The organism is Mesobacillus sp. MER 48, from assembly GCF_023714225.1.
Lineage (GTDB): Bacteria > Bacillota > Bacilli > Bacillales > Cytobacillaceae > Mesobacillus > Mesobacillus oceanisediminis_A.
This window is the reverse complement of the sequence record NZ_JAMAUR010000005.1, coordinates 173,015-288,357: the sequence shown is the minus strand read 5'-3', so window position 1 is coordinate 288,357 and position 115,343 is coordinate 173,015. Positions and strand designations below refer to the sequence as shown.

The 115,343-nt window shown below is 43.9% G+C and carries 109 protein-coding genes, 1 pseudogene and 1 riboswitch (2 of these 111 running past the window's edge); of the genes and pseudogenes, 33 read left to right on the top strand and 77 right to left on the bottom strand.

Going from position 1 to position 115,343, the window contains the following annotated elements:
* Window positions 1-328, bottom strand: partial view of a DUF305 domain-containing protein gene (locus M3593_RS18075; RefSeq protein ID WP_251543311.1) — the 5' portion only. Its footprint begins 131 nt before the window's first position; 328 of the gene's 459 nt are visible here — the first part of the coding sequence; the start codon lies at window positions 326-328; its stop codon lies beyond the left edge, outside the window.
* 314 nt (window positions 329-642) lie between these two features.
* On the opposite strand from M3593_RS18075, the gene M3593_RS18070 reads away from it, so the two are divergent.
* Window positions 643-2,136 (top strand): peptide MFS transporter, encoded by a 1,494-nt coding sequence (locus M3593_RS18070; protein WP_251543313.1) that lies wholly within the window; start codon window positions 643-645, stop codon window positions 2,134-2,136.
* 196 nt (window positions 2,137-2,332) lie between these two features.
* On the opposite strand, the gene M3593_RS18065 is transcribed toward M3593_RS18070, so the two are convergent.
* From M3593_RS18065 to M3593_RS18045, 5 genes are all read right to left on the bottom strand, one after another.
* Window positions 2,333-3,310, bottom strand: a complete 978-nt coding sequence (locus tag M3593_RS18065) for a bifunctional NUDIX hydrolase family protein/GNAT family N-acetyltransferase (RefSeq protein ID WP_251543315.1) — start codon at window positions 3,308-3,310, stop codon at window positions 2,333-2,335.
* Between the two features lie 102 nt (window positions 3,311-3,412).
* Window positions 3,413-4,054, bottom strand: a complete 642-nt coding sequence (locus tag M3593_RS18060) for a 2OG-Fe(II) oxygenase (RefSeq protein WP_251543718.1) — start codon at window positions 4,052-4,054, stop codon at window positions 3,413-3,415.
* Between the two features lie 247 nt (window positions 4,055-4,301).
* The gene (locus M3593_RS18055) at window positions 4,302-5,168 is read right to left on the bottom strand and encodes a GNAT family N-acetyltransferase (protein ID WP_251543317.1); all 867 of its coding nucleotides are present in this window, start codon (window positions 5,166-5,168) and stop codon (window positions 4,302-4,304) included.
* Between the two features lie 229 nt (window positions 5,169-5,397).
* Entirely contained in the window at window positions 5,398-6,444 is a 1,047-nt protein-coding gene (locus tag M3593_RS18050; protein ID WP_251543319.1) for an ADP-ribosylglycohydrolase family protein, read from the bottom strand.
* Between the two features lie 105 nt (window positions 6,445-6,549).
* Window positions 6,550-8,193, bottom strand: coding sequence for an ABC transporter substrate-binding protein (locus tag M3593_RS18045; RefSeq protein WP_251543320.1), 1,644 nt, complete (start codon window positions 8,191-8,193; stop codon window positions 6,550-6,552).
* A 96-nt stretch (window positions 8,194-8,289) separates the two neighbouring features.
* On the opposite strand from M3593_RS18045, the gene M3593_RS18040 reads away from it, so the two are divergent.
* Window positions 8,290-9,540: an MDR family MFS transporter gene (locus M3593_RS18040; RefSeq protein ID WP_251543322.1), complete on the top strand. Its 1,251-nt coding sequence runs from the start codon at window positions 8,290-8,292 to the stop codon at window positions 9,538-9,540.
* A 38-nt stretch (window positions 9,541-9,578) separates the two neighbouring features.
* Here M3593_RS18040 and M3593_RS24090 read toward each other — a convergent pair whose 3' ends face one another.
* Window positions 9,579-9,707 carry a hypothetical protein gene (locus M3593_RS24090; protein ID WP_283904769.1) on the bottom strand — a complete coding sequence of 43 codons (129 nt, stop codon included), beginning with the start codon at window positions 9,705-9,707 and terminating at the stop codon, window positions 9,579-9,581.
* A 114-nt stretch (window positions 9,708-9,821) separates the two neighbouring features.
* Between M3593_RS24090 and M3593_RS18035 the strand changes: the two genes are divergently transcribed.
* On the top strand, window positions 9,822-10,838 hold the full coding sequence (locus M3593_RS18035; protein ID WP_251543324.1) for an acyltransferase: 1,017 nt from the start codon (window positions 9,822-9,824) through the stop codon (window positions 10,836-10,838).
* Between the two features lie 46 nt (window positions 10,839-10,884).
* Here M3593_RS18035 and M3593_RS18030 read toward each other — a convergent pair whose 3' ends face one another.
* The 3 genes from M3593_RS18030 to M3593_RS18020 all read right to left on the bottom strand — a co-directional run bounded on the left by M3593_RS18030 (window position 10,885) and on the right by M3593_RS18020 (window position 13,948).
* Window positions 10,885-11,994 (bottom strand): SH3 domain-containing protein, encoded by a 1,110-nt coding sequence (locus M3593_RS18030; protein WP_251543326.1) that lies wholly within the window; start codon window positions 11,992-11,994, stop codon window positions 10,885-10,887.
* A 292-nt stretch (window positions 11,995-12,286) separates the two neighbouring features.
* Window positions 12,287-13,102, bottom strand: a complete 816-nt coding sequence (locus M3593_RS18025; RefSeq protein ID WP_251543328.1) for an EcsC family protein — start codon at window positions 13,100-13,102, stop codon at window positions 12,287-12,289.
* Window positions 13,103-13,162: 60 nt separating this feature from the next.
* Complete coding sequence (locus M3593_RS18020; RefSeq protein WP_144475324.1) at window positions 13,163-13,948, bottom strand: arylamine N-acetyltransferase family protein; 786 nt, start codon at window positions 13,946-13,948, stop codon at window positions 13,163-13,165.
* 435 nt (window positions 13,949-14,383) lie between these two features.
* Here M3593_RS18020 and M3593_RS18015 point away from each other — a divergent pair, with 435 nt between their 5' ends.
* The gene (locus M3593_RS18015) at window positions 14,384-19,927 is read left to right on the top strand and encodes a pullulanase (RefSeq protein WP_251543330.1); all 5,544 of its coding nucleotides are present in this window, start codon (window positions 14,384-14,386) and stop codon (window positions 19,925-19,927) included.
* A gap of 91 nt (window positions 19,928-20,018) precedes the next feature.
* The gene (locus M3593_RS18010) at window positions 20,019-20,846 is read left to right on the top strand and encodes an alpha/beta fold hydrolase (protein ID WP_251665128.1); all 828 of its coding nucleotides are present in this window, start codon (window positions 20,019-20,021) and stop codon (window positions 20,844-20,846) included.
* A gap of 10 nt (window positions 20,847-20,856) precedes the next feature.
* On the opposite strand, the gene M3593_RS24380 is transcribed toward M3593_RS18010, so the two are convergent.
* The 3 genes from M3593_RS24380 to M3593_RS17995 all read right to left on the bottom strand — a co-directional run bounded on the left by M3593_RS24380 (window position 20,857) and on the right by M3593_RS17995 (window position 24,786).
* Window positions 20,857-21,027, bottom strand: a complete 171-nt coding sequence (locus tag M3593_RS24380; RefSeq protein WP_186326672.1) for a hypothetical protein — start codon at window positions 21,025-21,027, stop codon at window positions 20,857-20,859.
* A gap of 275 nt (window positions 21,028-21,302) precedes the next feature.
* Window positions 21,303-23,030 carry a methyl-accepting chemotaxis protein gene (locus M3593_RS18000; RefSeq protein ID WP_144475328.1) on the bottom strand — a complete coding sequence of 576 codons (1,728 nt, stop codon included), beginning with the start codon at window positions 23,028-23,030 and terminating at the stop codon, window positions 21,303-21,305.
* A gap of 154 nt (window positions 23,031-23,184) precedes the next feature.
* On the bottom strand, window positions 23,185-24,786 hold the full coding sequence (locus M3593_RS17995) for an amidohydrolase (protein ID WP_483308927.1): 1,602 nt from the start codon (window positions 24,784-24,786) through the stop codon (window positions 23,185-23,187).
* 151 nt (window positions 24,787-24,937) lie between these two features.
* A riboswitch (Lysine riboswitch) is annotated at window positions 24,938-25,116 on the bottom strand.
* 109 nt (window positions 25,117-25,225) lie between these two features.
* On the opposite strand from M3593_RS17995, the gene M3593_RS17990 reads away from it, so the two are divergent.
* From M3593_RS17990 to M3593_RS17970, 5 genes are all read left to right on the top strand, one after another.
* Window positions 25,226-26,131: a nuclease-related domain-containing protein gene (locus M3593_RS17990; protein ID WP_251543335.1), complete on the top strand. Its 906-nt coding sequence runs from the start codon at window positions 25,226-25,228 to the stop codon at window positions 26,129-26,131.
* A gap of 562 nt (window positions 26,132-26,693) precedes the next feature.
* Window positions 26,694-27,422, top strand: coding sequence for a GntR family transcriptional regulator (locus tag M3593_RS17985; RefSeq protein WP_144475330.1), 729 nt, complete (start codon window positions 26,694-26,696; stop codon window positions 27,420-27,422).
* A complete protein-coding gene (gntK, locus tag M3593_RS17980; RefSeq protein ID WP_251543338.1) occupies window positions 27,415-28,950 on the top strand; it encodes a gluconokinase in 1,536 nt (511 codons plus the stop codon). Before M3593_RS17985 ends, gntK begins: the two co-directional genes overlap by 8 nt.
* Window positions 28,951-29,070: 120 nt before the next feature.
* The gene (locus M3593_RS17975) at window positions 29,071-30,417 is read left to right on the top strand and encodes a GntP family permease (protein WP_144475332.1); all 1,347 of its coding nucleotides are present in this window, start codon (window positions 29,071-29,073) and stop codon (window positions 30,415-30,417) included.
* Window positions 30,418-30,584: 167 nt separating this feature from the next.
* Window positions 30,585-30,980, top strand: coding sequence for a VOC family protein (locus tag M3593_RS17970; RefSeq protein WP_144475556.1), 396 nt, complete (start codon window positions 30,585-30,587; stop codon window positions 30,978-30,980).
* A 207-nt stretch (window positions 30,981-31,187) separates the two neighbouring features.
* On the opposite strand, the gene M3593_RS17965 is transcribed toward M3593_RS17970, so the two are convergent.
* Window positions 31,188-33,365, bottom strand: a complete 2,178-nt coding sequence (locus tag M3593_RS17965) for a beta-propeller domain-containing protein (RefSeq protein ID WP_251543340.1) — start codon at window positions 33,363-33,365, stop codon at window positions 31,188-31,190.
* A gap of 188 nt (window positions 33,366-33,553) precedes the next feature.
* Between M3593_RS17965 and M3593_RS17960 the strand changes: the two genes are divergently transcribed.
* Window positions 33,554-34,696 (top strand): PP2C family protein-serine/threonine phosphatase, encoded by a 1,143-nt coding sequence (locus tag M3593_RS17960; RefSeq protein WP_144475334.1) that lies wholly within the window; start codon window positions 33,554-33,556, stop codon window positions 34,694-34,696.
* A gap of 79 nt (window positions 34,697-34,775) precedes the next feature.
* Here M3593_RS17960 and M3593_RS17955 read toward each other — a convergent pair whose 3' ends face one another.
* The 7 genes and pseudogenes from M3593_RS17955 to M3593_RS17925 form a co-directional block, all read right to left on the bottom strand.
* Window positions 34,776-35,687, bottom strand: a complete 912-nt coding sequence (locus tag M3593_RS17955) for a hypothetical protein (protein ID WP_144475335.1) — start codon at window positions 35,685-35,687, stop codon at window positions 34,776-34,778.
* Window positions 35,688-35,808: 121 nt separating this feature from the next.
* Window positions 35,809-36,615: a CheR family methyltransferase gene (locus tag M3593_RS17950; RefSeq protein ID WP_144475336.1), complete on the bottom strand. Its 807-nt coding sequence runs from the start codon at window positions 36,613-36,615 to the stop codon at window positions 35,809-35,811.
* Window positions 36,616-36,654: 39 nt separating this feature from the next.
* Window positions 36,655-39,435: a response regulator gene (locus tag M3593_RS17945; RefSeq protein WP_144475337.1), complete on the bottom strand. Its 2,781-nt coding sequence runs from the start codon at window positions 39,433-39,435 to the stop codon at window positions 36,655-36,657.
* Between the two features lie 278 nt (window positions 39,436-39,713).
* Window positions 39,714-41,897, bottom strand: coding sequence for a sensor domain-containing protein (locus tag M3593_RS17940; RefSeq protein WP_251543342.1), 2,184 nt, complete (start codon window positions 41,895-41,897; stop codon window positions 39,714-39,716).
* Between the two features lie 184 nt (window positions 41,898-42,081).
* Complete coding sequence (locus M3593_RS17935) at window positions 42,082-42,483, bottom strand: hypothetical protein (protein WP_144475339.1); 402 nt, start codon at window positions 42,481-42,483, stop codon at window positions 42,082-42,084.
* Between the two features lie 488 nt (window positions 42,484-42,971).
* Window positions 42,972-43,178: pseudogene (locus M3593_RS17930) on the bottom strand (ABC transporter permease); the annotation flags it as partial.
* Between the two features lie 200 nt (window positions 43,179-43,378).
* Window positions 43,379-43,612: an ABC transporter gene (locus tag M3593_RS17925; RefSeq protein ID WP_144475340.1), complete on the bottom strand. Its 234-nt coding sequence runs from the start codon at window positions 43,610-43,612 to the stop codon at window positions 43,379-43,381.
* A gap of 165 nt (window positions 43,613-43,777) precedes the next feature.
* On the opposite strand from M3593_RS17925, the gene M3593_RS17920 reads away from it, so the two are divergent.
* Window positions 43,778-45,517 (top strand): ABC transporter ATP-binding protein, encoded by a 1,740-nt coding sequence (locus tag M3593_RS17920; protein WP_283904755.1) that lies wholly within the window; start codon window positions 43,778-43,780, stop codon window positions 45,515-45,517.
* Window positions 45,518-45,819: 302 nt separating this feature from the next.
* On the opposite strand, the gene M3593_RS17915 is transcribed toward M3593_RS17920, so the two are convergent.
* Window positions 45,820-47,055: a helix-turn-helix domain-containing protein gene (locus M3593_RS17915; protein ID WP_251543344.1), complete on the bottom strand. Its 1,236-nt coding sequence runs from the start codon at window positions 47,053-47,055 to the stop codon at window positions 45,820-45,822.
* 198 nt (window positions 47,056-47,253) lie between these two features.
* Here M3593_RS17915 and M3593_RS17910 point away from each other — a divergent pair, with 198 nt between their 5' ends.
* From M3593_RS17910 to M3593_RS17900, 3 genes are all read left to right on the top strand, one after another.
* Window positions 47,254-47,616, top strand: coding sequence for a hypothetical protein (locus M3593_RS17910; protein ID WP_251543346.1), 363 nt, complete (start codon window positions 47,254-47,256; stop codon window positions 47,614-47,616).
* On the top strand, window positions 47,616-49,181 hold the full coding sequence (locus M3593_RS17905) for a sodium/solute symporter (protein WP_251543348.1): 1,566 nt from the start codon (window positions 47,616-47,618) through the stop codon (window positions 49,179-49,181). The genes M3593_RS17910 and M3593_RS17905 overlap by 1 nt, the downstream gene beginning before the upstream one ends.
* A gap of 184 nt (window positions 49,182-49,365) precedes the next feature.
* A complete protein-coding gene (locus tag M3593_RS17900; protein WP_251543349.1) occupies window positions 49,366-50,595 on the top strand; it encodes a DUF438 domain-containing protein in 1,230 nt (409 codons plus the stop codon).
* Between the two features lie 38 nt (window positions 50,596-50,633).
* On the opposite strand, the gene M3593_RS17895 is transcribed toward M3593_RS17900, so the two are convergent.
* On the bottom strand, window positions 50,634-51,881 hold the full coding sequence (locus M3593_RS17895; protein WP_251665127.1) for an MFS transporter: 1,248 nt from the start codon (window positions 51,879-51,881) through the stop codon (window positions 50,634-50,636).
* Between the two features lie 384 nt (window positions 51,882-52,265).
* Here M3593_RS17895 and M3593_RS17890 point away from each other — a divergent pair, with 384 nt between their 5' ends.
* The 5 genes from M3593_RS17890 to M3593_RS17870 all read left to right on the top strand — a co-directional run bounded on the left by M3593_RS17890 (window position 52,266) and on the right by M3593_RS17870 (window position 54,278).
* Window positions 52,266-52,763, top strand: a complete 498-nt coding sequence (locus tag M3593_RS17890; protein ID WP_251543350.1) for a DUF2269 family protein — start codon at window positions 52,266-52,268, stop codon at window positions 52,761-52,763.
* A gap of 64 nt (window positions 52,764-52,827) precedes the next feature.
* The gene (locus tag M3593_RS17885; RefSeq protein ID WP_144475347.1) at window positions 52,828-53,196 is read left to right on the top strand and encodes a PH domain-containing protein; all 369 of its coding nucleotides are present in this window, start codon (window positions 52,828-52,830) and stop codon (window positions 53,194-53,196) included.
* A 340-nt stretch (window positions 53,197-53,536) separates the two neighbouring features.
* A complete protein-coding gene (locus M3593_RS17880) occupies window positions 53,537-53,752 on the top strand; it encodes a DUF1659 domain-containing protein (protein ID WP_144475348.1) in 216 nt (71 codons plus the stop codon).
* 36 nt (window positions 53,753-53,788) lie between these two features.
* Window positions 53,789-54,007, top strand: coding sequence for a DUF2922 domain-containing protein (locus M3593_RS17875; RefSeq protein ID WP_144475349.1), 219 nt, complete (start codon window positions 53,789-53,791; stop codon window positions 54,005-54,007).
* Window positions 54,008-54,077: 70 nt separating this feature from the next.
* Window positions 54,078-54,278: a YvrJ family protein gene (locus M3593_RS17870; protein ID WP_144475350.1), complete on the top strand. Its 201-nt coding sequence runs from the start codon at window positions 54,078-54,080 to the stop codon at window positions 54,276-54,278.
* A 124-nt stretch (window positions 54,279-54,402) separates the two neighbouring features.
* Here M3593_RS17870 and M3593_RS17865 read toward each other — a convergent pair whose 3' ends face one another.
* The 14 genes from M3593_RS17865 to M3593_RS17800 all read right to left on the bottom strand — a co-directional run bounded on the left by M3593_RS17865 (window position 54,403) and on the right by M3593_RS17800 (window position 67,124).
* The gene (locus M3593_RS17865; RefSeq protein ID WP_251543352.1) at window positions 54,403-55,017 is read right to left on the bottom strand and encodes a LysE/ArgO family amino acid transporter; all 615 of its coding nucleotides are present in this window, start codon (window positions 55,015-55,017) and stop codon (window positions 54,403-54,405) included.
* 312 nt (window positions 55,018-55,329) lie between these two features.
* Window positions 55,330-56,190, bottom strand: coding sequence for an AraC family transcriptional regulator (locus M3593_RS17860; protein WP_251543354.1), 861 nt, complete (start codon window positions 56,188-56,190; stop codon window positions 55,330-55,332).
* 251 nt (window positions 56,191-56,441) lie between these two features.
* Window positions 56,442-57,170, bottom strand: coding sequence for a YwaF family protein (locus M3593_RS17855; protein WP_144475353.1), 729 nt, complete (start codon window positions 57,168-57,170; stop codon window positions 56,442-56,444).
* A 212-nt stretch (window positions 57,171-57,382) separates the two neighbouring features.
* Window positions 57,383-57,685: a hypothetical protein gene (locus M3593_RS17850; RefSeq protein WP_251543356.1), complete on the bottom strand. Its 303-nt coding sequence runs from the start codon at window positions 57,683-57,685 to the stop codon at window positions 57,383-57,385.
* Window positions 57,686-57,744: 59 nt separating this feature from the next.
* On the bottom strand, window positions 57,745-59,358 hold the full coding sequence (locus M3593_RS17845; RefSeq protein WP_251543358.1) for a hypothetical protein: 1,614 nt from the start codon (window positions 59,356-59,358) through the stop codon (window positions 57,745-57,747).
* 2 nt (window positions 59,359-59,360) lie between these two features.
* On the bottom strand, window positions 59,361-60,140 hold the full coding sequence (locus M3593_RS17840; protein ID WP_251543360.1) for an ABC transporter ATP-binding protein: 780 nt from the start codon (window positions 60,138-60,140) through the stop codon (window positions 59,361-59,363).
* A gap of 149 nt (window positions 60,141-60,289) precedes the next feature.
* Entirely contained in the window at window positions 60,290-60,715 is a 426-nt protein-coding gene (locus M3593_RS17835) for a PepSY domain-containing protein (RefSeq protein WP_251543362.1), read from the bottom strand.
* A 60-nt stretch (window positions 60,716-60,775) separates the two neighbouring features.
* Complete coding sequence (locus M3593_RS17830) at window positions 60,776-61,510, bottom strand: sulfite exporter TauE/SafE family protein (protein WP_251543363.1); 735 nt, start codon at window positions 61,508-61,510, stop codon at window positions 60,776-60,778.
* 936 nt (window positions 61,511-62,446) lie between these two features.
* Complete coding sequence (locus M3593_RS17825) at window positions 62,447-63,424, bottom strand: aldo/keto reductase (RefSeq protein ID WP_251543365.1); 978 nt, start codon at window positions 63,422-63,424, stop codon at window positions 62,447-62,449.
* Window positions 63,425-63,534: 110 nt separating this feature from the next.
* Complete coding sequence (locus M3593_RS17820) at window positions 63,535-63,801, bottom strand: hypothetical protein (protein ID WP_251543367.1); 267 nt, start codon at window positions 63,799-63,801, stop codon at window positions 63,535-63,537.
* A gap of 25 nt (window positions 63,802-63,826) precedes the next feature.
* Window positions 63,827-64,366 carry a GNAT family N-acetyltransferase gene (locus tag M3593_RS17815; RefSeq protein ID WP_251543369.1) on the bottom strand — a complete coding sequence of 180 codons (540 nt, stop codon included), beginning with the start codon at window positions 64,364-64,366 and terminating at the stop codon, window positions 63,827-63,829.
* A gap of 344 nt (window positions 64,367-64,710) precedes the next feature.
* On the bottom strand, window positions 64,711-66,036 hold the full coding sequence (locus tag M3593_RS17810) for a hemolysin family protein (protein ID WP_251543371.1): 1,326 nt from the start codon (window positions 66,034-66,036) through the stop codon (window positions 64,711-64,713).
* A 154-nt stretch (window positions 66,037-66,190) separates the two neighbouring features.
* Window positions 66,191-66,946, bottom strand: coding sequence for a TerC family protein (locus M3593_RS17805; RefSeq protein WP_483308928.1), 756 nt, complete (start codon window positions 66,944-66,946; stop codon window positions 66,191-66,193).
* Window positions 66,947-66,980: 34 nt separating this feature from the next.
* On the bottom strand, window positions 66,981-67,124 hold the full coding sequence (locus tag M3593_RS17800; protein WP_251543374.1) for an FbpB family small basic protein: 144 nt from the start codon (window positions 67,122-67,124) through the stop codon (window positions 66,981-66,983).
* A gap of 621 nt (window positions 67,125-67,745) precedes the next feature.
* On the opposite strand from M3593_RS17800, the gene M3593_RS17795 reads away from it, so the two are divergent.
* From M3593_RS17795 to M3593_RS17775, 5 genes are all read left to right on the top strand, one after another.
* Window positions 67,746-69,137, top strand: a complete 1,392-nt coding sequence (locus M3593_RS17795; protein WP_251543377.1) for a UDP-glucose dehydrogenase family protein — start codon at window positions 67,746-67,748, stop codon at window positions 69,135-69,137.
* Window positions 69,106-69,630 carry a phosphatase PAP2 family protein gene (locus M3593_RS17790; RefSeq protein WP_144475369.1) on the top strand — a complete coding sequence of 175 codons (525 nt, stop codon included), beginning with the start codon at window positions 69,106-69,108 and terminating at the stop codon, window positions 69,628-69,630. The genes M3593_RS17795 and M3593_RS17790 overlap by 32 nt, the downstream gene beginning before the upstream one ends.
* A gap of 81 nt (window positions 69,631-69,711) precedes the next feature.
* A complete protein-coding gene (locus M3593_RS17785) occupies window positions 69,712-70,866 on the top strand; it encodes a glycosyltransferase family 4 protein (protein WP_251543379.1) in 1,155 nt (384 codons plus the stop codon).
* A 137-nt stretch (window positions 70,867-71,003) separates the two neighbouring features.
* Window positions 71,004-71,741: an EAL domain-containing protein gene (locus tag M3593_RS17780; protein WP_144475371.1), complete on the top strand. Its 738-nt coding sequence runs from the start codon at window positions 71,004-71,006 to the stop codon at window positions 71,739-71,741.
* A 19-nt stretch (window positions 71,742-71,760) separates the two neighbouring features.
* A complete protein-coding gene (locus M3593_RS17775) occupies window positions 71,761-72,744 on the top strand; it encodes a diguanylate cyclase domain-containing protein (RefSeq protein ID WP_144475372.1) in 984 nt (327 codons plus the stop codon).
* Window positions 72,745-72,847: 103 nt separating this feature from the next.
* Here the strand turns inward: M3593_RS17775 and M3593_RS17770 are convergent, their stop codons facing one another.
* The 7 genes from M3593_RS17770 to M3593_RS17740 all read right to left on the bottom strand — a co-directional run bounded on the left by M3593_RS17770 (window position 72,848) and on the right by M3593_RS17740 (window position 78,465).
* Window positions 72,848-74,782: an ABC transporter permease gene (locus tag M3593_RS17770; protein ID WP_144475373.1), complete on the bottom strand. Its 1,935-nt coding sequence runs from the start codon at window positions 74,780-74,782 to the stop codon at window positions 72,848-72,850.
* Window positions 74,772-75,533, bottom strand: a complete 762-nt coding sequence (locus M3593_RS17765) for an ABC transporter ATP-binding protein (protein WP_144475374.1) — start codon at window positions 75,531-75,533, stop codon at window positions 74,772-74,774. Before M3593_RS17765 ends, M3593_RS17770 begins: the two co-directional genes overlap by 11 nt.
* 99 nt (window positions 75,534-75,632) lie before the next feature.
* On the bottom strand, window positions 75,633-76,634 hold the full coding sequence (locus M3593_RS17760) for a sensor histidine kinase (protein WP_251543724.1): 1,002 nt from the start codon (window positions 76,632-76,634) through the stop codon (window positions 75,633-75,635).
* On the bottom strand, window positions 76,634-77,323 hold the full coding sequence (locus tag M3593_RS17755) for a response regulator transcription factor (protein ID WP_251543380.1): 690 nt from the start codon (window positions 77,321-77,323) through the stop codon (window positions 76,634-76,636). Before M3593_RS17755 ends, M3593_RS17760 begins: the two co-directional genes overlap by 1 nt.
* Window positions 77,324-77,422: 99 nt before the next feature.
* Complete coding sequence (locus M3593_RS17750) at window positions 77,423-77,713, bottom strand: hypothetical protein (protein ID WP_251543381.1); 291 nt, start codon at window positions 77,711-77,713, stop codon at window positions 77,423-77,425.
* Window positions 77,714-77,734: 21 nt separating this feature from the next.
* On the bottom strand, window positions 77,735-78,028 hold the full coding sequence (locus M3593_RS17745) for a hypothetical protein (RefSeq protein ID WP_144475377.1): 294 nt from the start codon (window positions 78,026-78,028) through the stop codon (window positions 77,735-77,737).
* A 74-nt stretch (window positions 78,029-78,102) separates the two neighbouring features.
* The gene (locus tag M3593_RS17740; RefSeq protein WP_251543383.1) at window positions 78,103-78,465 is read right to left on the bottom strand and encodes a hypothetical protein; all 363 of its coding nucleotides are present in this window, start codon (window positions 78,463-78,465) and stop codon (window positions 78,103-78,105) included.
* A gap of 202 nt (window positions 78,466-78,667) precedes the next feature.
* Here M3593_RS17740 and M3593_RS17735 point away from each other — a divergent pair, with 202 nt between their 5' ends.
* The gene (locus M3593_RS17735) at window positions 78,668-79,108 is read left to right on the top strand and encodes a YtoQ family protein (RefSeq protein WP_251543385.1); all 441 of its coding nucleotides are present in this window, start codon (window positions 78,668-78,670) and stop codon (window positions 79,106-79,108) included.
* A gap of 276 nt (window positions 79,109-79,384) precedes the next feature.
* Here the strand turns inward: M3593_RS17735 and M3593_RS17730 are convergent, their stop codons facing one another.
* A complete protein-coding gene (locus M3593_RS17730; RefSeq protein WP_251543387.1) occupies window positions 79,385-79,552 on the bottom strand; it encodes a hypothetical protein in 168 nt (55 codons plus the stop codon).
* A 29-nt stretch (window positions 79,553-79,581) separates the two neighbouring features.
* Entirely contained in the window at window positions 79,582-80,238 is a 657-nt protein-coding gene (locus tag M3593_RS17725; protein ID WP_251543389.1) for a L,D-transpeptidase family protein, read from the bottom strand.
* Between the two features lie 210 nt (window positions 80,239-80,448).
* Here M3593_RS17725 and M3593_RS17720 point away from each other — a divergent pair, with 210 nt between their 5' ends.
* The gene (locus tag M3593_RS17720) at window positions 80,449-80,943 is read left to right on the top strand and encodes a stage III sporulation protein AF (RefSeq protein ID WP_251543391.1); all 495 of its coding nucleotides are present in this window, start codon (window positions 80,449-80,451) and stop codon (window positions 80,941-80,943) included.
* 195 nt (window positions 80,944-81,138) lie between these two features.
* Here the strand turns inward: M3593_RS17720 and M3593_RS17715 are convergent, their stop codons facing one another.
* Genes M3593_RS17715 through M3593_RS17705 form a run of 3 tightly spaced genes read right to left on the bottom strand, consistent with a single transcriptional unit; the run spans window position 81,139 to window position 82,999 of the window.
* The gene (locus M3593_RS17715) at window positions 81,139-81,675 is read right to left on the bottom strand and encodes a ferric reductase-like transmembrane domain-containing protein (protein ID WP_251543393.1); all 537 of its coding nucleotides are present in this window, start codon (window positions 81,673-81,675) and stop codon (window positions 81,139-81,141) included.
* Window positions 81,672-82,646 carry an FAD:protein FMN transferase gene (locus M3593_RS17710; RefSeq protein WP_144475383.1) on the bottom strand — a complete coding sequence of 325 codons (975 nt, stop codon included), beginning with the start codon at window positions 82,644-82,646 and terminating at the stop codon, window positions 81,672-81,674. The genes M3593_RS17715 and M3593_RS17710 overlap by 4 nt, the downstream gene beginning before the upstream one ends.
* Entirely contained in the window at window positions 82,568-82,999 is a 432-nt protein-coding gene (locus tag M3593_RS17705; protein WP_251543395.1) for a hypothetical protein, read from the bottom strand. The genes M3593_RS17710 and M3593_RS17705 overlap by 79 nt, the downstream gene beginning before the upstream one ends.
* Window positions 83,000-83,223: 224 nt before the next feature.
* Here M3593_RS17705 and M3593_RS17700 point away from each other — a divergent pair, with 224 nt between their 5' ends.
* The gene (locus M3593_RS17700) at window positions 83,224-83,469 is read left to right on the top strand and encodes a DUF2164 domain-containing protein (RefSeq protein WP_251543397.1); all 246 of its coding nucleotides are present in this window, start codon (window positions 83,224-83,226) and stop codon (window positions 83,467-83,469) included.
* A 1-nt stretch (window position 83,470) separates the two neighbouring features.
* Here the strand turns inward: M3593_RS17700 and M3593_RS17695 are convergent, their stop codons facing one another.
* The 6 genes from M3593_RS17695 to M3593_RS17670 all read right to left on the bottom strand — a co-directional run bounded on the left by M3593_RS17695 (window position 83,471) and on the right by M3593_RS17670 (window position 91,647).
* Window positions 83,471-84,844, bottom strand: a complete 1,374-nt coding sequence (locus M3593_RS17695) for a sensor histidine kinase (protein WP_251543399.1) — start codon at window positions 84,842-84,844, stop codon at window positions 83,471-83,473.
* Window positions 84,834-85,508 carry a response regulator transcription factor gene (locus tag M3593_RS17690; RefSeq protein ID WP_144475386.1) on the bottom strand — a complete coding sequence of 225 codons (675 nt, stop codon included), beginning with the start codon at window positions 85,506-85,508 and terminating at the stop codon, window positions 84,834-84,836. Before M3593_RS17690 ends, M3593_RS17695 begins: the two co-directional genes overlap by 11 nt.
* Window positions 85,509-85,622: 114 nt before the next feature.
* The gene (locus tag M3593_RS17685) at window positions 85,623-86,213 is read right to left on the bottom strand and encodes a hypothetical protein (RefSeq protein WP_251543401.1); all 591 of its coding nucleotides are present in this window, start codon (window positions 86,211-86,213) and stop codon (window positions 85,623-85,625) included.
* 20 nt (window positions 86,214-86,233) lie between these two features.
* Complete coding sequence (locus M3593_RS17680) at window positions 86,234-86,665, bottom strand: hypothetical protein (protein ID WP_144475388.1); 432 nt, start codon at window positions 86,663-86,665, stop codon at window positions 86,234-86,236.
* Complete coding sequence (locus M3593_RS17675) at window positions 86,662-90,261, bottom strand: AAA family ATPase (protein WP_251543402.1); 3,600 nt, start codon at window positions 90,259-90,261, stop codon at window positions 86,662-86,664. Before M3593_RS17675 ends, M3593_RS17680 begins: the two co-directional genes overlap by 4 nt.
* Window positions 90,262-90,450: 189 nt before the next feature.
* Window positions 90,451-91,647, bottom strand: a complete 1,197-nt coding sequence (locus M3593_RS17670) for an MFS transporter (protein WP_251543404.1) — start codon at window positions 91,645-91,647, stop codon at window positions 90,451-90,453.
* Window positions 91,648-91,877: 230 nt separating this feature from the next.
* On the opposite strand from M3593_RS17670, the gene M3593_RS17665 reads away from it, so the two are divergent.
* Window positions 91,878-92,213, top strand: a complete 336-nt coding sequence (locus M3593_RS17665; protein ID WP_251543406.1) for a winged helix-turn-helix transcriptional regulator — start codon at window positions 91,878-91,880, stop codon at window positions 92,211-92,213.
* A gap of 44 nt (window positions 92,214-92,257) precedes the next feature.
* Here M3593_RS17665 and M3593_RS17660 read toward each other — a convergent pair whose 3' ends face one another.
* Together M3593_RS17660 and M3593_RS17655 are read right to left on the bottom strand one after the other, a co-directional pair.
* A complete protein-coding gene (locus tag M3593_RS17660) occupies window positions 92,258-92,674 on the bottom strand; it encodes a GNAT family N-acetyltransferase (RefSeq protein ID WP_251543408.1) in 417 nt (138 codons plus the stop codon).
* The gene (locus tag M3593_RS17655; protein ID WP_251543410.1) at window positions 92,671-93,111 is read right to left on the bottom strand and encodes a GNAT family N-acetyltransferase; all 441 of its coding nucleotides are present in this window, start codon (window positions 93,109-93,111) and stop codon (window positions 92,671-92,673) included. Before M3593_RS17655 ends, M3593_RS17660 begins: the two co-directional genes overlap by 4 nt.
* Window positions 93,112-93,323: 212 nt before the next feature.
* Between M3593_RS17655 and M3593_RS17650 the strand changes: the two genes are divergently transcribed.
* Window positions 93,324-94,211: a DUF6376 family protein gene (locus tag M3593_RS17650; protein WP_144475393.1), complete on the top strand. Its 888-nt coding sequence runs from the start codon at window positions 93,324-93,326 to the stop codon at window positions 94,209-94,211.
* A 108-nt stretch (window positions 94,212-94,319) separates the two neighbouring features.
* Here the strand turns inward: M3593_RS17650 and M3593_RS17645 are convergent, their stop codons facing one another.
* Together M3593_RS17645 and M3593_RS17640 are read right to left on the bottom strand one after the other, a co-directional pair.
* On the bottom strand, window positions 94,320-95,105 hold the full coding sequence (locus M3593_RS17645; protein WP_144475560.1) for a glucose 1-dehydrogenase: 786 nt from the start codon (window positions 95,103-95,105) through the stop codon (window positions 94,320-94,322).
* Between the two features lie 14 nt (window positions 95,106-95,119).
* Window positions 95,120-95,974, bottom strand: coding sequence for a GRP family sugar transporter (locus M3593_RS17640; protein WP_144475394.1), 855 nt, complete (start codon window positions 95,972-95,974; stop codon window positions 95,120-95,122).
* 149 nt (window positions 95,975-96,123) lie between these two features.
* Here M3593_RS17640 and M3593_RS17635 point away from each other — a divergent pair, with 149 nt between their 5' ends.
* Window positions 96,124-97,074: a magnesium transporter CorA family protein gene (locus tag M3593_RS17635; RefSeq protein WP_251543412.1), complete on the top strand. Its 951-nt coding sequence runs from the start codon at window positions 96,124-96,126 to the stop codon at window positions 97,072-97,074.
* Window positions 97,075-97,186: 112 nt separating this feature from the next.
* Window positions 97,187-97,591 (top strand): hypothetical protein, encoded by a 405-nt coding sequence (locus tag M3593_RS17630; protein ID WP_251543414.1) that lies wholly within the window; start codon window positions 97,187-97,189, stop codon window positions 97,589-97,591.
* A 259-nt stretch (window positions 97,592-97,850) separates the two neighbouring features.
* Here the strand turns inward: M3593_RS17630 and M3593_RS17625 are convergent, their stop codons facing one another.
* The 18 genes from M3593_RS17625 to ilvA all read right to left on the bottom strand — a co-directional run bounded on the left by M3593_RS17625 (window position 97,851) and on the right by ilvA (window position 114,746).
* Window positions 97,851-98,555 carry a response regulator gene (locus tag M3593_RS17625; protein ID WP_251543415.1) on the bottom strand — a complete coding sequence of 235 codons (705 nt, stop codon included), beginning with the start codon at window positions 98,553-98,555 and terminating at the stop codon, window positions 97,851-97,853.
* A 3-nt stretch (window positions 98,556-98,558) separates the two neighbouring features.
* Window positions 98,559-100,145: an ATP-binding protein gene (locus tag M3593_RS17620; RefSeq protein WP_251543417.1), complete on the bottom strand. Its 1,587-nt coding sequence runs from the start codon at window positions 100,143-100,145 to the stop codon at window positions 98,559-98,561.
* 71 nt (window positions 100,146-100,216) lie between these two features.
* Entirely contained in the window at window positions 100,217-101,743 is a 1,527-nt protein-coding gene (locus M3593_RS17615) for a tripartite tricarboxylate transporter permease (RefSeq protein ID WP_251543419.1), read from the bottom strand.
* 36 nt (window positions 101,744-101,779) lie between these two features.
* Window positions 101,780-102,235: a tripartite tricarboxylate transporter TctB family protein gene (locus tag M3593_RS17610; RefSeq protein WP_251543421.1), complete on the bottom strand. Its 456-nt coding sequence runs from the start codon at window positions 102,233-102,235 to the stop codon at window positions 101,780-101,782.
* Window positions 102,236-102,288: 53 nt separating this feature from the next.
* Window positions 102,289-103,314 (bottom strand): Bug family tripartite tricarboxylate transporter substrate binding protein, encoded by a 1,026-nt coding sequence (locus M3593_RS17605; RefSeq protein WP_251543423.1) that lies wholly within the window; start codon window positions 103,312-103,314, stop codon window positions 102,289-102,291.
* A gap of 259 nt (window positions 103,315-103,573) precedes the next feature.
* Window positions 103,574-103,999: a hypothetical protein gene (locus M3593_RS17600; RefSeq protein WP_251543425.1), complete on the bottom strand. Its 426-nt coding sequence runs from the start codon at window positions 103,997-103,999 to the stop codon at window positions 103,574-103,576.
* A gap of 14 nt (window positions 104,000-104,013) precedes the next feature.
* Entirely contained in the window at window positions 104,014-104,760 is a 747-nt protein-coding gene (locus M3593_RS17595) for a hypothetical protein (protein WP_144475408.1), read from the bottom strand.
* 138 nt (window positions 104,761-104,898) lie between these two features.
* Window positions 104,899-105,531, bottom strand: a complete 633-nt coding sequence (locus M3593_RS17590) for a hypothetical protein (protein WP_251543427.1) — start codon at window positions 105,529-105,531, stop codon at window positions 104,899-104,901.
* An 85-nt stretch (window positions 105,532-105,616) separates the two neighbouring features.
* Window positions 105,617-106,726, bottom strand: a complete 1,110-nt coding sequence (locus M3593_RS17585; RefSeq protein ID WP_251543429.1) for a hypothetical protein — start codon at window positions 106,724-106,726, stop codon at window positions 105,617-105,619.
* Window positions 106,727-107,020: 294 nt separating this feature from the next.
* Window positions 107,021-107,614, bottom strand: coding sequence for a VanZ family protein (locus M3593_RS17580; protein ID WP_186326689.1), 594 nt, complete (start codon window positions 107,612-107,614; stop codon window positions 107,021-107,023).
* Window positions 107,615-107,784: 170 nt separating this feature from the next.
* Window positions 107,785-107,955: a hypothetical protein gene (locus M3593_RS17575; RefSeq protein ID WP_251543431.1), complete on the bottom strand. Its 171-nt coding sequence runs from the start codon at window positions 107,953-107,955 to the stop codon at window positions 107,785-107,787.
* Between the two features lie 172 nt (window positions 107,956-108,127).
* Window positions 108,128-108,304, bottom strand: a complete 177-nt coding sequence (locus M3593_RS17570; protein ID WP_251543433.1) for a hypothetical protein — start codon at window positions 108,302-108,304, stop codon at window positions 108,128-108,130.
* 247 nt (window positions 108,305-108,551) lie between these two features.
* Window positions 108,552-109,328, bottom strand: coding sequence for an SDR family oxidoreductase (locus M3593_RS17565; RefSeq protein WP_251543435.1), 777 nt, complete (start codon window positions 109,326-109,328; stop codon window positions 108,552-108,554).
* 104 nt (window positions 109,329-109,432) lie between these two features.
* On the bottom strand, window positions 109,433-109,876 hold the full coding sequence (locus M3593_RS17560; protein WP_251543437.1) for a hypothetical protein: 444 nt from the start codon (window positions 109,874-109,876) through the stop codon (window positions 109,433-109,435).
* A 179-nt stretch (window positions 109,877-110,055) separates the two neighbouring features.
* Window positions 110,056-110,541, bottom strand: coding sequence for an NUDIX hydrolase (locus M3593_RS17555; RefSeq protein WP_251543439.1), 486 nt, complete (start codon window positions 110,539-110,541; stop codon window positions 110,056-110,058).
* A gap of 297 nt (window positions 110,542-110,838) precedes the next feature.
* Window positions 110,839-111,855, bottom strand: a complete 1,017-nt coding sequence (locus M3593_RS17550) for a helix-turn-helix transcriptional regulator (RefSeq protein ID WP_251543441.1) — start codon at window positions 111,853-111,855, stop codon at window positions 110,839-110,841.
* 247 nt (window positions 111,856-112,102) lie between these two features.
* Window positions 112,103-113,092, bottom strand: coding sequence for a Gfo/Idh/MocA family protein (locus M3593_RS17545; RefSeq protein WP_251543442.1), 990 nt, complete (start codon window positions 113,090-113,092; stop codon window positions 112,103-112,105).
* Window positions 113,093-113,540: 448 nt separating this feature from the next.
* Window positions 113,541-114,746 (bottom strand): threonine ammonia-lyase, encoded by a 1,206-nt coding sequence (ilvA, locus tag M3593_RS17540; protein ID WP_251543445.1) that lies wholly within the window; start codon window positions 114,744-114,746, stop codon window positions 113,541-113,543.
* Window positions 114,747-114,893: 147 nt separating this feature from the next.
* On the opposite strand from ilvA, the gene M3593_RS17535 reads away from it, so the two are divergent.
* Window positions 114,894-115,343, top strand: partial view of a DNA alkylation repair protein gene (locus M3593_RS17535; protein ID WP_251543447.1) — the 5' portion only. The gene runs 225 nt beyond the window's last position; only the first 450 of its 675 coding nucleotides appear in the window; it begins with the start codon at window positions 114,894-114,896; the stop codon falls past the right edge of the window.

Sequence of the window (115,343 nt, the reverse complement as noted above, 5' to 3'; positions counted from 1 at the left end):
GAATCGCGATGGAATGGTGCGGAATCATAGCTTTCATCCATGATACATCATCGACGGTGGACTGGCTGCGCACGAGGAACAGCGAAACTGTAATCACCAGCGCGCTGCCTGCGTATATTCCAAGGTTCATTTTCTTATTGGTATACATTTTGCTCATGAATGCGAGCATGACAATGGCCATGACCCCGCCCATGATCAAGGCCATATATAATCTTGTTTCGCTAAAGAATACATGATCAATACTGTATGCATTTAAGTACATCAGAATCAGCATGATGATCGTCGATGTCAGGACCATCAGGCCAAATCTGCCGTAATGATTTTTCATTTTTCTCCTCCTTATTAAATGTGGTTATTATTTGAATACCCTGATACCTAATAGATATTCATTAAATATTTTGTTTGGAAAGTCTCACAAGAGGGTATATACTTTTTGGCCATGCATGGTATTTTTTTACTAAATTACCTGATTATTGTTGTTTTTCTAACTTATTAGATAATTTCTAATAAACTTTCTTTTAAGAGGAAAAGGAGGATAAATCCTTTTAAATCAACATTTTAAAGGATCACTTCCTAATATTGTTTTTGACAATTCACACATCGAAAAGTATTCTAAAATAGAAAAAACAGGGAGGGGTAATTATGTCAAACCTTAATAGGCAGAAAATTGTGGATAGTGTGCCTCAAACAGGATTCTTCGGACATCCTAAAGGTCTCTTCACACTTTTCTTCACAGAGTTCTGGGAACGTTTCTCTTACTACGGAATGAGAGCGATCCTTGTATTCTACATGTATTACGAAGTATCAAAAGGCGGCTTGGGCCTGGATGAAACATTAGCACTTTCCATCATGTCCATTTACGGCTCACTCGTATATATGTCAGGAATCATCGGCGGATGGCTTGCTGACCGTATGTTCGGTACATCTAAAGCTGTATTCTACGGCGGAATATTGATTATGCTGGGTCACATCGCCCTTGCGATTCCTGGAAACGTAACAATGTTCTTCTTATCAATGGTCCTGATCGTAATCGGTACAGGTTTATTGAAGCCAAACGTTTCAACTGTCGTTGGTGAAATGTACAGTGAAAGTGACGCTCGCCGTGACGCTGGTTTCACAATCTTCTACATGGGGATCAATGCAGGTGCATTCCTTTCTCCACTTATTGTCGGCGCAGTATCTGACGCATACAACTTCCATTATGGCTTTGCCATTGCTGCAATCGGTATGTTCGTTGGACTAGTTGTATTCCTTTTAACAAAGAAAAAGAATTTGGGTCTTGCTGGTACAGCAGTGCCAAATCCCCTTTCTCCATCTGAAAAGAAAAAAACATTTTCAATTTTTGCTATCGCAACCGTTGCAATCGGTATTTTAAGTGCTATTTTAATTCCTGCTGGACTTTTAACATTCGAAAGCTTTATTAACCTTGTAACGATTCTTGGTATCTTAATTCCGACTGCTTACTTCATTGTTATGTACCGCAGCCCTAAAACAACAGAAGTTGAACGTTCACGCGTTCTTGCTTACATTCCGTTATTCTTGGCTGCTGTTATGTTCTGGGCAATCCAGGAGCAAGGGTCAACCATCCTTGCGAACTATGCGGACAAGCGTACACAATTAGAATTCGCTGGAATGACGATTTCTCCAGCATGGTTCCAGTCATTGAACCCATTATTCATCATCATCTTCGCACCGATTTTTGCTGGATTCTGGGTGAAGCTTGGTGATCGCCAGCCATCAATTCCAAAGAAATTCTCTTTCTCATTGATTTTTGCTGGTCTTTCATTCCTTGTCATCCTGATTCCTGGATATTTCACAGGTTCAGATGCACTTGTTAGCCCATTATGGCTTGTGCTAAGTTACCTGATCGTTGTATTCGGTGAATTGTTGATTTCCCCAGTTGGTCTGTCAGCAACAACCAAACTGGCTCCGGCTGCTTTCTCTGCACAAACAATGAGCCTCTGGTTCCTTGCAAGTGCTGCAGCACAGGCAATCAATGCACAAATCGTTAAATTCTACTCTGCAGAAACAGAAATGACTTACTTCGGTACAATCGGTGGAGCATCCATCGTTCTTGGTATCATCCTGTTCATCATGTCTCCTAAGATTCAGGCATACATGAAGGGAATTAAGTAATAAGAAAAGCGTAAGTGCCTTGGTCAGCCCCGACATGCGCTGGAGGGCTGACCGGTGAAGTCGTTCTTTGACTTCATTGGGCAGACCGAAGCGACTCGAGGGGCTAGGCGCTGAAGCTGGACATTTCTCGAAGTGAAAATTAACTTTCTTATCTCAAAAAAGACGGCTTACTCCAATCCATGGAGAGCCGTCTTTTTTATAAACTTTTTATTTTATTCAGGTTTGATTCTTTCCGGTACCGGATAATCGTCATATCATTATTGATTTCTTTGTTTTCACCGGTCCTCATGTACCCCATTTTTTCATATAAATAGCAATTCCGCTGTTCAGTAAGGATGGTGTCCAGTTCCCATGCATCTGCCTCGGGGTGCATCAGCTCGAGACGTTTCATGACCTGCTGGGCAATGCCCCTGTTATGGAACTGTCCCAAAATATTTATAATACGAAGCCTCATTAACCCAGGGGACTTTTCATGGACATGGACGCTTCCGGCTAGAGTGCCTTCAAAGAATATTTTGTAGTAATCCCCTTGTTCGAATCTTTCTCTGAATCTCTCCATCGTTTGCGTGACAGGACTTGTCTCATGGTCCTGGTATTTTTTATAAAGAGGCATGAAAACTTCCTTCTGCAGGGCTAAAAGCTCCTCAGCATCCTCAAGGGCAGCTTTTTTCAGGGAGATGTTTGAATTGACCATTGCAAATAACAGGTCAAAATAGTTAAAAGGGATAAACTCACCGTTTTTAACCATTTTCTTTATCTCCTCTTCACTTGCCCACTTTGCATCTGCCACTTCCTCTTCCTGAAGTTGCAGCTCCTCTATGGCGATATTTTGCCGGACCAGCCAGATATCATCGAATCCAACAGGAAATTTCACGGTGAATAAGCGTTCAGCCCTTTCCATGTCCAAGTCGATTCCGATTTCTTCCTTTGCCTCGCGAATGGCAGCCTGCTCGCTATCATCACCCATGATGGCAGAACCAGCAGCCGAACAGTCCCACATATTCGGAAAGCCCATTTTCCATGGCTGCCTCCTTTGAATCAAATACTGGCCATCATCATTCACGATCCAGACATGGACAACCAGATGATGATCCCCCGGCTTCATCTCCTTCCCCCGTTCGTGAATCCTGTCCGTCATATGCCTGTATTTGTCGTATATATTCCATAGTTCCATATATTAATGCTCCCCTGTCCTATCTGTTGTTCTTAAATTATACAGGTTTTTTCTGGAAAAAGTATAAAAAAGAAGCATGTACTCACCATGCTCCTCCATTCTCTATTTCACGCTTTTCCTTCTCATCCACTGTGTAGCTGCCCATTTGTCGCCGATGACAACTGGGGCTCCGCCGTGAAGGGTCAAGTCGTTCAAGTCTTGATTGTCATAGAAATATTCAAAATACACGGCCATGCCTTTTTGCGGGGATACAGCGAAGTTGAGTTTAGGGAAGTAGGTTTCTCCTCCCTCTTCGACATCATTCAAATACATGACGAGTGTGCTGATCCTTGGGTTGCTTACATTTGACGCGAAAAAGTCAAAATGTGCTTTGTACTCCTGGCCGATTTTATAGTTCAGGATTTGCAGGCCTTCACCGTGTTCATTGGGAATGTCCATGATTTGCGATATTCTTTTTTCAACACGCGCCACCACGTCATTTTCAGTTTCATCGATAAATGTGCTGCTGCTCGTCCTCAGCTCATCTACTTCACGGGTGTTGCCGACTTTTGAGCGCTTCAGCTTGTCCTTTGACAGCTTGATCAGCTCATCGCATTCTTCGTCACTTAGGACATTTCCCAAAATGACAATTAACGGCTCTTCCATCCTGGCAATAATGTTGATTTCACGATCGTCGGTTTTGATTTTGTTTCCGATGTGATTAAAAATCGTAGGTTCTTTAACAGTTACATCAACAGCATCCATTCTCAACTTTCATCAACCTCTTAATTATGAATTTTTCCAAAAATCAGATTGATCTATATACGAAAGTATCATTCATTCTTTAAGTTCCCTTGTTTCCTCCTGTAATTCAAAATGGATGACAAAACCGAATCTATTACTCTATTCAATTTTTCAATTTATTTTACAACGCGGGAAGGTGATTTACTATCTTTTTTTGGAAATGAAGCCATGAATAAAAAAAAACGCCGCAAGTTTGCGGCGGCGCATTTCACCCATAAGCCTGTGATGCGATTGTGTATAGTGTATCGTTTCTGTACGGCATTTCCTTCGTATGGATTGCCATTACTGGAGGGTTGCTGACTTTTACAAATCCGCTTTGTTCCAAAAAAGCCATCAGCTTTTCCTGGCCTGAAGGTACGTCTACCCTTAATTTCCCTTGATGTTTGGAAGCAAGGCGGTCGATGATTAATTCTGCAATTCTATGATCGGGCGCAACGACCGGGCCCAAAATCATATTAACAGAGCCCAGTACAGAAAGACCAAAACCAATGATTCTTGAATTCTCATCCTTCACGACGATACATTGATATGACTGTTGAAGCCTATTGCGAAGGAAGATACTTCTTTTCTCCCCGAAAGCTGCTCCATCCAGTTCAAGTATATCTTCCAGTTCCTCGTCCTTAAAAGCTTCTATTGAAATCCCGCTTATTTTTTTCAGATTGGTTGGTTTATATTTGTCGCACAGGTATTTATGGACAGAGTCAACCACTGTAAAACCCAATTTCTCGTATAGTGGTTGGCCATCAGGAGTAGCAATTAACAGGATGGAGCGGTCACGCCCGCTTTCTATACATTTTTGCATAACTTCTTTTCCCAGACCGAGCCCTCGATAATCGCTATGAACAATCACCATACCAATTGAAGCGAGCCTACGGTCATATTGAATGATCGCCGCACTGGAGACGACCTGGCCTTCGCTATTCTTGTGGCCATAGATTTTAAAGGATGAGGATAATAGTGTTGCAACTTCCGCCTCGTCATAATCCCAGCCGACAGATGCTGACAGCTCAATCAAGCCTCTCGCATCCATCACGTCCATTTCGAATAATTCAACTGATTTTTTTGATCGCTTCATAAAGACTTCTCCTCTATTTTTCAAAATTCTTCATCGCCTGTTCCATAAATTCAGCCAGGGCAGCCTCATCTCCGGGAAAGGCCGGCCATAGTGGAACGATTAATATAAGATGCAAACAATCCGCTCACCGTCCGGCTGTTAATATGTTTTTCCCCATCCAATATAGCTCTCCTTTCTTCCCTGGAAAAAACAAAGAGAATCCCAGTATTTCTCAGGATTCTCCCTTAACCTATACCGTTTCATATCTCTCATATAACTTGCCAGCTAGATCGACAATCAATTCTTTTAGCTCTACTTGATTCGCCCATTCTTCAGGCACAGCCTTGAGACCCTGGCAGGCACCGATAATATTTCCGCAGATCGAGCCCGTTGAGTCACTGTCGCCATCATGATTTACTGACAGGATCAACGCCTTCCGGAAGTCTGTTTCCTTCAAAGCACAGTACAACGCAATCGCAAGTGCTTCCTCGGCTACCCAGCCTTCGCCAAGCTGCGATATCGCTTCTCCAGAATCCACCTCACTCTTTACAAGTTCAACCGCATCCTCAATGGACTTCAATGTCTCTTCATGATGACGGTAGCTTTTCAAAATGGCAATGGCATCCTCGATGCTTTCGGATAAACTTTTGCCATTGAGCAGTTCTGCAATGATCACAGCGAGTGATCCAGCTGCCAAATATCCTGACGGATGTCCATGGGTAATCGCGGCGATTTCCGCAGCCACTCTGAATGCTTGCTCCGGGTCTTTATGTAAAAATAAGCCGACTGGCGCAACACGCATGACCCCGCCACATCCCTTGCTGTTGTTGATCGGCCTTTCGATCGTTCCCATTTTATTGCTTTCAAGCGCCGACAGGCATGTGTTGCCCGGGGCCCTTGCTGAATACAATTCTTTATATTGTAAAATGCTGCTGCCCGCCTCATGGGGCTGGGGATCAAGCAGCCAGTCATAATGCTCATCCGGCAGGGCTCTTGTCTGGGTATAAAGCCAGCGGAGATAAGATTGATAGATGCCGCTTCCTGCAAAGCTCCCAATCCCCCGTTCGCTCATGCGGTCATATGCCCAGATCAGGCCATCAGCCGTGAACAGCGTCATCTGGGTATCATCGGAAAACAAGGCCTTTCCTGTGTAACGATCAAGCTCTAAATCGGTTATACCTTCCTCGCCAAATCTCGATTTAATCTCATCAAGCTTCATGAACTCTACCGTGTAACCAAGAGCATCTCCAATCGCACCGCCAAGCAAGGACGCTATGAACAAATCTTTTTTAGACATAGGGACTCCTTTGGATTGAAATTTATTAATAGTATTCTTCGCCAAACAGACCTAAAATCCTCCCTTTTTGTAATTCTTCCGGGAAGAGTAAGATGACAGGCACCATCATGCGTTCTTCGTCCAGAGCTTCGTCAAATCCACATACCCAAAATGCCTAATCTCCACATTCATCAGATTGATAGAAAACGGGATTTGCCGTTTTGTGTAATACAGGGGAACACACAGGGATTCGACTTTCATATATTGTTCGATCTGCAAATGGAGGCTGTTCCATTGCTCAAATGGCGTTGTTGTATAGTCTTCAACGACTTGCTGTAAATATTCACTCTTTTCAATCAAGCAATGAAGCGGTGAGAAGCTGTTTTTCAAAAAGAAAAAGTAGGAGAAACTCTGGTTCATTTCGAAAATTTCTCCGTGGATAAACAAGTCCGCTCCCATTTTTACTTTAGGATCATAAAGAGCGTCCCGGAAGGATACTTCCTCCATTTCGACATCCAGGCCAGCCTCCTCGAGCTTTTCTTTTAACCATAAAGACGTATTCGTCGTGTAATTCACATAAATCATCTTGAGCGGCGCTGATAAGGACGGCTTTGTAAATTCCGGCATGGTGTAGGGCCGGGATAAACCGATCAGGCAGCCTTCATTGTTGCCGGTGATCCTTCCATCAACTTCTGGAAGTTCATGACGATGCCGGTCTATGACCATGTGGATGTAGTCACGGACTTCTTTACGAGCCATATCCGAGCTTCTATATGGATTCATGACCACAATGCCAAAGCCTGAATCGCTTTCCACCTTGAAGGTATCGACTTGTTTCGATTCATGGCCGGCATGATAGACAACCTGGAATTCTTTAGGTACCTGGATGAACTCCACACGGTCAAGCAGCGGCCGATACCCGTAGTATTGCTTGAACGCGCTTAAAGCTGTTTTCTCTGCAGATTCCTCTGCCAGATAAAATCCTCCTGTCCCCAGCAGCTTTCCATTCACTTCTTTAAAAATGCTTGCGGTCAAGAGGCCCAAGAGCTGGAGTACATAGGAACAGCCGCCAGGAAACTCAAGCTTCACCACCAGTGGAGATGGAGTTGTGATTGCCGTGATGGGTTCCCACAAGTCTGCAAAATTCTCATCCTGTTTCATTTGCTGCAAACAACCGACGGCATCCTCAGCTTTTAAAATCGAGCCATCATGGAAGGCAACATCCTTCCGTAAATATAATACGAGTTGGTTATCTGTGTATTCCCAGCTGTGGGCCAGTTCCGGGTCAACCGAATCGTCGGCATTCAGAGTGACGAGCCTGTTATAGAGATTGGCGATGATATTTGCGCTATGGGCATCCGCCAATTTTAAAGGATGGAAGGTGACAAAAGGATAAAATCTTGGGATGATTAAGCTGTCCTGTCCTTCCTGGTTGAAGCCAAGCTTTGCCTGGAAAGCAGTCATCAGCCGCTGCTTCGTTTCCACCGACCAATCCAGCAGCAGTAATTTGCTTACAGACTCGATTGGTTCTTTTTCAAGGCTCCTGAAAAATAGATCTTCATATTCCTGCTCAACTTGACGATTCCACTCCAGAGAGGAAGTATTGCCCCTTCCCCTGCCGGACTGGAACGTGAGCCAGCCTTCCTCCTGCCATTGCTGCAGCTTTCGGCGTGTCTGCTTCGTACTGAGCACCAGGACTTCAGCAAGTTCCTCTACTTTTACAGCTCCTGATTTGACCTGATTCCATAACAATAGTAAATGGCGATCCATACGTTCTCCTTAAAAGTGGACAATTTTATTTTAAAAGGGAATTTTTAGTTATATTCGTCTCCTTTAATATACAAAGTATAGAAGGAGGCTGGCAATATGAAATGGAAAGAATATCCTCAAAACTTGAAAGTCCGCTTAATTACTTCTTTTTTTAACCGGGCAATTTCAAGCGCAGTCATGCCGTTCATGGCCTTATTTTTCGCGCAGCATAAAGGAGCAGTGTGGGCAGGGGTTTTTCTCGGGATAAATGTGTTCATTGCCTTCATAGGCAATCTTGTTGGCGGATATATATCAGACCGTTTTCACCGCAAAACGATTCTGCTGCTTACGTCTGCAATCAGTGCTGTCACTTTTGGGTTGATGACGGTCAGTTTGCTGCCTGATCAAAAATGGATAATAGCCTTCGCTGGCGGATATATGTTTTTCATGCTATTCAGCAGTTTGGGCCGTCCTTCGATGCAGGCGATTATCATCGATTCAACGACAGCTGAAAACCGCAAAGCGATTTACGCTCTCGACTATTGGTTCACGAATTTGTCTCTGGCAATCGGGGCTGCCCTCGGCGGGTTGTTTTATGCCCATCACCAGCTGGCTTTGTTCACGGCATTGACAATTGCCTCTGCCTGTCTGCCAATCGCCTATGCGATCTGGCTTCAGGACACATCCGTTCCCCTGCTGGCGCAAAAACACAAAAATATCTTTATCGACCTGATTGCCAACTACAAAGTAGCATTGCAGGATAAACCGTTCGTCATGGCGATTGTTGGTAGCATGTGCATTTACGCAGCTGAATTCTCTCTCAACAGCTATATTGGTGTCAGGCTGGCTAATGAGTTTCGCCCGCTATTTGTTGGAAACTTTGAAATTTCAGGTGTTCGGATGCTTAGTATCCTCAACATCCAGAACATGCTCCTCGTCGTGATGCTGACTTTTATCGTCACGAAGATGACCGACAAATTTGATAAGAAAAAGATGCTGCTTGCCGGACTGATCCTTTACAGCATTGGATACACCGTGATTACTTCTGCAAATGTCTGGTACGCATTGCTTTTGTTCAACCTGGTTGCTACCATCGGCGAACTGATTTATTCACCAATCGCCAATGCCGAAAAAGCCAATATGATGCCAGAAGACAAACGAGGATCCTATTCAGCGTTTTCAGGCATCAGCTTCAGCGGAGCAGATTTGATTGCCCGGTCGACAATCATCATGGGTGCCTTTTTGGTGCCGAGCATGATGAGTGTGTATATCGGCATCATTTTGATGACGGGAACGGCGATGCTGTATGGCGGTTTGTTTGTGGCTCGTGAGAAGAAACGAAAAGAGTTATATGTGAAAACTGTTTAAAAAAGAGGGAAAACCTTATGTGCAGGTTTCCCCTCTTTTCATTTCACGTCTGAAGAGTCGTCGTAATCATAGCGGAAGCCGTCTGATTGATTAGCATGTTCGTTCTTTTGGTCTTTCTGCTGCTGTTCAATCGCATTCTCGTCTTGTTGTTTCTTGTCAGGATTCAAGTGGTTTGCCTCCTTTTTATACTCTATTATCCCAAGTCAATTCTTCTTATATTCATAAGGCTGATGATCGTGGAAATACTAGGAGTATAAATCCTTACATAACGAGGCAGCCCAATGCAGCGCAATTACGCAATCGACTTCATCAAATTTTATGCCATCCTGGCAGTGGTCATCATTCATACCTTCCCGGGCAATGATCGGCCCGGCTATTTTATCCTTGATAATCTTTCAAGATTTGCTGTTCCGTTTTTCTTCGCTGCTTCAGGCTATCTTTTCAGTCTTAAGGTGAGCGGCAATCAGCAGTCCTTTGCTTACTTCAGAAAATATGTCACAAAAATACTGAAGATCTATGTTAGCTGGCTTATTTTTTATTTTGTCTATGATGTAGCGAGAATCATGCTGACAAATGAAAACCCTTCGGCTGAACTGTCGAAGTATATGGAGAATATGGCGGCCCTTAACCTCCTCTATTATGGCCAGGGGACAAGCGGCTATCAGCTGTGGTTCGTGATTTCACTGGTATGGAGCACCGCGATTCTATACCTCTTTTACAGGCTGAAAAAAGTCAGGCTGCTTTTGGTGATCGCACTTTGCTTCAATCTCCTTGGCCTTTTTGGACAGTCTTATTCCATATTCGATGAGCTGCCGGTCAGTACAACCCGCGCCGCTCTATATGTCAGCCTGTTCTATACGGTTTTGGGATTCTGGCTTGCCACCATTCAAACCTGGCAAAAATATAACGGCAGAATCTATTTCTACCTATTTTGCCTCTTTACCCTTCTGCAGGTTTCAGAAGGATTCTGGCTTCAAAAGGGATTGGAAGCCAAACATGGAGAGTACTTCTTTTCGACGATTTTCCTTACCTTGTTTCTGTTCCTGTACGCTTTAAGCAATCCCAATCTCGGAAAAGGCTTATTCCTCACCAAAATCGGTGCAAACTCGCTCGGAATATATGCCATTCATGTTTTCTTCATTGATATGATTGATCTCTTCTTTAAACAAATCGGCTTGGAACCGAGCACTCATAACTTACTGCAGAATTTAGTGGATGCGTTTCTTGTTTTTGTTGTGTCGTATGCAGCTTATCAATTGCTTCAAAAACTGAAGACATTTCTCCTAAATCGAAACTAACGAAAAAAGCAATTACGAACATATTCAGTTCGCAATTGCTTCTCTCTTAATTCACTACTAGGGCACGTTTGCCCATCGCATTATATATGTTGATGAACTTTGCTTTTGACAATCGGACGTCTTTTTTTACTGCTTCACTGTCGTTGAAATAAACATAGTTTGCGTCTGTTCCGGTAATGACGATATTATGTAATGGCCTTGCAGCATTAATCGTTTTGCCTGCTGTCGTTTTCCATGTCCTCGCAACTGGCATTTCATAATTGATCGTAAACCAGACCAGCACCGGCTTACCTTGTTTCACATAACTTTCAATCTCAGTAAAATTCTTGCCAGTCAGAGCAATTCCTCCCGGCCGGTACTTGTCGAGCACTTTTTTAAGCGGCCCTGGATTGATCGTATAGCCATTGCCAAATGGTGTCCCGACAAAGCCAACATTCGGGTCTCCCCAAATTTTGATCGAACCGTCAGAATTCCGGACTAGTTTGGTTGAATCATATGGCATTTGCTTAGCAAGTGTTGTTTTATCAGCATTCACTCCATAGTAGCGGAGAGCCATGGCAAGTGAGGTAACCTCACAGCCGCTCGGCAATTCTGGACGCTGTGCAATCACAGGAATGTCCATTTTTTTGTTGAAAGATGCATTGCTTGTCGATACATAATCCCCGCTGACAAAACCGATTTTTCCTTTATATGAAATTTTATACCAGCCATTGCTTTCCTGTCGGATTACATCGAGCACTGTACCATTATTGATAAGCCCCATGCTCTTATACTGAGTGCCAGGTCCAGTCCTGAAATGCAATCTTGTAGCCGTAACTCTGTATACTGCAGAACTGTACACATAATCACCGCTGACATAAGCCGTTTTTCCATTGAAGGAAATTTTGTACCATCCATTATTCATCCGTTGAATCACATTTAGCTTGTTGCCCTGGACCAGCCGGCCGACTTTTGCATAGTTCGTACCCGGTCCCGATCTGACATTCAGGACATCTGCTGTTACGGTAAAAGTTGGCCCAGCAGCTTGTGCCACTGTTTCATTGCCAGGAAACAAAGGAATTTCCGGCATCATCAGACTGCTGCTGACTAGGATCGTTGAGGCAACCATGCCTTTCGCAACCCTCTTCTTAAACAATGAGTAGTTGTCCTTTTTCATTCGTCGTTCTCCCCCAGTTTTGCAGAATTTCCTCAAGCTGTGTCGAAAACTATGAATCTACTACAAAACTATCGGGAATGGCATATCAAGTCCACCGAAAACCGCGAAAATCGCGATAATTGAACCCATTGGTTTACATGCACAAAGATTAGCAGGAAAATTGTTTTAGACTTTTTACGGAAAATGAGGATAATATGCCGAGAGACAAGCCGCTAAAGAAAGGTCCCTTTCCCTATTGATTTTTCATACTAAAACCCACTCGATATAGCATCAAGTGGGTTCCCTCATTCTTTTATGATAAATCAGCAGAATCTGAGACCTTCTCAAGCCTCTCCAAAATCCGCCTCTTCTGATAAAGCATCGTCCCTGTCTCGGCAAGGTCGCTGACCATTGAGCGATTGGCGAATGCGCCGAACACAATTCCGGCTACCGGCACCATCTGGAGCAGCTTTTTCCAGCCGAATGATTCGGTGTAGGTCAGCGTCACCTCACGCCAGCCTTGAAGCTCAGAAATGACCTCGCGTGACTTATTATCGCTGTTGAAGCCAGTAAGTTCATTCAGTATTGCCTGTTTTCCGACCACATCTGCGGAGGAGAATTGCAGGCATTTAATGATGAAGACACGCTCCTTCTTATCCTTAGGGTCGTAGCCATGGATGATCGCAATATCCTGGAGTGTTTTCAGCGAGAGTGCCAGGACTGCGGGAATATCGATTGCCAGGGTAAAAATCCCGCCGATTCCTGTGCTCGCACCCTGAATGGTTGCTGCTTTTTTTCGCTGCTCGCCCAGTGCCAATGAGGCTGTCTTCATTTCCCCCACTGGGACGTTCTCCAGATCAGAAAGCTGTCTGACACTCCGGCCAGTCTTCTTCTCGATATGGTTGAATACCGACTTCTCGCTCGATAGATACTGGCCGCCGGTTTGAATGTAGCTGCCGAGTTCATCTAGCAGGAGACCGACCTTCTCCTGGATGAACTTTGGCGTGAAACGGTCAAGCATCTTGAACGGAAGCCTGGTCAGCTTCTCCCAAAACCATAAGCCCTTTTGGTCCTTCTCCCATTTCTCGATTTCCTTCAATTCACTCAGTAGGTATTCTCTTGAATCCATCCTCAACCATCCACCTGTCATTTTTGATACTATATTAACGGTTTACACTATAAGAAGGTTTCATTTTACATCAAGATTATAGTGTTCCTTGGCAAGCTGCTTGAATTTGCTCGAATCTATTTCTTCTTTCGTAACCTGCCCATCCTTCCAGCGGGTGAAACTGGATTCTGTCAGCACCATACTGCCGTTAGCAGTCACCCTGGTCAGCAGCGGCTTCTTGTTAAACGCAGATTGCGGATGTTCAGTGATAATTTTCTTCATTTCTGTTAAATCGCCAATATTCTCCACTGGCTGTCTTGATTCAAAGGCGTAGCCAATTCTCCAGTCAGTGTCCTTATTCTGAAGTTTCATTTCTAAAAAGTAGTCACCGAATTCACTTTCTTCTTTCCTCACCCGGAACTCCCCGGTCGGTGTCATGATTTCTGAGCCATCAAGCGGAACTGGCCTTAGCGGCAAATTGCCTCCAAAACCTGTATCAACCAGGTACCTCTTGCCATCATCGTTCAAAATGATCGCAGCATGCGTCAGTCCAGTTGGACTAAAGCCGTTAAGTTCAGGAACGTATACTGCCCCGCGGATCAGCTGGACATCAAGGCCATTTTCTTTTAAAAACAGGTACAAAACCCCGTTAAGATCATAACAAAGTCCGCCTTCGTTTCGGTGGAGAATTTTATCCACCAGGCTGTCCTCGTTCAATTCACCTGGGTCGCCAGAAAGCGTGCAAAGGTTCTCGAATGGAATCGCTGATGCTGTCAGTTCAAGAATTCCGGCAAGATTTTCGAGTGTAATGGGTTCTTTTGAATTCAAGCCAATTCTTTTGCGGAATAGAACATTTATATCATTCATCTCTCTATACCTCTTTCCAATAGTAGACATACTTCAAGAATACTTGAAAATACCATTCAAATCCCAATTAACTAATAGTTCTATTTCCTTATTTTTTCTTATTTCCTTAACTATAGAATGGTAACATTCCTGCCGTTTTTTGACGAATCCGTGACATTTATTGAAGAACTAAATCATTATCCCTAGAAAACTCCCGATTTACGCAGGATTTTGGAACTATTTGTTTGCCAGATGAACATTGACATTCCATTGCTGGTTAGGCAATTCTATTGTAAAATGAAAAAGATAGATTATTGCAAACGCTTGCGTTTTTCAGGGGATTAAATTTTTTTGCCTGTTTGTGCAAACGGTTTCATAAGTTGCGCATTTGAGAAAGGAGGACCTTGAAAAAACTGATTTTGAAGCATCAATCAATCTAGGGAGGAATGGATTCAGATGAGAAGAAGCACCAAACGCAGTTTCTCAATTTTCATGACAGCAATCATGCTGTTGAGCTTGTGGATTCCTTTTGTACCTGCACAGCAGGCTAACGCAGAAGGAACTGCTACAACTTCGGAATCAACCGATCGCAAAGTCCGCTTTACCTATATACGGGAAGATCAAAATTTTGGCGAGTGGAATATTTGGACCTGGAATACTGGTGTACAGGACGGCCAGGTTGATTTTACAACAAAGGAAGGCAGAAAGGCGGTCGCGAACATCCCTGTAGGCGCAAATACGGCCGAAATGGGCTTCGTGCTTCGCAGTACTTATGATTGGAATACTGCACAAAAGGAATTTGGGGACCGTTTTATCAAGGTTAATAAAAATGATTCGATTACTAAAGTGTTCGTTACAAGCGGCGTAGAGCAAATCCGCATTGTGCCTGATGGGTCGGCTCCTGTGATCGCGGATGGAAATGCGACTTTCTTTTACCGGGACAAAGAGTTGTTTGCAAATGATCAGATGAACACAATTGAAAAAGTAGATTTGAAGATTGATGGCAAGACTTTACCAATGACCTATGAGCCTGAGAATGAGAGATTTGCAGTTTCATATGAGAACATTCCAACTGGAACACATGGGTACACATATTTAGTTACAAAGGATGGCGTCACTACCGAAGTAACAGATCCTTACAATCCAGCTTCGGAAATCACCTACGCGAACGCTGACCTGACAGTTTCAGGTTCTGTCAACCCAGCAGAAATTGATTATAGCCAGAACGCTGTGCTGAAAGTTGATGTAGAGGGCCTGACAGATGGAGTTGAAATCAGCAAGATTACGGCTGATGTGTCCGAACTTGGCGGGTCAAAGACTCTTGCAATCGATCCTTCTTTAATGGAAGTTACCATTGCAGTCGATGACAACATAACAGCAGGTGCGAAGACGATTCCTATAACGGTGACCGATTCATTTGGCAACCCGCATACCGGCAATGCCAATGTTACGGTTAAAACAAGACAATCTGTCGGCGATAATGATTTTGACTGGGATGAGTCGATCATTTATTTCATGCTGACAGACAGATTCTTTGATGGGGATTCCTCCAATAATGATCCTTATGGCTTAAACTATGACACTACTGATCGCGGTACGTATCAGGGCGGCGATTTTAAAGGCATTACTGAAAAATTGGATTACCTGGATGAACTGGGTGTCAACACAATCTGGATCAGCCCGATTGTTGAGAATGTTAAGCATAATGTCCGCTACAAAGATGGGGACCCTTCGTACTATGGTTATCACGGATATTGGGCAAGCAATTTTGGCGAATTGAACCCTCACTTCGGTACTATGGAAGATTTCCATAACCTGATTGATTCTGCCCATGAACGCGGAATTAAAATCATGGTTGATGTGGTATTGAACCACTCTGGTTATGGTTTGAAAGATATTGATGGCCAGGTGACGAACCCTCCTGCCGGCTACCCAACAGATGAAGAACGCAGCACTTTCAGCAATCTTCTTCGCCAGGGTTCCAATGTAGGATCGGATGAAGTCGTTGGGGAACTATCAGGCCTTCCTGACTTCAAAACAGAAGACCCTGAAGTCCGCCAGACAATCATCGACTGGCAGACCGACTGGATTGAAAAAGCAACAACGAGCAGCGGAAATACAATTGACTACTTCCGTGTGGATACTGTAAAGCACGTAGAAGATGCGACCTGGATGGCATTCAAGAACGCCATTACAGAAAAAATGCCGAAACACAAGATGATTGGCGAAGCCTGGGGTGCAAGCGCCAACGACGATTATGGCTATCTGGAATCAGGCATGATGGATTCCCTGCTTGATTTTGACTTTAACAATATTGCGCATTCTTTTGTAAACGGAAACCTGAATGCTGCCAATGATGCGTTGATCAAGCGTAACGCGAAAATTGATAACACCGCTACACTCGGCCAGTTCCTGGGAAGCCATGATGAAAATGGATTCCTGTTTGATGCTGGAAATGATGAAGGCAAGCTTAAGGTTGCCGCTTCCCTTCAGGCAACAGCTAAGGGCCAGCCGGTCATTTACTACGGTGAAGAACTTGGGCAAAGTGGTGAAAATAACTATCCGCAATACGACAACCGTTATGACCTTGCCTGGGATCAGGTGGAAGGCAACGATGTCCTCGAGCACTACAAAAAGATTTTGAACTTCAGGGGCGACCATTCTGAAGTATTCGCAAAAGGCGAACGTACGACAATCGCTGGTTCAGACAGCGACCAGTTCCTCCTTTTTGCACGGAAGCATGGTGATGATGCTGCCTATATCGGATTGAATATTGCTGATGCAGCAAAAGAAGTGACATTGACTGTGGATTCAGCAGATGCCGTTGTGACAGACCACTATTCAGGTGAGACATATACTGCGACAACTGGAAAAGTAACATTGCCAATCCCTTCTAAAGCAGATGGCGGTACTGTTTTACTAACGGTGGAAAATGGTTCAATCACTCCTGGAGAAGATGGCAATGGAGATGATAATGGCAATGGGAACACTGTTGAACCGATCCCAGCCAATCACATCCGCATCCACTACAAGCGTGACGACAACAATTATGCAAACTATGGAGCATGGCTGTGGAACGATGTAGCCTCCCCTTCTGCCAACTGGCCGACTGGAGCTGCAATGTTCGAGAAAACAGACAGCTATGGCGCCTATATCGACGTTAAGCTAAAAGATGGCGCGAAAAACATCGGCTTCCTCGTTATGGACGTGACAAAAGGTGATGCCGGCAAAGACGGCGGAGACAAAGGCTTTACGATTACTTCACCTGAGATGAACGAAATTTTCATCAAGCAAGGCGATGACAAGGTTTATACCTATGAACCAGTCAACCTGCCAGCAAATACCGTCCGCGTTCACTATGTACGTGACAATGCTGACTATGAAAACTGGGGTCTATGGAACTGGGAAGATGTCGCGGCACCTTCTGATGGCTGGCCTACAGGCGCAGCTTCCTTCACTGGAACTGACCGCTATGGTGCCTATGTCGATATCAAGCTGAAAGACAATGCTAAGAAAATTGGCATGATTACCCTGAACAAGGCAACTGGCGACAAGGATGGCGGAGACAAAACCTTCAACCTTCTCGACAGATACAATCACTTATGGGTAAAACAAGGCGATGATAATGTCTATGTATCTCCATATTGGGAGCAGGCAACAGGCCTTATATCTGCAGAAGTCATCTCTGAAGATTCGATTCTATTAGGTTTTACCATGACAGATGGATTGTCGGCCGATGAACTGAAGTCAAAGCTGGAAATCAAGGATGCCAGCGGTGCAGCAGTTTCAATTGAAAGTGTTGAAATCAAAGGCAAATCCGTTACAGTGAAAGCCGCATTCGATTTAGATAAGCTTCCTCTTTCAGTCACATATTCAGGCAGAACAGTGAAGGCTTCTACCAGCTGGAGAATGCTTGACGAGATGTTTGCCTATGAAGGCGATGATCTTGGTGCTGCCTATAAAGACGGGGCAGCAACTTTGAAGCTATGGGCTCCTAAAGCAAGCAAGGTTGTGGCAAACTTCTTCAATAAAGACAATGCAGCTGAGCAAATTGGCAGCATCGAATTAACAAAGGGTGAAAAAGGTGTCTGGTCTGCGGAAATCGCACCTGGTGACCTGAATGTAGCCGATGTTAAGGGTTATTTTTACCAGTATGAAGTGACAAATAGCGGAGTCACAAATAAGGTTCTCGATCCTTACGCGAAATCGATGGCAGCGTTCACGGTGAATACAAAAGGTGGAGCTGGCGCGGATGGGGATACTGTCGGTAAAGCGGCAATCGTTGACTTGAGCGGCACAGATCCTGAAGACTTCGATCATGCGAAAATCAAAGGCTATGAAAAGCGCGAAGACGCGGTAATTTATGAAGTGCACGTACGTGACTTCACATCGGACCCTTCTATTGAAGGCGATCTGGATGCAAGATGGGGCTCTTATAAAGCCTTCACAGACAAGCTGGATTATATTAAAAAGCTTGGTGTAACACATGTTCAATTGCTTCCTGTCATGGCATGGTATTATGGCGATGAAACAAAGATGGGCCAAAGGGAACTTAATTACTCTGCCGGCGGAAATGAGTACAACTGGGGCTATGACCCGCACAGTTACTTCTCTCCGGATGGCGCCTATTCAGAGGATGCAACTGACCCTGAATTACGCGTGAAAGAACTGAAACAGATGATTGATGCAATCCATGATGCTGGAATGGGTGTCGTTCTCGACGTGGTCTACACTCATATGGCAAAAGCCAGCCAGCTGAATGACATCGTTCCTAACTATTACGCGTTCCAGGATGCACAAGGAAACTTCCTTGGCGGCTTCGGGAACAACCTGGCAACAAGCCACAAGATGGCTGAAAAGCTGATGGTAGATTCAGTTAAATACTGGTTTGAAGAGTACAAGATTGATGGCATGCGTTTTGATATGATGGGTGACGCCACCTATCCTTCGATCCAGAACGCTTACGATGCTGCGGCATCTGTAAATCCTGATGCGTTATTCATCGGCGAAGGCTGGAGAACATTCGCAGGCCACATTGCTGAGCCGGATTTAGCTGGCATGGGCGCAGATCAGGATTGGATGGATAAAACCGATAATGTCGGCGTGTTCTCTGATGAAATCCGCAACGAGCTGAAATCAGGCTTCGGTTCTGAAGGTGAGCCTCGATTCATCACAGGCGGTGCCCGCGATATCAACACGATTTTCAACAATATCAAAGCACAGCCAGGCAATACAGCTGATGATGATCCAGGAGATATGGTCCAATACATCGCGGCGCATGACAACCTTCCGCTTCACGATGTCATTGCCCAATCGATCAAGAAGGACCCTGCTGTACCTGAAAACGAGCTGGAAATTCACAAACGAATCCGAATTGGGAACTCCTTGATTCTAACGTCACAGGGCACTGCTTTCCTACACGCAGGCCAGGAGTACGGCAGGACCAAGCAATGGAAAGGTGAAGGTGTCCCTGAGCAGAAGTATCACGAATTGACTGATGAACAAGGAAATCCATTCGGCTACTTCATCCACGATTCATATGATTCATCCGATGCCATCAACATGTTTGACTGGCAAAAGGCAACAAATAAAAAGGAATACTCAGTCAACACTACAACACAAGCCTACACAAAAGGGCTGATTGAGCTAAGAAAGTCAACAAATGCTTTCCGCCTCGGCGAAAAGGATCTCGTTGACCAGAATGTAAGATTGCTTGATCTGCCTGAAATCAAGAACACAGACCTTGTCATCGCATACGAAAATGAATCTACAGATAACACTGGAACCTACTACGTATTCGTTAACGCTGACACTCAAGCACGCACATTGACACTAGGCGATCTTGACTTCTCAAAAGGAAAGGTCCTGGTCGATAATGACGAAGCCGGTAAAACTCCGGTATCCAAAAAGTCCGGTTTCAAGCTGTCAAAAGACAAGTTAACACTTGATCCATTGACAACAGTCGTCATCAAAGTAGACCAAAAAGGCAAAAAGAAATAATCATTTACGGCAGGTATCATCCTTACCAGATGGTACCTGCCGTTATTTTTGCCTTAATCGTTTACTGACAGCGCTATCAAGGGTATTATTAATGAACACACCTAGAACGACTAAGGAGAATCTGATGCTGGATTACAAGTTATATAAGGGCCGCGGCTCGGAGTATATTGTGCTGCTGCACGGGATTGGCGGGAACTCGAACATTTTTTACAAACAGTTGAAACCTTTCCTGAAAAAATATCATATTGTTGCGATCCATATGCCTGGCCATGGAAAATCACCAGACATAGACTCGTATAAAGATGGGTTTTCCTTTGACGTTATTGTCCGGGAAATCCTGCGCACCCTTGATCATCTCTCGATTCGAAAAGCGCATTTTGTCGGGATTTCGCTGGGTTCGATCATCGTCCATCATCTTCTGCAGACACGCCCGGATCGAGTCAGGTCCGCCGTTCTGGGAGGCGCCATCACCAGGTTCAACCTGTTCGCAAAATCTTTGATCAAATTGGCAGGGATAATTAAGGACTTCATCCCTTTTATGTGGCTGTACCGCATTCTGGCCCTGGTTTTGATGCCGAAGGACAACCATAAAGATTCGCGCCGTTTTTTCATCCAGGAGGCATATAAGATGAAGCGGAAAAACTTCCTCGCCTGGTATCATCTTGCCGGTGATGTCAAAGCCACCTACAGCAAGGTCCAGGAAAAAAGTGAGGATGTCCCAAAGCTCTATATATCAGGGGCCGAGGACCATATGTTTGTCCGCGAATTAACCGAGGACCTCCGCAGCGATAAAAGCTCGGAGCTGGTCATCCTTGAACAATGCGGACATGTCTGCAATATCGAGAAGGCCGATGATTTCAACGAGCTATCCCTCGAATTCATGGACAAGCATCAGGTTAAGAAAGCGTATATCAGTTAATGAGAAAAGCTCAAGTCCTCGAAATATAAAAAGGGAGCAGGCCAGGCGGCTTGCTCCCTTTTGGTTGCTTTTTAGTAATAAAATCCAGGCCCACAGCATGGGTACATCGGATATCCGTAACCATAGCCATAACCACCATAAAACGGCCGCGGGTAAAATAAAGCGCCTCCCAATAATCCACCAGCCAAACCACCTAAAAACGGTAATCCAAATCCCCACCTCTGGTCCTGCATTCGATAAGGATGTCTGTATGCGTACATACGGCTTACCTCCCTCTTCTCTATTTTGTATCCACTACCTTTATATGCATTTATCACGGTTTTGGCTTGGGCGAATACCTGTAAGGGAGACTGTTTCTTATCTGTATTCATGAGTTGCCACTCTGAACAAATGCACTTTTTTACTAAAAAAAGAAGAGCATGAGATTCTCCAATCCCATGCTCTTCACTAGACATATTAAACCTTAAATTTTGCTACCATTTCCCTCAAGCTCTCTGCCAGCCTCGCGAGTGAAGCGGAAGATGAGGATACCTCTTCCATGGAGGCAAGCTGCTCTTCCGTGGCCGAAGCGATTTCCGCCGTGCTTGCGACGGAGCCGCGGGCAATTTTTGTTACCTCCTCGATCGAAGCATTCACCTGCATGACGCTTGCCGACATTTCTTCAGAAATCGCGGAGACCTCCTGGATTTCCGAGCTGACATTCTCAATCGATTTTAAAATCTCATCGAATATCCGGCCTGTATCCTCAACCAATGATGTTCCTTCGGAAATTTCAGCTGCCCCTTTATTCATCATCTCGACGACCTGATGGGTTTCTTTTTGGATGACTTCAATCAAGCTGGAAATCTGGCTGGCAGACTGCCTTGAAAGTTCAGCCAGCTTCCTGACTTCATCTGCGACAACAGCAAACCCTTTTCCGTGCTCGCCTGCTCTTGCTGCTTCAATGGCGGCGTTGAGCGCCAGTAAATTCGTCTGGTCAGCGATGCCTGTAATGACCTCGATGATTTTGCCGATTTCAGCCGATTTTCGGTCCAGATCCTTGATGACAGAATTTGTTTCACTCGTTGTATGGTTGATTGTTTTCATCTTTTCAATGACTTTTTCCAGAGAATCATGGCCAAGTGTTGCCTGTTTCGTCGTATCAACCGCAGACTCTGCAACTGTGGAAGTCGTAACCGCGACACGCTGGATGGCACTAGACATCTCTCCTACTGCCTTCGCGCTTTCCTCTGTATTCTTGCTTTGTAGCTCTGCACCGCCGGCGACTTCCTGGATGGCTGTCGCCACCTGGTTCGTGGCAGAATTCGTCTGGTCCGCACTAGCCATCATCTCCTCAGCTGATGCCGCAACCTGCTCGGAAGTGCTGCTCACCTGAAAAATGATATTCCTTAAATTTGTTGCCATCTCATTGAAATCAGTTGCTAATTGCCCGATTTCATCTGTATTCTTCACATTGATTTTTTCAATGGCCAGATTTCCGTCAGCTAATTGCTTTGCTGCCTGAGAGACAAGCTGGACAGGTTTTGAAATCATTCTGCTAATATATGTAGCAATCACAGTCCCAATGACAAATGCCGCCACAGAGAGCGCGATGATGAGCAAGGCTACCTTCTGGACATTTCCGGAAAGGGTTTCACTCGTTGTATTCAGGGCATCTTGCTGGTACTTAATCGCATCTTCGGCTGCTGAATTCAAGCTAAAGATAAGCTTATTTCCTTTTTCCTGCATTAAAAGCCTTACCTTTACCGTTTGTTCATCCCGGATGAGAGTAAAGGCTTCTGAAGCGACATCATAATATTGCGCCTCAGCCGCGACCAGATTCTCTCCCACTTTCTTCTCTTCAGCGGATTTTGCTGAGCTCAAGTACTTCTTTGAGCTCTTAGCAAAATCCTCTACCGCTCCTTCAAATTCGATCAGGCTCTCACCATCACTATTTGCCATGTATTTTTGAAGCGCAAGCTGCTCCCGCATGACGGCATCCTTCATTTCGACAATCAAATTCAGCTTCCCCATCCGGTCTTCAATCGACGTAGAATACTGACTATTCATCTTGTTAAATTCGAAATTCGTGATGATTGCCACGACTGCCAACAAAGCCAAAACCGAAAAAAAGCCCGCCAATAACTTGGCCCGAACACCAAACTTCATCTGTGGTTTTCTCGCAAAACTCTTCCTGAATTTCATTTTCCGCTCTCCCGTCCAGCAATATAGTCAATTACCGTTTCTCTTCATATTAATTATTTCGGTTCGATTTCAGAAAATTTTAGGACTTTAGCCATAAAACTAAAAAGAACGGAACTCCTACTTTCGAATGGAAGCAGAAGAACCGTTCCTATGCTTATGAGAGACTGCGATATTTGATTTCCCCGCCGATGATTGTCATATCGATGTTCATGGATAATAATTCGTCTGGATCGGCCATTTCAAATGGGTTGGATGAATACACAGTCATATCCGCAAATTTCCCTCGGGCGATTGTGCCTTTTACCGTCTCTTCATTTGTTGGATAGGCTCCGAGTTCGGTGAACAGGCGGAATGCATCGAACATTGATAATTTTTGCTCAGGTACATAACCCTCGTGGTTTTCACCCGGCTTTTTGCGTGTCACTGCCGCATGGATTCCGAGAATCGGGTCGACCGGTTCTACTGGAGCATCTGATCCGCCAGCGCAAATCACGCCAGCTTCCATCAAGGTTTTCCATGCGTAGGAAAGCTTGATCCGTTTTTCGCCAAGTCGTTCCTGGACCCATGGGAAGTCACTCGCAAGGAAACGCGGCTGAATGTCGGCAATCCTGCTAGGTGCCTTGAGACGTGGAATTAATTCCTCTCTTAAAACCTGTGCATGGATCAAACGGTCGCGATAGGCTGCAGCCGGGAACTTGTCCAGCACATCAAGGACATTTTCCAGTGCCTGGTCACCAATCGTATGGACTGCAATCGGCATGTCCAGATCACGCGCCCCTTTTACGATTTCATATAGCTGTTCCTGGTCATACATCGCATCGCCGTAGTGTCCCGGCGCATCGCTATATGGTTCTGTCAGGAGCGCCGTTCTCCTACCAAACGCTCCATCGGCAAAAATTTTCACAGCGCCGATTCGCAGTGTATCATTCCCGTATCCAGTGTACATTCCCGCTTCTTTTAAGTCTGGTAAAAATTCATGGTTGATCAGGAGATTGCTGCGCAAACCAAGCTGCTCTCCATTTAACAGCTCATTGAAAAGATTCCATGTCTGCTCCAATCCGCCGAGATACAGCGGATCATTCGTATGCACGCTTGTTAGCCCCTTGCTGATCGCAAATTGCATCGTCTGGCGCATCGCTTTCTTCCAATCTTGGTAGGAGCGCTCTGGAATATAATGTCTGACGAGATTTGCCGCTGACTCCAGGAACAATCCAGTCGGCTGCTTCGTGTTTTCATCCAGTACGATTGTGCCCCCTTCTGGAACACTCATGCCCGGATGATAGCCGCTCACCTCAAGCGCCTTGCTATTGACTAGCGTCGCATGCAAACACGTTCTTGTTAAAAATAGCGGGTTTGCCGGCGCGACATAATCCAGCTCTGTAATTGTCGGAATCCCTCCGTCGGTAAAAAGGTTCTCGTCCCAGCTTGAGCCGACAATCCATTCGCCCGGCTTAAGCTGGTTTGCTTTTTCCTGTATTTTTTTTAGCATCCCCTGCTTGGTTGTGATCCCGACAAAGTCTAGGTTGATAAAACTATCTGCCATGATCGATAGGTGAAGATGGCTGTCGATCAGGCCAGGGGTGGCTGTTTTCCCTTCGAGGTCGATAATTTGTGCCTGGCTGCCCCAATGCAGCACCATATCCGCAGAAGTTCCCATATCGATGAACCGGCCATTTTCAATGACCACAGCCTGAACAATTGGGTTAAGTGAATTGAATGTATAGATGGTGCCATTTTTGTAGATGGTTCTCAAGATGATTCTCTCCTTTTTGGTAAAATGAAAGCCAGGAGAGGCACATGCCCGGGAGTGGAGTTTAATAGAAGGAATGGAGGAAAAGCTCTTGTCTATAAAAAGCAACGGCAGAAATAACCGGTCATTGCTTTTACAATACACGTTATCTCCCATTTCGATCAGTAGTTCTCCATGCGCCAATTCAAGCATGACAGTCTGCTCCTTTTTCAGAAAGCATCCCAGCAGTAACCAGTCTGACCCTGGCCACGCTTCGGCAAACAACCCTTCCAGCCACCATCATTGATTGTCTATCTCCGATGGCCTACTCTTGTTGTTCGCTCCTCTACCTCACCGATCTGATAAGATCATATGAAATTAGCTTAATAGTATCATAAATGCCCCAGAATGTTCACTGATTTTTATTTTGGATTCTTTTAAAATGAAGGAAGAAAGGAAGTGGAAAATGATCGTTAAAGAACGGACCAAACCAGAAGAATTAGAGATTTTACAAGCGTTGAAGCCCCGGATGGAGCTGGAAGAGAAAGTGGCATTGAACTTGTTCACGCTGGAGAAGGGCTATGAAGGCGAAGTGCAATTTGACCATTGGTTCACGAACTGCCGAGTGGAGAGTCTGATTATCAACGACCTTTTACTGGAAGTGAATGGCACCCTCTTTCAAATCGATTCCCTCGTGATTACCCAGGATCGGCTCCACCTTTTCGAAGTGAAAAATTTAGAAGGAGACTACTATTTAGATGGAGACAAATTTAAAACCGCCGCCGGTGCTGAAACCAAAAACCCCCTCCACCAGCTAAGCCGTGCCGAATCCCTGCTAAAACAACTGCTGAAGAATCTAGGATTCTACATCCCTCTCGAACCACACCTCGTGTTCATCAACCCGGAATTCACCCTTCTGCAAGCACCACTGAAATCACCCATTATTTTGCCAACCCAACTGAACCGATTTATGGATAGGATGAACAGAACCTCCTCAAAACTAACAAACAAACATACCAAACTCGCCGAGGCCCTCTTGTCCTTGCATATTAAGAAATCACCGTTTACCAGAGTGCCAGGGTACGAATTTGATGGGTTGAGGAAAGGGGTTGTTTGTGAGGGGTGTGGGGGGTTTTTGGATTCATTGGGACAAAAAAGATTTGTATGCAGTCACTGTGGGGCACGTGACTCTATTGAATCCCTTGTTTTACAAACGTTAAAAAGTTTTCAAATACTGTTTCCCGATCGAAGAGTAACCACAACCATCATATATGATTGGAGCAACGGAGACCTACCAAGGAAATCTATTAGAAGAGTTTTAAAAAACAATCTATCAGCCAACGGCGAATGCAAATCTACTTATTACGAGTAATAATTTCTACACGGACTTTAGCCAAGGGGAAGTTTTATCTCCTCTTGGCAATTTATTTGACCCGTTTCCCTTTTTCTTTCCTTAACCGGTCATATATCTCATCTTTATGTGACCGGTTTTTCTCTTACTTCCCCTAACTGGGCACATATCTCTTCTTTATTTGACCGGTTTTTCTCTTACCTCCCTTAACCGGTCACATATCTCTTCTTTATTTGACCGGTTTTTCTCTTACCTCCCTTAACCGGTCACATAACTCTTCTTTATTTGACCGGTTTTTCTCCTACTTCCCTTAACCGGGCACATAACTCTTCTTTATTTGACCGGTTTTTCTCCTACTTCCCTTAACCGGGCACATATCTCTTCTTTATTTGAACGGTTTTTCTCTTACTTCCCTTAACCGTGCACATTTTTTCTTCTTTATTTAATTCCACCTCCTTTTCTATCGAGAATGAAACCAAACTAATTTGGCAAAATAATCACAGTAGAAAACGCTTGCAATTTCTAAAATTCGTTTTATAATACTTGTATACAAGTATACTTGATTAACCAGGAAGGTGAGGAAATGACTGAAAAAAATGAATTTCTTTATCCTCAAAAATGGCTTTCGAAGGCGTCGACCGGTGATCGTGTCGCGAGTGAGCTGCGGATGCAGATTATTTCGGGATTGATTGAAAGCGGTGCCACCCTTTCGGAAAACAAATTAGCTGCGGACTTTGGGGTCAGCCGCTCACCCATTCGTGAAGCGCTGAAAATCCTCGCGGCTGAAAACTTGATTCGGCTGGAAAGAATGGGCGCTATAGTCATTGGCTTGACCGAAAAGGATGTTGAGGAGATTTATGACGTCCGCTTATTGATTGAATCATTTGTTTTTGAACGACTGATAAAAATAGATACTTCAAATCTTGTAACTGAGTTGAGCAAAATCCTCGAAATGATGAAAATCGCCATCAAGTACAAGGACGCTGACGAGTTCAGCCTCCAGGATGTGCTCTTCCATGAGACGATCATTAGGGCCATCAATCATTCCCATATCAGAATGATCTGGGATAACACGAAACCGGTTATGGAAGCGTTCATTCTTTTATCGATGCGCGCAAGGATCGAAGAAAAGTACGAAGATTTCGATCGCATCCTCGAAAATCACGAGCTTTATATTGAAGCCATCAAAACGAAGAATCGCGAACTTATGATTAAATCCTTACACCAAAATTTTGATGATGTTCAAGGTAAAGTTGAGGACCTTTGGATATCGCAGCAGACGCTTTCCAAGGGAGTTGAAAAAAATGACTGAGTATATGCTGGGAGTCGATATCGGCACCACAAGTACCAAGGCTGTTCTATTCAGTGAAAAAGGTGAAGTCATCCTGCAGGAGAACGTTGGCTACCCTCTTTATACACCGGATATTTCAACAGCCGAGCAAGACCCGGAAGAAATATATATGGCAGTCCTGACGGCCGTCACAAAAATTATGAAGCACCATAAGCAAAAAAAGCTGGCGTTCATCTCATTCAGCAGCGCGATGCACAGTGTCATCGCTATTGATGAAAATGATGAGCCGCTTACGCCATGCATTACCTGGGCGGATAACCGCAGTGAAGCATGGGCACACAAAATCAAAGCTGAGCTGAACGGGCATGAAATTTACAAGCGGACAGGAACGCCAATCCATCCGATGTCGCCGTTAAGCAAGATCACCTGGATCGTGAACGAGCGTCCCGATATTGCTGCAAAAACGAAAAAATACATCGGCATCAAGGAATTCATTTTTAAAAAGTTCTTTGACCAGTATGTGGTGGACCACTCGCTTGCATCGGCAATGGGGATGATGAATCTCAAAAAGCTTGATTGGGATGAAGAGGCCCTTCAAATTGCCGGAATCACCAGAAACCAATTATCCGAGCTTGTATCGACAACAAAGGTTTTCACAGGCATTAATCCTGAAATTGCGAAGCAACTTGGTATTGACCCGCAAACTCCTTTTGTCATCGGCGCAAGTGACGGTGTTCTTTCCAACCTCGGAGTGAATGCGATTGGCAAAGGTGAGATCGCGGTGACGATTGGGACAAGCGGTGCGATCCGCACAATCATCGACCAGCCGCAAACCGATGAAAAAGGCAGGATTTTCTGTTACGCCTTGACCGAAAACCACTGGGTGATTGGCGGGCCTGTTAATAATGGCGGGATGGTCTTTCGCTGGATCAGGGATGAGTTCGCTGCATCCGAAGTCGAGACGGCAAAACGCCTGGGAATCGACCCTTACAATGTGTTAACGAAGATCGCTGAGCGTGTAAGGCCTGGATCAGAGGGATTGCTGTTCCACCCATACCTCGCCGGCGAACGTGCTCCATTATGGAATCCTGATGTGCGCGGCTCCTTCTTTGGACTTACGATGTCCCATAAAAAAGAGCACATGATCCGTGCTGCATTAGAAGGAGTTATTTTCAATCTATATACAGTATTTTTAGCTCTAACTGAAGCGATGGAGAGCCCGGTTACAAGAATCCAGGCTACCGGCGGTTTCGCAAGGTCCGATGTCTGGCGCCAGATGATGTCTGACATTTTCGACCTTGAGGTGGTCGTGCCTGAAAGCTATGAAAGCTCATGCCTTGGCGCTTGCATCCTCGGACTTTATGCCACTGGAAAAATCGATTCCTTTGAAGTGGCTTCCGAGATGATCGGCAGCACTCACAAGCATACGCCAGATGAAGAGGCAGCAAAGGAATACAGGCAGCTCGTACCAATTTTCATCAGCTTATCTCGTGCATTGGAGCAAGATTATTCAAGAATTGCAAACTACCAAAGAAGCTTGATTAAATAAGGGGACGTCTGCTCCCCTTTCCAAAATGGCAGCGCTTTATTTTAGCAAAACCGGCTTTTTCACAAAGGGAACACCCCGCTTCATGCGGGTAATATATATACATTTAGGGGGGAAATTACAATGCCATTGGTTATTGTAGCAATTGGAATTTTAGCATTATTATTATTGATCATGGGTTTTAAGCTCAACACATTCATTTCCTTGATTATCGTTTCATTTGGTGTTGCTCTTGCATTGGGAATGCCGCTTGAAGAAATCGTAAAGACAATCGAAGCTGGTTTAGGCGGAACGCTTGGTCACCTGGCACTGATTTTTGGTCTTGGTGCTATGCTTGGTAAATTGATCGCAGATTCCGGTGGTGCCCAGCGAATCGCGATGACGCTTGTGAATAAGTTTGGTGAAAAGAACATTCAGTGGGCAGTTGTTGCTGCTTCATTCATTATCGGTGTTGCTCTATTTTTCGAAGTAGGTTTAGTACTATTGATTCCAATCGTGTTCGCGATTTCAAGAGAATTAAAGATTTCGATTTTATATCTTGGTATTCCAATGACTGCCGCTTTATCTGTTACACACGGCTTCCTGCCGCCTCACCCAGGACCAACAGTTATTGCTGGTGAATATGGCGCAAACATTGGTGAAGTATTGCTTTACGGCTTTATCATTGCGATTCCAACTGTCATTCTGGCAGGTCCAGTATTCACGAAAATCGCTAAAAAACTAGTACCAGAATCTTTTAACAAGACAGGAAACATCGCTTCACTAGGCGAACAAAAGACATTCAAGCTAGAAGAAACACCTGGTTTCGGCATCAGCGTTTTCACTGCATTATTGCCAGTCATTTTGATGTCCATCGCAACAATCATTTCTTTACTGCAAAAAACAATGGGATTCGAGAGCAATGGCTTCCTCGCTGCAATCCAGTTCATCGGTGACGCAGGAACAGCCATGCTGCTCTCCCTGTTAGTAGCGATTTACACAATGGGGATTGCCAGGAACATCCCTATTAAAACAGTGATGGATTCTTGTACAACAGCCATCTCTCACATCGGTATGATGCTCTTGATCATTGGTGGAGGCGGCGCTTTCAAGCAAGTTTTGATCAATGGCGGTGTTGGTGACTATGTAGCAGAACTGTTCAAAGGCACTTCACTTTCACCTATCCTGCTTGCCTGGATCATTGCAGCCATCCTGCGTATCTCACTTGGATCCGCAACGGTTGCTGCTTTAACAACAGCTGGTCTTGTGATTCCACTACTTGGCCAGACAGACGTGAACCTGGCCCTGGTCGTACTTGCAACAGGAGCAGGAAGCTTGATCGCGTCACACGTAAACGACGCTGGCTTTTGGATGTTCAAAGAATACTTCGGTCTTAGCATGAAAGAAACATTCGCAACGTGGACACTATTAGAAACAATCATTTCCGTTGCTGGATTAGGATTTATCCTTCTGCTTAGCCTGTTTGTATAAAAAATTTAGGTCAGCCCTTTCCCAGGGGCTGGCCTTTTAATATTTCTACAACTAAAGTCTGAGTAAAATTCCTGCTTCTCTCTGAATCTCTTTAGCTGCCCTTATTGTAAAATAAACCTATAAAATAAATTGAGGTGCTAACAGTGAAAAAAATTTGGTCAAAAAAAATGCCTGCTGTCCAATTCCGGATTGCCCGGCCAACAGATCAATTAGAAAAAGTAGTTGAATTTTACCGCGATGGACTTGGACTTGAAGTCGTTGGGGGATTTGAAAAACATGATGGGTATGATGGCGTCATGCTTGGTCTGCCAGATTTCAGCTATCACCTGGAATTCACTCAGCATGAAAACGGCAGCCCTTGCCCTGCTCCAACCGAAGACAATCTATTCGTCTTCTACATTCCCGATAAGGAAGCCCGCGACACCATCGCCAAGCGGCTGCATGAGATGGGCTATCCGGAAGTCGAGCCGGAAAACCCTTATTGGAAAAAGGCCGGTGTGACGATTGCCGATCCGGATGGCTGGAGGATTGTCCTGCAGAATTCAGCTGGATTGGGGAATTAAAAGCTAGAAAGGCTCTCCTGCGTAGGGTGCAAGAAAGACTCTTCTGCGTTGGATACAAAATGACTCTTCTGTATTGAGTGCTAGAAAGGCTCTCCTGCGCAAGGTGCTAGATTGGCTCTTCTTCGTTGGATGCCAAAAAGGCTCTTTTGCGCTTGGTGCAAAAGAGCCTTCTCTATGGGTGTTAGCTAAATGAAACCGGCTTGCTAGTTAAAACTCCAGTTCCCCAACCTTTTCATAGCTGCCGATTTTATGACTCGTAATCTTCTCTGCTGAAACGGCGTAAAGTGTGTCCCCGATATAAAGCAGGCGCTGGATCTGGTGTTCCCAGTCTTCGTAATACGGCATGTCGCCGTTAATATGGGTAACTTTTGACTTCAGCTTGAACCCAGTCGCTGGATTGATACTATAAACATAGGCTCCCTGATACTCAAAGATTTGTTCGTATTCGCTCTTGTCGCTGTTCTGGTAAACGGAGATCGGGAAGGCAAAAATGTCTTTGTCTTTACTGAACAGCAAAGCTTTATGGTCATCATTCAACGGTGAGTACGTGCCCCGGCCGCCAATCACCTCAGTGAATTTCTCTTTCGGGTTGCTCATATCGCTGACATCGAATAGCGAAATCTTGACGCCATTGGTCAGGATCCGCGGCTGCGAGAAGCCTTTTTCAGAGACGATTTTCGTATCCTGGCCAAATCCGATGATATGGTTTTCATCATATGGATGCAGGTAATTACTGAAGCCTGGGATTTTCAATTCACCCAGCACTTTCGGATTGGCAGGGTCGCTTGCATCGAATACGAACAGCGGATCGGTTTCTTTAAACGTAACCATATAAATACGGTCACCCATGAACCTGGCGGAATAGATTCTCTCCCCTCGCGCCAGTTCCTCGATCTTCCCGGTCTCCTTCAAGTTTTTATCAAGAATATAGAGCTGGTTGGAGGATGGCCGCTTCTCATCCCAGGCATAGCCCTTTGTTGTCACGACACGGAAATAACCGTTATGCTCATCCATCGAGAACTGGTTCAGCACAGTTCCCGGTACGGTGGCGGAGCTGTGATATTTGACCTCCACGCCTTTAATCGCAAACTTATGGACATCGGTGTCTGGCGCAAGGACTCCGCGCTCTTTGTAATCCATATCGCCGTAATTTTCAACAGCTAGATAGAGGTTATCCTTCGACATATACAGCTGGTTGCCGCTGCCAAGATAGGCCGTCATGGCGACTTCCTTTTTCGGCTGGTCGAGATCAAGCGCGGCAATCATGGTATAGTTCGGCTGACGGGATTCTGGAAAATAATGAATATCGTCATACGTAATTGTTTTTTCCTCTGAACCTAAAACTGTATCGGTGAATTTCGGCCGGATATCAATCTTCCGGTTCCCCTTTAACAGCCAATAATCCGGGTAATGCTGCGTGACGAGATAGACAAGGTTCTCCACCTTCCTTGCCGATACATATGAACCTTCAACCTTGACTTCACGAATCTGTTTCGGATCAGCAGGATTTTTCACATCATAGACAATGATTGCCGTTGTCTGCATCATCGGGGCAATCAGCGAATCTTTGGCGGCATCTTCATATGACTTGTGGATATCATTGTACTGATACCCGATGACCACCAGCTGATCATCCTGCAGGAACAACTGGTTCGGTGAAAAATTCTGATCATAGCGGATTGTCGATAAAACCTTCATCTGGGCGCCAGGTACCGCCTGGATGACTCGCACTTTATCATACTCAGCCTGAAAAATGCTCTTCCCATCAGTTTTGACGATATCTGCTTCATCAACGCCCTGGACCTGGACATTCGTTTCGGATACTTCCCCGCCTCCTGCCGACTTATCCGCCGCTAATGATTCCTCTGACGCTTTATCTTCACTAGACTTGAAGGAATCCTTCACTCCGCCAAACCAGCCACGTTCCTTCTTTTCTTCATCAAGGATTTTTTCAAAATAACCCGCCAGATTTTCCTGTGTGCCGACAGTCGGAAGTGTTTCTTTTACAACAAACTTCCACGACTGGGCAGAATTCAGCTCCCTACCCAGTGCAGATTTAATTCCCTTTTTAAAATGAACGGTATATTCCTTTGCTTTAGGATCATACCCGTTTTCCGGCGGATGGATGTAAACGGATTTCCGGTCGTCCCCCAGCTCGATCCTCGTGTCGAGCTTTTCACCTTGATCATTTGTGATATAAATCAAGTTCGAGTCGAGACTTTTTTCAGAAATCTTATCAGAAAATTGCAGCTGCCAGACCTTGTTCGGCAACACCACATGCTCCTCTTCCCATGCATTCACCACTTTGAACTGGGACAGTGAATAAAAAGCCACTAATGCAAGTGAAACCAGTACTAAACCACCCAGAAACCACCATTTTTTCATCTCTTTTCAGCCCCCTTGTAAAAAATTAGACGGGGATTGATTCCAGGTGTTTCATTTTTTTCCAAAATAATTCTGATAGAGATGTAAGAAAAAATCAGTTTCTGAAGTTTGCTGCTTAAAAAAAGGTTTAGCCAGGTGGTAAAATAGGTATATAAGTATGTTGAATTTGTTTTGGAGAGGGATTACATATGAGTATTCTGATCGTCGATGATAATGAAGCGAATTTATTTGTCATTGAAAAGTTATTGAACCGGGCCGGTTACAAAGATCATCTTTCGTTCACGTCGGCTCATGATTTATTCGGCTATCTTGAATCGGATCATCCTTATATCATCGCTGAACAGGTGAATGTGATCCTCATGGATATCATGATGCCTGAAGTGGATGGAATCGAAGCATGCCGGCGCCTTCAGGAGAATCCCCATTTAAAGGATATTCCGGTTATCTTCGTCACCGCCCTTGAAGATACGGACAAGGTTGTGGAGGCGTTGGATGCCGGCGGAATGGATTATCTAATGAAGCCAATCAAGAAAACAGAACTGCTAGCCCGAATCAGGGTCGCACTAAGGCTGAAATATGAAAAAGATTGGCACAAAAAGCAGGAAGAGAAAATTGTCAACGAGCTTGAACTTTCGATGCAGGTCCAGACCAGTCTGCTCAGCGAGCCTGTCGAGGAGGATAACCTTCTGATAAAAGCCTCCTATTTGCCGGCGTACAAGCTGGCCGGAGATCTTTATTACTGGCACAGAATCGACGAACATCGATATGCTGTCATCCAGCTGGATATGATGGGACACGGAATATCCTCTTCACTCGTATGCATGTTCATCTCATCTGTGCTCCGCGATGCAATCCGCTCGAATCCCGACCCCGAGTATGTGATTGGTGAACTGAACAAATGGATGAACTCCTTAAACCTACATAATCAAAAAATCCCTTATTATTTTACTGCGATTTACCTGACGCTCGATACCGAGCAGCGTAAAATTGAGTACATCAATGCTGGCCACCCAACAGCGCACGCCATGATCGACGGTAACCATATTGAGGAACTGAAGAGCAATACATGTGCGGTCGGATTTTTCCCTGAAATACATACAAACAAGACGACTATCTTCTACTCTGATTCCCTGCAGCTTCTCATCTGTACAGATGGCGTCCATGAAGCCATCGACAAATACGAGCAAGCAGGCACTGAATTCCTGAAAAACATCACCATGAAGCTTATGGATGAGGCAAGGAACAAAGAACCTCTTGATCTGATTCTGACACCGGAACAGAAGGAAGCTGGATCAGATGATATGTGCACCGTGCTGATTCAGGCGAGATAATAGAAGAGATAAAAAAGCAGCGTGAATTTTCCACGCTGCTTTCTCCAATTTCATTTTGCACAAACCAATGTAATTCTCTCTAGTAATCATCTTCTATTTCCGAGATGTCAAATAAAAAAACGGCCGAGTCGACACTTTGAAAGCTTTCATGAGTGATAATCCCTTGTTCATCTCTCTCTTCGCCGGTTTTCTCCAACGCAAAGCTTGATATGGAATATCCCTCGACCGGAAGCTCTTCATCCTCTAATTCTTGTATTTCCCCTTCCAAAACAGTCATGTTAGCAAGGTCTTCTGTCGCATAACCCTCCCGATCCCCTGAACTTCGGATAATATAGGATGAATAGCTTCCCTTCGCCTCAGTAATTTCTTTTATATTTAATCCATCCAGAATTTCAAAGAAGCGCCAGGCCACAACCAACCGATCATATTGAAGCCATGAATCGGCCTCACTATGCCTAACTTGATACCTGCTCTTGTCAGTATCATATTGAATTTTATAGAGGTCAAAATGGCTGTCATTTTGTATTGCGAGCTGCCATCGTAAATTTATTATTCTGCTATCCTTGCCATATTCTACTTCAAAATCCTCAAGTTTCCAATCCTTCTCCTCTAGTCCTATCTCATGAATAATCCGCTCATTTTCATGTTTGAAATCTATTTCATACACGGAGCCAAGTTCACTGTCGATGGATTTTGGCAGGCTTACCAATTGGTTATCCGCAAAAGGCAAAATCCAAAAGGTCAGGATAAAAGCGAACACTCCAAGATAAGCAGCCATCTGTTTTGCACGGATATTCACTCTTGGGCGAAAGAACAATAAATACACAAAAAAACCGAGCGGCAATGAAACCTCATTTAAAGTAAGATTCAATGAACCCAGTATAAAGTATCCGATAATTTTAGGCAGGAAATTAGCCTCCTCCTCAACCTTTTTACGCACTAAATATAGGATACTGACAACGAAGAGAACGGTATAAACACCTGATGCCATTTTGACCTCCACCCCAATCATGAAAAAGAACGATTTGGTTTTTCCTTAATTTTACTAAAATCAGCCCCATTAAAACACAAAAAGCAGTGGACTTTTTTTAATCCACTGCCTTTATGCTTAGTTATTTTTTTCGGTATAGTTTCTCCCTCGAATTGAAGGCTTCCAAAAAGCCAAGTTCCGGCCTGACGGTTTCCTTTGTTCCGAGACCGAGAAAGCCTCTTGGACTTAGGCTTTCATCAAAAAGCTGGAATACCTGCTTCTGCAGCTCCAGATTGAAGTAAATCAGGACATTGCGGCAAATGATGAGATGGAACTCGTTAAAGGAACCATCGGTCACCAGATTATGCTGGGCAAATACGATGTTCTTTTTCAAGGAATGCTTCAGGCGGGCGAATTCGCTATCCGCATCGTAATACTCAGAGAACGATTTGTTCCCGCCAGCCATGATGTAATTTTTCGTATAGGATTGCATTTTATGCAATGGCATTGTCCCTGATTCAGCCTTCGCGAGAACAGTTTCGTTCATGTCTGTCGCATAAATTTTTGTCCGATCAGCAAGGCCCTCCTCCTCGATTAAAATCGCCATTGAATAGGCTTCTTCCCCGGTCGAACAGCCAGCATGCCAGATCCGGATCTCCGGCAGCTCCCTCAAAAGCGGAACCACTTCTTCGCGCAATGCTTTGAAAAAAGAAGGATCCCGGAACATTTCAGTGACATTGATTGAAAAGTCCTTGAGTATCTCATCCAAAACCCGCTCATTATGGATGATTTTTTCGGTCAGGCTTGTGATGCTGGACAATTTTTCAGCATTCATTCTTGCAGTCGTTCTCCTCATGATCGAAGAGCGCATATAATTCCTGAAGTCATAGCCGGACAGGCGATAGATCGCCAACAAAAGCAATTCCAGTTCTAATTCTTCGTTTTTCACCTTTCAACCCTCTGCTTTCATCCTGATGGCTCCCAGCATCTATGACAGCCAAACGCGCATGGCTGACAACAGCTGGTCCAGCTTCATCGGTTTGCTGATGTAATCATTCGCTCCTGCATCAAGGCATTTTTCACGGTCGCCCTTCATTGCCTTTGCTGTCAGTGCGATGATCGGAAGCTCCTTGTTATTTTCGTTCCTGCGGATTTGCCTGATGGCTTCATATCCATCCATGACCGGCATCATGATATCCATCAGGACGATATCCGCATCGATTTCCTTCATCTTTTCAAGACAGTCTTCCCCATTGTCAGCCGTAACCACCTTCATGCCCTCTTTTTGCAGGACATTCTTCAAGGTGAAAATATTGCGGTGGTCATCGTCCGCAATCACAACCGTTTTACCAGTCAGGACGGTTGTTTCTCCAACAATGATTTCTTCTTCCGCTTGCGGCGGATCTGGTAAAAGCGGCTCAGGTGCTGCCGTTCTCTCCAAGGATGCTGCCACCTGATCGTTCACTTCAAAACCGCCAAGGGAAGGATAGCCGTCCGGCAGGTTAGGGATGATGAGTGTGAATGTGCTGCCCTCGCCTTCCTTGCTTTCCACCTTGCAGACCCCGCCAAGAAGCATGGCGAACTCTCTGGAAATCGACAGGCCGAGCCCGGTGCCGCCGTACTTCCTCATGGTCGCGCCGTCTACCTGCTGAAACGCTTCAAAAATCATCCTTTGCTTATCTTTCGGAATGCCAATCCCCGAATCCGTCACCGAGAATTTCACCCACGTATCAGACTGCCCTTTTAGAGGACATCCAATCGTTTCCTTCCCATACGCTTTCTCGATTTTGACGGAGACAGAGCCTTTTTCCGTAAACTTGAAGGCATTGGACAGAAGATTTTTCAAAATCTGCTGCAATCTTTGTTCATCTGTATAGATGATTGGCGTTACATCGTCCGCCTTTTCAACGGTAAAATCGATCTTTTTATTCTTTGCAGCCTGGGCAAATTGGCGCTCCATTCGTTCGGTAAACTCATCAAGGAACACCTCTTCGAAGCTCACTTCCAGCTTACCGGCTTCTACCTTGGACAAGTCCAGGATGTCATTGATCAAATTCAGCAAATCCTGTCCGGACGAATGGATGACCTTTGAGAATTCTTTTTGCTCATCGGAAAGTCCGTTCTCTTCATCATCAAGCAGCATCTCGGAAAGAAGAAGGATACTGTTTAATGGCGTACGCAATTCATGGGACATATTCGCCAGGAACTCCGATTTATAGGTCGAGCTTTGTTCAAGCTCTCTTGCCTTCTGTTCCAGGTCTTCCTTTGCCGCCTGCAGTTCTTCGGATTTCAACTCCGCATCGCGTGTACGCTCCTCCAGCTGCTCATTCATCATCCGCAGCTCCTCTGTCTGCATTTGCAATTCTTCTGACTGTGCCTGCAGCTCTTCGGATTGGGATTGCAATTCCTCGGATTGCGCCTGCAGCTCTTCCGTCTGTGCCTGTGACTCAAGCAACAACCGCTCTACTTCCATTCGGCCAATAATATTGGCAAGCCCGATTCCCAGCGTTTCAAGTACATTTTCAAGAAGCTTCAGGCTGGCTGGAGTAAACCTGGACAGGCTTGCAACTTCCACCACTGCAACCACTTCATCCTTCAACATGACAGGCGCCATGACGATACTCTTCGGCACTGCATCACCCAGCCCCGTAGAAATTGTCCTGTAGTCAGCAGGAATGTCATCCATCACAACCGTGCGTTTTTCCTCAGCACATTGGCCAATCATCCCTTGACCGGCTACAAAGCCGTCACGCCCAGCTTCATCAGCAAAGGATGCAATCTTTTTAAAATACGGCTTTCCAGCAGATTCGTCTTTAAGATAAAAAACTCCTAGGTTTCCGTCCATTATAGGTGTCAGCTTTTTCATGAAGTTTTCTGCCAGGGAAGAAACGGTCACTTCTCTGCCATAAAGCTTCACCACCTCCACGGAGTTAGATTGGATCCAGTTCTGTTCTTGCATTTCTTCATTATATTCCTTTTCCTTCTCAGTGAGCTTTTCGATGGAAACGGCCATCGAATTATAGGCTCGGGCAATCTCGCCAAACTCACCCTTTATGCCATCGTCCATCCGAGGAATCGAGGATAAGTCATCATAATTGACCTTCTTGATCGACTCCGTAAAGGAATGGACCGTGCCGACCGTATCCCGGATGACCCAGAGCATCACGCCAGTTATCAGGATGATGGCCAGGATGACCATCCCAACCAAACCTGTGACCAGATTATCATAAGTCCCAGTTGCCTCCTTCATGGCGCTGTTCATCAATTCTTCCTGATAATCTTTAAACTCCTCGATTTTTTCAAATAATACATCCCTGGTCGCCATCTCACTCTGATAGAGGCCGCGGACTTCAGACTGGCTCGCTCCATTCGCGATCAGGCCGTTGATTTTATTTTCCATGACCGCATATTCCCGATAGGCGTCCTGGACTTCAACCACCAGTACTTTTGATGTTTTCCGATTCAGGATCGTTTCCAGCTCCAACAGCGCCTTGCCAATATCCATCTGGTCGAGGGAAGCATTGGTTTCCTCTATTGTCGACCCTTCTTCTTCCCCGTACTCCGTGATTAACTCAACAAGGTTACGGTCCCGCTGATAAAGCTCCTTCCTGATCTCCATAACCGTGCTCACTTTTGCATAGCGATCTTCTACGATCTCAAGCAGGTTTCCCCTGATTGAATTCATCATCGCCAAAATTGTAAATAACAAGATGAACAAGAATAACACCGTCAGCCCCAAGCCGACATATTGCTTCTTTTTAAAGCCCATCTTCTCCCCCGCCTTCGCTCGAATTCTATACTTCTATCAATATACCAAAAGCCCTGTCACTTAGCTATTTTCAAGGTACTATTGGCGAACATTGAGAGGAGATCGACAGATGATGTGGGAAAGAATGGCTATGTTTACGAGAAAACACGAATTCTCATTTATGTTTTCGCAAAACTAATTGCATTCAATATAATGACTAGGGATTTTACATAGAAAAACCGAGTATAAAACCTTGACGGTTTCTTACTCGGTTTCGAATTCCCCCACATGCTTTGACCTTACAAAGAAGGAACTTTTATTCTAGTAAACTCTTCTGCCGGCACAGGCCTGCTGAAATGATATCCTTGTGCTTCATTGCATCGATGCCGTTTGAGCAGATTCAGCTGGCTCTCTGTTTCAACACCTTCCGCGATGACGGATATTCCAAGATTATGGGCCATCAGGATAATGGTGGTAGCGATGTTTTCATCGCTTTTATTTTCCGCGATATCCCTGACGAAGCTGCGGTCAATTTTAAGGTGGTCAATCGTGAACCTTTTCAGATAGCTGAGCGAGCTGTAACCTGTCCCGAAATCGTCGATTGAAATACTGACACCTAGCTTCTTCAGTTCTCGCAGGATGACGCTCGCTTTTTCCACGTCCATAGTCATGCTTTCCGTGATTTCAATCGTAAGGAAACGCGGCTCGACTCCAGCTAGACCAAGGGCTTCCCTGATCATCGAAATTAAGTTTGGCTGGTAAAATTGCCGGATGGATAAGTTCACTGACATGGTCAGATCCTTCATTCCATTCGCATGCCATTTCTTCAGCTGCACTAAGGCCGTTTTAAGCACCCACTCACCAATCGGAATGATCAGGCCCGTTTCCTCGGCAATCGGGATGAACTGGTCTGGCGGTACCATGCCGATCCTTTCATTTTCCCAGCGAATGAGCGCTTCCGCACCTTTAATCTCATGTTTGCACAAATTCACAATTGGCTGATAATGGAGGACGAATTCATCCCGCTCAAGCGCTTTACGGAGCTCATTTTCGATTTGCATTTCCTCATATGCTCTTGCATCCAGCATCACGTCATAAGCCTGGAAGTTATTGCGCCCTTGCTTCTTAGCCTGGTACATGGCCACATCTGCTTTTCGGAGCAGCATTTCTGCATCCTCGCCATCTTCCGGATAAAAACTCATGCCTATACTTGTTGAGATAAAAATATCCGTGCCGTCTATGACAATGGGCTCCTCTAACGTTTCAAGGATGACACGTGCCATGTCTTGAGCTTGTTCTTTGGTTGTATGCTCCAGCAAAATGGTGAACTCATCGCCCCCCTGTCTTGAGAACAAGGTACCCTTGTCAAGAATCTGCTTAAATTTATCCGAGACTTCAACCAGTAGCCTGTCACCTATCGAATGGCCGAGGGAATCATTCACAAACTTGAAACGATCGAGGTCAAGGAACATTAGGCATAGTTTTTCCCCATCTTCCACCTTTGTCTCGGCAATCGCCTTCTGGGCTCTTTCATCAAAAAGCCGGCGGTTAGGCAAACTCGTAAGGGCGTCATGATAGGCCATAAAATCTATTTTCTTTTTGGCCTCATAATGCTGGATGACCAGACTGGTGAGATTCGTCGCTTGCTCAATAATCTCCCTGTCATTTTCCAGAGGAGAACTCACACGACAGTAATAAATATTTAACGTACCAATCACCTTATGGTCATCGTCGAAAACTGGCGAGGACCAGCATGCTTTTAAATGATAAGAAAGCGCTATGTCGCGATAGTCCTCCCATAATGGATCGGCCTCTGTATCGGTGACCACCACGGATTCCTTGATAAAGGCGGCCCTTCCGCAGGAGCCAGCATATTCGCCAATTGGCAATCCATCTACGGCTGAATGATATGCCGGGGGCAAGTTAGGGGACGAACCATGCATCAGCCGCTTCCCTTCCTGGTCAGCAATTAAGATGGAACAGTGTGCACTGCTCGTGAAACTTTCGACGAAAAAGACAATCTCATCCAGCACTTCCTGAAAAGAAGCTCCTTTCGCCATCATTTTCAGGATGCGGTTCTTCCCGCTCAACATCGCCTCAAGCCTCTTATTTACCGAAATATCCTGGGCACACCCCACCACACCGAGGATCTCATCGCCAACCTTGATTGGCACAACTGTCAGCAGCAAATTCACTTGCTCTCCAGTTTCTTTTCTTTTGATAACCGTTTCAAACCTCTCACGCTCACCATTGACTACACGCTTAAAATGCCCGATTGTCTCCTCAAGGAAATCCTCGTGGACAATCGAAACGAAGTTCATTCCCAGTGCTTCATCCAGCGGGTATCCGGTGATTTCTATGGCCGCTTTATTGAATAAAATAAAATTTCCATCCTTATCAAGGGCATAGCAGCCATCATGGTTAAAATTGAATAATGATTGGTACACATCAAAAAAAGAGCTGTTATTTATATCTGGCTGCATGAAAATCACCGTCCCTTATAAAAATCAGAAGTATATACATGTCCTTGTATATATATCGACACTCCCTGACTATGGTTACACTGGTATATGTTTACAAATGATTTTTCCGCCAAAAAAAGCCTTTAAATCAAAGGCCTTCTCCTGGAGCTTTCTTAAATTGTAATCTGTTCCTTCTCGGGGGTGGCTAATATTTTACAAAGGTCGTAATACTCCGCTTTGAAGCAATCGTCTTTCTGGCGAGCTCTTCCTTCCAGGACTTCTCATTCAGCTGATATTCTCCATATTGGTCCATATAGGTTTTTTGATAAAGATTGATGGTCCTAGCTTCTTCTGGATGGTTGGAAGACAATGCCCTTCCCCATTTTCCTTCTTCATAAATATAGTGCTCCACTACATCACCGTACTCCATGAAGCCATCGAGGAAATTTAGAAACTCCATGTCTTCCCCTCCATATTCATAAACATAAGGAAGGGAGAGCGGCAGTTCCTTTTTATAGTCCTCCCCGCTTAAAAATGGGTAATCATTGCACTCCATGTGGAATTTTTCTATCGGTTTCATTGTTGCGATGAAATAATGACACGTCATAACGTACACATCCTCATTTTTGCGGTTCGGAAACAAGTAAAAGTAATTGCCTTTACTCTTTTATAACGACTTTTTCATTTATATAGCGACTTTCTGATTAATATAGCGAGTTTTTCATTTATATAGCGACTTTCTGATTAATATAGCGAGTTTTTCATTTATATAGCGACTTTCTGATTAATATAGCGAGTTTTTCATTTTTATAGCGACTCTCTGATTAATATAGCGAGTTTTTCATTTTTATAGCGACTTTCTAATTAATATAGCGAGTTTTTCATTTTTATAGCGACTCTCTGATTAATATAGCGAGTTTTTCATTTTTATAGCGACTCTCTGATTAATATAGCGAGTTTTTCATTTTTATAGCGACTTTCTAATTAATATAGCGAATTGGAAATTTTCTGGTCTTTTTTTCAGTTAAAAATGCAGCGAGAACCTTTTCAGGCGTCCGCCGCACTTTTTCCAAATTCAACAGATCCGCTGCATGTCTATTCATATCTCATAGATTCAATCGGATCGAGTGCTTGATGCTTTATTGGCCGGCAGCAGTCCGAAGACGACGCCAATGATCATCGAGTACAGCTTGGCGCCGGTCACGACTGGCCATCCTTCAAAATACGAAATCAATGGTGCCCACCCCAGCCGAACAGGATGCCAAGTACGCCGCCTATCAGTGTCAGTAAGTTGCTTTTCACTTCTTGTTTACGAGATTGATATATAAAAAGTTTCAATATCTTTAGAACTAAACCGGGAGATTAGGGTTATCATGTTGTGGGTGTTATTGTCCTACAACAAAAAAACGACAGACACCCCGATAGCATCGAGTTTGTCTGCCGTTTTAAACAACCTTAAATCAGTGATTGTTCATACGAATTTTTCATTTTCGCTCCTAGCACTAACCTCCGAAACAACAACGCCATAACATTCGAATGAGGCAGTAGGCAAACAGGATGACCACGATTAACCCAATGATGCCTACAATGGTATTTATTGTACCAGCCAATGCGCCAAGTCCGGCTAGGACCGCAGCGACTAAACCAAAAGTAGACAACAGGATCAATCCTACACCTACAAGGATTCCAAGAAACAAATCGAACACGCTGCATGCAGCATGAACACCGTTACTCATATGCTTCACCTCCAAACTATTGTTCACCTTTATGATATGCATGTACGTCATTGCTTGTTTATAAAAGGGGCGATTTTGTTACCTTTTTATGCCATGCACCCATATTTCCATCTATGCTGAAACTGGTTTATGATGGAATCATCCAGAACGAATAGGAGAATTGTAATGGAGAAAGAGAAACAGCCAACAAGTTTAAAGCCCTTCTTATCACTTGTTCTATCCACGAATATTCCAAAGGGGGCTCTTTTTACGGGGATGGCTGCCAGTTTCATCACGACTCTGGCCGGCCTGGTCGTTCCGCTTCTGACGAAGAACCTTGTAGATGGTTTTTCTGTTGAAGCAATCAGCTTTCCGCTTGTCCTCGCCATTGGAGCTGCCTTTATTATTCAAGCGCTGATCAGCGGGATTTCGATTTACCTGCTTAGTTACGTTGGGCAGAAGGTCGTTGCCCGGCTGCGCGAACGGATGTGGTCGAAACTGATCCGGATGCCGGTGCGTTATTTTGACAAGCAGTCGAGCGGGGAAACGGTCAGCCGGATTGTCAATGACACCAGTATTGTCAAGGAGCTGATCACGAGCCATTTTCCGAATTTCGCCACGGGTATCATCTCGATCATCGGCGCTGTGGTGATCTTGCTTGTGATGGATTGGAAAATGACTTTGCTGATGCTCATTTCTGTTCCGCTGACACTTGCCATCATGATTCCGCTTGGCAGAAAAATGGCGAAAATCGCACGTGGCCTGCAGGATGAGACAGCTATATTTACAGGTCATATCACCCAGACGCTCGGGGAAATCCGGTTAATGAAGGCTTCGACTGCGGAGAAAATTGAAGAAGAGAACGGTTTTAACGGAATTGGCAAGCTGTTCAACTATGGCTTGAAGGAAGCAAGGATTTTTGCCTTGATTGGGCCGATCATGCAGCTGATGATCATGGTCGTCATCGTCATCATCATCGCCTATGGCGGCATGCGCGTGGTGAACGGAACCATGTCGACAGGCGCACTCATCGCCTTCCTGCTTTACTTATTCCAGATCATCATGCCAATCACCTCATTTGCGATGTTCTTCACGCAGCTGCAAAAAGCAAAGGGAGCGACTGAACGCATCATCGAGATTCTGGACCAGCCTCTGGAGGAAAATGGTGAGGGTGTTGAAATGGATATCAGCAACAAGCAGATCACGATTGAACAGGTTTCTTTCGCTTATAGTGAAGAGGAACCCGTCATTGAGAGAGTTTCGCTGGAAGCACAGCCCGGGCAGATGGTTGCCTTCGTAGGGCCGAGCGGCGGCGGGAAAACGACGATGTTCGGCCTGATTGAGCGGTTTTATGAACCAACCCGGGGAGAAATCAGAATTGGTGATACGAACATCCAGCAGCTTTCACTTAACTCGTGGCGAAGCCAAATCGGCTATGTTTCACAGGAAAGTGCGATGATGGCTGGAACCATCCGCGAAAACCTTTATTACGGGCTGGAAAATGGCGATAAAATCCCGGATGAAGTCCTTTGGGAAGTGGCAAAAATGGCGTATGCCGATCAGTTCATCGTAGATTTTCCGAAAGGGCTTGATACCGAAGTCGGCGAACGAGGCGTCAAACTGTCAGGTGGACAAAGACAGCGGATCGCGATTGCCCGTGCCTTCCTTCGCGACCCAAAAATTCTGATGATGGACGAAGCGACAGCCAGTCTCGACAGCCAATCAGAAGGCATCGTCCAGCAGGCACTCACCCGGCTTATGGAAGGCAGGACGACATTTGTCATCGCCCACAGACTTTCCACGATCGTCAATGCCGACAAGATCGTTTTTATCGAAAAAGGACGAGTGACCGGTATGGGCACACATCAGGAATTGATCCAGTCGCATGATTTATATAGAGAGTTTGCCGAACAGCAGCTGGCATAATATTAAAAGGAGTTTTCTTCCATAGTACTTTGGAAAGAAAACTCCTTTTTTCATCAGCTTCAAAACAAACATTTTTTTGCAGTTTGTATGAATTCCGAACCATATAGACTATCCTCATGAATGAATCCATCTATCTTTTGCCAGATTGCTAAATCTTTTGAAAACAAACCTGTTCAAGATCCACTATTTCCTTTTTGCTATGAAACTCCTCGTATTCTAATCAAACCGATCTTCTAAATGATCATCATACGACTGATTATAGTAGCCATCAAAAAAATATCTTAAATAATAAAATCTCTCATCTATACGAAAATAACTTCCTCAGTAGCACGATAGTCCCTTGGTGACAGCCCAACATATTTTTTAAAAGTGCCGCTGAAGTAGTTGGGGGTGTTGTACCCTAGTTCTTCAGCGATGGCTTCTATGGTGTGGTCGGTGTGGCGCAGCAGCCAGACAGCGCGCTGCATGCGGACGAAGGTGACATACTCGACGAAGTTCCGTCCGGTTTCTTGTTTGAAAATCCGGCTGAAATAGGGAACGCTGAGATTGATTTGATCGGCAACTTGCTTGATGGATAAGTCTTCTGTACAGAACCGGGAAATATACTCGGTGCACTTTGTAATTTGCACGTCATTCGTAATTTCCTCGAAGTAGCGAAGCTGAAGCCTTTCATATGGAGACGTCCGCCTGGCCTTGCATGCTTCCTTGTAGGAATGGTGCAGGAGCAGCGGTTCGCGGTAAACGGAACCAACACCAATATAAAGCTGGATACCGTATTCAGTTTCGAGTGACTCAATGGTCTCCAGGATACTGGCCTCTCCCTCTTTCCAATGCTTCATTGAGCCATATTCGGTCTGCAGTTGGAGCAGCATGAGCAAATGTTTTCGATAGGATAGGAAAGTGAGCTGGTGCCCTTCAAACTGCTTTTTAAAAGAATCCTGGATGACAATTGATGCCTGCCAGCCTTCTTCCCTCCGCTTAGCTGGACAGCGGACGAATCCCTGTATGAACAGGACTACGTTAGAAAAAGCTTCCCCCGGGAGGAAGAAACGCGATTGCAGCAGCTCCTCCTCAGTCTGCACATCACCTGATAAAAGCCTGCGCAAAAAGGCTTCTTTAAAAGGAAGGGCATTGCCTCCAACACCCGAATCCGCAACGATAGAATGAAATAATTCGTCGCTTTCTGTGAATCTATTGATTTCTGTTTCGATTTCATCGATCGCTCGCTTCAATGTGCGCAGAAAGACGCGCTGCTTAACTGATTTTACAAGAAGGTATGTCAGCTTGAACTCGATTGCCAGCGGAGAGGTGTGCAGCAAGGACGGGTCGAGCAGCGGAATGATCCGGCAGCCTTTATTCCGTTTGCGGAAACGGTGTATTTTTACCCAATCATGCCATTTGTTCACTTCAATAATGGCGATATTTAAATCATTCTCATGTTCTACAAGCTTGCAACTCTGCTTGCATTCTTCATGGATCCAGCCGCCAAGCTTCTGATATTCCCTCTCATCTTCAACAGAAAGCAATATACGATACAAAGCCGCCACCCCCTTTCGAATATTCATCCAAATGTATAAAAATAAAATCAATCTTAAATATTTGTATATTTCTGATAATTTATTGTAAGGCATTGGACAATTCTCTGTCGTAAAATCAATTTAATCATATCACGGCTTGCCTAAAGGAGGGAAATGATTACCAGCGGCAGGCAATATTTTTTCAAGGGGGAGTCATATTTGGCAGGGGAGTATCGGGAGTATAATTATGTAGCGGCTGATACAATTGACGTTAAAGATTTAAAGCCGCTTGATCCGGAAACAAAGAAAATCATGAAAAGTGAATTCAGTACTGGCATTAAACTTACGCTCTTTTATTATGTTTTTATCCTTTCGATTCCTATTTTGAACTGGTATGCAGGGGATTTCATGTTCTCGCGCATGTGGGGCGGCATGACTTACAGCTGGTTCTTGACCTCGATCGTCGCAATGGCGATGGCGTTTATCATTGCATTTATCCATACAAATTTATATGAAAAGCGTCTAAAGCAGCATCAAGCACAGCAATCTGCTTCTTCTGCTGACGGAAGGAGGATCGGCTGATGTCCACTTTCCTTGAACCAAAATTCCTGTTAACCATGATTTTGATGGGTACTATTGTCTACATTACCTACTTGACCAAAAGAAGCGCGACGGCTTCCGACTACTTCGTCGGCGGGCGCAGCTTCGGCTGGTTCACGAACGGCTCGGCTATTGGCGGCGACTATTTGAGCGCAGCCACCTTCCTTGGAATTGCCGGCCTCACCTATCAGTTGGGCTACGATGGCGCGTATTATGCATTCTGCTTCTCCATCGGACTGACATTGCTCGCGATTTTCGTCGCTGGACCGCTTCGCCGCTTTGGTGCCTATACTGTCGCCGACTTTCTGGCCTATCGCTTCCACAGCCGCCGGGCCCGTCTTGCAGCCGTGGCTGTTGTCCTGGCGATATCCGGTTTTTATGCAGCCCCTCAGCTGCTTGGTGCAGCCCAGATCCTGAGCATGTTCTTTGGGACTAGCTACGAATTCGGAATCATCTTCACCTGCTCCGTAATGATTTTCTATGTAGGAATCGGAGGCATGAAGGGAACCACGCTTAACCAGGCGCTTGAATTATGGATTCGCCTTGGAGCGTTCCTCCTTATGGTCGGTGCAGCCATCTGGGGCGGCCTCCATTACCAAGAAATCCTTGCATCTATTAATGAGTTCAAAGGGACGATCACAGGTACAGCAGGCTTCACGACTGACGGAAAAGATATCCCGTTCGATGGTTCCGTCTGGACTGGAACAGGCAACTACTTCCCGTCCTTCTGGCAGACCATTTCAATGACAATCGGGCTTTCCCTTGGAACGATCGGCCTGCCGCACATCCTTTTGCGCTTCTATACAAACCCAAGCGCGAAAGCAGCTCGCAGATCCGCCCTGATGGCCATTGGGATTGCAAGCGTGTTCTTCCTGTTCGCTGTTTACCTTGGAGTAGTTGGACGCTCAATCTTCCTGACTGGTGAAGCGGATCCGGCTGTCATGAAAGACCTGATTGCCGGCGGAAACAACATGGTCGTTCCGTCGACAGCACAGGCACTTGGCGGAGAATGGCTGCTTGGCCTTGTCATCGCCGGTGCTTTCGCAGCTGTCTTCTCAAATCTTTCCGGGCTGTTCATCGCAAGCTCCGGTGCCCTGGCCCATGACTTGTACGCAACTTTCTTCCGTAAAAATATTACTGAAAAAGAGCGTGTCATCGCTGGAAAAGTCTCAATCATTGTCCTTGGTGTACTGTACGGAGCGCTTGGCCTGATGGTAAAAGAAGCCTCCATCGGCCACCTCGTCGCCCTCGCCTTCACGGTGGCGGCAAGCACGTTCACACCAATCTTTATCCTTGGCATCTGGTGGAGGGGAATGACGGAAAAAGGAGCAATTGCCGGCCTTGTCATTGGCCTTGCCGCATCCATGTACATGATTTTCTTCAAGACCACCCTGCCGGAATTCCTGCAATTCAACGTACCGGGAATCATCACAGTCCCAATCGGATTCCTGTCCGTCTACATTGTCTCGAAGCTTGATCGCAAAGTACCATCTGATGTAAATGAATTTATGAAGCAAGTGCACTCTAAAGAATCTGAGGCAGCATAATCATTTCCAGGACCCCGGGAGATTTCCCGGGGTCCTTTCTTCTTTTTATAGTCCATACTTTTCCTAAGGATTAATTCTTTTTAAAGAAATGATTTACATCACTACTTCGAGTCTGGATAAGTGGTATTTTTACGATATGAAACATGATGAACTGCATCCTATACACTCTGGGAGGAGCATGGACATGAGTGAAATGATAAATAACCGTGAATTGAAAGCAATGGATCCTGCAAAACGCAAGGCAACTTTAAAGCAGCTTTTTAAAGACCTTCATGATGGAAAAAATGTGGATGAGGTCAAAGCCCATTTTGACGCTTTTATTGGAAAAGTAACCATTGATGAGATTGCCGGTCTTGAGCATGTTGAGCTGGCTGAAGGAGATTTGTCAGTGGCGGAAATGCAGCGGATCTATTCCGCTCATTCTGAGATGTTTAAAGGGGCGATCGAACAGGCCTACTCCATGAATGGACCGGAGCATCAGCCAGGACATCCCGTTCACACCTTCGAAATGGAAAACCGTGAGATTGAACAGCTTTTACAAAATAGACTTCGAGTTCATCTTGAACAATTTGCCATAGAAGACAGCGCCGAGAATATCAATCTTCTGCTAGAGGATTGCAGCCTTCTCTATGACATTGACAAACACTACAGCCGCAAAGAAAACTTGATTTTCCCATACCTTGAAAAGTACGGGATTTACGGTCCAACGACAAATATGTGGAGAATTGACGATTTCATCCGCGACGGGATCAAATTAGCGAAGAAAAAACTGACCAATTATGTTGGCGATCAAAATGGCGTGATCGAAGAGGTCCAGTTTGTCCTCAGAGAAGTAAGCGATATGATTTACAGAGAAGAAAACATCCTCTTCCCAATGGCCTTGCAAAATTTTACGGAGGATGAATGGGTAAAAATCGCCCGGGAAAGCGATGAGATCGGGTATTGTCTGACAGCCCCTGCTGGGGAATGGAAACCGGCCAGAAAACACATCGACGCAGACGCCATTTCTGAAGGCTATATTAAAATGGAAACGGGAATCCTTTCCCTTAAGCAGCTCGAATTGCTGCTTAACCATCTGCCGGCCGATATCACCTTCATTGACCAGGATGATGTCGTCCGATATTTTTCACATGGAAAAGAACGAATTTTCGCTCGTACAAAAGCCGTCATCGGCCGGACCGTCCAGAACTGCCACCCGCCAAGAAGCGTCCATGTCGTCGAAGACCTATTACGCGATTTTAAATCAGGCAAAAAGGATACCGAAGACTTTTGGATTAAGGTCCGTGACAAATTCGTCTACATCCGTTACTTCGCAGTTCGTGACGAGGACAACCAGTACATCGGCACCCTCGAGTTCACGCAGAACATCGACCCAATTAAGGCGATTGAAGGTGAAAAGAGGATTTTGTCGTAACAAGAAAAGGAGGCCCTAAAAAAAGGACCTCCTTTTCGTTATACTCCTTCTTCCAGGCTTACCTTCGGAGTCTTTTTCATCAAAGGAACCAAAACGATAATGCCAATAAAGAGCAGGATTGCTGCAGTTTCATAAATGTAAACAATAGAAAGATGCGTTTTCAGCCATCCTGCTGCTGACATGGTGATGACCATCGCCCCCATGAAGACTGGGTTAAGGATACCATTCACGCGCCCAATGAAGGATTCTTCAGTGTTTTGTAAAATCATTGTATTGATTCCGATGTGAATGCATGGCATGAACAGTCCGGAGAAAAATTGTGCCGTCAATGTCAGCCAGAATACGGTTGATAATCCCATCCCGATAAACCCAATTGCACTGGCAGCCAAACCGATCGCCAGCAGCACCTGCGGCTGAACCTTCCTCGAAATCGCAACTGTGATGCCCCCGCCCAGAATCATTCCCACTCCAAATGCGGCCATTAGCCACTGCAGCTCTTCCTTAGGCAATCCCAGCCTTTCGGTAATCAGGAATACGCCAAGCGGCTGCGTCAATCCGATGGCAAGACCTGCTGCCGCGAAACATCCTCCCAGCAATGACAACGCCCTGCTGTTCAATACATAGCGGAATCCTGCCTTCATCTCTTCCGTCAGTGTCGTTTTTGGTTTTTCAGCGTCAGGTTCCTTGTCTGCAGGCAGCATCAGCAACACCGCCGCGGAGCAAATGAAGGCAACTCCCATGACAGCGACAGATGCGAGAATCCCGAAGCGCTGATAGACAAAGGTCCCAAGAACTGGACCAAGAATCATAAAGAGCGCAAAGACCGTCTGGTACATCGACATCCCCATCTGCACAAGCTCCATCGGTACATGCTGCTTGAACAGCTTCATTCCTGACGGCTGTGAAAATTGCGACAGGATGGAAGAAACCAATGTAGCGAAGAAAATCATTTTCCAGCTGCCAAAAAACAGCGTCAGCAGCACTGCAAAAACAGATACGGCACTTAACAGATCACACCAGATCATCGTCCTCTTCGGCCGCCAGCGATCCGCGAACGTCCCGCCTATAAACGAAAACAAGAAAATCGGTGCGAATTCAGCAACAGATATCAATGAAACCGCAATCGGGTTTTCGTTCGTCTTCTCAATCACATATAACAGTATCGAATAATTCCGGACCCAAATCCCGATTTGCAGAAACAGCACCGAAAGCAAAATTGTCCGGATTACCTGATTTTTAAACAATGCACCCATGCCCACTTTTTGGTCATGTGTCATTTCCGACATAAAAAAGCCCCCTATTCTAAACTGGATAGAGAGGCACTTCAACCACAAAAAGAACACAGAACATACCACGGCATATTCCTATTTAACATTGAGTTCTCAGAAGGGCAGGCCTAATCCTATCCAGAAAAATTGATGTATTCCAATTCATTCTCAAACAGGATTAGTTATTCATCGCCCCAAGTCACCCTTCCATAAAATAGTATTACCATACTACCCGAAAACAGAATTCAAATCAATACGGTAGGAAGCATAGAGACTGCTGCCTTTTTACGGTAAAAATAAGACCACAGTCGTACTGATGTTTAAGGCTGTGGAACATTATTGGATTGTCCCCCCTCCTTCTATAATAAAAAAGCAGCATAAAGTGACCTGGAGGTATAGGACATGAAAAAAATAGGGCCTAAGGGCTTAAGATGGTTAAAAATTTTGCACGTCTTTCTGGTGGTGTTATTCTTTGGAGGGATTTTGAGCTCCGTAGCGTTAAACCTCCATATTGATTTCACTCAATATGACGAAGCCTACCTTGGCTACAAAAATATCATCACGATCAGTGACCAGATTGTCAGATGGGGAGCGATCGGAACCCTTCTGGTCGGCTTCATATATGGCTTCTTCACCAATTGGGGATTTTTCAAGCATAGATGGGTTGGCGTGAAATTCGTACTGTATATCATTCAAACAATTGTCGGGATCTTTGTAGTGGACGCGCTGATGGTCGAAAATATGGAGTTACTCGAGACACAAAAAGAAGCAGCATTAAGCAATCCCATCTTCATTCAAAATCACGAAACAAGGCAAATTGCAGTCTATTTTCAAGTTGCCGTCACCATTTTCATCTTTATCATTTCCTTTTTAAGACCCTGGAAAAAGAAAAAGATTTAGCAGGTATTCCCATTAAAATACAGAATTAAAGAAAGGAAGATACTTATTTCAGGAGGTTATCGTAATGGTCGCAACTCAAGCAATCCTAGCATGGACATTCATCTCGGAATGCCCAATCCCAAACGATGTGGATGAACTTTTAGTGGAAGGGGAGACAGCAGTCGCCGCCTATAAAACCATCCGCGACAGCGCAATTTTCACCAACAAGCGATTGATCGTCAGGGACGCTCAGGGACTTACCGGCAAAAAAGTCGAAATCTACTCCCTTCCTTACTCTTCCATCAACATGTGGTCCACCGAAAACGCCGGCAGCCTGTTTGATGTGAACGCCGAAGTGGAACTATGGACCAGGGCAGGCCATATCAAGGTCAACCTGAAAAAAGGCGTCGACATCCGGAAATTCGATAAGCTGATTGCCGAGGCACTTCTGTAATATGAGATGAGAAAGCATTCCTTGTTTATGAACAGGAGTGCTTTTTTTTGCCTGAATAATAAAATCTTCTTTTTTATTTCCTCAGGAAAATCCTATTGAGCCTTCTATCGGAAACTTTTTCCTTCTTCGCCTTTCGGTTTGTCCGATACAGCCCTTCTATCGGACACTTTCTCCTTCTTCCCCTCCCGGTTTGTCCGATACAGCGCTTCTATCGGACACTTTTCCCTTCTTCTCCTTTCGGTTTGTCCGATAGCAATCTACTAGATTCCTGAAAAAATTTTCCCGCCCTGTCCTTTTCCCCTCCCCGCCTGTATATAGAAGGTGAAAGGAGGTGAGTAAGATGGCAATGGCGATGTTGAAGGATTCGAATATGAGGCTTGTGTTCGAGGCTGGTCTTGATGAAAAGGGCGAACCGATCTTCAAGGGCAAGACGTACCGCTATGTGAGAAAGGAAGCGACTCCTGATCAGGTTCAGCAAGCAGCTGTGGCTCTTGGCGGCCTGAGTGCAAACTTGTTAAGCTCTGTGGAGCGTAACGACAGTTTCGATATCATCTAATCTGGCATTCTATCAATCTAATAGGAGGTGAAATACATGGCTAAAACTCTTGAGTTGCAATTCGCTACTGATCTTGGCAAATTCGCCAAGCTGACGGTTGATAACCCTACAGAGCCTGTCGATCCAGCGGCAGTCAAGCTGGCAATGGAGCAGATCATCGCTTCCAACGCGTTCCTGCTAACGAATGGCACCCTTGTCGCCGTTGACAGTGCTCGTATCATCGAACGCAATGTAACAGACTATGAACTGATCTAATAAAGCTTGAGCCGGTCTACTAACTGAGACCGGCTCTTTTTATAACAACTAAAGAAAGGAGGAATCGCAAATGGAGCAGCTGATTCCGTTCATCAGCGACGTGGGGTTCCCGATTGTCGTGACACTCTACTTGCTTCACCGGATTGAAGCCAAGTTAGATACCGTCGTCCAATCAATCCAGAGCTTGCCGGCGAGATTGCAGGAAAGGCCTGACCCTGAGACGATGTATCCAGTCAAAGTCAACCAGGATCCAATTCGCGAAATAAACTGACCCATCGGCCATCTTTCAAAGATCCGTTTAGGTTGCATCTTTAAAAAATAATGAATGGCGTGCAAACTGACATCAGTTTGGCACGCCATTTTTGTGATTTTTTCATTTTTTAGTTTCACTTGTTTTATTGATTAAAAGACAAAAAAAGATACCCTGCCGCTGCCCACATGACCAAAGCTGAGATCTTATTCAGAATCAGCAAGACTTTTCCGGACTTATCAATTTTACCAGTGATCCTCCCAATATAGGAAATCGCAAAAAACCAAATCCATGAAACCAAAATTGCTGTAACCGTAAATATTATTTTTTCTTCCCCCTCGTATCTGATGGAGCTTGTTCCAATTACCCCAACAGTGTCCATAATGGCATGTGGATTCAATAACGAAACAGAAGCTGCAAATAATATTTGTTTCTTAATAGAAAATTCCTTTGCAATTGAACCTTTTTCATTATTTGGTTTACTGTTCCAAGTGGTCCATCCCATATAGACTAAAAAAATTATTCCTCCGCCGACTAAAATAACTTTAAACCAAAATGAACCCAGAATGAGCAAGGATACTCCTAAAACAGATACCGAAATTAACAGGGTATCGCATAAAGCAGCTGTTATCACAGCTGGAAGTACATTCCTATATCTTGGCTGTAATGCCCCTTGATTAAAGATAAATACATTTTGAACACCAAGCGGCAAGATTAATCCAAATGCAAGTATAAGTCCATGAATAAATGCTTCTAACATCAAAAGCTCTCCCATTTGTTTCATATTATTAATCTTATTTTATTTTGAAACTGTTCCTATGTCTTCAACCAATCAGAGGAAGCCAATCCAACAAAGCTTAAGAAAAAGGATTATTTTTCACCGAAAATGCCCGAAAAGTTGACTTCCTGCCTGTCATTTATATGATGCTTAGAAAGCTAATTATTCCCCTTTGAAAAATACGCTGGCACAATAGGAAAATGGCGTGGGTAATACCCTCGCCATTTGCTATGCCCCCTCGGACTTAACGGTTTCTTTTCATTTAATCAAACGTTTGATTAATAATCAAAAAAACTATTTTACCGGTATCCAGACCTCTGAATAGTAATCGTGATCAGCTGAGTTTCCTGCTGTATACACCTCTAGCTCCGGGGTGCCGGCATGCTGGTATCCGCTCGATGGGAACCATTCTGTAAAGATTTGCTTCCATACGTTTTGCATGGCGTCCGGCATTGGCCCGTGGACTTCGAAGATCGCCCACTTGGAAGCAGGAATCTCCATTTTCAAATAGCCATCAGGTGTTTCTCCATCATATGCCGCAGCGACCCAATAATCCATCTGCTTTACCTGTATTTTGCTTTGGTCTACACAGACACCAAGAAGACCTTTTACATGCTCGTTGTTTTTACTCAACAAGAAATCGCAGGTTCCATCCTGGTTTGCTTTCTCCCACATTTTTGGAATGCCAGCGAGATTTTCCCCATTTTCATAGGAAAATCCCTGTTTGATTCCAATCACTTCAAAACCTTCCTGTTCCACCACTCTGTACTGCATCGGTTCCGCTCCCTTCAGACTCACCTGGATTCCCAGGCGGCTATATGATTTCAGCTTCCCAGTGTACTTTCTCGCTTCACTTGGCGAAATGCCATGCTGCCTGCGAAAAGCCTTCGTAAATGCTTCGGGAGTGTCATAGCCATATTTCAGCGCAAGGTCAATAATCCTGGCATCGCTGCTGCACAGTTCACCTGCTGCCAGCGTCAGTCGTCTGCGCCGCAAGTACTCACCGACAGATATATCTGTCAAAAGGGCAAACGTACGCTGAAAATGGAATGGAGATGAATTGGCCTGTCTGGCAATCTCCTCCACCGTTATTTCCTCGAGCAGATGCTCCTCCATATAGTCAATCGCCCTTTGCAAAGCTTCAATCCACGCCATACAACTCACTCCCTTAAAAACATCCTATCAAGTTTCCATTCAGCAATCCGGTCCATTTGTGCTCACTTATGTCAGTAATTTTCTATAAAAAAGTGCTGTTTCCCTTCCATTCTAAAAACTTTTATTAAGAAGGATAACTTGAACATTGTCTTCATAAAAAAAGACAGATCTTGTATGATCCGTCTCACTTGGCACAATTCTTTAACTTTTTCAGATGTTAACGAGAACTGCATTCTCCACTGCTGCTGACTCTACTTATGGAACATGCCAACCAATTGCTTGCGATTCTCCCTTTTGATCAGCTGCCACATCGGGATATACGAGAAGCTGAACACAATCAGCGCGGCCACTTCTAGATTCAGGTAGTACATAATACCGCTTCCGAAAAAGGAAAGGATCGTTTTCGATTCAGTTGGACTCGCCAGGTAGAAGAAATTCGTGTCAAACAGGAAGTTGAAAGTGAAGATGGGAACGGCAACGATATTCACAACAAGATAAGAGAATAGAATGGCTTTGCGGGGGACTCTGTAGCCTTCATATACGATGAAATACAATACGGCAATCGGGATGGCCGAGTGATTGAGGAAATACTCGATAAAATCAATATGAGGAAATGTATAAACCATTTCAGGCGTCACCATCGCCAGAATCGCTGGCAGGGAGCCGATAAAATAGAGCACATAAAATGCTTTTACATTCTTCCTCAAAAAGATATACATCGCCAAGAAGGAACTCATCGAACACAGTTGCAGAGGAAGATCACTGATTTCCCACTGGCCAGTCAGGATCAGCCAGGATTGATGTGTTAACTGGCATGCCACCAGCGTCCAGAAAATGGTCCATTTCAAAACATTTTTATGCGGCCTGATCTGCCTTCTGAACAGCACCAGTCCAAGACAGACAGCAAAGAACAGTCCCAGAGTAACCAGATGCTCAGCAGAAAACAACTCAAACCCCTGCATCCCCGTAACGGAAAACATGATGTCATCACCTCGCTGTATTTTAAAAGTCGGTTAACTATAAATATATGCGCGGGATGATTTTTTGAGCACAGGAGTAGAAAATATGGGTGTAGCATGCGACATAGGGACGGTTCCAGCATCTCAAGTTTGCGCACAGTATATCAGGTGCTCTATATGTATAAAAATAAAGCACAGGATACGTCCCTGTGCTTTATTGCCAGTTTGAACTATCAGTAATCATACACATTCAGAATCAATATATAGAACGGGTAAGCGGTCAAGCCTGTTATCACCATAAGACCAGTAACGGGGTTGGGGGCATCTCCGCCATAAGTTAACGGAAATAAAAAGGCGAATAGATAAATAAAAAGAACAAAATACGGTACCCAAAGGAAAACTGTCCACAGTTTTGCTTTTCTTCCGCTCAGCCATCTTTTCGTTAAATGAGAAATCAGGAATGTGTCAGCTATAATTTCAACTATGAATGTTACACCAGTCAAAATATTGACCGTACCGATTACCCAATTTGTCATTTAATGAAATACTTCATTGTTACCCCACCCACGGGAATTTTCCCTTGCTTAAACAAGCATTACCTCAATCTCTTCCACAACACCAAATTGGCAATCAGCAGCAATACCGCATACCCAACAACCCCAAAAGGCAGCTTCATTGCTAAATAGTGCAATCCTGTAAATACCGGGATGATGAGGAACAGGAGGAATATCCCAATATCTCCGCTCTGTTTTACGGCGTCAAACGGCTGGGAAAAGGCTAGTTCCTTTTCGCTTGTGAAAAAGCATAGCACTGTATAGATCAAGGCAGCCAATAGTACCGCAAATAGGTCGTCTGCAATCCTCAGCCCGAACAGGAAACTGAATATGACCGACACGAACAGGAACAAGGGCAGGAACAGCTGGAACAAAAATGCTTTTAATGCTGCTTTATTAACATTCGCAGGATTTTCCACAGGAGCGACCTGATAGATCCAGCCTCCTTTATAGGAGCCAGAATGCGCGAGCATCATGACGGAAGTCGGGATGACAAGCATGACGGAATAGATGGTCAAATAATAGCCGCTCTCCCTGAATTCCTCGAAAGTCATCATCGAATAGCTGTTGAACATGAACACGAACGGAATCACCACTGCAAACCCGAGCGAAGGATAGACCTTCAGCTTGAAATCGCGCTCATTTTTCATCATGATTCTGGCGAACCGGAAAAATGGCAGTTCCTCTTTGGAGACCAGCATCGGCATGGAACGGAACAGCTTCCATTTGCTGTCTGCCTTTTTCTTTCCAGTCTGGGCCGTAAGTTTTTGCAAATTGCGTTCGAAGTCCGGAATCATTTTCACATACACAGAGATGGACACAACGGGGCCAAGCACTGCAAAAATCATCAGCACAACGTTCCCGAAACTCCTGCTGGCCCCAAGCAATACTTCGAATAGGCCGCCGAACCACATCGGCGGAAGCAGCAGCTGCCACCAGGCAAAATTAAGCTGATAATCGAGGTTCACCAGTTCAAATGAACGCGCCACAACCTGATAGCCAATCATGACGCCAACCGACAGGGCAATTTGGACGTAATTGATGATATCCTTAAGCTTTTCCCCGTCAAAATATTGCAAAATGAACAAGTACAGCAAAGCCGTAAACGCAATGATGAAGATGTCCGCCAGCACAAATGAAACGACCAGCAGCAAGGTGAACATCGGCCCCTTGACGAACAGGCTCACAACCAAAGGAATCAGCGCGGTTGCCATGGTAATATACAGCATGTAAATACTCACATGCAGCAGTTTTGCCATGCTCACCGTCTTCGAGTGCACCGGTTTCGTGCCGAGCACACTTTTATCCCGCAGATCCAGCAGGACCGATGAAAAATCTGAAATCAGTGTCGTCATAATAATGAACATGAAAATGCTGAACAAGATGGACGCTTGAAACAGATAATTATCTTGTAAAAATAAAAACGGGATCAGCATCAGCCCAAACAAGCCATAGATCCACAGCGATTTGAAGAATTCGTTCTTCTCTGGCCTATCCTTCTTCTTCCTGGACTGGTTAAACACCGTCGGCTTCCTGCGCTGGTCCATCGTCAGCTTGACCTGGAGAATCCGCCGCATCGTCTTGTAGTCAACGTCCATTTTTAAAAAGAAAGGCCTGAACAAATCCAGCATCCTTAAAATGAAAAAGTTCTCCATCGTCACCCCTCCCTGACAATGGATACAAATTCAGAGGCGCGCTCCTCATGCTCATGGAACCCGGTCATCTGGTTGAAAATATTCTCAAGCGACCCCTCTTTGCTCTGAGTCTTCAACTCTTCAAAACTGCCATTCGCGACGATATGCCCCCCGTGGAGCAGGACAATCCTGTTGCTGATCTTCTCGACGACATCCATGATATGAGACGAATAGAAGATTGTCTTTCCTTCAGCAGCAAACCGGGCAAGAATCTCCTTGAACACCATCACACTGTTCGCATCCAGCCCTGTCAAAGGCTCATCCAGGAACAGCAAGTCAGGATTATGTAAAAAACTCGATACAATCAGCGTCTTCTGCCGCATCCCTTTCGAAAAAGAAGAGATCCTCGAATGGTAGACATCACCCAGTCCGAACACATCAAACAGCTGCTCCGCTTTCCAGTCCGCATCTTCATAATCCATCCCATACAGCTCGGCAACAAACGTCAAATATTCCTGGGCCGTAAGCGAATCATACATTTCTGAGGTCTCAGGAATATAGCCGATTCTCCGTTTGTAGCCAGCATCCTGCCCGGCGATATCCTCCCCAAAAATCTCGATTTTGCCCGAATACCCTTCCTCAAGCCCAAGCATCAGCTTCACCGTCGTACTTTTTCCAGCACCATTCGGCCCAATGTATCCAATGATTTCCCCTCTATCAACCTTCAAATCTATGCCTTTAAGCACTTCTTTGCTTCCATATGATTTAGTCAAACCGGTAATCGATAATATTTCAGAAGACATGACTTTCCCCCTCATCCATAAATGGTTTAAAATACCATATTTATATCTTAACATAGATGCAGAAGGAGGATGCTTTTGTCATTCACATCTCTAAAAGTCTGGGAGCTGATTTAAACAGAAAAGGTTGCAGATAATACTTCGCCACAACTCTAATTCAAAATAATCACTTTCCCCTTGTCCGGGTTTACCATGACTCTTAAGTCCGTATCCTTAGATTTAACCTTGAAAGAATAAAAATGTGTGAGGGCGAATGGATGATATCCGGTTCCTTTAACGGGGACGATCGGTATCTTTTCATCTATAATTTCATATTTCTTCAGGACGATTTCCTTTGCCTGTTGGTAGGTGAATTTCGGGAGTGAAAAATAAAGGATTGAAAAGAATAGCAGAATAAATAACCAGTATGGCAGCCTTCTTTTTTGCTTCGTGTCTTTTCTAAAATAGAGAGCATGTGCCACCAAAAGGCCGATTGGCAAAGTGGACGGCCAGACGCCTTTATATATTGTCTGGTCAATAATGGTGATCGCCATAAAGGAAAAAACCAAAATGACCCACCCCAGCTGTGCTTTTATCATATCAATTCCTCCAGGCAGGCTATAAATATTCAGTTAAATTTTACCAGAAATCCAGAGTTCTCACACCACTTTTTCCAAAAAGATTTGAACGACCAGCGCCACTGTCATCACCCGCAGTATTGGTTTTACATAGCGGGGGTTGAGCTTGCTGGCAATCCTGACACCAATCTGCGCTCCTGACACTGAACCTAGCATCAAGGCGATGGTCACTGGCCAGATCACCGCTCCTGTTGAAATATAGGTAATGGCTGCACCCAGGCAGCTTGAAAACGTAGCAAGCCGGACATATCCGACTGCCCGGATATAGGCGATGTTCAAATAGCCAAACAAATACAGCATCAGCGTTCCCTGTCCCGGTCCAAAAAGCCCATCATAAATCCCAATCGCATATAACCCCGCGATGCTTTTTCCTGAAGGCTTCAGTGGCTGATCCCCTGACATGTCCCCTTTTCCCAAAAAAGAGGCAAAGAAGGCAAAAATCAGCAAGCCAATTGCCACGACATACATATCTTCACTTGAGATTTTCGATGCAATGAATCCGCCGGTGACACCGCCGCCAAGGCTGACTGGAATGAGCCAGAAGGACTCCTTGAAAGTGATTTTCTTTTCCCTGTATAGATGGAAGAAGCTTGAGAAGGAGCTGATCGTATTCGAAACCTTATTCGCAGCAATCGCCGAATGCACCGGGATTCCCAAAACAAGCATAGAAGGCAAACTGATCAGGCCTCCTCCACCCGCCAGAGTTCCAATCGTAGTCGCTAAAATGCCAATAAAAAAGAGAATGATATAATCCATAATTTTACACCTCCTAACTTTATTATATTTCTGTTTTCGTAATAAGAATATTCATTGTTTTCAATGATTAATGATAAGTAATAGTTATCAATAAAGCATAATATGATGCATCGAGACTAAGGAATCACTTGTCAGTCAGAACCTCTTCCGTTTTTAGGACATAAACGGAGCACAGTTATACTTCCCTGTGCTTTTTTTTGAATAAAGGTACCCTTATGTTTAATTTACCCCTCTCATAAGGGTGTCTCTCTTGGCTAAAGGTACCCTTATGCTGCTCTTTTCTTTCCCATTAGGGTGTCTTTCTTGGCTAAAGGTACCCTTATGCTGCTTTTCTCTCTTTCATAAGGGTGTCTTTCTTGCCTAAAAGTACCCTTATGTTGCTCTTTTCCCTCTCATAAGGGTGTCTCTCTTGACTAAAGGTACCCTTATGTCGCTCTTTTCTCTCTCATAAGGGTGTCTCTCTTGGCTAAAGGTACCCTTATGTTGCTCTTTTCTCTCTCATAAGGGTGTCTCTCTTGACTAAAGGTACCCTTATGTTGCTCTTTTCTCTCTCATAAGGGTGTCTTTCTTGACTAAAGGTACCCTTATGCTGCTCTTTTCTCTCTCATAAGGGTATCTTTCTTGACTAAAGGTACCCTTATGCTGCTTTTCTCTCTTTCATAAGGGTGTCTTTCTTGACTAAAGATACCCTTATGTTGCTCTTTTCTCTTTCATAAGGGGGTCTTTCTTGACTAAAGATACCCTTATACTGCTCTTCTCTCTCTCATAAGGGTGTCTTTCTTGACTAAAGGTACCCTTATGCTGCTCTTCTCTCTCCCATAAGGGTGTCTCTCTTGACTAAAGGTACCCTTATGTTTGCTCTTTTCTCTCTCATAAGGGTGTCTTTCCCCAACAAAAACAGGGACAGCATAATGCCCGTCCCTGTTAGTCTATTGATTATGGCAATTTCACGCCGCGTGAGCTCACATACAATGAATACCATTCATCGCGGCTGAGGTTGATGTTGACTGCGTCTCCGCATGCTTTGATCCGCGCTGGATTCACGGTGCCGATGACAGGCTGGATGGCGGCAGGGTGTCTCATCAGCCAGGCGAGCACGATTGCTTCTGGCGTCGTTTGCTTCTCTTCCGCTAGCTTTTGAACAATCGCCGCGGTCTGCTTGACACTTTCGCTTTCATTTTTAATATTTTTGCCTGTATAGAGGCCCTTCGCAAGAGAACCCCATGATTGGATCTGAATCCCCTCCATTTGCAGGAACTCGAGGGTCCCGTCTGGGAAGGTGTTCTGGCGCGCAGCCTCCTGGTTCACATGGACGCCGGTATCAAGCCAGCCTATTTTATGCAGGCTCATTTCCAGCTGGTTGACGATGATTTTTTCATCGGTATGCCGCTGCAGCAAACGGATTTGGCCAGCGCTCATATTGGAAACACCGAATGAACGCACCTTGCCTGAAGCTTTTAGCTGATGAAAGGCTTCCCCTACCTCGGCCGGCTCCATCAAAGGATCAGGACGGTGCAGCAACAGGATGTCCAGGTAGTCGATGCCAAGCCTTGAAAGGATGCCATCCACGCTGTCAAGTATGTAGGATTTTGAAAAATCGTACCTGCCGGGCAGACCTGATTCCTGGTCACCAAAACGAATGCCGCATTTCGACTGGATGATGATTTCCTCGCGAAGACCGGGCTTTTCTTTTAAAACCTGTCCAAAAACCTTCTCTGCTTTACCCAACGTATAAATATCTGCATGGTCAAACATATTGATTCCTGACTCTAACGCAGCTTCCACTGCTTCATGTGCCTGTTTCACATGCCCCGGCTCGATCGGACTGCGATCCCAGCCTCCGCCAAGACCCATGCAGCCAAAAACAAGCTGTGAAGCATTCCATCCATTTTCATTGATAGGCAGCTTTCTCATTTCTTTGTACCTCCTTTAAAACTCTTTGCAGGACATTTTACCATACTAAAGGGCAAGACCCTAAACCGGAAGGCTGAAACACAAAAAAGAAGCACAGAATAATCCATGCTTCAGCTTTCCTTTCGTTTCATCAGTTTGTACGTTATTAAGGCAGTCAACACAATACCAAATCCCAGGATGACTCCTCCTCCAACCAAGAAGGAATTGATATAACTTTCCACAATGATGTGATAATAATCGGTATCGGCCCCGCCACGGTCAGCCAGCCAGGAGTCAGCCATTGATATGCCAAATGAAGCGCTATAAAAAGTCAAAATCCCTCCTGCCAAAATACATAAAGCACCAATGATCACAAAGATTTGCAATTTTTCATTCATCCCCGTCTCACTCCCTTCAAAAAATTCATTTGATGATTCCGTAACAGACAAGGTCTTCAAATTGATCCTCTTTCTTCACCTGTTGAAGTAAAATCCCCTCTTGCTTCATGCCCAACTTTTGCATGACTTTTCCGGAAGCCGGGTTCGACTGAAAATAGCGAGCATACACCTTGTGATAGCCCTTTACCTCAAACGCAAAATCGACCATGGCCCTGGCTGCCTCCGTCGCATATCCTTTCCCCCAGTATTCTTCTCCGATCCAGTAGGCGATTTCACCATTACTGTACTTCTGGATATTAGACAAGGCCACTGCTCCATATAACTCGCCGCTTTCCCTGTCTGTTACAGCAAACTCATATAATCGATCGGCATCAAAATGCTCCTGATGTGTTGCCATCCACCCCAAAGCATCCTCGATCGAGTAGGGATAAGGCAGGTTCAGCGTGCTTTTATAAAGATTATAATTATTGCAAAGCCTGGCGACAGCGGGTGCATCCGACTCATGAAATAACCTTAGCAAAAGTCGATTAGTCGTAATTGTCCTGTTTGTTGCATCAAAAATCACGGGAATTCCTCCATTCATGTAAAAAAGAACCTTCTTCCGCATTAATTAGGAAAAGAATTCAACAAAAACCCGTCATTCTCCTTTTCACATTGAGTGGTTTCCTGGTTATTCCGCGAGTTTAGTTACTAATTCCGCGAAACCAACTGTCAATTCCGCGAAAATCTACATGAATTCCGCGAATTCACACCGGAATTCCGCGAACTGTATATGCCTGGCTGAATTAAGAGAAATCCTTTTTCATTCTACTAAAGCAACGTAAACAGAAAAAGCACAGGAGACAAAATCCCCTGTGCTTGCTGTTCAAATATCTAGGACACCGGCCAAATCAGGCAGCAGATCCACTACTATTCTAATATTCCGGCAGAATCTTTTATACGTACATTAACCCGGGCAATCCTTCTGTCATCCATTTCGGCAACAGAAAACACAATATCCTTATATTCCACCTCTGGCCGTTCATCATGTCCCGGAATATATCCAAGCTGGCCGAGTACAAATCCGCTTAAGGTATCATAGTCTTCACTAGGAAGTTCTACCTTTAAAACTTCCTCCACCTCATACAGATTGAGGGTGCCATCCATTGAATATTGGTTGGTATCAACCTGTTCGATCTCAGCGATATCAAGTTCCGGTTCATCATACTCATCGAAAATATTGCCTACGATTTCCTCAATCAGGTCTTCAATTGTCACTATTCCATCGGTCCCGCCATATTCATCAATGGCAATCGTCATATGAATATTGCTCTTCTGCATAACCTTGAACAACTGATCAAGCCGCATCGATTCCAGGACAAAGCTTGGTTCACGGAGCATGCTTCTCAAATCAAACTCTTCCTGGTCCGCACATTCTATGAACGGAATTAAATCCTTTGTATGAAGGATACCGATGATATGATCGATGTCCCCCTCATAAACAGGCATCCTTGTGTATTTTTCCAGGTTGACGATCTTGACCGTCTCCTTTAGGCTGGTGTCAGCTGAAAGCGCGACAATATTGGTCCGGTGAGTCATGATGTCGGACACCGTCTTATTATCAAATTCGAAAATATTGTTGATCATTATTTTTTCTGAATCCTGTATCGTTCCTTTTTCCCTTCCGACATCCACCATCATCCGGATTTCTTCCTCTGTCACATTCTCTTCTTCTGCATTGGGATCGACCCCAAACAGCCTGACAATCCCATTAGTGGAGAGTGTCAGCAACTTTACGAAGGGTGACGATACCTTGGATAAGAATGTCAAAGGTGCAGCAGCAAACATGGCAATCGGTTCTGCTTTTTGAAGCGCAAGCCGCTTTGGAACCAATTCTCCCAACACGAGGGTAAAATACGACAACACCAGCGTAATTGTAATGACAGAAACCAATTCAAGCATGCTTTGAGAAAGCGGTACTCCCCATTCGTTCAATAATGCAGCCATTCTTCCCGCAAAGCTTTCGGCTGCGAATGCACTCGCCAGGAAACCTGCCAGCGTGATGCCAATCTGGATGGTCGCCAAAAATCGGCTTGGTTCTGACGTCAGATTATCCAGCATTTTCGCCTTTTTATCTCCGCTTTCTGCCATCAGTTTGATTTTATTATCATTTAAAGATATTAACGCGATCTCTGATGCCGCAAAAAATGCATTCAGGACAATCAGGATCAATAACACGACTATCTCGGTTCCCAAAAGGGATCGACCTCCAAATTTATCTTTTTCATGATTGTATCACAAAGATTGAAATAACAGGGCATTCGGAGCATTTCAGCTAAACTGCCTTCAACCAATAAATAGATGCTCATCTATATCCTTTGCATTGACATTTTAAAATCCCCTGCCATATTTAGACAACCTGCTTTTCCGACTTTTCCTTAGTCAAGAACCAGCCAGCTGCCGCAATGCCAACAAGGACAGTATAGAAGAACAGCTTCCACTCAACTGAATGGGCGAAATCGTAGGAAAGGACTCCGATTTCAGGATGCCCCAGCGTCAATACAGTCAGTTTGACTCCTACCCAGCCAACAATCGCAAATGCGGCGATTTCAAGACCTGGCCTTGACTGGAGCAGTTTCACAAACAGATTTGCAGCGAAACGCATGATGATCAAGCCGATCAATCCTCCGGCAAAGACGACCAGGAACTTGCCGCCATCCATTCCGCCAATTTCCGGCAGGCTGGTGTTCGGCAGAGTCATAGCCAGTGCTACAGCCGCAAGGATTGAGTCAACCGCAAAGGCAATATCCGCCAGCTCGACCTTAAAAACAGTCGCCCAGAAACCGGATTTCTTTTTTTCCTCAACTTCGTGATCCTCTTCCACTTTCTTAAAATAAAGCTTCCTTACGATATGATTGATCGCGATGAATAACAAGTATAGCGCCCCGATTGCCTGCACCTGCCACACATCGACCAGGAAAGAAATGATGAACAATGAAGCAAAACGGAATACAAACGCTCCTGCCAGACCATAGAATAATGCCTTTTTCCGCTCCTCTTCAGGAAGATGCTTTACCATGATCGCCAATACTAATGCATTATCAGCTGCCAGCAAACCTTCCAGAGCGACTAACAGCAGCAATACCCATCCATACTCAAATAACATTGTCAGTTCCAAACGCTTTTCCCCCTTTTAAAAATTAATAAGATGTGTTTCCGGTTTTTTGATCCAGACGTCTCGCTTCAATCCGCTCTTCGATTTTCTTCATCTGCTTTTCATCCTCCAATAGCTCACGCCTGTTAGCCTTCAGCAATTCCTCAAAAGTCACTTTTTTCTTTTTCATCTGATCCAGCTCCTTTCAATCGTTTGATTGTGAAAGTTCCTGTCCGTCTGGTTCCGGTCTGTAAAATATAAAAAGGACCTTCGCCAGACACGGCAAAGGTCCTATGACAACAAAAAAGACCTTTACCAAAACGGTAAAGGTCTTGCTAACAACGTCAAAGTTGCCAACAAAGCCGGGAGATATCAAACCTCCGAAATGACGACTCTGCTGTAAAAGCTACTCCCCTTTAGGAGAACTATTCAATTAATTACATACAATATAATTCATGCCTGGCATTCTGTCAAGAGGCGGCATAAAGTATATCCCTGCGCTTAAAAGCAGGACAACCAAGCTTCATTCTGCTATTTTAACTGAACATCCCGGCAGTTGGCTCATATCACACAAATTTGACCATAACCTGAAGTTCTAAAATCTTTCTTTTTTCTTATTCACTATGGAAGTACATGAAATAGTTACACATAAGCAACTTAGAAAACTTATATTACAAAAATGTCATCACAAACTTGAAAAAGATGACATCGTAATTCGGTCTCAATTCTTTACATTTATTTAACAACAACTCAAGAATGTCTTAAGTTTGTTCCATTATGATTAGAGAAAGAAACTTTTAGGAGGGATTGGATGAAGATTGCTGTTGCTGGAACTGGGTATGTTGGATTGATAACTGGTGTATGCCTTGCTGAGATGGGTTATGATGTCGTCTGCTCGGACATTCGTGAAGACAAAGTCCTCCTTCTTCAATCTGGGAATGCACCAATTTATGAGCCTGGAATCACTTCTATGCTGAAAAGGAACCTGGATGCTGGCCGCCTTCTTTTTACAGCGGATCCGAAAATCGCTTATAAGGATGCAGACATCATCTTTATTGCAGTAGGGACTCCGGAAAATCCAGATGGAACAGCAAATCTTGATCATGTCTTCGAAGCAGCTTATACGATTGGTCTGAACCTCGATAAAGATTCTATTATTTGCACTAAGAGCACGGTGCCAGTTGGCACTAACGAGCGAATCAAAGAAATCATCCATAGCGTCAAACCCGCCCATATTGAAGTACACACGGCATCTACCCCCGAATTCCTGCGTGAAGGCAATGCGATATATGATTTTTTCCATGGCGACCGTATTGTCATTGGAACCGAGTCGGAGTATGCCGTACGAACAGTTGAACAGCTTTTTCTTCCTCTTAAAATCCCGATTGTCAATACAGACATCAGAAGTGCTGAAATGATTAAATACGCATCCAACGCATTCCTGGCCACAAAAATCAGTTTTATCAATGAAATTGCCGCTATTTGCGATAAAGTCGGAGCGAATATTGAAGAAGTGGCCTTTGGAATAGGCAAGGACCGGCGGATTGGCCCTCAATTCCTGCAAGCTGGCATCGGGTACGGCGGCTCCTGCTTCCCAAAGGATACGAAAGCACTTGTGCAAATTGCTGGCGATGTCGAGCATCAGTTTGAACTGCTTGAAGCGGTCATCAAGGTCAATAGCCGCCAGCAAGCAATTACTGTGCAGAAGGCTAAGGAATTGTTCGGTTCACTCGAGGGCTTGAGAGTTGCTGTATTGGGGCTTGCATTTAAGCCGGACACGGATGATATTCGTGAAGCAGCCTCACTCACGATTCTGAGGGGCCTGCTTTCGGAAGGCGCTTCAGTCATCGCCTATGACCCGGTTGCCGTCCCAAATGCCCGAATTATTTTTGAAAATGCGATCGATTACACGACTAATATCGAAACAGCCATTTCAGGTGCTGAATTAGTGATAATCGCAACGGAGTGGGATCATATTAAGCACCAGCCACTTGAAAAGTATGTACAGCTGATGAAAAAACCTATTATTATCGACGGCCGCAACTGTTACTCTCTGAGGGAAGTCAGCAAGCATTCCATTACTTATTATTCAATAGGGAGATCCTCTACCCAATCAAAAATGGCTGAATGGCATCACAAGCCCCCAATTCTGACCAGGGAAGGACGATTCGATGAAACTTTTACTAGTATTCTACCAAACTGATCAAAGGATTTTCCGGGGAATCAACCGCCATTATCAAAACAAATTCCTGAATGCCTTTTTCCGTACAATCACCCATGCAGGCGGTGCAAGGTTCACGATTTCATCCATCCTGCTGCTGGTCCTGTTTTTAAACGGACCGATCAGGCAGGCAGCTTTTGCAAGTGCAGCTGCTTTAGCGCTAAGCCATCTCCCGGTACATTTCATTAAAAAATGGTACCCGCGGAAACGGCCCTATATCATCCTGGAGAATGCTTTTTTCCCGTCGAACCCGCTGCAGGACCATTCATTCCCTTCCGGACATACGACGGCAATCTTTTCATTGGTCCTGCCTTTCATATTATTCATGCCAGTCTTATCGGCTGCTTTGGTTCCCTTGGCCTGCATGGTCGCCCTTTCGAGGGTATACCTTGGTCTGCACTACCCAACAGATATTCTCGTCGGTGCCCTGCTTGGCACAACAGCCGGTATACTCAGTTACTCGTTCCTACTTTGAGAATCCGAGGATTGCATATGTACGAAGAAAACGTGAGAAAAGCTTAGTCTGAGTATGTTTTTATCAAAGGAGGGGCCTGGCATGAAAATCGCATTTTTCACTGATACCTTTTATCCAGAGATTAATGGAGTCGCCCGTACATTGAAAAGATTCACAGACTATCTGGCAGAAAAGGGACATTCCGTCAAGGTGTTCGCCCCCGAGAATCCAAGCGGAGAGTATGTTCCGTCCCATATCCATCGATTTAAAAGCGCATCCTTCTTCCTGTATCCAGAATGCCGGGTCGCTTTCCCTAACTATTTTAAAATCAAGGGAGAACTGGAAAAATTCAATCCCGATCTCATCCATGTCGCAACACCATTCAATCTTGGCATCATGGGTGTATATTGCGCAAAGAAGCTGAAAATTCCGCTGGCTGGCTCGTATCACACCGATTTCGACCAGTATCTGCAATTCTATGACCTAGGTTTATTATCCAGCCTGCTATGGAAATACATGAACTGGTTTCACCAGCCACTGCAGAAAATCTTCGTTCCGTCTCATGATACAATGGCTCAATTGACAGAACACGGATTGAAGAATCTGGAGCTCTGGCCAAGGGGCGTTGACTGTGAGCTGTTCCACCCATTTTATGACAAGCTCACTGTCCGGAAGAAATACTCTTTTAGAAAAGAATATATCTTATCCTATGCAGGCAGGCTGGCCCCGGAAAAAAGTGCCGGACTCCTGCTGGAGATTGCTAAAAACATGCCGCCCCAGATCGCCGATAAGGTTCATTGGCTAATCGTGGGTGACGGGCCAATGAGGGAACAACTTGAAAAAGAAGCACCTGCTAATATGATCTTCACCGGCTACCTAAAAGGCGATCAACTCGCTGAAGTATACTCAGCATCCGACCTATTCATCTTCCCTTCTGCTACAGAAACATTCGGAAATGTCGTTCTTGAATCACTTGCCAGCGGCACCCCTGTCATAGGAGCAAACTCTGGGGGAGTAAGAAGCATCATTGAGGATGGAGTGACAGGACGCTTATGTACACCACATGATATCCATCATTTTGCTGAGGCTATCATTAGCCTCCTTACATCAGACAGCAAGAGAGTTCAAATGGGCTACGAAGGCAGAAACTATGCACTCACCCAAAAATGGGAGAGGATTTTCGATAATTTAATAAGCCATTATCTTCAAATAATAGAAACAAGCATTCAGCCTGCACCCTTCCAAAAAGAAGCGTAGTCCTTACGCTTCTTTTTTAATTTGAAACAGGACTATCTTCTTAGTTTTTTAAGAAAAATTTACGAAAATCTTACAATTTATTAATAGTAAAATAGTACATTTGGATTATAAATCATATTTTAGGATGGGATTATATAATGACAGCGATGATATTAGATTCTTCCAGAGACCGTTCTTTCCAGTTATTTAACTTCCAACATGCATTTCAGCCAATCTACAACTTGCAGGATGACTATGTTTTCGGGTATGAAAGCTTGATCAGACATCCTGAAATCCCGAATCCCGAAGTTCTATTTTCACTTGCCATGCAGCAGAATCAGCTATTTGATTTAGATTTTCACTCCATCGCCAATAGCATACATACATTCGAGCAACAGTCCAGGTACTTAAATCCTCCTCGTTTGTCTGTCAATGTCTTTCCATCCACACTTTTAGACCCTGATTTTCTAAGGCAACTGAATCGATTAATGAACAAGGTAGCTTTAGCACCGGAAAGCATTATTTTTGAGCTGAATGAAGCAGAATCAGTTATGTCATTGGGCAAGCTGACAGATGTGATTCACTGCCTTAGATCCCTTGGTTTTAGATTTGCACTAGATGATCTTGGGAAGGGACAATCCTCCCTGCGGATTGCTTTAGAGCTTGAACCTGACATTGTAAAACTTGATCGATATTTTTCAATGGATTTGGGACGATCCATCAAGAAACAAACGTTCCTGAATTGGATTTCTTCATACTTTATTAATGAGGGTGTCTCAGTCACACTTGAGGGTATTGAAACTGCAGAGGAGTTGACCATTGCCAGACAAGCAGGCATCCAGTTTGGCCAGGGCTACTTCCTAGGCAGGCCGGAGCGTTATCTTCTGCATACATAAATGAAATGAAGGTGTAGTTATGCAAGTGACAATTGGGGAGATTGCAGAGAAAGTGATGGTGGTTAATCCTTCAACCAAATGTGAATACATCTATATGATATTCAAAAACACACCGGAGATCGAAGGAGTCGTGGTTTGTTCAGAAGACCGTCCAATCGGGTTAGTGACGAAAACGAAATTTTACCAGAAGTTATCGATCCAGTATGGGTTCGACCTTTTCATGAAAAGGACTGTTGATTTGGTGATGATCACCGATCCGCTCATTGTTGACCATTCAGTACCGATTACTGAAACAAGTGCACAAGCGATGGATCGCGCACAAGAACATCTGTATGACTATGTGATCGTCACTAGAAAAGACCGCCTGGTCGGCATTGTCAGCATCCGGAATTTACTAATGAAACTGGCTGAAGAGCAAATCAGCATTGCCCGCTATTCTAACCCACTAACAGGACTGCCAGGCAATTTCGAGATAAAAAATGCACTCAAGAAGGCGATTGCATCCGAAAATTACACGGTCCTATATATAGATATCAATCTATTCAAATCATTCAATGATACATTTGGATTCAAGCTTGGCGATGAAGTCATTCAGCACACTGCGACAATTCTGAAAGAAACAGTACTAGAAAGCCACAACAAACTGGATACTTTCGTCGGTCATATCGGAGGAGACGATTTCCTTGCCATCCTTCCCCATCATGATTACAAGGATATCTGCCAAACCTTAATTCATCATTTTGAACAATTTGCCCACCAATTCTACACGACTGAAGAACTTGAACATGGCTATATCCATGGAATCAGCCGAATGGGTGTACTAGAAAACATCCCGCTCGTCGGATTGTCCATCGCTGTAATCCAAAACAAGGACTTCAGCTTCAGTACAATAGAAGAAATAAGCAAGGAAGCAGCACGCATCAAAAAACGCTGCAAATCACTCCGCAGAAGCGTTTACCTTACGAGCGAGGATAAGGTGACTGGAGGCTTTCCACAAACTTGAGAAGATAAACAAGGGCCTGGCCTTCCTTTTCAACAGATTTTTCAACTATCATTTAAGTATGCACCAAAAAATCAAAAGCACAGGGCAAACCCCTGCGCTTCTGTTAAAGAGATTCCCGAATAACTCTCTTAGAATGAACCACTGAAAGTATCGCGAAAATGGAATACAATGCTGTATAAAGTCCCATGACAATCAGCATCGGCCACCATAACTCGGTGCCGAAAAAGAACCAGCCGGATTTGACGGCGAAGTAGCTGTGCAGCAGGCCGATTGATAGTGGGATACCGAAATTGAATGCCTGTTTTGCCTGGATTCCCTTTAGTAGATCACCCTGTGTGAAACCAAGCTTTCTTAAAATCGTATAATTCGGCTTTTCGTCTTCTGTCTGATCCATTTGTTTAAAATAAAGGATGCAGCCCGACGTGACGAGGAAGGTCAGCCCAAGGAAACCGACAATGAACATGACAAGCCCCATTTGTTTCTTTTGGGTATTTTCATTATCCAGGCGAGATTCATTGAGATCATTTTCCTGATTTTCATTGAATAGTTGATTCGCCTTCACTAAATCATTCTCGTTTTTAATATCAACCCCAATATACAATGAATAGTCTCTTTGGATGGAAGAGTCCAAATCACTCTTTAATTTCTCAAATACGGACTCATCGACAACGGCCACAGGAGAACCACCGAAATACCGGGAAACAGGATATTCCTTTTCCATTCCAATGTACTGCAATGGAATAGCATGATTTTTTCCGATGATCTCAATCGGTCCTGAATCTTTCATGGAGATGAATTTCATCATAATGTCACTGTAACCTGTCAGATAGGTTTCATCCTTACTCACTTCACTTTGACCTTCCGTCTTTTCGCTAATGACCGAGACCCCCATCGATTTAGGATCCTGGGTGTATCCATCCATTTTCAGTCCGATGATTTCCTCTGCGTTCATTACCGCCTGGAGAACCTCAATCCTTTTCTCCGCATAACCGATATCCTGCGACTCCAACTTCTCCATAAAATCAGCAGCAGAGTCAGCATCAACAAAAGCAAAGTTATCTGGAACATTATTTTTGGCACTCTGTTCTGCAGAATAATAGGAGATATAGCTTAAAGACAATAAGCCGATCGCAAGCGCTGATACCGTGGTGATGATCGTTAACACCAACGCATTCGACTTCATCCTGAACATGATGGAGGATAACGACAGCACTTCATTTATATTTAAATACCCATCCTTCTTTTTCCGGATGAGATTGGCAATGAAGCTGACAGAACCTTTGTAAAATAGATAAGTCCCGATGATGACCGACGCTAAAATGAACACCATGGCGAAGAAGAGTTCGTTCACGGTTGTAAAGTCCCCTTCGAACAGCTTGGATGACACATAATACCCGATCCCAATCAGTGTAATGCCAAGAATGCCTATCATCATCTCCCAGAAAGAAATCTTTTTTGCCCGGCCTTCAGCACTTGAAATGACCCTGAACAGGGATAGAATGCTCTGCCGTTTAATGAAAAGATAGTTCAACAGCAGCATCAATACATAGATGACCGAAAAAACGATCAGTGTCTGCACGAGGGCTGTTCCGGAAAAATGAAGCTTCGCAATCCCTTCAACCTGAGTGATTTTGAACAGAATCATGATGATTAGCTTGGATACTGAAAATCCAAGGAAAACACCCGCCAGCAAGGAGCCATAATAAAGGAGGAAGTTTTCAACACTCAGGATCCGAAAAATCTTGCCCTTTGTCATTCCGACAAGCTGGAATAGGCCGATCTCCTTGCTTCTTCTTTTGATAAAAATGTTATTGGCGTAGGTCAGGAAAATCGTCACGATGGCCACGAGTAGAACAGATGCCGATTTAATAGCGGCCCCTCCTTTAATCGAACCCTTCGTTTCATGCATGGAAGGATCATATTGAAGGGTGACGAAGGCGAAATAAAGGCCGACACTGAACACCAATGCAAAAACATACAGATAGTAATTTTTAAGGTTCTTCTTCAAATTACGAAGAATCAGCTGATTAACGCTCATGGTGCACACCGCCCAATACGCTCTGGGTTTTCATGATGTCCTTGAAAAATTCCTGTCTCGTCTGGTCACCTTTATTCAGTTCAGTATAAATAAGACCATCCTTTATAAAAATTACCCTGCCACAGTAGCTTGCCGCAACTGGATCATGAGTGACCATCAGAATCGTTGCCTGTCGTTTTTGATTCAAGTCACTTAGTTTATTCAAAAGGTCTGAAGCTGATTTCGAATCCAGCGCGCCCGTTGGTTCATCGGCAAAAATAATGCTCGGGTCATGGATGAAAGCTCGTGCAGCAGATGTGCGCTGCTTTTGCCCGCCGGAAATTTCATTTGGATATTTATTCTTCAACTCCAGAATTCCGAGTTCCGCGGCAATCGCTTCGAACCGCTGATCCGCTTCCTTTTTGGGCGTCTTGCTGACCGAAAGTGGCAAGAGGATATTTTCCTTCACTGTCAGTGTATCGAGGAGATTGTAATCCTGGAACAAAAAGCCCAGGTGCTGCTTGCGGAATTCCGCCAGCTGCTTTTCCTTCATCCCGGTAATCTCGTTCCCTTCAATCTTGATCGAACCATTGGTGACCTTATCGATAGAAGAGAGGACATTCAAGAGCGTCGTTTTACCCGATCCAGAGGCACCCATGATGCTCACGAATTCCCCTTTGAAAATTTTAAGGTCGAGCCCTTTCAATACTTCCTGTTTATTAAACTTATTTCCATATGTTTTATGAAGTTTGGCCGCTTCCAATAAAATCATGTTCACACATCCTTTCTATGATAAATTCATTATAAAATCCTGCCTGTATTCTTTCCTTCGATTCAGGTAACAAATCAGCAAAGGCATGTGACATTATTGTCACATGCCTGTTATCCGGACAAAATCATTGCTTTTAGGGAAGGTCAGCTTGAACGTACTCCCTTTGCCTGGCGCTGATTCCACATCAATCTTGATTTTCAGTGAGTCCGCTGCTTTTCTCGCCAGGTACAGTCCCATCCCCGTTGCTGCATTGTCCTGATGATGAGCAGTTGAAGTAAATCCTTTTTCAAAAATTCGCGGGAGATCCCTGGAATCGATTCCCCTGCCAGTGTCGGCAACTTCGAGGATAGTCTGTCCGTTCCGCTGGTCGCTGGTGATCAGAATATCAGATCTTTCGCTATATTTAACAGCATTTGTCAGCAGCTGCCTGATGATAAAGGCAAGCCATTTGGCATCGGTCATAACCTCTTTCGACTCCAGGTCAAAGTCGAAGCCAATGCCTTTTTGGATGCACCAGGACTGCAGGGTTTTAACCTCGCCAAAAATCACACTCTCCAAATCGGTCCGCTCAATATACAAGTCATTTTCCATGAAAGGAATCCGTCTTTGATGCAACTGCTGATCCAGTAAAAGGTGAATCCGCAGCCACTCATAGGTCATTTCTTTTTTCAGTCTCTGGTCCTCAAGCCGGTCAATCATCAAGCTCAAAGCTGTCAGCGGAGTTTTCACCTCATGGATCCAGGAAAGCAATTCATCCTTTTCCTCGTCTAGCATCCGCTCATTCTCGGAAACTTTATTTCTCAGCCCTTCGAAATGGCGAGTGATGCTTTCTGCTGCCATCCTTTCAAAAGGACTGAGGAATTCCCTGTGTGAAAAATCCATGGTATCTTGCGCTTCTTCAAGCTCTTGATAAAATTTCATTTCCTTTTGATAACGCATCACTAAAAAAATCATAAAAATAATGAGCGATAGAAAGACATAATAAAGAATTGACGTGAGTGATACTGCCGAATCTATATAAGCGATGAAAACAGCGAGGAACTGAAGCAGCAAGAATAATAGGATCCAGCTTCGCCGTTCCTTCAGGTAAGTAATAAACATCATCCATTGTCCTCTTCAACAGCCATATATCCCTGCCCAATCTTCGTTTCGATTTTATGGCCAAGCCCGATTTCATCCAGCTTTTTCCGCAGCCGATTGACGTTGACCGTCAATGTGTTATCGCTAATGAACCGCTTATCATCCCACAAGCTGTTCATGACTTCATCACGGCTGACAATCTTATTCTTCTGTTCAATCAGCAATTTTAATATGAATATTTCATTCTTCGTCAATTCGATCCGGCCCAACTCATTTTCAACGATATTCTTATCATAATCAATCGTCGCCCGGCACCATGTTTTCAACTGGTTTTGCGTCGAATTATAATTATAGGCACGGCGAAGGATTGCCTGGATTTTCGCAATCAGCACATCAAAATGGAACGGCTTCTGGACAAAATCATCCGCCCCCATCTGCATCGACATCACCATGTCTGTTGGGTGGTCCCGCGAAGAAAGAAAAATAATCGGCACATTCGAATGCGACCGAATCATCCGGCACCAATGAAAACCATCAAACCTCGGCAGCTGGATATCGATGATCACCAGGTCAGGGTTGATATTGCTAAAATCACTCATCACATCGCTGAAATCCGTCACCCCATAAACCTCATACGACCATTGCGTCAGACGGTCCCGGATCTCATTGAATAACGACGCATCATCCTCAATCAATAAAAGCTTTAACAACTAGATCACCACATTTACACTTCAATATCACTATTGTATAGGAATATTTTTCTATATGCCAGATTCAGACTGACCGGAAGCCAGCCCTTTCTCAATCATCTACAATGCAACCGACAGCCTCCACAGAAAAAATATCGCCGCAACTGCCAATCCTGAAAAGACGGTCTTTTTACTGATTTTATCGCCTTTTTCATTCGTGGCCCTTAAAGCAATCGATCCTGTTATCAATCCAGTTATAGATAAACCCAGGAATAAGTAGGCATAGGGTTCATTGCCCTCCAAATGAATAGTTCCATCTTCATCTGCTGCATTGAAAGCCCATAGGATGCCCCAAATTAAAGTAACAGGAATAACTATTGCTGTTATGTAAGTCAACACCTTCTTCGACATACCATCACCAGCTTATTTTAATTAGTTTAAAGACCTTACAACACCCCAGGCAATAAAGAGTAAACCCATAACAATGCCTGTAAACACAGCTTTCCTAGTTATTTTGCTGCCCTTTTCTTTTACACTATTAAAACCAACTCCCGCCAAAACCACGGCTATTAACATGAGGCCAATAAATAGAATAAGAGGCATCTCATGTTTTGTCGGGTCGATCACTCCCTCTTCTTTTTCCACAAGATATCCCCATATACTAAAACTTCCGAAAACCAAAATGCTGTATATGTAGGAAATGGCTGTTAAAGTCTTTTTCTTCAATGATTTCACCTCTATAGTTATCTGCTTAATGACATTCTCTCAGAAGAAGGATGACACCCACAGACAAACCGAAATTATCTACTGGTGAAACTATCATCCTTAATCAATTTCTCCCTTCTCTTTTTAACGATAAAATGAAAAACAGGTAAATAGATGACTTTCGCTGGTATCACAATGATTTGCAGCATGAAATAGATGACATATAACCAGCCGATTCCCTGGCCAGTCTGGTCTGATACGATATCAAATTGTGTCATTAGGAAGAGCGATAAAGCTACCACCGCGATGGGTCCCAGTACCAGCAACAATATGTTGCCGAATATCTTCCACCCGACATAAGATGTTGGTTGAACTGAAAGTTTATATTGAAGGACACTGCAGCCGTACCATATCCCCCCGATTGCCGTTATGACGAGCACAAACAATACTAATCCCATTTGGTTTCCTCCATACATTCATATTCTTTTTCATGTAATACGGACTTTTTTAAAAGAAGTTCCTGGGTCTTTCGTACCCTTTGTATGATTTTTCCAAACAGCATCCTTTGAACAAAATCGGGACGACAACCTAATCCCTTTGATTCCTCAGCAAAATTCTTTATGATGATGTTAGAATTTATTTCATTAGGAGGGTGTTACGATGGAATTAACTGTATATCTAGCAGGTCAAATTCATGATGATTGGCGCGACCAGGTGGCCCAGAAAGCGAAGGAGCGAAACCTGCCCCTCACCTTCGTCGGACCGCAGACAAACCATGACCGCTCCGACCAGATTGGCGAGGAAATCCTCGGCACACAGCCAGGCAACGTTTACAAAGATGACGCCGCATCAGATATCAACAACTTCAGGACCCAGGTACTTATGTCCAAATCCGATATCGTCATCGCCCTGTTCGGCGAAAAATACAAACAATGGAACACCGCAATGGACGCAAGCACCGCCATCACCCTGAACAAACCAACCATCATCATCAGACCTGAATCCTTGATCCACCCATTAAAAGAGCTATCCAATAAAGCGAATGTCACGGTAGAGACGGTGGAGCAGGCACTTGATGTCATCGGCTATATTTATGAATAGAAACGAAAGGACGATCCCATGTGGAATCGTCCTTTCGTTTTTGCTTTTAGGTGTTTTAGGGCACCAATACGCTTCATTGGTTACCTCTTTTTTCATTTTCAGGCTTTTTAGGACACTAATCGGCATTATTGGTGACACCATTATCCATTTACTGGAATTTCAGTGCTCCAACACACCGTATTGGTGACCACATTATCTATTTACCGGTTTTCCGGTGTTCCAACTCAGGAGAGGGGAACGGTCCAGAAAAAAAAATCGTCCACCTCTCCACTTTTGTTATAGCCCTCCACAGTTGGGAGAGTTTTTTTGATCACCCTCTGCGAAATCAGCACCTTCTGCAACGGATTCCAGCCCGTAACCTGTTTCGCTGATTTCCAATACCTCTTTGTTTGGTACCTCAGAAAAGTTTTCGTTATATGTGGCTTTCTCTTTATTTTTCCTCATGACAATCCTCCATTTTTTTGTTGCTTTTTTTACTCTAGCAATCCCAATAATGTATATTCACGAATCGATACCCCGCCAGTCACAGGCAAATGATTCAGTTTCTGAAACTGCTTGACGGCATTCTCTGTCCCTTTATCGTAAATCCCGTCGATGGGCCCAAAATAAAGTCCCATGGCTTTCAGCCTATTTTGAACAAGTTGGACAAGATTGCCTTTCGATCCATAAGCGATATTTTTAAACTCTCCCTCTCCCATGCCGGTAAGAGGACCTTCGATATAAACCCTTGTCCCTTGAGGAATCATATCGAACAGCTCTTCAACATCCTTATTGCGCATACGAATACAGCCGCTGCTGACATTTTTGCCAATCAATGTTGGTTTATTGGTGCCATGGATTCCGAAATCTCCCCAGGGAACATTTAATCCGAGCCATCTCGAGCCAAATCCCCCACCCCAGCCACTGGATTTGCCCACAATCGTGAACATTCCAATTGGTGTAGGAGTTTGCTCATTGCCAGGAGAAATGTCGTACTGTCTGGTTACTTCATTTTCTTTAAAAACCAAAAGCCTGTTTGTCCAAAGATCAATTTTTATATAGATGTCATCCTGTTTTTCTCCATACGTCCTTAATTGTGAAAATAACAAAAGAATTGCAATAAAGGTCAGTGTTTTAATGATAAACTTCAAGCCCGTCCCCTCCGAAAGCAACTTACCGTGATTAGATTTCACGACAGGAAACGTAAATATACAGACATTTTTTGGCGGTTAAATCATATGGCTTTGCTGCCTCGTTGAATACTGTAAGAATGCAGTAGAACTGCTTGACGAGGAGGAACCCCTTTAGATGAATAATCTATAGGAAATTTCAAACACTAAAAAAATAAAGGGGTGAACAAATTGCTTGCCAATTTCTTTAGAATTTTTAATGCAGTAGTATTATGGACGATCACTTCAATCTTTCTTCCTAAACAATCCTTCAAAAGGTATTTACCTGTCACTTTATTTTGCTCTTTTCTATTACTAACTGTAGAAATGATAAGTCCAATATTTAATTGGTGGGATGTAAAGGGCGGTTACAAATATAGGGTGTTTGACGCATTAGCTTTTATCTTAGGTCCATTTTTTACAGTTAATTTATGGGTGTTTCATTTTACATTCGGTAAATTCTCTGTATATGCCATTTCAAATCTGGTGATGGACTTAATTTTCGCCTATATATTCGTCCCGATTTTTCAGAAAATTGGACATTTCAAATTCAAAAATTTCACTTCAACTAAAATTTTTTTGCTTTACTACTCATTTGGTTTACTAAATTATGCATTTCAAAAGTACTTCGAGAAACCTGCTGCCAAAGAAAATACACCAATAATCTCAGAACAAGTTTCCCCTTAAAAAACTCTTTAGTTAAATCTAGCGAGTTTTTTCACATCTACTGTCCCGGTGCACTTATTCTATAAGGGTTTCAAAGTAATATGCTAAAAAATAAACAAAAAAAGAGATGCGAATTAGCGTGCTAATTCCATCTCCAAAAGGCGTCTTATTTGTTGTCAGAGTGAGATTCACTCATTCCCCTAAAAACAAAAGCATTCACGTTGCAACCGGCCGCGCTTTCCTCTTTTGGCTTACTTTTTTCAATACTAGAAAAATGGTTGCCATGCTGACAATCAAAACAGAGCCTCCATATAAAGCCACGGCCCACAATGATTCTGTATCTGTTCCAAGAAAAAGGCCGTGAATCACTGATAGGAACCAGAGCGGGAACACGAGATAATGTGCTTTTTTCCAGGCTGATCGCCCGACTTTTTTCATGAAATCAGATGTTAAGATCACAATGATCAATAAATAAACCGCGATTGTTCCCAATCCTGACAGGATCGGTTCATACGATGCTGAAAAGGGGATGAGCAGTTCCAAAACAGAAAAAGGCTCATAGTTATCAAAAATCAGCAGGTATGCATGGATTCCGATGAATAAAAGGGCTACCTGGCCAATAATTTGATGGAAACCAAGGATTGAACCTCTTTTCCGCGGAATATGGCTGTATATGCCCATCAAGAGTGATAATGTCAGCAAAAAATATCCTGTCAATCCTGTGGCGCGGATCGCAATCCAAATCCAATTCATTTCGCTGCCTCCAGTCGTTTGTAAAGTCGTGTATCCCCGCCGATGGCAATTTTGTCCTTTTCAAAGTAAACAAAATAAGCTATTCGCGGAAAATTCCTGTAAAGCAGTGCTTTTGCTTCATCAAATGGAAGGATGCATAAAATCTTCGCCGCGGTTTCAGCTTCCATCGCGGTATTGGCAATGACGCTTGCCTGCAGCACTCCGTTAAAAGCAGGCTCACCTGTCCGGCCATTAAGGATATGATGATATTCCTGATTCCCTCTTGTCCATCTCCGATAATTTTTCCCTGAAGTGACAAGTGCTTTATCGGTGATCGACAGCTTGATCATGTCCTCTCCCATTAAAACGGGATGTTCGATTCCGACCTCATGGGATCCGAGCACCGCGAGATCTCCCCCGGCATTGATCAGAAAACGATTCACACCCTTCTGTTTGAGATGTTTAATCCCTTCATTAATGATGTATCCTTTTCCAAAGCCTCCGAAGTCAAAAAGAAAATCCCTTTTTTTGATTATCCAGCTTTTCGATAGCCTCTCAATCGGTTCCCGGGAAAAATGCTTTTCGGCAAACCCGGTAAAAACAGGCTGATATTGTTCATGAAACGACTCGGAATACCCATTCGCCATCATCTCTTTTCCAAGGAAAGGATGGACATAAAAATCTGATCTCCTTGCGAGCTGAAGCGATCGATCAAGGAGGTCTGCCAGGGTAGAATCCAAATAAATTGGAACATCTAGTGGACTGTGATTGACGAATGCAAGCTGATTTTCGGGAATGAACCGGCTAGCCTTTTGCTCGAAATCTACAATCATTTTCTTTATCTGTAAATGAGCATCGAGATCCATTCCTGAAAGCAGGATGCTGCTATTCATCGCTCTGAACTTCGTCTCAATCATCGTGATGTCCTCGAGCTGCTCTGCTCCTGCCGGAAGCCTCTTTCCGGAGCATTCACGATTTGGTCTTGTCCCCATGAAGTCCCTTGTTCCTGCTGTTCACTTCTGTAGTGATCGTCATCATCGTCTTCATAACCTTCATCATCGTCTTCATAACCTTCATCATCATCTTCATAACCTTCATCATCATGCTCTTCATACTCATCATCGTCATCATGATCTCCGTAATAACGATCGCCCTCATCATCGCTGTATTCGTTTTCCTCATAGCCTTCTTCTGTAAATGCTGAAAAATTTTCACGAAGCCAATCATTTTCCGGGACTGAATTTTCATTGCCTGCAGCCTTTTCGTTATTCATCACCAGGCCGCCAAACGTCAGAGCCGTAATTGTACTGGCAGAGATCACTGACCACTTTACTTTTTTATTCATGCAGGAACTCTCCTCCTTATATCCTTTTATGAGTATCACTATATCCACGGATGGTGAAAATACGGTGAAAAGGAAGAGTTAACAAAACAAAAAAAGTATAAACCATGGTTCGGTTCATACTTTTTATTTGTCTTGTACATAAAAAAAACTTTTTTTAAAGTCTGCAATTTACTGTATTCAGTTTGTATAGTTACAAATGTAACTACGTTAAAGGAGTGTTTTCCATGTTCATAAAAATATCTAAAGAACAGCAGCAGACCATGATTGATGACATCCAGGTTTTCTTTTCACAAGAAAGAGGGGAAGAGTTAACTGAATTCGCGGCTGAAAGAGTTTTAGACTTTGTCAAAACATCGCTTGCTCCTCATTTTTACAATGCTGCGATTTCAGACGCCAAGATTGTGTTGGAACAACAGTTTTCATCGCTGGAGGATGAGTTGCTCACTCTGGAACGGCCTATACAACGATAAGTTAACTTCTATTGGCGAAAGGCAGCTGCACCACAAACGTACTGCCTTTCCCATATTCACTGTTCACTACAATTGTGCCATGATGAATGTCAACAATCCATTTGGCGATCGAGAGCCCCAGTCCGTAGCTTCCTTCTTGCCTTGACCTGGCCTTGTCTGCGCGATAAAAACGGTCGAAGATGTACGGCTGCTCTTCGGGACGGATTCCGATTCCTGTATCACGGACTTTAATCGTCAGTTCATCTTGTTTTCTTGATAGAGCCAGCTCAACCTCCCCGTCATCAGGGGTGTATTTTAACGCGTTATCCAACAGGATATAGAGAAGCTGCATCAATCGGTGCTCGTCACCCTTGCCAGGAAGTGTTTCAGGTGCATGGAATTGAAGTTTAATTTGCTTCTCATGTGCTATTGGATTCATCGCGTCCACCGCCTTTTGGGCCACTTCTGTAAAATCAAAAACTTCATCATTCCGCTCGATTTTACCTGAATCTGACCGGGCAAGTGTCAGCAGATCGCTCACCAGTCCTGTCATTCTTTTCACTTCATCCTTCATATTAAAAAGCATTTTACGGACCATATGATCCTGTTTATCATCGATCGTCATCTCGATCGCATCGATGGAAGAAAGCATGACACTTAAAGGCGTCCTGAGTTCATGTGAGGCATCCGCGACAAATTCACGCTGTCTGTCAAACGCTGAACTAATCGGGACCATCGCCTTTTTCGACATCCTGCTGCTCAGGAACCAGGCGACCAGTAAGAACACAAGCAGCAAACCAATCAGGATACCGAACAGCCAGGTAAACATCTGATAGACAAAAGAAATGTCCGTGCCGACATACAGGTTTCCGATTTCACGATCGTCAACCGATACCTCTTCCTTTGCAATCAAGAGGCGGATGTCCTTCCGAAATAACTCACTATGATCCTCGTGCTCGTCTTCTTCGTCCTCCTCGTAGGATAAATCGACTTTCACTTTCCGCTGGAAAAGTTCCTGAGGATCAAGTGCAGACAATAACTCCGGCCGAGCCTTCGGAAATGCTTCATTCCCTGCAAGCAAGTCACCTTCCAGACTGATGAGATAGACAAAAACCTGGCCGGGACCTCTTAATTCCAGTTCATGCTCCTGAAACTCGCCAACTCTTTCAGGGTTCCTCTCAAGGAATCTTTCCAATCTTTCAGCTTCTCCTTTTGCCAGGGTCTTCACTTCCTGCTCGTGGTCCTGCATGATCACCAAATAAAGCACAGCGAACATGACGATGGAAAACAGCAGCAGGAAGCTCATCAACTGGCCCAAAAATCCCTTCGTCAGCCGCCGCTGGGTCCGTTTGAAGATATTCTGCTCTCTTTCACGGCGCAAGGACTTAGTTTTCAATTTTATACCCTACCCCTCTGATGCTTTGAAGCAAGTCATACTTGCCAAAGCTGTCCAGCTTTTTGCGTAGCAATTTTACCGTCGCATCGATCGTTTTCGTTGATACATCCGCGTCCAACCCCCAAATCCGCTCCAATATAAGCTCCCGGGGCAAAACCTGGCCCCTGTTTTGCAGCAGCAAATCGAGCAGCTGGAATTCACGGGGACTTAGCTGGATCTCCTTGTTTCCATCACTCAACACCTGGCCGATCCGGCTTAACACAAGATCACGATAATGTACCTCATCTTCCACAATCGGAGCAAAGTTCCTCCTTGTCAGTGCCCTGATCCTGGCAAGGAGTTCGTCAATCTCGAACGGTTTGATCAGATAATCATCCGCACCGGCATCAAGGCCATTGATCCTGTCCTCGACCGAATCTTTCGCCGTCAGCATCAATATCGCCCCTGCATATCCCTCTTTCCTCAAGCGGCGGCAAACCTCCACACCAGACCCATTCGGCATCATCCAGTCCAAAATCAGCACATCATAATGGGAAGAAGTACTGTAAAAATAAGCATCCTCCCCTTCCTTCACCCACTCAACCTGATAACCAGCTTTCTTCTTCAACATATAACTGATCAGCTCGCCAAGCTTCAGATCATCTTCCGCCAGTAAAATATTCATCGCCCTACCCGCCATTCCGAAAGCTATATTTACTTTTATTTTACCTCTTTTGAAGCAAAGGGACGTACCCTTTGCTTCCGGGATTGGATGCAATAAGTACGTCCCTGTACTTCACTACAGCGGTTTTACCGTATAAGTATTCCCGGCATTCACGCTTACGACATTATAATAGGTGATTTTATCATTCGGGAATTTGACTGCGTATGAGATGCCGCCTCCAAAATCCTTAAGCCCCTTGATTGTCACCGTGCTTGGGACCGGGATGGAAATGGCAGCGGGATTGTTGGCCAGGATAAGTTTTTCTTTCACCGGCTGTCCGTTCACCAGGATTTGGACTTCATCATTGTCTTCACTGTTGAAATCCCAGATCAGCATTTTTGCTTCACCGCCGGAATCTCCTACGGTCACTTCAAAATCCTTGGCAGTGATCCCTGCGTTCGTTTCGTCTGTCATAAGGCTTTCTCCTGCAATCGTAGACTTGCTGATCCGATTGGCGACCACTTCTTCCGCGCTTCCTTCTGATGAATAGCCGCCAGAAACCATGCTTAAGCCAATCGCCAATACAATCGCTAAAATCGTGCCAAAGAATACTGGCTTTCGATGGCTATGTTCGTGGTAAATGATTTCCGGCTCCGCTTCTTCCTCTTCGCCGGCCCATTGATTATCCAGTTCATACTCAGTATCTTTCTTTAATTTTTTCCGCATCGCGAATCCCTCCTCCTCCGTCAGCGCACCATCTTGTAGCTAATCGGGTATTTATAATACCAGTACGATAGAAATGCTCTTCCTAACAGGATTGATAGCACCGATAAAACGATCGCGACCGTTTTTCCGATCATCATTTGATCTGCCCACAGGTTGGCAAATGTCAGGCTGAGTTCCATCACGATAAAGCTGACAAAGCACATCTGGAAAAAAGGAAGCAGCACCGGGAATTTGCGGTAGAGCCACGAGTGATACTTCATCGATAAAAAGAGAAGGAAGCCAAGCAAGGCAATCCCGCCCAAGCCCAGACCAAGTCGCGGCGCTCCTAATTTATAAACATCTAGAAGATCAAAGAAAGTCATCAGCGGTCCAAAAACGATGACGAGTGCAGTGATTGGAAATAGAAAAACGTAGAAAAACAAAGACCATAAAAATTTTATGATTTTTTTCATCTAGCAACACCCCCGGCCTGTAAAAAATCCTCCTGCATAAGCAGCGTCAAATCCTCTAATGTTGGCTCGTCGATTTCACTCAGCCTCAATGCATGCGCACGGATGGCGGCTTCGCAAATATTCCTTGCCAGACGGCCATTCCCTGCAGAAGCGTTTCCTTCTGCACTCTCAAATAGTGCTTTGAGTGCCTGGGCTCCGTCAGGGCTCAGCTCGTATCCCTTCGGCTTCAGCAGGCGTCTGCTGATTTCCACCAGTTCATCAACTGCATAATCAGGGAAATTGATCACATTCGGGAATCTTGAACGCAAGCCGGCATTTGAATCCAGCAGCTGCTCCATATCCTCCTCATAACCTGCCAAAATCACAATGATATTCTCACGGTGATCATCCATGAACTTCACAATCGTATCAATCGCTTCCTGCCCGAAATCCTGGCCGTCGCCAAATAGAGCATACGCTTCATCGACAAATAGAATGCCGCCAAGTGCCCTCACCAGCACCTCTCGCGTTTTCAGGGCCGTTTGGCCAACATACCCGGCCACCAGTCCGGAACGATCCGTTTCCACGATATGATCCAGTTTGATCACACCAAGTTCCTTCAGCCTTCTGGCCAGAATCCGCGCAATCGTCGTCTTTCCAGTACCTGGGTTGCCTTTGAACACCATGTGCAGCGATTGCGCTCCCATATCCGGCAGCCCCATCGCCTTCCTTTTATTCGCCACTTCAATTTGCGCTGATAGTGAGCGCACGAAGGTTTTGACCTCATCCAGGCCAACCACAGATGCCAGCTCCTGAAGCGCATTTTCCTTCGGCTGATCTTCCAGCAGTCCAAAATCAGCCAGAGTCAATCTGTTCAATTGGTCTGGTCCGACATTATCAGTCTCAACAATCCTGACCGCCTGATTCCTGATGGCCGCCTCAAGCGTATTCCTGACAAGACGGCCGTTTCCGCTGTCGTTTTTCCCTGGAATCTGCTTTTTCTCGTAAAATACAGCTAATGCCTGCTGCACACCTGCATCCAGGATGAAACCTTTTGATTTTGCCTGAATCTCTGTAATTTGCGTAAGCTGTTCCGGTGTATAATCGGGAAACTCAATTTTCAGAGGAAAACGTGAGCCCAACCCCGGATTGCTTCGTAAAAACTGTTCCATTTCATCGGAATATCCAGCCAGAATCACGACTAGGTCATTGCGGTGATTTTCAATCAAGCGGACTAGGGTATCAATCGCTTCTTTGCCAAACCCTCCGCCTTGAACTCCTTCTTCCACAAGACTGTACGCTTCATCGATAAATAACACTCCGCCTAATGCAGACTGGACGACCTCGGTAGTTTTGACCGCTGTCTGCCCCATATATTCGGCGACGAGATTGCTGCGGTCCACTTCGATCAGATGGCCTCTTTTTAAAAGGCCCATTGATTTCAGCATCTCAGCAAGCATCCGCGCCATTGTCGTCTTGCCTGTCCCTGGATTTCCGGAAAAGACGATATTCAGTGTCTGCGACTGTTCCGTCAAGATGCCAGCCTTTTTCCGCTTTTCATTCGCGAGGATTTGTTTTTCGAGACTCCTGATAAAATCCTTCACATTCTCCAGGCCAACGACTTTTTCAAACGCTGGCTCGAGCTCGAACTTCGGACGTTCGGCGATTCCGAAATCCTCGGCTGTTAAAAGCTTATAATCCCGCGCACCCGTTTCCTTGTTGAGACGCACCGCTTGCTTGCGGATCGCATCCTCCAGCATGTTGCGGACAAGACGGCCGTTCCCGGCATCATTCCGTCCGGAAATCTGCTTAGAATCAAATAGTTCAAGCAGCTGCTCCTTGATGCCTGGATCGATCATGAAGTCCTTCGCTTTCGCCATTCCCGCCAGAATCTCATACATCTCCTCAGACGTGTAATCCGGGAATTCGATAATATAAGGGAATCTCGATTGAAGGCCAGGATTCATTTTCAGGAACCCATCCATCTCATTCGTGTATCCGGCCAGGACCATGACCAGATTGTCACGGTGGTCCTCCATTCCTTTTACCAGAGTGTCAATGGCTTCCATGCCGAATGGGTCCTGCTTATTCCTGGACAGTGCATACGCTTCATCAATGAACAGCACGCCGCCAAGCGCACGCTCGATCGCAGCATTGGTCTTTGGAGCAGTCGAACCAAGATATTCCCCGACCAGATCCTGCCTTGCCGCCTCTACCAATTGCCCCTGGGAAAGCAGCCCCATCGCTTTTAAAATCCGAGAGACGAGCCTTGCAACGGTTGTTTTACCTGTGCCCGGATTCCCGGTGAACACCATATGTATCGCCATTTTACCAGCCGTTTTGTATCCAGCCTCCTGCCTCATTTTTTCAGCCTTCACCGTTTCCAGCAATTCATGAATCGCCCTTTTTACTGTATGCAAACCAGTCAGGCGCTCCAGCTCTGCCAGCAAGTCTTCTATTTTTTCCTCTGCCACCATCGGGATCGATTTTAATAGGAAGCTTTGCTCACCCTTCACTGCCAGTAAATCATCACCCTGGAGCTGAATCGTAATGAGATCCCCAGCCAAAAAAGTTCCCCTTGCCCTTAAGTCAACAAGCGCCTGGTAAAAATCGCTTTCTGCCAAACTCTCGATGGCCTCGCCATATTTCTTCGTTGCCAGAATCCGTTCTACTAAACCAGCAAACAATCCATCTTCGAATTTCACCGTCAGCTGCGTCTGGCTCTCGAGCCTGCGTGCGGCAGCCTGGAACTTACCTCTTAAGATCGCCTCGACATCCTCAGCCATGAGCGGTGCCGAAATCGCATAAGATTGAATTCCTTTTAAAATAGGAGCTGGTATTTTGCTTGCTACCTCGCTAGGAAGCTGTCCGTGCACTTCTTCCTTCAAATCGACGTCACTGTAGAAGACAAGGAAATAATTCGAAGCATCGACCATCACACTGTTGGACGTCCGGAAAAAGCCATGCTGCACCAGCCTGGAAACATACTGCAGAACCTCCGCGTCAGCCTGCTCAATCCCCACAAAGCAAACCGTTCCAATCCCATACTCAAAGGCCGCGGAACAATCAAGGACGAAATTGCTGTGGATATCCTTCTCGGTGTAATTCCGCAAATCAATCGTCGCAACCTTCTTATAAGGTACAAGCTTTTTCTTATAGAGCTGATCAATCAACAGCTGCAAAGTCGTAAACTTACCTGTCCCAGCTGGACCCGCAAGCAGGATGGCATTTTGCACCTTGCCTTTTTCCCTTTTGAAAAAAGCCCTTTTATAGGAAACCAGCAATTCATCAATGAACGCACCCTGGCGCAGGATCCTGCCGTTCAGTTCTTTTTTGATTTCCGCGAAAATCGTATCCAGTTCGTCATTGGATCGATTCAAGCCCATTTGCTTGATGCCATACCGCGCATCCTTGACCACTTCCCCGACCGCCCCAGCAGAATGGGGAACATGCTGCGGATTGCCGCCAACCGATTCCGTCCTGAGCGCACCGGAATGCGTCATCGTCTGAGCCTGTGCGCCCATTCGCTGTTTCTTGCCCCTGAATCCCTTTGCCTGGACATAATCCACCAATTGAAGCTCAGGCAGTAAAATACGAAGCCATTTTTGGAAACCCATAGCCAACCTCACCTTACGAATGATTTACTTTCATTTTAAACCAGTTTATAACATTTACAATTGATTTTTCCAAAAACAACAAGTACAGGGGTGTACCTTTCATTCTTGATTTGGAAGCAAAAGATACGTCCCTGTGCTTTAAAATAAAAAAGACAACGGGGGTACCGTTGTCTCAATAAGGATTTCTTTTTACGCTTGAATACTCTTTTTTTCAATTGACATACTCCATCTGGTCAAAAGGATGGCTCCCATCACCATCACGCCGCCGATCCACGGAGTGTGGATCAATCCAATGGAGTCAACGATCAGTCCTCCTACAAACGCTCCGAGGGCGATTCCGAGATTGAATGCGGCTATATTCAAGGCGGATGCGACATTCACAGCTGCCGGGACATAGCGTTCTGCCAATCGTACAACCAGAACCTGAAGCCCCGGCACATTCATGAACGCAAACATGCCCATCAAGAAGATCGTGATGACTCCAGCCACCTTGAATGGCGCTGTAAACGATAGAATCACGAGTATGATCGCCTGGGCTATGAACATCCATAACAATGCCTTCAACGGATTCTTGTCGGCGGCTTTTCCTCCGATTGAATTGCCGATGGCAACAGCCACTCCATAGACAAGCAGGATGATGCTTACCACTTTTGGAGAAAACCCTGATATATCCTGAAGGATCGGAGTCAGGTAAGTAAAGGCGACAAAAGTGCCGCCATATCCCAGGGCGGTAATGGAGAAGGCCAGCAGCAACGGCCCATTGCCCAATATTTTTAGTTGATCACTGAATTTTGCCGGTGGTGCAGGCTTAATATTTTTTGGTATAAGGATTGCACTTGCGATAATTCCTACAACACCTAATAATGCCACTCCTCCAAATGTTGCCCTCCAGCCGAACAGCTGGCCGATGAAAGTCCCAAGCGGCACGCCAGTTACAGTAGCGACGGTTAAACCTGTGAACATAAAGGCGATTGCGCTTGCTCTTTTATCCTCAGGGACAAGGTCAGCGGCAATCGTCGAGCCAATCGAAAAGAAGACTCCATGAGAAAAAGCAGTGATGATCCTTGCTGCCAACAGCAGACCGAAGCTGGTCGAAATCGCTGCAATTGAATTTCCGATGATGAAAATGACCATTAAAGACATAAGCAAGGTTTTGCGGCTCATTTTATTGGTCAAAGCTGTTAAAATCGGTGCTCCAAATGCTACACCCATCGCGTATCCGGAGATTAACAACCCGGCTAAAGTGATCGAGATATGCAGATCTTCAGAAATCGTTGATAATAATCCAACAGGTACAAACTCAGTCGTACCAATGCCAAATGCACTGATTGCCAAAGCCAAAAGGGATAGTGTTCCCTTGTTATTATTTCGTGTATGTGAACTCATAATAGGTATCCTCCTTGTTAGATGGTGAAGTTGGCCAGTGAAGGCGCCTTTCACGTTTGGCCAACATGAATGCAATTATGCAGGATACCTGATCGCTTGAGAAGTACGCACTTTAAAGTTCCGTAGGCACCCTCAGGTGATATAGGCACCAAAAAGTGCCCTATACTACTTATAGAAATGTAAGGGTATAATGACACTACAATCGATCGGAAAGACAAGGAGGGTGTATTTTGAAGAAATATAATATACCAGTCGAAGCAGCCCTCGAGGTAATCGGCGGGAAATGGAAAGTCGTCATTCTTTGCCATTTGATCGAAGGCAAGAAACGGACAAGTGAATTAAAAAAACTCATGCCCGGCATCACTCAAAAAATGCTCACACAGCAATTGCGTGAGCTGGAAGAAGATAATGTGATTTTACGGGAGGTCTATAACCAGGTCCCTCCTAAAGTCGAATATTCATTGACAGACTATGGCTGGTCCTTGAAAGGGATTCTCGATTCACTATGCGCCTGGGGAGAACAGCATATTGAGAAAAATCATCCTGTCGAACCTGAAACAAAGTGATGTTAATAGTAGAGAGACAGCGGAGAAGGTCCTGCTGTCTCTCTTTATTTTGCTTTGAAATAGATGATCTCCGGATCGCCTTCATCCAAATTCTCGACGATACCACTCTCAACAAACCCATTCGCTTCAAATACCTTCTGCATACTGAGATTAGAACGATTGGCAGATGAAAAAACTTTTTCAGTAGGCGAAGTTCGAACCAATTCATTCAACAGTTGGCTTGCATATCCCTTACGTCTTTTTCCAGGTGACACAATCACCAAGGATATAAACGTACATTCAAAAAAGTTCGTATCATAAATAGCAAATCCGGCAGCTTCGTTATTTTCTTTTACAAGAATACAATGTTCCTGCTTAATTGCATTCTCAATCATGTTCCGTCTGCTGGTGTTACCGATCATTTCACTGTCGATTTGGACAATCGCCTGTAAATCTGGCATTTGTGCTGCAACAATATTCATAACGATTCCCCTTTTAATAGGTCCTTTTTTAAATAGAAATGCTTAAATTCCCTTCCCACATTGTCCAATGTCCCATAAACTTCATAACCATTATTTTGATAAAAATCCAGCGCCTGAAAGCTCAGGGTGTCCACCTTAATAAAATCACATTGACTCTCTAACGCGGCTCGTTCAATCTCTGCTAACAATTTCGTTCCATATCCTAAGCCACGAATGTCCTCATCAATCATAAGCGTATGGATTTCCAGCCAGTTCCAGCAGATTTCTCCCAGAATGCCTCCACGGATATTCTCATTCTCATCTAGTAGAATGAGGTTCACTTCTTGGTATCTTCCTCTCAAATCTTCAGGAAAATGGCTTAAGTTATATTCATACAGTTTGTGATTAATCTGGTTTTTGTAGCTTTCGTTCAACTCTTTGGTAATGCGGTAGTTCATTTTACTTCCTCCCCAAACGTTTTCATTTAAAGCTTAACATACGTTTCGTTTATTTTCCCTTTGTCCCATGAGTAAAAAGACTCAAAAAGTGGTAATGCGGTGGTATTTACTTTACATATTTTTCCTATCCCTCTATTATGTAAAAAGTTCCATCTCGGAAAAAGCAATCATGGTAAAAAAGCAATCTTTGAAACTATGGAGGTATTTTAAAAATGAAACTTAAAACGTTGGCCGTTTCCTTACTGACGATGATCACAATGGCAGGCTGCAGCTCCGAGCCCACCGCTGAAAAGAAAGAATCACTTAAGGTTGAACCAGTGGAAGTAACAGAAGAAGACTATCCTGACAAAATCGATGAACTGAACACCAGCCTGGATGAAGGGTTCAGAAATTTAAATGCGGTGGCTGAAGAAGACTCGGGATCCAAAGAACGCGAAAAACGGCTGATTGAACAAGTTGATAACATCGAAAAGACTGTAAACGGTTATAAAGCCATTATCGCCCCTGAAAGATACAAGGAGGTTCATGATCAATATCTATCGGCCATGGAATTTTATACCGAGGGCATTGATACAATTCGCAAAGCCATTGAAAAGAAGGATCAGAAGCTTTGGCAGAAAGGAAATGAGCCCATCAAGGAAGGCTTTAATGTATGGATTGAGGCACACTCCAAGCTCGCGGATTCCGTTCCGGTCGGTGACGGCACGATCACAGCAGCAGACCTGAAACAGCTGGATGCATTGGCTGGCATTGACCGTGATTCAGTGCAGGAGAATATCTCCAAAGACGGAAAAGAATTAGTCGGAAAATGGGGCCTTGCCGGCTCACCCCCTTCCATCGTTCTGAATGCAGATGGCAGCTATGAGGGATATGCAAACGGTACTTACCCTTCAAAGGATCATATGTCAAAAGGAACCTGGAAATACGATTCCGATAAAGGAGCATTGTACTTCACTCATGATGAAGCCTATGCAGACGGAAAACCACTAACCGACTTCCGCAAATCGATGATCATGGGAATCCAATCCTTCAAGGATGGAAACATGAGGTTGCTGGATGTGGAATCGTTGAATGAATTTCTTTATGAAAAGATGGAGTAAATAAAAGGGAGGGAGTTCTTGTGTTGAGAACTCCCTCCCTTTGCTAGCTATGGGCACACACTTCAAGTATGGATCAGATTAGTGATCATCTTTAAACCGTCCCCACCGTTACCCTTTCCCAGCCTGAAACCCAGGATATTGCGTCATGCCGCCATCCGCAAACAGGGTGAGTCCTGTGACGTAGCTAGCTTCGCTCGAGGCGAGCCATACTGCACATGCGGCGATTTCTTCAGGCTTGCCGATATAACCCATCGGAATCAGCTCGATGACTCCTTTTTTCAGTTCAGGGTCATCGAACTTCTCGGCATTAATAGGTGTGTCGATCGCACCCGGCGCTATGCAATTCACCCGAATTCCATGTGGAGCAAATTCGAGTGCGAGCGTTTCGGTCATGAGCTTGACTCCACCTTTGCTGGCTGCATAATGGACAAAATGAGGCCATGGTATTTCCTGATGGACGGATGACATGTTGATGATGGAACCCTTGATTCCATTCTCCAGCATATAGTCAAGAGCTTCCCTGCACCCCAGGAATTGCCCTGTTAAATTGGTGGAAATCACCTTATTCCAGTCTTCGAGGGAGAGATCTTCCGATGGCACTTCATTTTCAATGCCGGCGTTATTGACCATAACATTCAATGACCCGAATGTTTTCACCGCATGATCGATCATCCTTTTGACATCTTCTTCTTTCGTGACATCTCCCTGAATCGCAGTGGCACTGCCGCCCGCTTTTTCAACTTCATCTATAATGGCTTGCACTTCCTGCTCTTCGTTAAAATAGTTAATGACCACCTTTGCTTTCTCAGCGCCGAATCTCACCGCCATTGCCCTTCCGAGACCAGTGGCAGCACCTGTAATCACAACAACTTTTCCTTCAAGACTTGGATACATCATGTCAGCTCCCTTTATCGTTTCGTTACACCCAGTAACACACCGCCTGCAATTATGAGCACACAACCCAGCAGCACTCGCCAAACTTGTTTCTTGCTTTTACGCTCATTTAAAAAGAAAAGCCCGCCAATCGTTGAGATGACAATGCCTGTCTGGGAGAGTGAAAAACTGGTGGCAACCCCGATTCTCGGCAGCGCCAGCAATAACCCCAGATTACCCGTACTCCAGAGGAGCCCGGTTAAGATGTTCCGGACCGCGTACTTGTTGAATGGCTTATCGCGGAACGTCAAAATCAATGCCCCCGTCACCATCCCAATTGCCTGCGGGAGGATGGCGGCCCAACCATCAATGTTGAACCAGCGGATCAAGACCACATATCCAACAAAACCAACAGTTGAAATGAGCAAGACAAGCAGCCCCTTTTTCAGGCTCTTCGTCTCTCCCCTTTCACCTCCTTGTTTAAGCGAAGTGAGCAGAGCCCCTGCAATGATCAGGACAAGCGCCGAGATTCCGACGATGTAATTCATTTTTGTCTGCCATTCTTTAAAAATAAACACTCCGAAAAAAGTGGTCCCAAGCAGCTGCAGGCCAGTCGACATCGGCGCCGTTTTCGCAACACCCAGGTAGCGGACAGCACCAAACTGATTCTTCTGGCCAAGTGACCAAAACAAACCGGATATAAATCCTACCACCCAAACAAGCGTAGGCATGTCCGGGTTTTTGTAAAAAAAGACAGCTAAGGCAAAGATCAAAGCTCCGCCCGTCGTCCCAAGCGTCTGGCTGTCCTCATCACCGCCCAGCTTATTGCTGACAAACACAATACTGCCCCACGAAACCGCCGCAAGCAAAGCTAACAAAATTCCTGACATAAACGCAAACCCCTATCTCCTTCGTGACTGTCTTTTACTATTAGATTGAGATAGAAAGGCAAATCTTATTCCGCAAGAATACATCCTAAAATAAAATTGCCGTGACTAACACAAAATAAGTCCAAATCAAATTCAGGAGACAAAAAACGATGCTCGTATACTCAGCAACTAAACAAACAGTTACAAAAAAAGATGAGCTTTCCCTTCCCGACTCCAACGAAGAGATCGCATGGATTCATTTTCATTCATCGAATGCCGATCAATTTGAACCGTTTATCAATCAATTGAACATCCATCCTTTAGCGTTGAAAGGACTGCGCGAATTCAGTGATATTCCAAAGATTGATGTTTTTAAAAATGAGGCAATCATTTCGTTAATTGCAATCCAGCCGGATTACTCTCGAGTGAAAATCACGATATTGGTTGGCCATAACTATGTGGTATCAAAGGCTGAAAAGGACCTTTATCTCGCAAAAAATTTGGAGAAACCTTTTATTGAAAATCCACAGCAGATGTCCCATGTGGGAATGGTTCTTTTTCACATACTCGATGAAACAATTGCCCAGGATTTAGAAATGATTGATCAGATATCAGATGAAATCCAAAGTTTGGAGAAGAGGGTTTTTAAAGATCCCTTTGAGAACAAAATTGCCAGAAGTGTATACCGGTGGAAAGCAACCCTGCATGAATTAAGACAAACGATCGAGGCACAAGAGGATGTAATGGAGACGATTAGTTCCGACAAATTCCCGTTCACGAATGAGGAATCAGGCTATTTCATTAAAAGCCTGAACAATAATTATGCTCGGATCGTTAGCGCTCTCGACACCTTCAAGGAAAGTTTAAACAGCATTTTCAATTTACAAATGACGCTCAAAGCCGACCATTCCAATACAATCATGAAGACACTGACCCTTGTAAGCGTCATTTTCTTGCCTATGACGTTCCTGGCCGGTTTATATGGAATGAACTTTGAAATCATTCCCGAATTGAAGTGGAAGTTCGGCTATCTTTATGCACTGGTCCTCATGCTTGTGACGGGCCTATCCATTGCCTTATACTTCCGGAAAAAAGGCTGGTGGGGGAAAGGAGAGCAATAGTGAGGTCTTGAGCTATGAAGTTCTAGAACCATCGGATGCCAATTTTCATTATTCTTGCAATTCTTGTGTTACAATGCTGGAAAGGAATGTTCCATAAAGGAGGACGGGTGAAATGGCGTTTTTTATTTCCCTTATTTTCATTGTGATTTCCGTGTTCATTTCCCTTATTTTTAAAAATGAGCTCGAGCGGATGTTTCTGAGAGGAAAAGAGTTTTTCCCCTTTCACATATGCAATGTCCTGATCACCTTGATGGTCGCATTCGCCTCCCAGGCCGTTATGACAATCTATGTTTTCGAACAACAATTTCATATCATCCGAGATGTGCTGATCCTGATTGCCATCATTTTGCCTGTCTATATCTCTGGACATTTAGCCTTTGAAAAATACAAATTCGTCTTCCGCAAATTCTCCGCTTCCGATAACGGAAAAGTGCTGGTACTGAACGAAAAGTACTTAAAAAAGAAAAAACGGTTCAAAAACCTTGAACACTATAATGCTATTTCCAAGGAAAAGTAAATAATCGCCTGCCAAAAACGAAAATGCCAGCAACATTAGCCGGCATTTTCTTTTTTTCGATCACTTTTAAAATTAATTTGGCGAATTTTTAATTATTTCGACCACATTTTGGATTTATTCGACCACATTTTTAATTATTTCGACCACATTTTAGAATAATTCGACCAAGTGAGGAATATTCACCAAATTGTCAGCTTTTATCAACATCAAAATATACAAAAGGACATGCAGTCCTTCCGCATGTCCCTGTTTGTTTTCATTACCCTATACTCATATAGACCCGTTCCGGCCGCCCAACAGTGCCGTATGTTAAATCAGCTTCAATTTTTTCGATGGATACGAGATGTTCGAGGTAACGTCTTGCGGTTGTCCGGCTGACGCCAATTTCGTTTGCGACGCTTTCTGCTGTAAGTCCCGACCCACCCTTTCCAATGACCTCCATGACTTTTTCGAGCGTCAGCGGATCGATCCCTTTTGGAAGGTATGATTTATCATTGTTCAATTCATTCATTTCTTTCCGCAGCAGTTTATCGACCTGCTGTTGTGTCACGACAGGATTGGCTTTGCCTAATTGCGATAATTTTTCATGATAATCCTGATATCTCAGCAGGGATTGCTTGAATCGTTCAAACACTAAAGGCTTGATAATATAATCGAAGACTCCAATACTGATCGCTTCTTGTACTTTTTCGATTTCCCTCGTGGCCGTGATCATGATGACATCGGTTTGCTTTGACTGCAGTTTTAGTTCCCTCAACAATTCGAGACCGTTCATATCAGGAAAATAAACATCGAGCAAAAGCAAATCCGGCTTCAAAATATCGATTAAGGTTATAGCGTCTACATAACCGGCTGCAATCCCGACGGCCTGAAACCCTTCAATCTTTTCAATGAACCGCTTTTGGATTTCGGCTATCCTTAAATCATCCTCGACGATCAGAACTTCAATGTCCTTTTTCCCCATCGTTCATTTCCCCCTGCTTTTTGGTATCGCCACAGTGAAAATTGTGCCTTCCCCCGGATTAGATGAAAAGGTGATGTATCCACCTAATTGATTTATCGCGTTTTGCACAAGGCTTAGACCAATACCTGAATTGCTGTTGCTGTTCTTCGTTGTAAAACCTTCTTGAAAAATGTGTTCGTTGTTTTCACTTTCTATCCCTTGCCCGTTATCTTCGACTTCAATGATCAGCTCTTTGCCAAGATCGGTCAGGAACAGCATGACCCTTTTTTCGGCTTTCCCGTTCTCCCTGACCGCTTCAAATGCATTATTGACCAGGTTCCCAATAATCGTCACCAAGTGATCTCTGTCAATTTCATTTGGCACATCTTTAAAGCTGCTCTCCCTGTCAATTGTAAAATCAACCTTCAATTCGCTTGCCAGGCTGAACTTTCCAAGGACGAAGGCAGCAATGATAGGGTCTGGCACTTCCTTCATTAAAAATTGAATGAATCCCTGGGCTACATCGACTTCCTTAGAAATGAAGTCGATGGCTTCCTTGTAAGAGCCGAGCTGAATCAGGCCAAGGAGAGTATAAAGCCGGTTGGAATATTCATGGGTCTGGGCACGCAACCCCTCCGCATAGGCTTTTACATGCGACAATTCCTGCAGTAAATTCGCCAACTCCGACTTGCTCCGGAAGCTTGCGACTGCCCCGATCACATCCCCTTTCTTATTAAAGATAGGTATTCTATTCGCTAAATATATTTCTCCTAAAATCATAATCTCCTTATCGTACTCTGCTTGTCCTGTTGCAACGACTGAAAGAAGATGCGTATTCTCCAACACCTCATCGATTCTTTTTCCGCGAAGAAGGATTTCATTCGGCACCCTCAATATCTTGTGAGCGTTTTCATTCACGACCGTGATGCGACCATCGGTATCAATGGCAATGATGCCTTCATGAATGGATTCTAATATGGCGTGTTTCTCCTGATACATCCAGGCAATTTCTTTTGGTTCAAGACCGAACAGAGCCTTTTTTATATTCAACGTGATCAGGAAGGCCACCATTAAGCCTCCTATTAAAATAAGAAACGTAGCAGTGAACATTTTTTTCTGTATAGCTGAGATTTCCTTTTCGATATCGGTCTGAAGATATCCTACAGACACCACGCCAACAACTTCTCCCTTGCTGAAGATTGGCGCTTTTCCCCTTAGAGAAGGGCCCAATGTCCCAACAGATTCGGAAATAACAGCTTCTCCGTTAAAGACACGGCCATTATCGCCACCGACCATTTTTTGTCCTAATCGAACTGGATTGGGGTGAGAATAACGTACCTCATCCCTGTTGCCAACCACAATGAATTCTGCTCCTACCTGTTTCCGGATCCTTTCAGCAATCGGCTGAATAATAGCAGCTGGATCATCCTCGTAAAAAGCTTCTTCAATTTCTGGCATATTGGCAATGGATTCCGCCACAGCCAGCGCTTTAGAGCCAATTTCCTTCTTCATGTTCGTCTCGAGAATATTTTTGAAAGTGATTTCGAAAATACCGCCAATTAAGAGAATAAGGATCACAATTAAGAGCATTAATTTTGAATGCAGCCTCACATCAACACCTCTATCCTCATTATAGTAAAAAAACTCCTTATAGAAAGGAGTTTTTTTACTATTTAAACTATTTAACCTTCTATATTGATAATGACTTCTTTCCCTTTCCTTTTCATTAAAAGCGGAATCACTAGCCATAGAAGAGTGATAAGCAGAAACGCGAGAGAAATAGGCCGTGATACAAAGATACTAAAATCCCCATTCGAAATCGTCAATGCTCTTCGCAGGTTATTCTCAACCATCGGCCCTAGCACCAACCCGAGAACAAGCGGAGCAATTGGATAATCATTTTTACTGAGGAAATAGCCGAAAATTCCACATGCCAATAACAGCAAAAGATCATTTGTTGATACCTGGACAGCATACACACCAAAAATTGAGATGGCAATAATGATTGGGATCAGGAATTGCTTTGGTGTTTGGATAATCTTCGCAAACACTTTTACGAGCGGAAGATTCAGGACCAACAGCATGACATTGCCGATAAACATACTTGCAATCAGTCCCCATGCTACCTGCGGATGGTCCTCGAATAATAACGGACCGGGCTGGACGTTATACATCATCAGGGCTCCCATTAAAATAGCCGTCGTCCCTGAACCTGGAATCCCTAATGTCAATAACGGGATCAGCGCACCGCCGGAGGCAGCATTATTCGCCGATTCCGGTGCTGCCACACCTGCAATGGTCCCTGTTCCGAATTTTGAAGGAGTTTTCGAGATCTTTTTTTCTAAAATATAAGAAAAGAAGGATGCAAGAGTCGCCCCTGCTCCCGGCAAGATCCCAACAAAAAAGCCTAATAGAGAACCGCGCGCAATCGGTGCAGCAGATTCTTTTAACTCAGCCTTTGAAGGCAGCAAGTTATTAATCCTCGCGATTTCTCCCTCTTCTTCATCTTTTTCCAAAATCGTCTTAAAAACTTCCCCAAGCGCGAACAGTCCTACGGCGATCGTCAGGAACTCTATCCCCTGATAAAGCCACGGAACATTAAAGGTGAATCTGGCAATACCGGAAACACTATCAATACCAATTGTCCCAAGCAACAATCCAGTAACGGTCATGATCAATGCCTTTGTCACTGATTTTCCAGCGAGGCCGCTAACAGCTCCAAGTCCTAAAAGCATCAATGAAAAGTATTCTGCTGGACCAAATTTTATCGCCACCGATGATAGTGGCTTGGCCAATGCAATAAGGGCGAAAAGCGTAACGATCCCGGCGACAAAGGAACCAATGGCCGCAATCGATAAGGCACTGCCTGCTCTCCCCTTTTTGGCCATCTGGTAACCGTCCAGCGTTGTGACCACCGAAGAGGATTCTCCTGGTGTGTTCAATAGAATCGAGGTGGTTGAACCTCCATACATGGCTCCATAATAGACTCCTGCAAGTAAAATGATTGCACTTGTTGCAGCGGATTCCGGCGGCAGCCAGCCAGTAGCTGATGCGGTTACAGGAATAAGCAGCGCTACTCCACTCATCGGCCCAATCCCCGGGAGAACACCTACGGCGGTCCCAATTAAGACTCCAATGAAGGCAAAAATGATGTTATACCAAATGAAGGCTGTTCCAAAGCCTTGAAATAAATATTCGAGTGTACTCAAAATTCTACAACCTCCAACGGAAAGGCTGCTCCAAAACTATGAAAGCCAAATTGGCCATCCTGGCAGCGTCCCTTTTAATACTTCTACATACATAAAATAAACAAATCCGGAAAAACAAGCAGATATGATAAGGGAAGTAATCACTTTAGAGCGTTCCATCGTTTGAAAACAAACAAATAAAAATAAAAACGTTGTGATGACGTACCCGATTGTTTCCAATGTCAAAATATAAACCAATGTAGTGAAAAAAATGATCAAGAAAGGTTTATACAGTAATTTTTCTTTCGAACTTTGCTGGGTTTTTGCTACCATGGTTTCATAAAACAAACGAATGCTTAACAGAACAAGAATGATACCAAGTAATAAAGGAAAAATATCAGGACCAACGGAGCTGCCATATGATGAACTCGCAAGCTGTCTGCTCCCAACAATAAAAAGAACACCTGTAGCCAAAAATAGTATCGAGGCAATCCGATCGAATTGAATACTCATTGCTTACTCCTTTCAAGAATGGGGGAAGGGAGGAAAACCCTCCCCCTTTTTGGTTACTTCTGCATGCCCAGGGCTTCTAATAATTGCTGAACCTGGCCTTCCTGGTCTTCCAGGAACTTTTTGAAATCTTCGCCATTCTTATAATCAAGATCCCAGCCCTGGGTCTCTACTTCTTTCTTCCACTCTGGGGAGTTTGCGAGCTTTTCAAGTGATTTCTCCCAATAAGCTTTTGCATCATCAGACATTTTTTCAGGACCAAACACACCGCGCCAAATCGTAAATTCAGCTTCCACTCCCTGTTCTTTTGCTGTTGGAACATCTTTGAAATCACCTGCTAAACGTTCCGCAGAAGTGACCGCCAATACTCTTACCTTGCCAGCCTTCAAGAATTCCTTAACACTGGAAGCGTCCGTACCAATGACATCAGCGTTACCGCCAAGCAGTGCAGTAATCGCTTCTCCGCCGCCATCATAAGAAACATATTTCACTTTAGTCGGATCAACGCCATATTTATAAGCTGGCAGGATAGAAATCAGATGGTCCATCGAACCAGGCGCAGATCCGCCGGCAAATGTAAGTTTACTAGGATCCTTTTTTACCTCTTCCAAAACAGATTTCAGGTCTTTGAATTTCGAGTCCTCTTTTACAACAATGGCTCCATAATCTTTTGTCAGCTGGGCCAATGGCGTTGTATTTTTGACCCCATATGGGCTGTTCCCTTCTTTTTTCAGATTGTTGATGATAATCGGAGGTGAATTGACAAAAAGCATCTCATTATTTTCTGCCTGCGCCGTAGCATATTCAGCCATAAACACAGCACCGCCGCCACCCGGCTTGTTCTCAACTGTCATAGGCTGTTCCACAATCTTTGTTTCACTCAGAACCTTTGTCAATGAACGTGCGGTTAAATCCCATCCGCCTCCAGCTCCAGATGGCGCCACCACCGTAATAGCTTTGGTAGGATAGCCTGAACCTTCTTTCTTGGCAGAGGATGCTGGAGCATCACTGCTGCAAGCACCCAGGCTAACCGCCAGTGCACCAGCACAAAAAACCGCTGAGATTTTTTTCATAGAAAACATTTTAACTCCCCCTTGTAAGCGTTTTCTTAATTTTACAAAGTTTTCGAAAATAGAATAGATTATTCATTTAAACAGCATTAAAAACTTAGTTAACATTTTGTTCATTTTGTTCATGCACTTTGCCTTCAATAAAAAAAAGAGACAAGCTTGTTAGCTTATCTCTTGTTTCTTCACTAAATTAAATCCATTGTAATTTATAAATAAATTACGAAGTTTATCTTAAATAGGATCTAAGCCCAATCAGGAGATTCAAAGCTTTTTATTCATAATCCATATCTATATCCATATAATCCAATGCCGGATCTTCAAAAGGATGCATTTTTCGTTTGTAGTACTTCACACTTTTTCCATTAACCGCTTCTTCGTATAGCGTAAGGAACCTAGTGACCGGGGTTTCTGGCATATCCAATTCCGGTTCGGTTGTATAGCTGAGGAGGTCCTCCTTTTTTGACTCCGCAAAATCATGGATCAGTTCGCTTTTAAAGCCATGTTTCTCGTAAGTCCTGATGATTTCCACCAGCTGCTTGATTCTTGTTTCCGCCGGAAGGCCAAGGTGATACTCCACTCCTTCTCCTCCATCTGGATACAGAACCTTGCTTGTTTCAATTAGCTCCCAGCCTTCTTCAATCAGCCGATTCACACGATTAATCTCTGTATGCACAAAAATCTTCAAATATTGCTTCATGCGAGGCACCTCCGTTATTTTTCAAAATACGCTTTCAATGTTTTTTCCATTGCGGCTTTATTTTCAGCGAACTGGCGGTGACGGTGGCCATTCCCTCCTGATGGGTGCGGAAAACCACTTAGGATGCTTTCAGGTGAAAGGCGGTTGTTGGCAGCCAGAAACGCTAGTACCTTTTCGACGTTCACTCCTAAAGGTATGATCAAAGGATTTTTCAGGCTTTCAATTTCCCTTGCGAATCCTTGTAGGATATAGTCCCTCAGCAATTCAGTCTTCAGGATGTTCGGGGTCGAGCCACTGTAATTCTTTCCTTTGTGAAAAACAGGATAGGTAATGACTGATGTAGTATGTACCAGGCTGCTTGCCTCTCCAAACAATTCGCTGGTTGACGACAGCCCAAGATGTTTATGTAAATTCAGTTCATCGAGCATCGTAATCAGATTTTTCCTCATCGGCCCTTCAAAGCTCGAATTTTTCTTCACTTCATGAAGAATTGTTTCGTTTTCCGTTTCCTGGCCTTTAAAATCCAACACGGTTGAATAGGATTTTTTCATCTGGTGCAAGCCAGGGGTGATCCCCGCAATCACCACCTGAGCATGCTCATTCACATGTTCAAAAGGTGCATAATAGATTTCCAGCTGCTTCTTTTCATCCTTATCCAGCAAAAAGGACTCACTGATGAGAGCCTCATCCTCTAAAGGAAGTGATAAGGATTGAATTTCCTCTTTAAAACTATTAAATTTCGAAAAAGCTGCAATTGCCAAGACGGTTTACCCCCAAGCTCTCAAGTTGTTTTCCATTATACATGATTGATAGAGCCATTTAAGGCGGATGAATAATTTAAAATTGGTAAGAAAGCACCTGCCAATTCTCAACAGACAAGTGCTTCTTTCCGCTAAGGTTTACTCATTCTCCTCCATATCATCCGGGAACACAATCTGATCAAATTCTTCGCCGGTCGCCTGGTCCTTGACCTTAATCGTCACTTTATAATCATCTTTGTCAGCACCATTGAACAGCTGATAGTAGGCTCCGGAAATACCAAGGCCGAATACCGCAAAGCCATCCATGCTATTTTCATAGGTTTCTTTATCCACTTCCAGAGTGAATTCAGAGAAGGTTTTATTGTGAGTCACATCCTTGATTGAAGCAAAATCCCCACTCGTCTTCATTTCCTCAAGTGACTCCTGGATGCCTGTTTCAATCTCCTTCATCATTTCCTTATGCTTGGATTTGGACATCTTGTAGGTGACGGAGCCATCGTCATTCTTGATGACTTCCTTGACACCTTCCGCTTTCGCTTCTTCAATGGCACTGTCAATGTCTTCACCTTCAAACATTGATGCCGGCAAGGTCACTTCCACGTTAAAAAGACCTTTATCCACTTCAACTGAACCTTCATCTTCTGTTTTGGCTTTATCCTCTTTGCCGGTCTGTTCCGTTTTCGTCGCTTGCTCACTTACTTTTCCCTCTGATGAACATGCTGCAAGCATTGTGCTAAGCATTAAAAGTAAAACAACCACTAGTTTTTTCATGAGAATCTCCTCCTGTTGTGCATATCCGGGATAGCTGGGAACAACTCGCCAGTTTGCAGTTATCCCCTGTCTTCTCGGGAAAATATTATTTCTCAACCTTTGCCGTCCAGGCTCCGTCCGCATTGATCACCAAGGCATAAAATCCATCCGTACCAAGATTTTGTCTTGTGGATCCACTATAGGAGCCAATCTCATTGACCATTAAGCCTTCACCATTAAGCAGAACAATAAAATTCCCCTGACCCTTGTGAGTAAAAGTGAACTTGTAGGTGTCACTTTTCGCATTAAAGAAAACAACATCGTCGCCATTCCCTTGCAGGGTGGCGGGTGTATCTGCAACATCAGCTGGGGGTGATTGATAGATATTAAAATTCCATGCACCGTCAGCATTGATATTTAAAAAGTATTCTCCGTCTGCTGGAATCTGAGCAAATGTTTTACCCTTATAGCTGCCAATGGTATTCACAAGCAATTCAAGATCATCTCCATTTGCATCTTGAAGCTGGACAATGAAGTTTGCTCCCCCATTATGGGCCCCTTCGAAAATCGCCCAGCCACCTTTTAGTTTAATTGCATCAGAAGCTGTATCTCCGTTTCCGTTTAAAGCAATTTTAGTGGCCTCCCGTTCTTTTTTAGCTTCTTCCTTCCTTTGGACTTCAGCCTTTGCCACGCTGTCCTTTTCATATTGATCCACTTCATCCATTGTCTTGAATTGGACGACATCAAAAATCTTTTCACCATCCGTGTTCGCTACAACCAAACCATCTGTGGCTTGCAAAACATAACCTACATTCCCATTGCCAACTGATATGCTTTTCGGATGCTCGACATTCAATTGGCCTTCTTTTACTTTCTTAAACTCCTTATCTGACATCTCTTTTTTCACGACCGCCAATACATCCGAGACAGAAGATGGAGCTGGCTTCTTCTCTTCTGCCTTTTCATCTTTTTTCTTCTCTTCTTTTTGTGGCTTTTCTTCTTTAGTTTCCTTATAAACCTCTTCTTTTGTTTTAGCTTCAGTTGTAGCTTCTTTCGCAGAATCCGAATTAACGACCCCAATCATAAATAAAACAAACAGCCCGACAGCAATCCCAAAATTCTTCTTTGCTTTTCCGTTCCTCTTAATAAGAGAAATCAGTCCGATGACAATAAAAACGACAAACCCCAAAAAGCCCACACCTGCGATAAAACCCATGTTCCTCTCCCCTTTTCGGTTTTTATTAAAAGTTCATTTAAGCCTTCAAACAAATTGACTTAAATGGGTTAATTATTTGATAAGGTCATTTTACATCGTTTTTCCAGCTCACCCTTTCCAAAAACGGGAAGGGTATTTAGCAAAAATTTAGGAACGAAAAAAAACGCTTCACAGTAGTGTTAAGCGTTTCTAATTTATGATTTAGTCCATCTTAAACTAAAGCACCCTTATGTTTAAGTACATTTTTTCACAAAGCCTGTATTAAGTAGGAAAGCGATGCTTTAAAAGCATCGCTTAAACTTTGATTTTAGAAGATACTGTTCCCTGTTTTAAAATTTCATTTTTTATTAATAAAAATGCCTTATAACCAAATATAAAACCTAATGTATTTAGAAGTAAATCATCAATATCAAAACTACGATAAGAATAACCAATAGATAAGGAAATTGATAACTGAATAATCTCAATCAAAAATGAAATTAGAAATCCGCTAACTATTAATTTCCTTAGGCTTAAATTCCTCTTAATAAAGTGGAAATATAATCCTAAGGGAGCCAATAGAACAAGATTCCCTCCTATATTTCTAAGTTCTAAAAAATAGGTATGATAAGTAACTGCGTTCTGAAGTGAATTCCAGACAGTCATAAAAGGAATTAAATTATACTTATAAGGAACATCAACACCAAGGGATATTAAGTAATCATTAATAAAGTTCTTTTGAAATGGAATTGGAAAAATAGTTATATTTAATAGACATATCAAATAAATTAAAAAAACTGCGTCAATAATTGAACGACCGACTGTAATTCTCTTATTTTTCAACCTAATGAAGTAAATTATAAGGAATATAATACTGCTTAAAAACGCTAATGGTTCTATTCCAATCAAAATGATTTCCCCCAAAAAGTGATACCAAAATTTTACACCATTTACAGTGATGTGTCGATAAAGTTCTTAAAGATTACTGCACCTATAGTTCAATAAGGAATTCAACAAAAAAGGTGCTTAACCCTTCCTGGATCAACGCAACTGATAGTTTAAGTGTACTTTTTTACCATTTATTTAGGGAATAACCTACTTCCTATCCAACCTCCTAATAAAGCAGATAACGCTGCAATTATAGCTTTGGTAATGAGGTTTGTATTAGGAATTAAATACTCAACTAAAAAAACCACAACTCCAACCAATGTACCTCCAAATAAAGCCATTCCTGTACTTCCTTTATTCAAAATAGTCTCTTCCTATATAAGACATAAAAAATAATAATTATTGAATTCATTAAATGTTGTTTTTAAAGACCATAATCTTCAAAATTTAAGCATTCTAATTAATGATATCTGCTATTAGAAGCAAAAAAGCGTTAATCTATTTCTTGATCACGCTCCCGTATATTCAAAGAAATTATTCCTTATTTACTAAATCAAAAAGGCTTGTGTTCATGCCCTCTAAATTACCACCTATAACTTCTAACATATCAATAATTTGAGCTAGCCAAAATGCAATGCTAACTGAGCTAATTGCTATTACAACTAGGGAAAACACTTTTATAACTTCTAATGTTTTGTTGTCTGTTTTCATTTTTCCACCTTTTTCCCGTCTTTTTTGAAATACCATCTATGCTTAATTTCGACTATATTTTATATAACCCTCTAAATAATATGGATTATTTTTCCATATACAATCTTCAACATTACTGCCTCTATAATACAATAAGCAAAAAGAGCTATTATCCTTCTGAACCAACGCAACCTATGTTTAATTACATTCCTTCACAATCTTATATTAAATAAAGAAGGTCCCCTCAGAATCCTGATCTTACATTACTTCATTCGAGCTTATTACTTAGATAATCCCCGAATGTGATTTGCCCCATTTTCCGCAAAGAATTTGTGTTTTTACCCTCAGAGATCGATTTGTACAGTTTTCCTGGAAAAGAAATACTTAGAACTTTATTTGATTCATTATTTTTTTTTATTTTCAGTTCAGCCATTTCTTTTAATGTCATAATTTCGGGTCCGCCAAAATCCTCCGCTCTTCCTTGTGGTTCTTTTTCCACTAAACCTATTAGATGTCTAGCAAATTCACTAACCTCAACACTTTGAAATTTAAAGTTTCCAGGGACAATATATCTTTTAAAAAGTGGTTTTGATATAAATAAATTTTCGACAAAGTTGTGGAATTGAGTGGCACGTACAATTGTACGAGGGATCGAACTATTTTTTAACAACTCTTCTGCTTCATATTTTTGCTTATAATAATTAAATGGTATTGCATCTATCCCCACAATTGACGGATAAATAAGATGTTTTATATGTTTCATTTTACCTAAAAACTCCTTAAATCCTAAAACCTCGACCATTTTTGAATTTTTAATTGGACTTGTTGCTGCGTGTATAATGACATCTACATCTTTTACTGCAGATTCTAATCCTTCACCAGACGATAAATCGCTATAAATCCACTCGAAATGTCCTAATCCTTCAGGTTTTCTTCTTGAGGTTATTTTAACTTCATAATTCGAACCTTTTAGTTGCTTAAGTAAAGCCGAACCTAGTTGTCCAGTTGAACCAGTAACCAATATCCTCAAAGTAAACACGCCCATTCTAATGGATTTCCTCTTTATTGTCATATTCAGAAGTTGGGTTTTTCATTCAACTTACCTATTCCGTTTTTGCAATTACAAAAAACCCTTTACTTTAAGAGGCCTTATTGAACTTCAATAACGAAGGCATAACTTGAATCTCCTTTTTCCCACCTTGCATGCACATCGTAAATATAAACACCTTTTTCTTTTGGGACTACCAATACATTATTATTGATCGAAACTTCTTCTACTTCGTTATTACTTAGCCATCTAGTAACTCCCAATGTGTTTTCTTCAGGTTCTTTTTTAAATTTAATTTTTAAATCAGATTCAGGCGATACAATAACAGGAATAATTTCATGGTGTTTAATTAACATTGGAGGAGAAATAGTATCAACACAAGAAGCATGAAATAATCCATCCCAACAATACGAACCTCGGGCAACTTCTAGTTTCTTATCATCAACAGTTATAATGGGTGAAGGTGGATTAGAATTTAATAACCCGATAACAAGATATAACCCTATTACTAAAACGACTAAAAAAGTAATTAAGAATTTTTTCATCAATCTCCCCCCTTACTTACTTAGTCGTATTTTTCTAAAATAAGTTCCAAATATCCCCTTTAACTAAACTGCTTTTTGAATATTAAGTTCTACTAAAAGAGCGTTAACCCTTCCCGGATCAACGCCCCCGTTTGTTCAATATTGGTGAGTAAATAGGTGTACTAGTTAATTCATTTTTCTTATATAGTTCTTTTAAGATTTAATTCAAACTGTGGCTTGGTTATATAGTCCATATAATGGACACTTCCGTTATAATCTAAATATGCTTGATATCGTGTACGCAGTGCAGGTGCTGAGACCATATTTAGAACTTCTTCTTTACTAACCCAGCAACTGTCTGATGTTTCATCCGATGTTGTCAATTTTCCACCTACGGGTTCACAAACAAAATCAAACATAACTTTTGTGGGTATTATCTTTACCCCGCTATGCCCCTCATAAGTTGCTGTATTAGAGAAAACTCCTACCAAATGAGATACTTTAACATCAATTCCACTTTCCTCTTTAACCTCTCTAATCACCCCATCTATTAAATTTTCTCCGACCTCCACCTGACCTCCTGGAAATACCCATTGACCATCTCGACGGGTTTTCACTAATAATATTTCACCTTTGGTATTTTCAACAAAGCCCCCCGCAGCAACTATATGTACTGGCATTTGCATTGTATATCCCTCCATTACTTCCAAAAATTAAATATACATCCTCTTTCTTTTCCAATACATTACATTTTCTACGCAATGTAATTATTTTCCTGCTTATTCGTTTAATAAGAAGTTCAACACTAAGAGCCATGAAGTAATAATGGTTCTAATGCCCATAAAACAAAAAAACCAAATCGCCGGTATAGCAATTTGGTCCACAAAACCAATAACATTTTTATATACAATAAACTTTACTTTTTACAATCAAATTAACGGTTCGTGTTAGGTAACTGAACCTGTTACGCGAAAATGCAGGTGTTACTGATACACTTTATAAAACCTTTCAACCTCTTCTTTTATTCTTTCCACAAGTGTTGGCGGGGTCATGACCTTGGCATCGCTGCCCCAGGTCATCAGCCACCTGACGAGTCCATCGCTGATGATGGCTTGGGTGGAAATCCTGAATTTATCGTCTCCGACTGGGCGAATATTTACGCCGCGTCCGAACCGGTCAATCACGACATTGATTAAATCCGCGTTAAACTCGATCTCGACCAGCGCTTCTTCCCCGGAATACATATGAAACAATTTTTCAGTATACTTCGAGACATCAAACCCCGGATCCGGGACAAAGGTTTCCTCCAGGGCCGCAACCTCTCTCATCCGGTCAACACGGTAATGGCGGATTTCCTCAGTCGGCAGGAATTCACCAATCAAATAATAAAAGTTATTATGCCACACAAGCGCATATGGCTTTAGCTGATAAAAATTACCGTTATTGCTCAGCTTGAATTTCTTTTCCAGGTTATATCGTCCGTATTTGAACTGAATATAACGGTTTTCAAGAATCGCCGTGTGTAGCATATGAATTGAATATTTAATTTTCGTATTTTCATTCTTGGAGTTCTCGGATAAAACAATTCGATTCCCCAGTTGCTTAGCCTGGTGGATGCTTGTCAGCTGCTTGATTTTATCCACCAGATCCTCGGTTTCCTTGGTGGAAATAAATTTCGCTGATGAAACCGCATCTATAAGCAGGCGCAGCTCATGGATTTCAAACAACCGCTGCTGATGGCTGTAGTACTTCTCCACCCCGTCCTTCTCCTGGTTCACCGTCACATCAAATAAATCGGACTCCTCCAACTCCTTCAAATCATCACGAATTGCCTTTTTTCCGGCATGAATCTTAAACTCTTCGTAAAATAAATCCAGAATCCCATCCAATTTAAATTGGTTTTCTTCATCTGTATATTTTCTTAACACTTCCTGTAGTTTAATCAGCCGTTGTTTGGAGGAAAGTTTAGTCGTAACAACCTCATCCTGTTTTGTGCTCAACGATAACTCACTCCTTTATGTTTGCTCCGTCGTATAATTGTCAATATTAGGATAACATGATTCAACTGAATTTTTTCAGCTTTTTTCCATTTACCTTCACACATTAAGACCTCCCCAACAGCAATAGAAAAAGCAATGGAATTTAGTCTCCATTGCTTTTATGATCATCATATTTAATTTTTATAGCTAAAGCTTCCCATTGTTTGTCACCGCGCAATGAGGATACAAAGACGTTTTTCACGTCCTTCTAATCCTCACCCGGATACTTCAATCCCCACTGCCCCCTGATTTCATCCATCAGCTTCATGATTTTCAAGGATTCATCAAGCGGCACGACTGGGCTTTCTAACAGTCCTTGATTCAGGCATCTTCCTACTTCTTCTATTTCAAATGCATATCCTGCTGATTGCCGGTCATCCTTGAATGTCTCTGCTTCCTCACCATTCTTATATAAGCAGGCAGATTTGGCACTGTGGAAAGATGGAATTCGAATAGATCCTTCTGTTCCATAGATATGAGCTTCATTCGTTAAATCAATCCGGAATGCCCCATTGAGGGTAGCGGTTTTTCCAGAAGGATAGGACATGAGAATCGAAAACTGTTCATCGACACCGGTTTCGCCAATATGAGCCGTACTCAAGATTTTCTCCGGACTTGTCCCTAAAATCATCGTTGCAAAGGTTACGGGATAAATCCCTACATCAAGCAAGGCCCCTCCACCCAGGGCCGGATTCAGCAATCGGCGCTCGGGTTCCCACGGTGCACGGAAGCCAAAATCCGCTTTCACCATCAGGACTTCACCAATCTCCCCGCTGTCGATCCATTCTCTCACTTTTAAAATCGGCGGCAGGAACTTTGTCCACATTGCCTCCATCAAGAAAAGCTTTTGCTCTCTGGCAAACTGAATGACTTCTTCCAGCTCTCCGCTATTGATGGTAAAAGGCTTCTCGCAAAGCACAGCCTTGCCAGCACGAAGACAGGCCATTGCATTTTCTTTGTGAAAAGGATGCGGCGTCGCAATGTAAATGGCATCGACATCCAGATCCTGCACCAGTTCTTCGTAGCTTCCATAAGCCCGGGCAATGCCATGCTCCTCCGCAAACTTTTCCGCACTCTCTTTTGTACGAGAACCAACTGCAAGCTTCTCGGTATTTTCAGCAAACTCTAAATCCCTCGCGAATGCACTGGCGATTCCACCTGTTCCTAAAATCCCCCACTTGATCACTTTTCCGCCCATAGTTTCATCCAACTCCTTAAGTATCTAGTATCCCAATTGGGATCAAACCTTGTTCGTCCATTATACTATTAAGTTTTTTCACAAGGACACCGGGAAGGTTTTTGTTGTCCGCTTGCTCTTTTGTGGTCTTTATTGTTTAACATCATAACGTTTACTGTCATTCGGATCCACTACAAAAACGCTCTGGCAGCGTTCCTTGTGTCGGTACCCATTATTGCGATTCTCCTATTGTTTTTTCATCCAGCGTTACATGATTTGAAATAGGAGGTGATTCGATGGATACACTGTCCACTCCCTTATTCCTGTTTCTACTGTTTTGCATATACATAGGCCTGGCTCTTTACCTGGAGAAACAGAGAAGGAGAAAAAAATAAAAGGTTCCGCTGTCTCAGCAGGAAACCTAAATAGTTATTCTTATATAGACCTGATACCGTCCCAGGTCTCATGGTTATTCCTCTAATTGCAGCTGATACCCCTGGCTCTTTAGAGTCTTATAAAGCTGCTCGATATGTGCATGGTCTTTTGTTTCTACTGAGATTTCCACCAGCGCATAACCCGGATAGATATGCTTGCCGATCCGGTGCAGATTGACAAATTGCACGTTCGCGTCCATCTCGGTTACGGAACTTAACACTCTTTGTAATTCTCCAGGCTTATCTTTTAAGGTCATCGTAAAATGTGCAAATCTTCCTGATTCAACCAACCCGCGTTCAATAATCCGGGAGATGAAGTTGACATCTACATTTCCACCGCTTAAAATTGCGGCAATCTTCTTGCCGCTGAGATTCACCTTGTCATATAGCAATGCTGCAAGCGGACTTGCCCCCGATCCTTCTACCAGCAATTTGTTCCTCTCCAGGACGAGAAGCATGGTCCTGGCGATTTCCATTTCATCCACACAAAAAATGCCATCTACATACTCCCTAATGATATCAAAAGTCTTCTGCCCGGGTTTCTGGACAGCAATTCCATCTGCCATTGTGGGAGCAGCTTCAACAGCAACTGGCCGGTTTTCTTTTAATGACTGTTTCATGCTCGGACAAGCGAGTGTCTGGACTCCATATACCTTAATTTCAGGATTCTTCTCCTTTACCGCCATCGCAACACCTGCTATAAGGCCGCCTCCGCCAACAGGGCAGATGATCGCCTCAACGTCTGGAAGCTGATCAAGAATCTCTAATCCTACTGTTCCCTGCCCGGCAATGACTGCCTCATCATCAAAGGCATGGATAAAAGTAGCGCCCAGCTTGTCTTTCAGCTCCAATGCATAGGCCAGAACTTCATCAAAAACGGCACCTTCCAGGATGACTTCAGCCCCATATTGCCGCGTTGCCAGCACTTTGCTAAGTGGAGCCCCTTTCGGCATGACAATGGTACATGGAATGCCAAGCATCTGGCTCGAATACGCAACACCCTGAGCATGGTTACCTGCAGAAGCCGCCACCACTCCCTTTTGAAGCTCTTCAGGTGACAAAGAAATCAATTTGTTATATGAGCCTCTCACCTTGAAGGAACCTGTCTTTTGCAGATTTTCAAGCTTCAAGAAAATTTCATTATTCGAGAGGGTGCTAAATGTTTTAGAATAATCAAGAGGGGTCGAATGCACAATCCCCTTCATTTTTTCACGCGCTAAAATCACATCATCCAAATTCATTGTGAAGCCCCCTGATCTCCATTCATTTTTTATATGTTGCTCAGGGAGAGGAAAAGTATGTAAAATGCTATATACGGGATGACTCGGTAAGAGATAGAGGCTGCCCTTTGATAAAAGACAATAAAACATGAAATTGGTGGAACTTATATGGAAAACTATGTTGATGCTTTATACCAGGCTGCTTTAAAACACCAGAATGAAGAAGAAGCAATCAGGCTATCCAATTACATGCGGAATCAGTTCTGCTTTATCGGTTTGAGAGCGCCGCAGCTGAAAGAAGTATTCAAACAGCACGTGAAAAATCATGGCCTGCCAGCTAAAGAAGAATTACACGAGGTCATCACTTCTCTCTGGGAGCTGGAAGAAAGAGAGATGCAGATGGCCGGTCTTCTCTTGTTGGATTTGATGAAGAAACAGTTCACAGAAGAGGATCTTTCCCTGTTAAAATACATCATCACGACCAAACCTTGGTGGGACACGATCGACCATATTGCGAAAAAACATTTCGGTTATTATCTTGAAAAGTTCCCGCTTACCAGGCGGCCGATCGTCGACAGGTGGATTGCCTCCGAGAACATCTGGCTGATCCGTTCTTGC

Coding starts and splice junctions, on each gene's coding strand:
- M3593_RS18070 (WP_251543313.1), top strand. CDS start 643: ATGTCAAACCTTAATAGGCAGAAAATTGTGGATAGTGTGCCTCAAACA.
- M3593_RS18065 (WP_251543315.1), bottom strand. CDS start 3,310: ATGGAACTATGGAATATATACGACAAATACAGGCATATGACGGACAGG.
- M3593_RS18060 (WP_251543718.1), bottom strand. CDS start 4,054: ATGGATGCTGTTGATGTAACTGTTAAAGAACCTACGATTTTTAATCAC.
- M3593_RS18055 (WP_251543317.1), bottom strand. CDS start 5,168: ATGAAGCGATCAAAAAAATCAGTTGAATTATTCGAAATGGACGTGATG.
- M3593_RS18050 (WP_251543319.1), bottom strand. CDS start 6,444: ATGTCTAAAAAAGATTTGTTCATAGCGTCCTTGCTTGGCGGTGCGATT.
- M3593_RS18045 (WP_251543320.1), bottom strand. CDS start 8,193: ATGGATCGCCATTTACTATTGTTATGGAATCAGGTCAAATCAGGAGCT.
- M3593_RS18040 (WP_251543322.1), top strand. CDS start 8,290: ATGAAATGGAAAGAATATCCTCAAAACTTGAAAGTCCGCTTAATTACT.
- M3593_RS18035 (WP_251543324.1), top strand. CDS start 9,822: ATGCAGCGCAATTACGCAATCGACTTCATCAAATTTTATGCCATCCTG.
- M3593_RS18030 (WP_251543326.1), bottom strand. CDS start 11,994: ATGAAAAAGGACAACTACTCATTGTTTAAGAAGAGGGTTGCGAAAGGC.
- M3593_RS18025 (WP_251543328.1), bottom strand. CDS start 13,102: ATGGATTCAAGAGAATACCTACTGAGTGAATTGAAGGAAATCGAGAAA.
- M3593_RS18020 (WP_144475324.1), bottom strand. CDS start 13,948: ATGAATGATATAAATGTTCTATTCCGCAAAAGAATTGGCTTGAATTCA.
- M3593_RS18015 (WP_251543330.1), top strand. CDS start 14,384: ATGAGAAGAAGCACCAAACGCAGTTTCTCAATTTTCATGACAGCAATC.
- M3593_RS18010 (WP_251665128.1), top strand. CDS start 20,019: ATGAACACACCTAGAACGACTAAGGAGAATCTGATGCTGGATTACAAG.
- M3593_RS18000 (WP_144475328.1), bottom strand. CDS start 23,030: ATGAAATTCAGGAAGAGTTTTGCGAGAAAACCACAGATGAAGTTTGGT.
- M3593_RS17990 (WP_251543335.1), top strand. CDS start 25,226: ATGATCGTTAAAGAACGGACCAAACCAGAAGAATTAGAGATTTTACAA.
- M3593_RS17985 (WP_144475330.1), top strand. CDS start 26,694: ATGACTGAAAAAAATGAATTTCTTTATCCTCAAAAATGGCTTTCGAAG.
- gntK (WP_251543338.1), top strand. CDS start 27,415: ATGACTGAGTATATGCTGGGAGTCGATATCGGCACCACAAGTACCAAG.
- M3593_RS17975 (WP_144475332.1), top strand. CDS start 29,071: ATGCCATTGGTTATTGTAGCAATTGGAATTTTAGCATTATTATTATTG.
- M3593_RS17970 (WP_144475556.1), top strand. CDS start 30,585: ATGCCTGCTGTCCAATTCCGGATTGCCCGGCCAACAGATCAATTAGAA.
- M3593_RS17965 (WP_251543340.1), bottom strand. CDS start 33,365: ATGAAAAAATGGTGGTTTCTGGGTGGTTTAGTACTGGTTTCACTTGCA.
- M3593_RS17960 (WP_144475334.1), top strand. CDS start 33,554: ATGAGTATTCTGATCGTCGATGATAATGAAGCGAATTTATTTGTCATT.
- M3593_RS17955 (WP_144475335.1), bottom strand. CDS start 35,687: ATGGCATCAGGTGTTTATACCGTTCTCTTCGTTGTCAGTATCCTATAT.
- M3593_RS17945 (WP_144475337.1), bottom strand. CDS start 39,435: ATGGGCTTTAAAAAGAAGCAATATGTCGGCTTGGGGCTGACGGTGTTA.
- M3593_RS17940 (WP_251543342.1), bottom strand. CDS start 41,897: ATGCAGCCAGATATAAATAACAGCTCTTTTTTTGATGTGTACCAATCA.
- M3593_RS17935 (WP_144475339.1), bottom strand. CDS start 42,483: ATGACGTGTCATTATTTCATCGCAACAATGAAACCGATAGAAAAATTC.
- M3593_RS17925 (WP_144475340.1), bottom strand. CDS start 43,612: ATGAGTAACGGTGTTCATGCTGCATGCAGCGTGTTCGATTTGTTTCTT.
- M3593_RS17920 (WP_283904755.1), top strand. CDS start 43,778: ATGGAGAAAGAGAAACAGCCAACAAGTTTAAAGCCCTTCTTATCACTT.
- M3593_RS17905 (WP_251543348.1), top strand. CDS start 47,616: ATGTCCACTTTCCTTGAACCAAAATTCCTGTTAACCATGATTTTGATG.
- M3593_RS17900 (WP_251543349.1), top strand. CDS start 49,366: ATGAGTGAAATGATAAATAACCGTGAATTGAAAGCAATGGATCCTGCA.
- M3593_RS17895 (WP_251665127.1), bottom strand. CDS start 51,881: ATGTCGGAAATGACACATGACCAAAAAGTGGGCATGGGTGCATTGTTT.
- M3593_RS17890 (WP_251543350.1), top strand. CDS start 52,266: ATGAAAAAAATAGGGCCTAAGGGCTTAAGATGGTTAAAAATTTTGCAC.
- M3593_RS17885 (WP_144475347.1), top strand. CDS start 52,828: ATGGTCGCAACTCAAGCAATCCTAGCATGGACATTCATCTCGGAATGC.
- M3593_RS17880 (WP_144475348.1), top strand. CDS start 53,537: ATGGCAATGGCGATGTTGAAGGATTCGAATATGAGGCTTGTGTTCGAG.
- M3593_RS17875 (WP_144475349.1), top strand. CDS start 53,789: ATGGCTAAAACTCTTGAGTTGCAATTCGCTACTGATCTTGGCAAATTC.
- M3593_RS17870 (WP_144475350.1), top strand. CDS start 54,078: ATGGAGCAGCTGATTCCGTTCATCAGCGACGTGGGGTTCCCGATTGTC.
- M3593_RS17865 (WP_251543352.1), bottom strand. CDS start 55,017: ATGTTAGAAGCATTTATTCATGGACTTATACTTGCATTTGGATTAATC.
- M3593_RS17860 (WP_251543354.1), bottom strand. CDS start 56,190: ATGGCGTGGATTGAAGCTTTGCAAAGGGCGATTGACTATATGGAGGAG.
- M3593_RS17855 (WP_144475353.1), bottom strand. CDS start 57,170: ATGTTTTCCGTTACGGGGATGCAGGGGTTTGAGTTGTTTTCTGCTGAG.
- M3593_RS17850 (WP_251543356.1), bottom strand. CDS start 57,685: ATGACAAATTGGGTAATCGGTACGGTCAATATTTTGACTGGTGTAACA.
- M3593_RS17845 (WP_251543358.1), bottom strand. CDS start 59,358: ATGGAGAACTTTTTCATTTTAAGGATGCTGGATTTGTTCAGGCCTTTC.
- M3593_RS17840 (WP_251543360.1), bottom strand. CDS start 60,140: ATGTCTTCTGAAATATTATCGATTACCGGTTTGACTAAATCATATGGA.
- M3593_RS17835 (WP_251543362.1), bottom strand. CDS start 60,715: ATGATAAAAGCACAGCTGGGGTGGGTCATTTTGGTTTTTTCCTTTATG.
- M3593_RS17830 (WP_251543363.1), bottom strand. CDS start 61,510: ATGGATTATATCATTCTCTTTTTTATTGGCATTTTAGCGACTACGATT.
- M3593_RS17825 (WP_251543365.1), bottom strand. CDS start 63,424: ATGAGAAAGCTGCCTATCAATGAAAATGGATGGAATGCTTCACAGCTT.
- M3593_RS17820 (WP_251543367.1), bottom strand. CDS start 63,801: ATGAATGAAAAATTGCAAATCTTTGTGATCATTGGTGCTTTATGTATT.
- M3593_RS17805 (WP_483308928.1), bottom strand. CDS start 66,946: ATGTTATTTGAGTATGGATGGGTATTGCTGCTGTTAGTCGCTCTGGAA.
- M3593_RS17800 (WP_251543374.1), bottom strand. CDS start 67,124: ATGAAAAAGAAAAAAGTGACTTTTGAGGAATTGCTGAAGGCTAACAGG.
- M3593_RS17795 (WP_251543377.1), top strand. CDS start 67,746: ATGAAGATTGCTGTTGCTGGAACTGGGTATGTTGGATTGATAACTGGT.
- M3593_RS17790 (WP_144475369.1), top strand. CDS start 69,106: ATGAAACTTTTACTAGTATTCTACCAAACTGATCAAAGGATTTTCCGG.
- M3593_RS17785 (WP_251543379.1), top strand. CDS start 69,712: ATGAAAATCGCATTTTTCACTGATACCTTTTATCCAGAGATTAATGGA.
- M3593_RS17780 (WP_144475371.1), top strand. CDS start 71,004: ATGACAGCGATGATATTAGATTCTTCCAGAGACCGTTCTTTCCAGTTA.
- M3593_RS17775 (WP_144475372.1), top strand. CDS start 71,761: ATGCAAGTGACAATTGGGGAGATTGCAGAGAAAGTGATGGTGGTTAAT.
- M3593_RS17770 (WP_144475373.1), bottom strand. CDS start 74,782: ATGAGCGTTAATCAGCTGATTCTTCGTAATTTGAAGAAGAACCTTAAA.
- M3593_RS17765 (WP_144475374.1), bottom strand. CDS start 75,533: ATGATTTTATTGGAAGCGGCCAAACTTCATAAAACATATGGAAATAAG.
- M3593_RS17760 (WP_251543724.1), bottom strand. CDS start 76,634: ATGTTTATTACTTACCTGAAGGAACGGCGAAGCTGGATCCTATTATTC.
- M3593_RS17750 (WP_251543381.1), bottom strand. CDS start 77,713: ATGTCGAAGAAGGTGTTGACTTACATAACAGCAATAGTTATTCCTGTT.
- M3593_RS17740 (WP_251543383.1), bottom strand. CDS start 78,465: ATGGGATTAGTATTGTTTGTGCTCGTCATAACGGCAATCGGGGGGATA.
- M3593_RS17735 (WP_251543385.1), top strand. CDS start 78,668: ATGGAATTAACTGTATATCTAGCAGGTCAAATTCATGATGATTGGCGC.
- M3593_RS17730 (WP_251543387.1), bottom strand. CDS start 79,552: ATGAGGAAAAATAAAGAGAAAGCCACATATAACGAAAACTTTTCTGAG.
- M3593_RS17715 (WP_251543393.1), bottom strand. CDS start 81,675: ATGAATTGGATTTGGATTGCGATCCGCGCCACAGGATTGACAGGATAT.
- M3593_RS17710 (WP_144475383.1), bottom strand. CDS start 82,646: ATGGGGACAAGACCAAATCGTGAATGCTCCGGAAAGAGGCTTCCGGCA.
- M3593_RS17705 (WP_251543395.1), bottom strand. CDS start 82,999: ATGAATAAAAAAGTAAAGTGGTCAGTGATCTCTGCCAGTACAATTACG.
- M3593_RS17700 (WP_251543397.1), top strand. CDS start 83,224: ATGTTCATAAAAATATCTAAAGAACAGCAGCAGACCATGATTGATGAC.
- M3593_RS17690 (WP_144475386.1), bottom strand. CDS start 85,508: ATGAATATTTTACTGGCGGAAGATGATCTGAAGCTTGGCGAGCTGATC.
- M3593_RS17685 (WP_251543401.1), bottom strand. CDS start 86,213: ATGCGGAAAAAATTAAAGAAAGATACTGAGTATGAACTGGATAATCAA.
- M3593_RS17680 (WP_144475388.1), bottom strand. CDS start 86,665: ATGAAAAAAATCATAAAATTTTTATGGTCTTTGTTTTTCTACGTTTTT.
- M3593_RS17675 (WP_251543402.1), bottom strand. CDS start 90,261: ATGGGTTTCCAAAAATGGCTTCGTATTTTACTGCCTGAGCTTCAATTG.
- M3593_RS17670 (WP_251543404.1), bottom strand. CDS start 91,647: ATGAGTTCACATACACGAAATAATAACAAGGGAACACTATCCCTTTTG.
- M3593_RS17660 (WP_251543408.1), bottom strand. CDS start 92,674: ATGAATATTGTTGCAGCACAAATGCCAGATTTACAGGCGATTGTCCAA.
- M3593_RS17655 (WP_251543410.1), bottom strand. CDS start 93,111: ATGAACTACCGCATTACCAAAGAGTTGAACGAAAGCTACAAAAACCAG.
- M3593_RS17650 (WP_144475393.1), top strand. CDS start 93,324: ATGAAACTTAAAACGTTGGCCGTTTCCTTACTGACGATGATCACAATG.
- M3593_RS17645 (WP_144475560.1), bottom strand. CDS start 95,105: ATGTATCCAAGTCTTGAAGGAAAAGTTGTTGTGATTACAGGTGCTGCC.
- M3593_RS17640 (WP_144475394.1), bottom strand. CDS start 95,974: ATGTCAGGAATTTTGTTAGCTTTGCTTGCGGCGGTTTCGTGGGGCAGT.
- M3593_RS17635 (WP_251543412.1), top strand. CDS start 96,124: ATGCTCGTATACTCAGCAACTAAACAAACAGTTACAAAAAAAGATGAG.
- M3593_RS17630 (WP_251543414.1), top strand. CDS start 97,187: ATGGCGTTTTTTATTTCCCTTATTTTCATTGTGATTTCCGTGTTCATT.
- M3593_RS17625 (WP_251543415.1), bottom strand. CDS start 98,555: ATGGGGAAAAAGGACATTGAAGTTCTGATCGTCGAGGATGATTTAAGG.
- M3593_RS17610 (WP_251543421.1), bottom strand. CDS start 102,235: ATGAGTATTCAATTCGATCGGATTGCCTCGATACTATTTTTGGCTACA.
- M3593_RS17605 (WP_251543423.1), bottom strand. CDS start 103,314: ATGTTTTCTATGAAAAAAATCTCAGCGGTTTTTTGTGCTGGTGCACTG.
- M3593_RS17600 (WP_251543425.1), bottom strand. CDS start 103,999: ATGAAGCAATATTTGAAGATTTTTGTGCATACAGAGATTAATCGTGTG.
- M3593_RS17590 (WP_251543427.1), bottom strand. CDS start 105,531: ATGAAAAAACTAGTGGTTGTTTTACTTTTAATGCTTAGCACAATGCTT.
- M3593_RS17585 (WP_251543429.1), bottom strand. CDS start 106,726: ATGGGTTTTATCGCAGGTGTGGGCTTTTTGGGGTTTGTCGTTTTTATT.
- M3593_RS17570 (WP_251543433.1), bottom strand. CDS start 108,304: ATGAAAACAGACAACAAAACATTAGAAGTTATAAAAGTGTTTTCCCTA.
- M3593_RS17565 (WP_251543435.1), bottom strand. CDS start 109,328: ATGGGCGTGTTTACTTTGAGGATATTGGTTACTGGTTCAACTGGACAA.
- M3593_RS17560 (WP_251543437.1), bottom strand. CDS start 109,876: ATGAAAAAATTCTTAATTACTTTTTTAGTCGTTTTAGTAATAGGGTTA.
- M3593_RS17555 (WP_251543439.1), bottom strand. CDS start 110,541: ATGCAAATGCCAGTACATATAGTTGCTGCGGGGGGCTTTGTTGAAAAT.
- M3593_RS17545 (WP_251543442.1), bottom strand. CDS start 113,092: ATGGGCGGAAAAGTGATCAAGTGGGGGATTTTAGGAACAGGTGGAATC.
- ilvA (WP_251543445.1), bottom strand. CDS start 114,746: ATGAATTTGGATGATGTGATTTTAGCGCGTGAAAAAATGAAGGGGATT.